This is a genomic window from Rubellimicrobium arenae (assembly GCF_017916275.1).
GTDB classification, from domain to species: Bacteria; Pseudomonadota; Alphaproteobacteria; order Rhodobacterales; family Rhodobacteraceae; genus Rubellimicrobium; species Rubellimicrobium arenae.
This window is the reverse complement of sequence record NZ_JAFMST010000003.1, coordinates 280,399-393,825: the sequence shown is the minus strand read 5'-3', so window position 1 is coordinate 393,825 and position 113,427 is coordinate 280,399. Positions and strand designations below refer to the sequence as shown.

General features: G+C 69.0%; 102 protein-coding genes and 1 tRNA gene (2 of these 103 cut by a window edge). 50 read left to right on the top strand and 53 right to left on the bottom strand.

Going from position 1 to position 113,427, the window contains the following annotated elements; translation table 11 throughout:
• From J3P31_RS06635 to J3P31_RS06620, 4 genes are all read right to left on the bottom strand, one after another.
• A protein-coding gene (locus J3P31_RS06635) for an ATP-binding cassette domain-containing protein (RefSeq protein WP_210527623.1) crosses the window boundary here: on the bottom strand, positions 1-663 show its 5' portion. Its footprint begins 129 nt before the window's first position; the window shows 663 of its 792 coding nt (coding positions 1-663); its start codon is at positions 661-663; its stop codon lies off the left edge, out of view.
• Positions 664-677: 14 nt separating this feature from the next.
• The gene (locus J3P31_RS06630; protein ID WP_210527622.1) at positions 678-1,736 is read right to left on the bottom strand and encodes an ABC transporter permease; all 1,059 of its coding nucleotides are present in this window, start codon (positions 1,734-1,736) and stop codon (positions 678-680) included.
• An 86-nt stretch (positions 1,737-1,822) separates the two neighbouring features.
• Complete coding sequence (locus tag J3P31_RS06625; protein WP_210527621.1) at positions 1,823-2,791, bottom strand: substrate-binding domain-containing protein; 969 nt, start codon at positions 2,789-2,791, stop codon at positions 1,823-1,825.
• 207 nt (positions 2,792-2,998) lie between these two features.
• The gene (locus tag J3P31_RS06620) at positions 2,999-3,871 is read right to left on the bottom strand and encodes a MurR/RpiR family transcriptional regulator (protein ID WP_210527620.1); all 873 of its coding nucleotides are present in this window, start codon (positions 3,869-3,871) and stop codon (positions 2,999-3,001) included.
• A 324-nt stretch (positions 3,872-4,195) separates the two neighbouring features.
• Here J3P31_RS06620 and J3P31_RS06615 point away from each other — a divergent pair, with 324 nt between their 5' ends.
• Positions 4,196-4,954: an SIR2 family NAD-dependent protein deacylase gene (locus tag J3P31_RS06615; RefSeq protein WP_210527619.1), complete on the top strand. Its 759-nt coding sequence runs from the start codon at positions 4,196-4,198 to the stop codon at positions 4,952-4,954.
• Positions 4,955-5,022: 68 nt separating this feature from the next.
• On the opposite strand, the gene J3P31_RS06610 is transcribed toward J3P31_RS06615, so the two are convergent.
• The 6 genes from J3P31_RS06610 to J3P31_RS06585 all read right to left on the bottom strand — a co-directional run bounded on the left by J3P31_RS06610 (position 5,023) and on the right by J3P31_RS06585 (position 10,973).
• Positions 5,023-5,562, bottom strand: coding sequence for a GNAT family N-acetyltransferase (locus tag J3P31_RS06610; protein WP_210527618.1), 540 nt, complete (start codon positions 5,560-5,562; stop codon positions 5,023-5,025).
• A gap of 161 nt (positions 5,563-5,723) precedes the next feature.
• Positions 5,724-6,800: a Gfo/Idh/MocA family protein gene (locus J3P31_RS06605; protein ID WP_210527617.1), complete on the bottom strand. Its 1,077-nt coding sequence runs from the start codon at positions 6,798-6,800 to the stop codon at positions 5,724-5,726.
• Between the two features lie 165 nt (positions 6,801-6,965).
• The gene (locus J3P31_RS06600; RefSeq protein ID WP_210527616.1) at positions 6,966-8,012 is read right to left on the bottom strand and encodes a Gfo/Idh/MocA family oxidoreductase; all 1,047 of its coding nucleotides are present in this window, start codon (positions 8,010-8,012) and stop codon (positions 6,966-6,968) included.
• 106 nt (positions 8,013-8,118) lie between these two features.
• Entirely contained in the window at positions 8,119-9,123 is a 1,005-nt protein-coding gene (locus tag J3P31_RS06595) for an ABC transporter permease (RefSeq protein ID WP_210527615.1), read from the bottom strand.
• Positions 9,120-9,929, bottom strand: a complete 810-nt coding sequence (locus J3P31_RS06590; protein ID WP_210527614.1) for an ATP-binding cassette domain-containing protein — start codon at positions 9,927-9,929, stop codon at positions 9,120-9,122. The genes J3P31_RS06595 and J3P31_RS06590 overlap by 4 nt, the downstream gene beginning before the upstream one ends.
• 69 nt (positions 9,930-9,998) lie before the next feature.
• Positions 9,999-10,973, bottom strand: a complete 975-nt coding sequence (locus J3P31_RS06585) for a sugar ABC transporter substrate-binding protein (RefSeq protein ID WP_210527613.1) — start codon at positions 10,971-10,973, stop codon at positions 9,999-10,001.
• Between the two features lie 261 nt (positions 10,974-11,234).
• On the opposite strand from J3P31_RS06585, the gene J3P31_RS06580 reads away from it, so the two are divergent.
• The 4 genes from J3P31_RS06580 (at position 11,235) to otsB (ending at position 16,618) form a co-directional block, all read left to right on the top strand.
• Positions 11,235-12,215 carry a LacI family DNA-binding transcriptional regulator gene (locus tag J3P31_RS06580; protein WP_210527612.1) on the top strand — a complete coding sequence of 327 codons (981 nt, stop codon included), beginning with the start codon at positions 11,235-11,237 and terminating at the stop codon, positions 12,213-12,215.
• A 246-nt stretch (positions 12,216-12,461) separates the two neighbouring features.
• Positions 12,462-14,339 carry a 4-alpha-glucanotransferase gene (gene malQ / locus J3P31_RS06575; RefSeq protein WP_210527611.1) on the top strand — a complete coding sequence of 626 codons (1,878 nt, stop codon included), beginning with the start codon at positions 12,462-12,464 and terminating at the stop codon, positions 14,337-14,339.
• 171 nt (positions 14,340-14,510) lie between these two features.
• Positions 14,511-15,890, top strand: coding sequence for an alpha,alpha-trehalose-phosphate synthase (UDP-forming) (locus J3P31_RS06570; protein WP_210527610.1), 1,380 nt, complete (start codon positions 14,511-14,513; stop codon positions 15,888-15,890).
• Positions 15,887-16,618 (top strand): trehalose-phosphatase, encoded by a 732-nt coding sequence (gene otsB / locus J3P31_RS06565; RefSeq protein WP_210527609.1) that lies wholly within the window; start codon positions 15,887-15,889, stop codon positions 16,616-16,618. Before J3P31_RS06570 ends, otsB begins: the two co-directional genes overlap by 4 nt.
• A gap of 29 nt (positions 16,619-16,647) precedes the next feature.
• Here the strand turns inward: otsB and J3P31_RS06560 are convergent, their stop codons facing one another.
• The gene (locus tag J3P31_RS06560; protein WP_210527608.1) at positions 16,648-17,232 is read right to left on the bottom strand and encodes an NADPH-dependent FMN reductase; all 585 of its coding nucleotides are present in this window, start codon (positions 17,230-17,232) and stop codon (positions 16,648-16,650) included.
• Between the two features lie 223 nt (positions 17,233-17,455).
• Positions 17,456-19,603, bottom strand: coding sequence for a right-handed parallel beta-helix repeat-containing protein (locus J3P31_RS06555; protein WP_210527607.1), 2,148 nt, complete (start codon positions 19,601-19,603; stop codon positions 17,456-17,458).
• Positions 19,604-20,339: 736 nt separating this feature from the next.
• Between J3P31_RS06555 and J3P31_RS06550 the strand changes: the two genes are divergently transcribed.
• Positions 20,340-20,918 carry a thermonuclease family protein gene (locus J3P31_RS06550; protein WP_210527606.1) on the top strand — a complete coding sequence of 193 codons (579 nt, stop codon included), beginning with the start codon at positions 20,340-20,342 and terminating at the stop codon, positions 20,916-20,918.
• Between the two features lie 77 nt (positions 20,919-20,995).
• On the opposite strand, the gene J3P31_RS06545 is transcribed toward J3P31_RS06550, so the two are convergent.
• From J3P31_RS06545 to J3P31_RS06530, 4 genes are read right to left on the bottom strand one after another with little or no spacing between them, the layout of a single operon-like run.
• Positions 20,996-21,832: an N-acyl homoserine lactonase family protein gene (locus tag J3P31_RS06545; RefSeq protein ID WP_210527605.1), complete on the bottom strand. Its 837-nt coding sequence runs from the start codon at positions 21,830-21,832 to the stop codon at positions 20,996-20,998.
• A gap of 25 nt (positions 21,833-21,857) precedes the next feature.
• Entirely contained in the window at positions 21,858-22,853 is a 996-nt protein-coding gene (locus tag J3P31_RS06540) for an ABC transporter permease (protein ID WP_210527604.1), read from the bottom strand.
• Positions 22,850-24,418, bottom strand: coding sequence for a sugar ABC transporter ATP-binding protein (locus tag J3P31_RS06535; protein ID WP_210527603.1), 1,569 nt, complete (start codon positions 24,416-24,418; stop codon positions 22,850-22,852). The genes J3P31_RS06540 and J3P31_RS06535 overlap by 4 nt, the downstream gene beginning before the upstream one ends.
• A gap of 19 nt (positions 24,419-24,437) precedes the next feature.
• On the bottom strand, positions 24,438-25,382 hold the full coding sequence (locus J3P31_RS06530; protein ID WP_210527602.1) for a sugar ABC transporter substrate-binding protein: 945 nt from the start codon (positions 25,380-25,382) through the stop codon (positions 24,438-24,440).
• Between the two features lie 160 nt (positions 25,383-25,542).
• Here J3P31_RS06530 and J3P31_RS06525 point away from each other — a divergent pair, with 160 nt between their 5' ends.
• A complete protein-coding gene (locus J3P31_RS06525; protein WP_210527601.1) occupies positions 25,543-26,553 on the top strand; it encodes a LacI family DNA-binding transcriptional regulator in 1,011 nt (336 codons plus the stop codon).
• Between the two features lie 828 nt (positions 26,554-27,381).
• On the opposite strand, the gene J3P31_RS06520 is transcribed toward J3P31_RS06525, so the two are convergent.
• The 8 genes from J3P31_RS06520 to J3P31_RS06485 all read right to left on the bottom strand — a co-directional run bounded on the left by J3P31_RS06520 (position 27,382) and on the right by J3P31_RS06485 (position 37,801).
• Complete coding sequence (locus J3P31_RS06520) at positions 27,382-29,778, bottom strand: DUF3772 domain-containing protein (RefSeq protein WP_210527600.1); 2,397 nt, start codon at positions 29,776-29,778, stop codon at positions 27,382-27,384.
• Positions 29,778-30,812: a cysteine synthase A gene (locus tag J3P31_RS06515; protein ID WP_210527599.1), complete on the bottom strand. Its 1,035-nt coding sequence runs from the start codon at positions 30,810-30,812 to the stop codon at positions 29,778-29,780. Before J3P31_RS06515 ends, J3P31_RS06520 begins: the two co-directional genes overlap by 1 nt.
• A gap of 105 nt (positions 30,813-30,917) precedes the next feature.
• A complete protein-coding gene (locus J3P31_RS06510; RefSeq protein WP_210527598.1) occupies positions 30,918-32,027 on the bottom strand; it encodes an NUDIX domain-containing protein in 1,110 nt (369 codons plus the stop codon).
• Between the two features lie 207 nt (positions 32,028-32,234).
• The gene (locus J3P31_RS06505; RefSeq protein ID WP_210527597.1) at positions 32,235-33,443 is read right to left on the bottom strand and encodes an SAM-dependent methyltransferase; all 1,209 of its coding nucleotides are present in this window, start codon (positions 33,441-33,443) and stop codon (positions 32,235-32,237) included.
• 57 nt (positions 33,444-33,500) lie between these two features.
• On the bottom strand, positions 33,501-34,952 hold the full coding sequence (locus J3P31_RS06500) for a cryptochrome/photolyase family protein (protein WP_210527596.1): 1,452 nt from the start codon (positions 34,950-34,952) through the stop codon (positions 33,501-33,503).
• 64 nt (positions 34,953-35,016) lie between these two features.
• Positions 35,017-36,249, bottom strand: coding sequence for an aminotransferase class V-fold PLP-dependent enzyme (locus J3P31_RS06495; RefSeq protein WP_210527595.1), 1,233 nt, complete (start codon positions 36,247-36,249; stop codon positions 35,017-35,019).
• 59 nt (positions 36,250-36,308) lie between these two features.
• A complete protein-coding gene (locus J3P31_RS06490; protein ID WP_438270290.1) occupies positions 36,309-37,289 on the bottom strand; it encodes an MDR family oxidoreductase in 981 nt (326 codons plus the stop codon).
• Complete coding sequence (locus tag J3P31_RS06485) at positions 37,286-37,801, bottom strand: DinB family protein (protein WP_210527593.1); 516 nt, start codon at positions 37,799-37,801, stop codon at positions 37,286-37,288. The genes J3P31_RS06490 and J3P31_RS06485 overlap by 4 nt, the downstream gene beginning before the upstream one ends.
• A 173-nt stretch (positions 37,802-37,974) precedes the next feature.
• Here J3P31_RS06485 and J3P31_RS06480 point away from each other — a divergent pair, with 173 nt between their 5' ends.
• Entirely contained in the window at positions 37,975-39,021 is a 1,047-nt protein-coding gene (locus tag J3P31_RS06480) for an extracellular solute-binding protein (RefSeq protein WP_210527592.1), read from the top strand.
• A gap of 123 nt (positions 39,022-39,144) precedes the next feature.
• Here J3P31_RS06480 and speB read toward each other — a convergent pair whose 3' ends face one another.
• Positions 39,145-40,107 carry an agmatinase gene (gene speB / locus J3P31_RS06475; protein WP_210527591.1) on the bottom strand — a complete coding sequence of 321 codons (963 nt, stop codon included), beginning with the start codon at positions 40,105-40,107 and terminating at the stop codon, positions 39,145-39,147.
• A gap of 3 nt (positions 40,108-40,110) precedes the next feature.
• A complete protein-coding gene (locus tag J3P31_RS06470; RefSeq protein ID WP_210527590.1) occupies positions 40,111-41,271 on the bottom strand; it encodes a M20 aminoacylase family protein in 1,161 nt (386 codons plus the stop codon).
• A gap of 70 nt (positions 41,272-41,341) precedes the next feature.
• Between J3P31_RS06470 and mazG the strand changes: the two genes are divergently transcribed.
• From mazG to J3P31_RS06455, 3 genes are all read left to right on the top strand, one after another.
• On the top strand, positions 41,342-42,139 hold the full coding sequence (gene mazG, locus J3P31_RS06465; RefSeq protein ID WP_210527589.1) for a nucleoside triphosphate pyrophosphohydrolase: 798 nt from the start codon (positions 41,342-41,344) through the stop codon (positions 42,137-42,139).
• Positions 42,140-42,219: 80 nt separating this feature from the next.
• Complete coding sequence (locus J3P31_RS06460) at positions 42,220-43,224, top strand: Fe(3+) ABC transporter substrate-binding protein (protein WP_210527588.1); 1,005 nt, start codon at positions 42,220-42,222, stop codon at positions 43,222-43,224.
• A gap of 327 nt (positions 43,225-43,551) precedes the next feature.
• Complete coding sequence (locus J3P31_RS06455; RefSeq protein WP_210527587.1) at positions 43,552-46,098, top strand: calcium-binding protein; 2,547 nt, start codon at positions 43,552-43,554, stop codon at positions 46,096-46,098.
• 3 nt (positions 46,099-46,101) lie between these two features.
• Here the strand turns inward: J3P31_RS06455 and J3P31_RS06450 are convergent, their stop codons facing one another.
• Together J3P31_RS06450 and J3P31_RS06445 are read right to left on the bottom strand one after the other, a co-directional pair.
• Positions 46,102-47,928: an ABC-F family ATP-binding cassette domain-containing protein gene (locus J3P31_RS06450; RefSeq protein ID WP_210527585.1), complete on the bottom strand. Its 1,827-nt coding sequence runs from the start codon at positions 47,926-47,928 to the stop codon at positions 46,102-46,104.
• A gap of 31 nt (positions 47,929-47,959) precedes the next feature.
• Positions 47,960-48,724, bottom strand: a complete 765-nt coding sequence (locus tag J3P31_RS06445) for a GNAT family N-acyltransferase (RefSeq protein ID WP_210527584.1) — start codon at positions 48,722-48,724, stop codon at positions 47,960-47,962.
• A gap of 87 nt (positions 48,725-48,811) precedes the next feature.
• On the opposite strand from J3P31_RS06445, the gene msrB reads away from it, so the two are divergent.
• Positions 48,812-49,207: a peptide-methionine (R)-S-oxide reductase MsrB gene (gene msrB, locus J3P31_RS06440; RefSeq protein ID WP_210527583.1), complete on the top strand. Its 396-nt coding sequence runs from the start codon at positions 48,812-48,814 to the stop codon at positions 49,205-49,207.
• Positions 49,208-49,340: 133 nt separating this feature from the next.
• On the opposite strand, the gene J3P31_RS06435 is transcribed toward msrB, so the two are convergent.
• Entirely contained in the window at positions 49,341-49,790 is a 450-nt protein-coding gene (locus tag J3P31_RS06435) for an outer membrane protein assembly factor BamE (RefSeq protein WP_210527582.1), read from the bottom strand.
• A gap of 82 nt (positions 49,791-49,872) precedes the next feature.
• Here J3P31_RS06435 and J3P31_RS06430 point away from each other — a divergent pair, with 82 nt between their 5' ends.
• The 8 genes from J3P31_RS06430 to J3P31_RS06395 all read left to right on the top strand — a co-directional run bounded on the left by J3P31_RS06430 (position 49,873) and on the right by J3P31_RS06395 (position 55,477).
• Positions 49,873-50,415, top strand: coding sequence for a YceD family protein (locus J3P31_RS06430; protein WP_368373028.1), 543 nt, complete (start codon positions 49,873-49,875; stop codon positions 50,413-50,415).
• 162 nt (positions 50,416-50,577) lie between these two features.
• The gene (gene rpmF, locus J3P31_RS06425; RefSeq protein ID WP_210527579.1) at positions 50,578-50,784 is read left to right on the top strand and encodes a 50S ribosomal protein L32; all 207 of its coding nucleotides are present in this window, start codon (positions 50,578-50,580) and stop codon (positions 50,782-50,784) included.
• A gap of 21 nt (positions 50,785-50,805) precedes the next feature.
• A complete protein-coding gene (plsX, locus tag J3P31_RS06420) occupies positions 50,806-51,936 on the top strand; it encodes a phosphate acyltransferase PlsX (protein WP_210527577.1) in 1,131 nt (376 codons plus the stop codon).
• Positions 51,937-51,941: 5 nt separating this feature from the next.
• Positions 51,942-52,913: a beta-ketoacyl-ACP synthase III gene (locus J3P31_RS06415; protein WP_210527576.1), complete on the top strand. Its 972-nt coding sequence runs from the start codon at positions 51,942-51,944 to the stop codon at positions 52,911-52,913.
• Positions 52,914-52,991: 78 nt separating this feature from the next.
• Complete coding sequence (gene ihfA, locus J3P31_RS06410; protein WP_210527575.1) at positions 52,992-53,294, top strand: integration host factor subunit alpha; 303 nt, start codon at positions 52,992-52,994, stop codon at positions 53,292-53,294.
• Positions 53,278-53,946, top strand: coding sequence for a MerR family transcriptional regulator (locus tag J3P31_RS06405; protein ID WP_210527574.1), 669 nt, complete (start codon positions 53,278-53,280; stop codon positions 53,944-53,946). The genes ihfA and J3P31_RS06405 overlap by 17 nt, the downstream gene beginning before the upstream one ends.
• 54 nt (positions 53,947-54,000) lie before the next feature.
• Positions 54,001-54,077: transfer RNA gene (locus J3P31_RS06400), tRNA-Pro, on the top strand.
• A gap of 332 nt (positions 54,078-54,409) precedes the next feature.
• Positions 54,410-55,477, top strand: coding sequence for a 2'-deoxycytidine 5'-triphosphate deaminase (locus tag J3P31_RS06395; protein ID WP_368373027.1), 1,068 nt, complete (start codon positions 54,410-54,412; stop codon positions 55,475-55,477).
• Positions 55,478-55,513: 36 nt separating this feature from the next.
• Here the strand turns inward: J3P31_RS06395 and scpB are convergent, their stop codons facing one another.
• The 6 genes from scpB to J3P31_RS06365 form a co-directional block, all read right to left on the bottom strand.
• Positions 55,514-56,089, bottom strand: a complete 576-nt coding sequence (scpB, locus tag J3P31_RS06390) for an SMC-Scp complex subunit ScpB (protein WP_210527573.1) — start codon at positions 56,087-56,089, stop codon at positions 55,514-55,516.
• Positions 56,086-56,847 carry a segregation and condensation protein A gene (locus J3P31_RS06385; RefSeq protein ID WP_210527572.1) on the bottom strand — a complete coding sequence of 254 codons (762 nt, stop codon included), beginning with the start codon at positions 56,845-56,847 and terminating at the stop codon, positions 56,086-56,088. Before J3P31_RS06385 ends, scpB begins: the two co-directional genes overlap by 4 nt.
• Positions 56,847-57,842: a glycoside hydrolase family 3 N-terminal domain-containing protein gene (locus J3P31_RS06380; RefSeq protein WP_210527571.1), complete on the bottom strand. Its 996-nt coding sequence runs from the start codon at positions 57,840-57,842 to the stop codon at positions 56,847-56,849. Before J3P31_RS06380 ends, J3P31_RS06385 begins: the two co-directional genes overlap by 1 nt.
• A complete protein-coding gene (locus tag J3P31_RS06375; RefSeq protein WP_210527570.1) occupies positions 57,842-59,068 on the bottom strand; it encodes an SPOR domain-containing protein in 1,227 nt (408 codons plus the stop codon). The genes J3P31_RS06380 and J3P31_RS06375 overlap by 1 nt, the downstream gene beginning before the upstream one ends.
• 77 nt (positions 59,069-59,145) lie before the next feature.
• Positions 59,146-60,888: an arginine--tRNA ligase gene (gene argS / locus J3P31_RS06370; protein ID WP_210527569.1), complete on the bottom strand. Its 1,743-nt coding sequence runs from the start codon at positions 60,886-60,888 to the stop codon at positions 59,146-59,148.
• Positions 60,889-61,029: 141 nt separating this feature from the next.
• Positions 61,030-62,205, bottom strand: coding sequence for a deoxyguanosinetriphosphate triphosphohydrolase (locus J3P31_RS06365; protein WP_210527568.1), 1,176 nt, complete (start codon positions 62,203-62,205; stop codon positions 61,030-61,032).
• A gap of 134 nt (positions 62,206-62,339) precedes the next feature.
• On the opposite strand from J3P31_RS06365, the gene J3P31_RS06360 reads away from it, so the two are divergent.
• The 4 genes from J3P31_RS06360 to J3P31_RS06345 all read left to right on the top strand — a co-directional run bounded on the left by J3P31_RS06360 (position 62,340) and on the right by J3P31_RS06345 (position 66,790).
• The gene (locus J3P31_RS06360) at positions 62,340-65,129 is read left to right on the top strand and encodes a PBP1A family penicillin-binding protein (RefSeq protein WP_210527566.1); all 2,790 of its coding nucleotides are present in this window, start codon (positions 62,340-62,342) and stop codon (positions 65,127-65,129) included.
• A gap of 65 nt (positions 65,130-65,194) precedes the next feature.
• The gene (locus J3P31_RS06355) at positions 65,195-65,521 is read left to right on the top strand and encodes a HesB/IscA family protein (protein ID WP_210527564.1); all 327 of its coding nucleotides are present in this window, start codon (positions 65,195-65,197) and stop codon (positions 65,519-65,521) included.
• Positions 65,522-65,545: 24 nt separating this feature from the next.
• Positions 65,546-66,328, top strand: a complete 783-nt coding sequence (gene xth / locus J3P31_RS06350) for an exodeoxyribonuclease III (RefSeq protein WP_210527563.1) — start codon at positions 65,546-65,548, stop codon at positions 66,326-66,328.
• 90 nt (positions 66,329-66,418) lie between these two features.
• Positions 66,419-66,790 (top strand): hypothetical protein, encoded by a 372-nt coding sequence (locus tag J3P31_RS06345; protein ID WP_210527562.1) that lies wholly within the window; start codon positions 66,419-66,421, stop codon positions 66,788-66,790.
• A 6-nt stretch (positions 66,791-66,796) separates the two neighbouring features.
• Here the strand turns inward: J3P31_RS06345 and J3P31_RS06340 are convergent, their stop codons facing one another.
• Both J3P31_RS06340 and dksA read right to left on the bottom strand, forming a co-directional pair.
• Positions 66,797-67,942, bottom strand: coding sequence for an FAD-dependent monooxygenase (locus J3P31_RS06340; protein WP_210527561.1), 1,146 nt, complete (start codon positions 67,940-67,942; stop codon positions 66,797-66,799).
• Positions 67,942-68,364: an RNA polymerase-binding protein DksA gene (dksA, locus tag J3P31_RS06335; protein ID WP_210527560.1), complete on the bottom strand. Its 423-nt coding sequence runs from the start codon at positions 68,362-68,364 to the stop codon at positions 67,942-67,944. The genes J3P31_RS06340 and dksA overlap by 1 nt, the downstream gene beginning before the upstream one ends.
• A 446-nt stretch (positions 68,365-68,810) precedes the next feature.
• Between dksA and J3P31_RS06330 the strand changes: the two genes are divergently transcribed.
• Together J3P31_RS06330 and J3P31_RS06325 are read left to right on the top strand one after the other, a co-directional pair.
• A complete protein-coding gene (locus J3P31_RS06330; protein WP_210527559.1) occupies positions 68,811-68,990 on the top strand; it encodes a hypothetical protein in 180 nt (59 codons plus the stop codon).
• Between the two features lie 42 nt (positions 68,991-69,032).
• Positions 69,033-69,737, top strand: a complete 705-nt coding sequence (locus tag J3P31_RS06325; protein ID WP_210527558.1) for a M48 family metallopeptidase — start codon at positions 69,033-69,035, stop codon at positions 69,735-69,737.
• Here J3P31_RS06325 and J3P31_RS06320 read toward each other — a convergent pair.
• Together J3P31_RS06320 and J3P31_RS06315 are read right to left on the bottom strand one after the other, a co-directional pair.
• Positions 69,709-70,173 carry a DNA polymerase III subunit chi gene (locus tag J3P31_RS06320; RefSeq protein ID WP_210527557.1) on the bottom strand — a complete coding sequence of 155 codons (465 nt, stop codon included), beginning with the start codon at positions 70,171-70,173 and terminating at the stop codon, positions 69,709-69,711. The genes J3P31_RS06325 and J3P31_RS06320 overlap by 29 nt on opposite strands.
• Before the next feature lie 11 nt (positions 70,174-70,184).
• Positions 70,185-71,654 (bottom strand): leucyl aminopeptidase, encoded by a 1,470-nt coding sequence (locus tag J3P31_RS06315; protein ID WP_210527556.1) that lies wholly within the window; start codon positions 71,652-71,654, stop codon positions 70,185-70,187.
• Between the two features lie 142 nt (positions 71,655-71,796).
• Between J3P31_RS06315 and lptF the strand changes: the two genes are divergently transcribed.
• The 6 genes from lptF to rsmA all read left to right on the top strand — a co-directional run bounded on the left by lptF (position 71,797) and on the right by rsmA (position 79,176).
• On the top strand, positions 71,797-72,894 hold the full coding sequence (lptF, locus tag J3P31_RS06310) for an LPS export ABC transporter permease LptF (protein ID WP_246849304.1): 1,098 nt from the start codon (positions 71,797-71,799) through the stop codon (positions 72,892-72,894).
• The gene (gene lptG / locus J3P31_RS06305; protein WP_210527553.1) at positions 72,891-73,982 is read left to right on the top strand and encodes an LPS export ABC transporter permease LptG; all 1,092 of its coding nucleotides are present in this window, start codon (positions 72,891-72,893) and stop codon (positions 73,980-73,982) included. Before lptF ends, lptG begins: the two co-directional genes overlap by 4 nt.
• Entirely contained in the window at positions 73,979-76,066 is a 2,088-nt protein-coding gene (locus J3P31_RS06300) for an LPS-assembly protein LptD (protein WP_210527552.1), read from the top strand. Before lptG ends, J3P31_RS06300 begins: the two co-directional genes overlap by 4 nt.
• Before the next feature lie 11 nt (positions 76,067-76,077).
• Positions 76,078-77,295 carry a peptidylprolyl isomerase gene (locus J3P31_RS06295; RefSeq protein WP_210527551.1) on the top strand — a complete coding sequence of 406 codons (1,218 nt, stop codon included), beginning with the start codon at positions 76,078-76,080 and terminating at the stop codon, positions 77,293-77,295.
• Positions 77,296-77,371: 76 nt separating this feature from the next.
• Positions 77,372-78,343 (top strand): 4-hydroxythreonine-4-phosphate dehydrogenase PdxA, encoded by a 972-nt coding sequence (pdxA, locus tag J3P31_RS06290; protein ID WP_210527550.1) that lies wholly within the window; start codon positions 77,372-77,374, stop codon positions 78,341-78,343.
• The gene (rsmA, locus tag J3P31_RS06285) at positions 78,331-79,176 is read left to right on the top strand and encodes a 16S rRNA (adenine(1518)-N(6)/adenine(1519)-N(6))-dimethyltransferase RsmA (protein ID WP_210527549.1); all 846 of its coding nucleotides are present in this window, start codon (positions 78,331-78,333) and stop codon (positions 79,174-79,176) included. Before pdxA ends, rsmA begins: the two co-directional genes overlap by 13 nt.
• A 52-nt stretch (positions 79,177-79,228) precedes the next feature.
• Here rsmA and J3P31_RS06280 read toward each other — a convergent pair whose 3' ends face one another.
• From J3P31_RS06280 to J3P31_RS06260, 5 genes are all read right to left on the bottom strand, one after another.
• On the bottom strand, positions 79,229-80,107 hold the full coding sequence (locus J3P31_RS06280) for a DUF4167 domain-containing protein (protein ID WP_210527548.1): 879 nt from the start codon (positions 80,105-80,107) through the stop codon (positions 79,229-79,231).
• Between the two features lie 235 nt (positions 80,108-80,342).
• Positions 80,343-81,173: a peptide chain release factor N(5)-glutamine methyltransferase gene (prmC, locus tag J3P31_RS06275; protein WP_210527547.1), complete on the bottom strand. Its 831-nt coding sequence runs from the start codon at positions 81,171-81,173 to the stop codon at positions 80,343-80,345.
• Between the two features lie 66 nt (positions 81,174-81,239).
• Entirely contained in the window at positions 81,240-82,295 is a 1,056-nt protein-coding gene (prfA, locus tag J3P31_RS06270) for a peptide chain release factor 1 (RefSeq protein WP_210527546.1), read from the bottom strand.
• 50 nt (positions 82,296-82,345) lie between these two features.
• Positions 82,346-82,609 (bottom strand): hypothetical protein, encoded by a 264-nt coding sequence (locus J3P31_RS06265; protein ID WP_210527545.1) that lies wholly within the window; start codon positions 82,607-82,609, stop codon positions 82,346-82,348.
• Position 82,610: 1 nt separating this feature from the next.
• Positions 82,611-85,391 carry a [protein-PII] uridylyltransferase family protein gene (locus J3P31_RS06260; RefSeq protein ID WP_438270288.1) on the bottom strand — a complete coding sequence of 927 codons (2,781 nt, stop codon included), beginning with the start codon at positions 85,389-85,391 and terminating at the stop codon, positions 82,611-82,613.
• A 207-nt stretch (positions 85,392-85,598) separates the two neighbouring features.
• On the opposite strand from J3P31_RS06260, the gene J3P31_RS06255 reads away from it, so the two are divergent.
• The 6 genes from J3P31_RS06255 (at position 85,599) to J3P31_RS06230 (ending at position 90,214) form a co-directional block, all read left to right on the top strand.
• On the top strand, positions 85,599-86,087 hold the full coding sequence (locus J3P31_RS06255; RefSeq protein ID WP_210527543.1) for a DUF2852 domain-containing protein: 489 nt from the start codon (positions 85,599-85,601) through the stop codon (positions 86,085-86,087).
• Positions 86,088-86,211: 124 nt separating this feature from the next.
• Positions 86,212-86,670 carry an RDD family protein gene (locus J3P31_RS06250; protein ID WP_210527542.1) on the top strand — a complete coding sequence of 153 codons (459 nt, stop codon included), beginning with the start codon at positions 86,212-86,214 and terminating at the stop codon, positions 86,668-86,670.
• 93 nt (positions 86,671-86,763) lie between these two features.
• Positions 86,764-87,582, top strand: a complete 819-nt coding sequence (locus J3P31_RS06245) for an arginyltransferase (protein WP_210527541.1) — start codon at positions 86,764-86,766, stop codon at positions 87,580-87,582.
• 1 nt (position 87,583) lies between these two features.
• Positions 87,584-87,964 (top strand): VOC family protein, encoded by a 381-nt coding sequence (locus J3P31_RS06240; RefSeq protein WP_210527540.1) that lies wholly within the window; start codon positions 87,584-87,586, stop codon positions 87,962-87,964.
• Between the two features lie 116 nt (positions 87,965-88,080).
• The gene (locus J3P31_RS06235) at positions 88,081-88,620 is read left to right on the top strand and encodes a TRAP transporter small permease subunit (RefSeq protein ID WP_210527539.1); all 540 of its coding nucleotides are present in this window, start codon (positions 88,081-88,083) and stop codon (positions 88,618-88,620) included.
• Positions 88,621-88,630: 10 nt separating this feature from the next.
• Positions 88,631-90,214 carry a TRAP transporter large permease gene (locus tag J3P31_RS06230; RefSeq protein ID WP_246849305.1) on the top strand — a complete coding sequence of 528 codons (1,584 nt, stop codon included), beginning with the start codon at positions 88,631-88,633 and terminating at the stop codon, positions 90,212-90,214.
• 70 nt (positions 90,215-90,284) lie between these two features.
• On the opposite strand, the gene J3P31_RS06225 is transcribed toward J3P31_RS06230, so the two are convergent.
• Entirely contained in the window at positions 90,285-91,382 is a 1,098-nt protein-coding gene (locus tag J3P31_RS06225) for a TRAP transporter substrate-binding protein (protein WP_210527538.1), read from the bottom strand.
• A 264-nt stretch (positions 91,383-91,646) separates the two neighbouring features.
• Between J3P31_RS06225 and J3P31_RS06220 the strand changes: the two genes are divergently transcribed.
• The 5 genes from J3P31_RS06220 to J3P31_RS06200 all read left to right on the top strand — a co-directional run bounded on the left by J3P31_RS06220 (position 91,647) and on the right by J3P31_RS06200 (position 97,733).
• Positions 91,647-92,585, top strand: coding sequence for a YihY/virulence factor BrkB family protein (locus J3P31_RS06220; RefSeq protein ID WP_210527537.1), 939 nt, complete (start codon positions 91,647-91,649; stop codon positions 92,583-92,585).
• Positions 92,586-92,904: 319 nt separating this feature from the next.
• Positions 92,905-94,656, top strand: coding sequence for an acetolactate synthase 3 large subunit (locus tag J3P31_RS06215; protein ID WP_210527684.1), 1,752 nt, complete (start codon positions 92,905-92,907; stop codon positions 94,654-94,656).
• 22 nt (positions 94,657-94,678) lie between these two features.
• Complete coding sequence (ilvN, locus tag J3P31_RS06210) at positions 94,679-95,245, top strand: acetolactate synthase small subunit (RefSeq protein WP_210527536.1); 567 nt, start codon at positions 94,679-94,681, stop codon at positions 95,243-95,245.
• 97 nt (positions 95,246-95,342) lie between these two features.
• Positions 95,343-96,278: a nucleoside hydrolase gene (locus J3P31_RS06205; RefSeq protein ID WP_210527535.1), complete on the top strand. Its 936-nt coding sequence runs from the start codon at positions 95,343-95,345 to the stop codon at positions 96,276-96,278.
• 42 nt (positions 96,279-96,320) lie between these two features.
• Positions 96,321-97,733, top strand: coding sequence for a protein adenylyltransferase SelO (locus tag J3P31_RS06200; RefSeq protein ID WP_210527534.1), 1,413 nt, complete (start codon positions 96,321-96,323; stop codon positions 97,731-97,733).
• A gap of 52 nt (positions 97,734-97,785) precedes the next feature.
• Here J3P31_RS06200 and J3P31_RS06195 read toward each other — a convergent pair whose 3' ends face one another.
• Both J3P31_RS06195 and J3P31_RS06190 read right to left on the bottom strand, forming a co-directional pair.
• The gene (locus J3P31_RS06195; RefSeq protein ID WP_210527533.1) at positions 97,786-98,331 is read right to left on the bottom strand and encodes a peptidylprolyl isomerase; all 546 of its coding nucleotides are present in this window, start codon (positions 98,329-98,331) and stop codon (positions 97,786-97,788) included.
• Positions 98,328-98,864, bottom strand: coding sequence for a peptidylprolyl isomerase (locus J3P31_RS06190; protein ID WP_210527532.1), 537 nt, complete (start codon positions 98,862-98,864; stop codon positions 98,328-98,330). The genes J3P31_RS06195 and J3P31_RS06190 overlap by 4 nt, the downstream gene beginning before the upstream one ends.
• Before the next feature lie 125 nt (positions 98,865-98,989).
• On the opposite strand from J3P31_RS06190, the gene J3P31_RS06185 reads away from it, so the two are divergent.
• The 7 genes from J3P31_RS06185 (at position 98,990) to J3P31_RS06155 (ending at position 106,308) form a co-directional block, all read left to right on the top strand.
• Entirely contained in the window at positions 98,990-100,177 is a 1,188-nt protein-coding gene (locus J3P31_RS06185; protein ID WP_210527531.1) for a phosphoglycerate kinase, read from the top strand.
• 123 nt (positions 100,178-100,300) lie between these two features.
• Positions 100,301-101,224, top strand: a complete 924-nt coding sequence (locus J3P31_RS06180; protein ID WP_210527530.1) for a class I fructose-bisphosphate aldolase — start codon at positions 100,301-100,303, stop codon at positions 101,222-101,224.
• A gap of 166 nt (positions 101,225-101,390) precedes the next feature.
• Complete coding sequence (locus J3P31_RS06175; protein ID WP_210527529.1) at positions 101,391-101,690, top strand: FtsB family cell division protein; 300 nt, start codon at positions 101,391-101,393, stop codon at positions 101,688-101,690.
• 123 nt (positions 101,691-101,813) lie between these two features.
• Positions 101,814-102,833: a pyruvate dehydrogenase (acetyl-transferring) E1 component subunit alpha gene (gene pdhA, locus J3P31_RS06170; protein WP_210527528.1), complete on the top strand. Its 1,020-nt coding sequence runs from the start codon at positions 101,814-101,816 to the stop codon at positions 102,831-102,833.
• A 21-nt stretch (positions 102,834-102,854) separates the two neighbouring features.
• Positions 102,855-104,330 carry a pyruvate dehydrogenase complex E1 component subunit beta gene (locus J3P31_RS06165; protein WP_210527527.1) on the top strand — a complete coding sequence of 492 codons (1,476 nt, stop codon included), beginning with the start codon at positions 102,855-102,857 and terminating at the stop codon, positions 104,328-104,330.
• Between the two features lie 10 nt (positions 104,331-104,340).
• Positions 104,341-105,777 (top strand): pyruvate dehydrogenase complex dihydrolipoamide acetyltransferase, encoded by a 1,437-nt coding sequence (locus tag J3P31_RS06160; RefSeq protein ID WP_210527526.1) that lies wholly within the window; start codon positions 104,341-104,343, stop codon positions 105,775-105,777.
• Positions 105,778-105,864: 87 nt separating this feature from the next.
• Positions 105,865-106,308, top strand: a complete 444-nt coding sequence (locus J3P31_RS06155; RefSeq protein WP_210527525.1) for an MliC family protein — start codon at positions 105,865-105,867, stop codon at positions 106,306-106,308.
• Positions 106,309-106,311: 3 nt separating this feature from the next.
• Here J3P31_RS06155 and cysE read toward each other — a convergent pair whose 3' ends face one another.
• The 6 genes from cysE to J3P31_RS06125 form a co-directional block, all read right to left on the bottom strand.
• Positions 106,312-107,118 carry a serine O-acetyltransferase gene (gene cysE / locus J3P31_RS06150; RefSeq protein WP_210527524.1) on the bottom strand — a complete coding sequence of 269 codons (807 nt, stop codon included), beginning with the start codon at positions 107,116-107,118 and terminating at the stop codon, positions 106,312-106,314.
• 114 nt (positions 107,119-107,232) lie between these two features.
• The gene (locus J3P31_RS06145) at positions 107,233-111,117 is read right to left on the bottom strand and encodes a baseplate multidomain protein megatron (RefSeq protein WP_210527523.1); all 3,885 of its coding nucleotides are present in this window, start codon (positions 111,115-111,117) and stop codon (positions 107,233-107,235) included.
• 1 nt (position 111,118) lies between these two features.
• Positions 111,119-111,541, bottom strand: coding sequence for an NlpC/P60 family protein (locus tag J3P31_RS06140; protein WP_210527522.1), 423 nt, complete (start codon positions 111,539-111,541; stop codon positions 111,119-111,121).
• The gene (locus tag J3P31_RS06135; RefSeq protein WP_210527521.1) at positions 111,538-112,407 is read right to left on the bottom strand and encodes a phage/gene transfer agent baseplate hub protein; all 870 of its coding nucleotides are present in this window, start codon (positions 112,405-112,407) and stop codon (positions 111,538-111,540) included. The genes J3P31_RS06140 and J3P31_RS06135 overlap by 4 nt, the downstream gene beginning before the upstream one ends.
• Positions 112,404-113,036 carry a DUF2460 domain-containing protein gene (locus J3P31_RS06130; protein ID WP_210527520.1) on the bottom strand — a complete coding sequence of 211 codons (633 nt, stop codon included), beginning with the start codon at positions 113,034-113,036 and terminating at the stop codon, positions 112,404-112,406. The genes J3P31_RS06135 and J3P31_RS06130 overlap by 4 nt, the downstream gene beginning before the upstream one ends.
• Before the next feature lie 9 nt (positions 113,037-113,045).
• Positions 113,046-113,427: the 3' portion of an RcGTA-type gene transfer agent tail tape measure protein gene (locus J3P31_RS06125; RefSeq protein ID WP_210527519.1), read on the bottom strand. Its footprint extends 269 nt past the window's final position; 382 of the gene's 651 nt are visible here — the last part of the coding sequence; its start codon lies beyond the right edge, outside the window; the stop codon is at positions 113,046-113,048.

Genomic DNA, 113,427 nt, shown 5'->3' with positions numbered 1-113,427 from the left:
GGTCACCAGCACCGACGACGTGCCCTGGGCCTTGAGGTCGCGCACATAGGCCAGCAGGTGTTCGGTCTCTCGGACCGAAAGCGCCGAGGTCGGCTCGTCGAGAAGAAGGATGTTGCGCTTGAAGTGGACGGCGCGGGCGATGGCCACGGCCTGCTTCTGCCCCCCGGACAGGAAACCCACCTCCTTGTTCGGATCGTCGATCCCCGAGATCTGCACGGCCGAGCCCAGGATCTCGATGGCCTTGGCCGTCATGGCGTCATGGTCCATGAAGCCCCAGGTGTTCGTCATCTCGCGCCCAAGGAAGATGTTGCGCGTGATGGACATGCTGTCGACCAGGGCGATGTCCTGGTAGATCGTCTCGATCCCGGCGGCCTCGCTGTCGGCGCGGCAGTTGAAGTGCACGGGCTTGCCGTTGGCGTAGATCTGGCCGCTCGTGGGCGGGTTGATCCCCGACATCATCTTCACGAGCGTGGACTTGCCCGCCCCGTTGTCGCCCAGCAGGCCTACGACCTCGTTCGGCCCGACAAAGAAGTTCATCTTGTTCAGGGCGACAAAGCCGCCATAGCGCTTGGTGACGTCCCGCATCTCAAGGAGGGGGAGCACGTCCGGCTGCAGGCCGGTGATCGGGCGTTCCAGGGGGGCGATCACTTCGAGAGTCGTCATGGTGCAGTCTCCCCTCAGCTCTTGCGGCGGATGGCCATGTTCATGATCACGGCGATGACGATCAGGCCGCCCACGAACATCTCGAAGTAGAAGCCCGGCGCGCGGACCAGCAGCAGCACGTCCTGGATGGTGAACATCAGCGCCGTCCCCAGAACGATCCCCAGGATCGAGCCGCGGCCCCCCATCAGGGCATGGCCGCCGATGACGCAGGCCGCGATGGCCACCAGTTCCAGCCCGGCCCCGCCACCCGGCTGGATGGAGGACACGCGCACGCCAGCGACGATCCCCGCAAGCGCGGCCATGCAGCCCGCGATGGCGAAGGCGATGATCTTGGTCCGGGCGGGGTTGATGCCAATGGCCACGGCGGCGTTGCGGTTGCCCCCCACCGCGTAGAAATGGTTCCCGATCTTGTGGTGATGCAGCAGGAAGTAGAACGCCACGGCCAGCAACAGGAACCAGATCATGGACGCATGCACCACGCCGACCGAGCCGCCGAAGACCGTGGCAAACGGCTCGGACGGCTTGTAGCGCAGCGAGTTCGCGCCGTGATAGAGCAGCGTGGCCCCCCGCCACATCAGCATGGCCCCTAGCGTGGTGATGAAGGACGGGATGTTGAAGCGGAGCGTGACGACGGCGTGAAGCGCGCCGGCAGCGGTGCCGATGGCCAATCCGACGATCATCGCCAGGAACGGGGCCACGGCGCTCGCGCCCTCGGCGTTCACGTCGCCACCCCATTGCGCGGTGAGCGTGGCGGTCACGATCGCGCAGAACGAATACAGGGAGCCCACCGACAGGTCGAACTCGCCGGCAATCATCAGGACGCCCACGCCCAGCGCCATGATGCCAAGCGGCGCGATCGCCTTCAGCGTCACCGCGATGTTTGCCTCGCTCAGGAAGCGGAAGCCCGGAAAGGCCAGCGCCGCGGCGATGACGCAGATCAGCACGGTCGCGAACAGGACCGTGATTCCGCCCTCGGGCTTGGTCCGGATCCAGTCGATCGCCTTGCTGCTCCGCGGGCGGCTGTTGCGCAGGTCGATGGCCTGCCGGATGTGGTCGGATTGAGCGGTTGCCATGTCGGAGAACCTCCCTGGTCTCGGGGATGCGGAAGCTCCGGGAGAGGCGTCACGCCACCCCTCCCGGCGAGGTCAGGTCTGGGGGCTCAGCGAACGGCCCCGGCCCACTCCACGGCTTTCTCGTAGTTGGTCGCATCCACGAGGCCGTCGCCGCCGGTGTCCATCTCGGACGGGTAGAGGCCGTACTTCACCGCAAGCGCCGCCTGGGTCACGGCGTAGTAGCCCTGGCTGTAGGGTTGCTGGTCGACGGCCGCGATCAGCTGGTTGTCGGCGATGTTCTGGAGGATGGACTGCGAGATGTCGAAGCCGCCCGCCTTGACCTCGAGCCCGGCGTCCGAGATCGCCTGCACCGCCTGGCTGGTCGGTGTCTGGCCAAGCCCGATCACCGCCTTCACGTCCGGATGGCCCAGGAGCCATTGCGTCATCAGGTTGAGGGCCTGACCGTGGTCGTTGCCGGTGCCCAGGATCTCGGAGGTCGCGCCGACCTCGTCCAGCGCCTTCTGAACACCCTCATGCCGCAGGACGGCGTAGGTGCCCTCGGGTGCCTCGACGGGCGTGAAGACCAGATCGCCCTCGCCGATCCCCGCCTCGTCGATCATCCTCTTGCCAAGGGCATAGCCGGAATCCACAAAGTTCTGGCCCATGAAGGCGAGCCGGCAGATGCCGTTCTTGCCCTGGCTGTCGTCGATGTTGAGCGTGACGATCACGATGCCTTCGTCCTGCGCGCGGCACAGGATCTCGTCGTAGGCATTGTCGTCCGCAATCGCGACGGCGATGGCCTCGACGCCGTTGGCAATGGCGGTTTCGAGGATGTTGGAGGTGGTGACGGGGTCCTCCTCGCCGAACTGGATGTCGATCGTGACGCCCTGATCCTCGGCGGCATCCATCGCGCCGCTGTTCACGGCCTCGAAGAAGGGGTTGGACGACTGGGACCAATGCAGAACCAAGATATCGATGTCGGACCAGTCATGGTCCGAATCCTTCGCGAATGCGCTGCCAGCCGTCACCAGTGCGCTGCACATCGCAAGCGCCGCACCGATCTTCGTCACTTTCATCGAGTTCCTCCTGTTGCAAGCCAAGACCTTCCACGCTCCGGAGAACGGGGGTTCTCCGGCGGATGAGCATGGGGCTGTTTGTTGGCGGTCTCCTCCCCGCACATCCCCAGGTGGCTAGAACGCTGGGGATGCCGAATCAGATTGCACTAAATTGTGCCACCGATCAACATCTAGCAACTGGAGTTGCAGAATCCGGCCTGCGGCAGGTCAGGCCGTTGTCACGATCGGGATCCGTGGATGGTCCGTGCCGTTCTGGAGCCGCGCGGCCAGAGCCACGGCCAGAGCCTGCGCCAGGCACATCGGGGCGGCCAGGGACCGGGAGAAGGTGTACTCGTGCTCGGGCACGGCGAAGAGAACCTGCGCGTTCTTGGCCAGCGGGGACAACGTGCTGTCGCTGATGGCCACGATCGGAACCGCGCGGGCGGCGCTTTCCTCGACGATGTTCACGACCTCGGTCGCATAAAAACGGAACGACACCGCGACCAGAAGGTCGTTGGGCCGCGCAGCGCGTGCCATATGGGTGGCAAGCCCCCCGCCAGGGTCGAGCAGCACCACCCGCTTGCCCAGCATCGTCAGGATGTAGCGCAGAAGCTCCACGACCGGGATCGAGCGCAGCTGGCCGATGAGGTAGATGACGTCGGCGGCTTCCATCAGCTTGGCCGCGGCGGAGATCTGCTCCGTCGTGGTGTCGGAGAGCAGGTCCTGGAGCGAGGCCATGTCGCGGACCACCAGATCGCGCAGGAAGCTCATCTCGCTCCGATCCTCCCGCCCGCCCAGCTCGGCCTCGAGGGCGCGGACACGGGCGTCGAAACCGGGGGCGGCGGTGGTCAGCCGGCGCTGGAAGACGGCCTGAAGATCCTTGAAGCCCCCGTATCCGATCGCCTGTGCGAACCGCACGAGGCTCGATGCGTGCACGCCGCAGGCATCGGCCAGGGCATTGACCGAGAGGACCGCCACGTCGTTGGGGTTCTGCGTCAGGTAGACGGCGATCTTCTGGTAGCTCCGGCTCATGTCTTCGTAGCGGTCGTGGATGACCCGGATCAGGTCCTCGTAGCTTTGGGGGGCCGGGTCGGTGGCCATCGGGGGTCGCTCCGTTCGACAGATCTTGGTTCCTCGATCCAAGCTGTTATCGTCCCCTGCCCTCTTTGTCCTGTGCTAATGCCGACCCGTCGAACGGGGTCGCCTGCCCCATGCCGCAACCAGGCATCCATCCTGCCAAGTTCCGCCAAAGTGGCGCGGGGTCGCAACGGGCGCGCGGACCTGGACAGCCCGCCTCGCCGGGCGGGCAGCACGCGTCCTTCACCTGAGTTCTTCTGCGGCGGCGCGGATCGGGTTATCTCACAAGCCCACGGCAGGAAGGCCGGGCCATGCTATGCCGTGACCCTCGGTCAGGAAGGATACCGAATGACTCACGAACGACATCTGGTCGTCTTTTCCGGGGCCGGGCTCTCGGCCGATAGCGGGATCGCGACGTTCCGGGGTGTCGATGGCCTTTGGGAGAACCACTCCATCGACGAGATCTGCAACTTCGAGACCTGGGAGCGCAACAGGGAGAGCGTGCATCGTTTCTACAACGCACGGCGCGTGGCTCTCGCGACCGTCGAGCCGAATCCGATGCACCGGCTCCTGGCGAATTGGCAGACGCGCTTCCGGACGACGCTGATCACCCAGAACATCGACGACCTGCTGGAGCGCGCGGGGGCGACGGATGTCCTGCATGTCCACGGGTTTCTGACCGAGATGCGTTGCCTAGCCTGCGGGTCGGTCTGGGATATCGGCACTTCCGCCTGGGACCCCTCGCGCGATTCCTGTCCCACCTGCGGATCCAGAAGCAAGGTCAAGCCGAACGTCGTGTTCTTCAACGAGCCTGCGCCAGCCTATCAGCCCATGTCGGAGGCGTTCGCCTCTCTCGGGCGGGATGACGTTCTGGTCGTGATCGGCACCGACGGGGCCGTCGTTCCGATCGGCAGCGTCGCCCAGCAGTTACGTTGCCACAAGGTGCTCAACAATCTCGAACCCGTGCCGCCCGAGGCTTTCGTGCCCGGCATGGTCAGCCCCCGCCAGTTCGACCGGGCTCTTTTCAAGCCCGCGGCAAAGGCCGTCAGCGAATTGGACGAGATCGTGACGGAATGGATGGCGGCATGGTCGGGCTCGGGCCTCTGACCCGGCCTCCGCGATAGATCCCCCTCGGGCAAGCCACGCCAAGGCCGCAACGGGCTCGACTCGCTCCGCTAGGCAGCCGAGGCGGTCGGAGCGGACTCGGGCTTGCGGATCTGGTCCAGCACGCGCCCAAGCTCGATCTCGACATGCACTTCGCCGTCGTCGATGCGCGTCTTGGCGCCCGCCCGGGCGACGAGCCGCAACAGCGCGGCGTTCTCGCGCAGGCAGAAGAGATCCGCCGTCCGGAACCCGCGCGCGGCCAGCACGTCCAGCCCTTCCTCGAAAAGCGCCCGTCCCAGCCCTTTGCCCTGGTACTTGTCCTCGACCGAGATGGCGACCTCCACATGGCCCGGGGAGGTCGCATAGGCCTCGAGCACGGCCCGGATGGAGCCATCCTCGACAAGCTCCAGGACCAGTTCGGGATCCGCCCGATCCGCAAGGCGGTCCAGGGCCTCGGTGGTGGGCTCGCCCATGAAGCGCAGACGGCGCGAGCGTGCGCCGAGGCTGCGGTAGTGCGACTTCAGATGAGCGCGCAGGAGCGACAGGTCCCCTGACTCCTCCAGAAGGAGCAGCGGGAAGGGGAGGCGGGTGTACAGCGAGACGCCAGGCATGGCCTGTTCCGGAACAAGTTGAGAACTCGGTTGTGTCCGGTAGATGTGGCCTGATTGCGGCGACTCCAGCCCTGTTTCTGCAATGCAGCGATGCCTTGCGGTGATGGCTGCGGGGCGGCCGCGATTCGACCGCCCCTGTCGCTCAGGGCGCCCGCTGGTCGCTACAGCACGAGCCTGCGTTCCGTGCGCGGGACCCGTCGCACCGTGTCGGGGCCCGGCCGCTGGACCCGCTCCGCCCCACCGATCTGGACCACCTGGCCTGTCTGCGCGGACTTCTCGATGGCGCGGAGCGCCCGGACATCCGCCAAGCCTTCGGCTCCATCGGGCTCGGGAGGCGTTCGGGACAGGATGCAGTCGGAGAAGTAGGCGGTCTGAGCCCCGAAGTGATCGACCGACTCGGGTTGCCACTCCTCGACCGAGCCTCCCTTGATGATCCGGACCTGTGGCACGGTCTCGAACCGGAAACCCCTCTCGACGTCGATGATCCCCTCGGTGCCCGTCACGCGGTAGCGGTCCTGTTCGGCCGCCCCGAAGCTGCAGGTGAAGCTGGCCAGTGCGCCATCCGGAAACCGCAGGAGGGCGGTCATGGCCTCGTGGACCTCCCGGAAACGGGCATCGCCGGCGCTTGCTCCTTCCATGGCCACGCACTCGATGGGCTCGGCCCCGAACACCTGACGCGCGGCGTTCAGGCAGTAGACCCCGATGTCCTGCAGCGGTCCGCCCCAATGCCTGGCCGACAGCCGGTGATTGTCCGGGCCGCTCTGGAAGCTGAAATCCGCATGGAAGAGCCGCGGGGTGCCGATCTCGCCCCGGCGGATGCGCTCCAGCACCTCGATCGTGCCGGGCTCGCTGTGCAGGCGATAGGCGGTCATGAGGTAAGCGCCTCCCTCCTCCGCCGCCGCGATCATGGCCTCGCATTCCTCGACCGTCAGGGCCAGAGGCTTCTCGACCAGGGCATGGACGCCGCGCCGGAGCGCCCGGATCGCATAATCGGCGTGCATCGAGTTCGGGAGCGCGACATAGACGGCGTCGACGGCCCCCGATCCGATCAGGTCATCGTAGCCGTCATAGCCGCAGATCCGGGGCACGCCGTGGAACTCGGCCAGCTGCTGGGCTGCGTCGCCGTTGCCGGTGACGATGGCCGCGATCTCGGAGTTTCCGGTCTGCCCCACGCCGGGCATGAACGCCTCCTGCGAGATCCAACCGGCGCCGACCACGGCGTATCTGACCTTCTGCATCTGTCCTCCCGTTTGTGTTCGACCCTCGCAGCCGTTGCGGGGCATCGTATCGCCTGTCCGGAACGCCAGGCAGGTCGCCTTATGACATGCAGGCTCTGCTGCCCGAGAAAAGCCCTTCGGTGGGAGATGCCATCGTGGGAGCCCAAGCCGTCCTTGCTCCGGCGGTCACGCCACCTCGCTCCGGCGCTGGCCCGCCTCGTCAGAGCGAGGCACGCCTTGCTCCGCCTGGGCCAGGCGGACCTCAACCCAGTCCTGGCTTTGCAAGGCCTGGACCGCGGCCTCGGCCACCTGAACCGCCACATAGCCGTCCCAGATCGTGGCCCCGGAGCCGGTCCCCTCCCCCCGGCGCAGGGCATCGACCCAGTCCTGCAACTGCAAGCGGTAGGCGTCGGCGAAACGGTGGGTGAAATCGCCATGGTGCGGAAAGGCCTCCCCGCCCGCGAGGCGCCGGACCGTGGTCGCCCGTCCCGCCATCTCGATCGCGCCATCCGGCCCAAGGATCTCGGTCCGAATGTCGTACCCATAGCGGGCATTCATGAACACCTCGATATCGACGAGTTGCCCCCCGTCCGTCTCAAGGGTAGCCAGCAGCGGATCGCCGGGGCCGGATCCATCCTGCACCGGTGGCGCGGACACCCTGACCCGGCGAAGCTCCGCTCCGGTGAGCCAGCGCACGACGTCGAATTCGTGCACCATGGCGTTGCTGATCGCCATGTCCCCCACGAAGAATCCCGGAGCCACGGCATTGCGATGGATGCAGCGGATGAGCCGCGCCGGTCCGACCGCCCCGCTGTCGTACACCGCCTTCAGGTCGACATAGGCCGGGTCGAAGCGTCGCATGAACCCGACCTGCGCCAGGCGTCGTCCGAGTTTCCGCTCCAGCGCCACCAGGTCCAGGCAGGCGGCGGCGGTCTCGGCCAGAGGCTTCTCGCAGAGGACCGGCTTTCCCATCCGCAGGCAGGCCGCCACATAGGCGGCGTGCGTGTGATCGGGCGAGGCGACCAGCACCGCATCGACCTCGTCGGAGGCGATCAGCCGCGCGGGGTCCAGGGCCACGACAGCGCCGTCAGCCCCGCGCGCGGCGTCCCGGGCGCGCGCTTCGTCCGGATCGCTGATCATCGCGACCCGCGCGCCCGTCACCCCCTGCTCGATGATCCTGGTATGGGCCCGGCCCATGACGCCGGCTCCGATGACCCCGATGGCAAGGCTCATGCACGGCTCCCCCAGGATGGTCGCGGAACCACGCGTCGTGACGGCGGGCCGCCCGCAGGCCGGTCGGGCGTGGTCAACGGGTCTTCGGTCGATCCATGCGCCATGGTCAGCTCCGCCGCCCGACCACGCGGCGCGACCTGATGGTGTCGAGCCACACGGCTGCGATCAGGATGACGCCCACGACGATCTGCTGGATGAACGGGGAGAGCCCCAGGACGTTGAGGGCGAAGCGGATCTCGGACATGATCAGGGCGCCGATGATTGCGCCGCCGACGGACCCCCGCCCGCCCATCAGGCTTCCCCCTCCGATCACGACCGCAGCGATGGCATCGAGTTCGTAGCCGAAGCCGATGCCCGGGTGCGCGGAATTGATCCGGGCGGCCAGGATGATCGCCGCCAGTCCCGCCGTCGCGCCGGACACCATGTAGATCGCCAGCTTGTAGCGGCGCACGTCCACGCCGGCGCGCCGCGTCGCCTCCTCGTTGCCGCCGATGGTGAAGGCGTAGCGACCAAGCTTGGTCTGGTGAAAGACGAACAGCATCAGCAGGGCGAAGCCGATCATGATCAGCACGGGCACCGGGACGCCCAGCAGCGTTCCGCCCCCGTAGACTTCGAAGCTTTCGGGAAAGCCGTAGAGAGAGCTGCCGTTGCTGACCGTCAGCGCCACCCCTTGGGCGATGCCCAGCATCCCGAGCGTCACGATGAAGGCCGGTAGGCCCGCATAGGCGATGAGCAGGCCGTTCAGCATCCCCACCAGCAGCCCCGTCGCGACCGACAGCGCAAAGCCCAGCCCCAGCGGCAGGCCGAGATCGATCACGCCCACGCCCATGACCACCATGGACAGCGACATCACCGTCCCAATGGAGATGTCGATGCCCCCGCTGATGATCACCAGCATCGCGCCCACGGCCAGGATGGCCCGGACGGCGGCTTGGAGAAAGATCAGGCTGATGTTGTCGAGCGTGAGGAACCCGCTCTGGAGGACCTCCATGCCCAGGAGAAGGGCGATGAAGACGAAGACCATCGACAGCTTCTCGATGTTCTTGCGCAGCGAGATCCTGGGGGCGGCTCCGGGCGCCCGGGCCGTCAGGTTCACCGACTTTTCCATCATTGCAGGACCTCGCGGCGCAGGGGGGGCTCCTCGACCCCGGAGACGATCATGCGGACGAGCTGCTGGCGGTCGACGTCGGAGACGGGGCGGTCCGTGACCAGCCGACCGGTCTTCAGGATCACGACCCGGTCGGCGACCCGCATCACGTCGTCCATGTTGTGGCTGATCAGCACGATGGCCTCGCCACGCGCGCGCAGGTTCTCGATGAGCGACAGCACCTGCTCCTGCTGGGCGACGCCCAGCGCGGCGGTGGGCTCGTCCATGATGATGAGGTTCGCGTCCGAATAGACGGCCTTCGCGATGGCGATGGTCTGGCGCTGCCCGCCCGAGAAGTCGCGCACCGGCGCATGGATGTCGGCGATGTTGATGCGAAGGTCGCCCAGCAGGCGCCGCGTTTCCTGGGCCATGCGGCGGCGGTCGAAGAGCCTCAGCACTCCGCCGAGCAAGGGCCGGCGCAGCTCGCGCCCGAGGAAGATGTTGGTCGGCACGTCCACGTTGTCGCAAAGGGCGAGGTCCTGGTAGACGGTCTCGATGCCCAGCGCCTTGGACTGCGCGGGCGACCCGATCTCGACCTCGCGGCCGTCGATGGCCACCGTGCCCTGGTCGGCGCGCACGGCTCCCGCCAGGATCTTGATCAGCGTGGACTTGCCGGCGCCATTGTCGCCCAGGAGCGCCACGACCTCGCCGCGGCCGACATGGAAGTCGACCTTGTCCAGCGCGGCGACGCCGCCGTAATGCTTGGAGATGCCGCGCATGGCGACGATGGGCGGGGCCGACCGAGCGCCGCCAGGGGTATGCAGGGCCATGAGCGCCTCATGGAAAAGGGACAGGAAGGGGGGCGGGCGGACCTGCCCCCCGACGGCGGGAGGGGGCCGTCAGTTGCCGTCCAGGCCGAGGATGTCGCGGCGGTAGGCGTCAACGTTCCAGGAGTGGAGGAGCTGCATCCCGCTATCCACGCTCTTGGGGAAGTCCGCGGCGGCCTTCTCGCCCCGGGCGACCTGCACGAGCGTCTCGACCGAGATCTCGGCCATGCCGCGCGCGCTCTGCGCCACGTCCCCGGCGGCGCGGAGCTCCTTGATGAGGTCGGTGCCCTCGGGGATGCCGTCGAAGCCGATCACGATCACATGGTTCATGTCGCGCCGGCGCAGCACCTCGGCCGCGCCGACCGCCATCAGGTCTGAGGATGCGAAGATCAGGTTGATGTCGGGATTGGCCGTGACGATGGCCTCGGTGGCCTCCACGGCGCCGGGCGTGGTCCAGTGCCCGGTGATCGACGAGACCAGCTCCAGCTCGGGGTACTTGGCGATGCCTTCGTGGAACCCCTGCTTGCGATGCGCGGCGGCTTCCGAGCCTGGCTCCCCCTCGAGCTGGGCGACCTTGCCCTTGTAGCTCAGCAGCGAGGCGGCATAGTCCGCCGCCAGCCCCGCCGCGCGGACGTTGTCCGTGCCCACATAGGACACGTAGTTGGCCGGGTCCGTCTCGACGCCGCTGTCGATCAGCATCACCGGAATGCCTGCCTCGGCGGCGCGCTTGACCACGGGCGCGAGGCCCTTGCTGTCGAGGGCCGCCAGCGCGATGCCGTTCACCTTGCGGGAGATCAGCGCCTCCATCGCCGAGACCTGCTCCTCGATCGCGCCGTGCCCGGACACGGAATGGATCTCGATGTCGACATCGAGCTCTGCGCCCTTGGCCTTCGCGAACTCGGCGATGTTGTTCATGAAGATGTCATTGATCACGGTCTTGGGCAGCACCCCGATCACCAGCCTGTCCTGGGCCAGAGCCGGCCGAGCTGCCACCGTCATGGCCATCGCCGCGACTCCGGTCAGGAGCGTTCGTCTGTCGACTTCCATCTCGTCCTCCCTGTGCGGCCCGTCTTGGGACGGCAGGGGCCTGACCGCACGGGGCCCTGCCGCGTGGATGGCTTCGGGGCCTCCTCCCCGCCGGATTGTTCTTGCTACCGGTAGCATCCTTGTGCAACCGGTAGCATAGGCTGTTTCGGCGCGTCAATCTGTGGTTTGCGGTCATGAGCCGCCAAGAAGCGCAAGGGCCGGAGATCGGCGCCATTGGTCGGGTCACGGACGGGGCGGCAGGGTTGGAGCGGGATGGCAGGCTTGACGAAAAAGGTGACCTCGGCGGACGTCGCCCGTGCGGCGGGCGTCTCGAAATGGACCGTGATCCGGGCCTTCGATCCTGCCGCACCCATCGCCGAGATGACGCGGACCAAGGTTCTCGCTGCAGCGGCGCAGCTCGACTACAGGCCCAACCTCCTGGCGCGCAGCCTCGCGACCCAGAGAACCCATCTGGTGGCCATCCTGGTCGACGACTTCGAGAACCCCTACAAGCTGCCCACCCTCGCCCACCTGACCGCCGCCCTGCAGCGCGAGGGGATGCTGGGCATCCTGATCAACATCAACGACAGCTTCGACCATTTCGCGGCGATCACCGATGCGCGGAGCCGTCAGGTCGATGCCATCGTCCTGTTCGGGACGGTATTCCGCCCCGAGATCGTGGCGCGCGCGGGATCGACGCCCTGTTTCGTCCTGGCCCGCGAGAGCACCATTCCGGGGGTGACCTCCGTCTACACGGACCCGGTTCCGGCCATGCGGGCGCTCGGGGAACATCTCCATGGGCGCGGCGTCCGCAGGCCGGCCTTCCTGCGCGGCCCGCGCACGCAGTCCACGGCCCTGGGCCGCTGCCGCGAGTTCGTGTCCTTCTGGGCCGAGCAAGGAGTTCAGGTTCCGGTGATCAACGCCGGAGTCTACGATCGGGAAAGCGCAGCCGAGGCCGTGCACCGGTGGCTCCCGACCGTCCCCGGGGTCCCCGGATGCGATGCGCTGGCCTGCGAAAATGACATCCTCGCCCTCGGGGCCCTGGACGCGCTGCGCTACCGGCTTGGGCTCCGGGTTCCGCAGGACATCGCCGTGGTGGGCTTCGACGACATCGATCTCGCTGCCGCGCCTTCGTTCGACCTCACGACATACCGACAGCCATTTCGGGACATGGTGGAGGCCTTGGTCCAGATGCTGACCGGCAAGCGCCCCGCCGAAACGCTGCGGCTGACCGGCGACCTCGTCCTGCGAGGATCGTCCTAGATCGGCATCCGGCCGTCTGGGCCGCCCCCACGGCCGGCGGCACCAAGTCCTGCGGCGCGAGCCTGGCCCCTCGTGCCGGGCGACGTAACGGCAATCCGAAACAATTCGCCCTCCGCGCGGTTCGGGGACCGTTCCGCGAGCCCCGCCGCTGGATCCGCGACCAACCGGCGGGATCAGGTCACGGGCAGGTCGAAGAAGAACAGGGTGACGATGTCCGATTCCCAGCTACATGGACCGCAATCCTCGATGCCGTCCGCTCCAAGCACGCTGCCTCATCTTTGCAGGCAGAACGGGATCACCACGGAGTACGAGGAGAGCGGGGCCGTCCGGCCCGTGCCGGAGGAGAGCCTGCGGACCCTTCTGCAAAGCCTCGGAGGGACTTCGGCCGCCCCTGTCGCGGCAACGGCACCCCAACCTGAAATGCCGCAGGTGCCGGCTGGCCTGTCCTGCTTCCAGCCCGCCTGGCTAGAGCGTAGCCCGGCCTGGGGGCTGACCTGCCAACTCTACGAACTGCGTTCGGCCCGCAACTGGGGCATCGGAGATTTCAGGGACCTGCGCGACCTTGCGGCTCTGGCCGGCGAGGTGGGTGCGGACTTTCTCGGCGTCAATCCTCTTCATGCCCTCTTTCTCGCAGATCCCCTGAGATGCAGTCCGTTCTCGCCCTCGAACCGGCGTTTCCTGAACCCCCTCTACATCGCCGTCGACGAGGTTCCGGGGGCTGACACACCATCGGAGACCATGCTGGCCGAACTTCGGGCCGGCGAGATGGTGGACTACCCGGCCGTGGCGGACCTGAAGCTCGGGGCCTTGCGATCCGCCTTCGACAGATGTCCCTTCGGGTCGGATCCCCAGGCAGAAGCGGCCCTTGGGGCGTTCCGCGAAGCCGGAGGCTCTTCGCTCTGGCGTCATGCGCTCTTCGAGGTCCTGTCGCGGGAGATGGTCGCGCGCGGCCATGGCGCCGGATGGACGGACTGGCCCGAGGCGATGCAGGACTGGCAGGGCGAGGCGGTCGCCCGCTTTGCCGCCGATCATGAGAGCGATGTCGCCTTCCAGATCTGGTTGCAGTGGATCGCCAGCCTGCAACTTTCGGCCGCGAAGGAGGCTACCCACGCCGCCGGGATGAGGATTGGCCTCTATCTCGACCTCGCAGTGGGCGAAGCCCCGGACGGCTCCGCCGCGTGGAGCCATCCCGAGCTTCTGCTGCCCGGCGTGGGACTGGGCGCCCCGCCCGACGTCTTCGCCACCGAGGGGCAGAGCTGGGGGCTTGCCGCCCCATCGCCGCGCGCCCTGATCGAGCGGGATTTCGCGCCCTACCGGAACATGATCGCCGCTCAGATGGGATACGCCGGGGCCTTGCGCATCGACCATGCCATGGCCCTCTGGCAGCTGTTCCTTGTCCCGGAGGGCCAGTCGGCCAGGGCGGGCGCCCATCTCCGCTATCCATTCGCCGAGATGCTCCGGGTTCTGGCAGAGCAGTCGGAAGAACACGGGACGACCGTGATCGGCGAGGATCTGGGATTCGTCCCCGCAGGTTTTCGCGAAGCGATGGCCGAAGCCGGCGTGCTGTCCTACCGTATCCTTTACTTCGAGAAGATGGACGGTGCCTTCCTGCCGCCCGAACGGTACCCCGCCCTGGCCCTGGCCTGCCTGTCCACGCACGACCTGCCAACCCTGGCCGCCTGGTGGAGAGCGGACGATGTCGTGCTTCGCCGCACGCATGGGCTGGTCGACGAGGCGTCTTCGGTCGAGCAGCTGGCGTTGCGGGCCCGCGAACGGACAGCCCTGACGCAGTCGCTCGTGGCCGCCGGGCTGCTCCGCTCGCCCCCGGCCGAAACCACTGAGCTGGCCGACGAGCTCCTTGAGGCCGCCCATCGGTTCATCGCCCGGACGCCCTGCCGCCTGACCGCCGTCAGGCTGGCCGACCTGATCGGCCCCATCGCCCCGACCAACCTGCCTGGCACGGTGAACGCCTATCCGAACTGGAGGCTGCGTTGCCCGGTGCCGCTGGAGCGACTTCCCGACGACGCCCGCTTCCTCCGCGTCACCGCGGCCATGTCAGCCGAGCGGCCACGTGGGACGCATGACGCGAGGCTGAGGCGCAGCACCCCTGTGGCCAGAGGATAACGGTTGCCGAAACCCGTGGCGGCCCCGGTTTCATGCCGGGGCGGACAGGGCGGCCTGCCCGCCCCATATGTGACGGCAACACCCCGGGTTCCGGGTCGGCACGGTGGCGCGGCCCAAGGCGCACCCGACGATCCCACCCGTCAACGACGTCCAGACCGAAGGAACACCGCCATGGGCCGCCTTGTCGTCGCCTCGAACAGGACCGCCGCTCCGGGCGAGGATCGCGCCGGAGGGCTCGCCGTAGCGCTCTGGGATGCGTTGACCGAGCGCGGCGGGCTCTGGTTCGGCTGGTCGGGCGAGATCGCCGAGCGGGAAACCCGTGGGGTGCGGCTGGTGGCCGAGGGCAACGTCGAGTTCGCCCTGGCGGACCTGACCGAGGCCGAACAGCAGGGCTACTACCTGGGCTACGCGAACCGGGCGCTCTGGCCGGTGTTCCATTACCGGATCGACCTTGCGCGCTTCGACGATTCCGACTGGGACTGCTACGCGGGGGTGAACAGACGGTTCGGCCGGCTCCTGCACCAGCTCCTGCGACGCGATGACATCGTCTGGGTGCATGACTACCACTTCCTGCTGCTGGGCCAGGAGCTGCGCAACAACGGCTGGCAAGAGCCCGTCGGCTTCTTCCTCCATATCCCCTTCCCGCCCTCGGAGATCTTTTCCGCGCTGCCGCAGCACCAGAGGATTGCCCGCGCCCTTGCCGAATTCGACCTCCTGGGCTTCCAGACCATGCGCGACGTGGGCAACTTCCGCCGCTACATGGCCGAACATCATGGCGCCGAAGAGTTGCCGGACGGCCGCCTGAAGGCCTTTGGCCGTACGATCCGGGTCGAGGCCTTCCCGATCGGCATCGATGCGGACGAATTCCGCCGCTTCGCGCAGGGGCAGGACGCCAGCGCGGCGGCAGAACGCGTGGGGCGCATCATCGGCGACCGGGCGCTCGTGATCGGGGCCGACCGCATGGACTATTCCAAGGGGTTGCCGCAGCGGCTCCGCGCCTTCGGGCGCCTCCTGGACGAGAACGAGGACCTGCGCGGCCGGGTCAACCTCATCCAGATCGCCCCTCCCTCGCGCGAGACGGTGGGCGCCTACCGCGACCTTCGCGAGGAGCTCGACCGCCTTGCCGGGCAGGTGAACGGAGACTACTCCGACCTCGACTGGACGCCGATCCGCTACCTCGCCCGCGGCTACCCGCGCGAGGTGCTGGCTGGGCTTTACCGGCTCGCGCGCGTGGGGCTGGTGACGCCATTGCACGACGGCATGAACCTCGTGGCCAAGGAGTTCGTCGCGGCCCAGCATCCCGACGATCCCGGGGTGCTGATCCTGTCCGAGTTCGCCGGCGCGGCGGAACGGATGGGGGCCGCCTTGCTCGTGAATCCGCACGACGTGGCCGGGGTCGCCGACGCGATCCGCCGGTCGCTTGAGATGTCCAGGGAGGAACGGATCGAGCGATGGCGGGCCCTGGACGAGGAGGTCGGCACGAACGACGTGGCCGCCTGGCGCAGGGCCTTCATCGCCGAGCTCGAGGCCATCGCCGGGGGCGGAGCATGACCCTTGGCGATCTGGAGACGCTCGGCCTCCGCCCCGGGGACGCGCTTTTCCTCGACTTCGACGGGACCCTGGCCGAGATCGGTCCCGATCCGGACGCCATCCGGCTTCCTCCCTCGACGCATGAGGACCTGGAGATCCTGGCCGGACACCTTGGCGGCGCGTTGGCCGTGATCTCGGGGCGCGACCTTCGGGACCTGGGCAGCCGCGTCCCCGCAGGGCTGTGGCGCCTGGGTGGGCATGGGATCGAGGTCCTGCCCCCGGGAGCCGCCCCTCCCCCTACGACGATGGAGCCGGCCGAGGGTCTCCTCGCGCCCCTGGTCGACGTCGCGAGCCGCCCGGGCGTGCGCCTGGAGATCAAGGGTCCGGTCGCGGCGATCCATTACCGGGCCGCGCCGGATCAGGAGGAGGCCTGCCTGGCCGCAGCCCAGGCGGCGGCGCGGATCGTGCCGGGCCATGTCGTTCAGGCGGGCAAGATGGTCGTCGAGGTCAAGCCCGCGGCGGCCCATAAGGGATCATCCCTGACCCGCCTCATGCAGGCGCCGCCGTTTCAGGGACGCCGCCCGATCATGCTGGGCGACGACACCACCGACGAGGACGCGATGGCCGTCGCCGCCGGGCTGGGCGGATTGGCCGTCAAGGTGGGTCCCGGTCCCAGCATCGCGACGCTCCGGGCGCCGGACCCGGGCGCGGTGCGCGCCTGGCTGGCCCGCGAGGGATCAGGCGGTTGAACAGCGGTCCAATCGGGCCGCGCGCCTGCTCAATCGGGCACCGCACGATCCCTGACCGGCCCATGGGCCTGGGCGAAGGCATCGAAGCCGAGCAGGAACCGGGTCAGACGTTCCCGGATCCTGGCATCGGTCAATGTTCCATCCTCGCCGAAGACGTCCGACGCCCGCGACACGAACAGGCGGTCCCCGCTCCAGAGCTGGGCGCCAAGGGTCTTGAACACGGGCAGCCAGGCGGTCTGGCTCAGCAGCGTGCCAAACGGTCCGGGCGAAGCGCCCATCAGGGCCACCGGCTTGCCGCCGAACACATGCGGAATGTCCGACGCCGGACGGGACAGCCAGTCGATGGCGTTCTTGAGGACACCCGGCACGGAGTTGTTGTACTCCGGCGTGGCGAGGATCAGCCCGTCCGCCTCGGCGATGGCTTCCTTGAGGTCCGCCACGGCTGCTGGAATGCCCTCGCGCTGCTCCACGTCCCCGTCATACAGCGGGATGCCAGAGATGGAGCAGATCCGAAGGCTCGATCCCTCCGGCATGAGATCGCGAGCCGCCCGGAGGAGGGCCGAGTTCATGGAGCCCTGGCGCAGGCTGCCGGAGATCCCGATCAGTTTGGTCATGTCCTAATCCTGTGCAGACCGATGCGGGGCCTGGACCCCGGGGTCCCGCATCATCGGCCAAGACCCGGCACCTGTCGACGGGTCCTGCTTCGTCGCGATCGCGCCTCGCGACGGCCGCCCTCTCCGTGCGCCCGACCTATGGAGCACCGGCAGTGGCACACGACCTGCCACCCTGGATGGGCCGCGGCAGGCCGAAGTCGCAGGCCACGACCCCCTAAGGGAATCAGATCATCCAGTGAAGGTCGGACAGCGCCGAGAGAAGCGAAAGGTTCTCGGCCCGGGCCGCGTCGGTGAAGACCAGAGTGTCCTCGGCCGCCAGAAGCGAGGTGGCCGGGGTGGCGCCGTATTCGCCCGCGCCGACGGTCAGGGCCACATCCGTGACGTCGCCGTTGAAGCTCGCCTGCCCCCAGGGATTGCCGAAGAACAGGTTGTGCGTGTCGTAGCCGCTATGGCCGCCGACCCCGCCCGCGAAGGCCATGTCACCCTTCTTGGCTCCGTCGATCCAGACCTGGAGGCGGCCGTCGTCGAGGTCGATCATCACCCGGTGATCCAGTTCGGCCACCGCGTTGAGCCTGGCGCCCGTGGTGGTCAGGGACCGGACGACGTTCGTCTGGTCCCAGATCTGCACCTGAAGCTCGCCCGCCGCCGTCACCTTGGTCACCAGGCAGCCCTGGAGACGGGACACCTCGCCCGAGGCTCCGACCCGGTCGGCGTCCAGCTTGAATTGGAATGTGAAGTCATCGGCATCGGCCAGATCGGCCACCTGGCTGCGCGCCACCTGCGCCGACGGCGTCGTGCCCCCCAGTTGCAGGCCGTCCGAGGTCCACTTCGCCTCGAGCCCGAGGTCGGCGGTCGAGGCCGGGTCGACGGCATAGAAGTGCCCGTTCGCAAGGCTCAGGACCTTGGAATGGTCGACGGCTTCCTGCACGGCCTCGGTCGCGGTCTGTCCATCGGGCAGCTTGACCGTGAGCTGAACCGTGTAGTCCCCGCCCCTGGTGTAGTTGTGGCTCACCTTGCAGCCGGTCGCCGTCGTGCCATCGCCGAAGGTCCAGCTGTAGGTCGTGCCCTTGGGAAGGTCGGCCCCGTTCAGGGTTGACAGGCTGGCGTCGTAGATGCGGGTCGCGCGGTCCTCGTGCTGCACATGGAAGAGCGGCTGGAGGCCCGCTCCGGCCGATTGGGTCAGGGCGGAGCCCGCGTTCAACTGGTCGATGATCCCCCCCTGGAGCGCGACCCAATGGTGGATGCCGTCCTCGAGCTTGAGCGAGGAGCCTGCGAAGAGGTTGCCGATGTAGCCGGGCGCCTGGGGATCGGTGACCTGGACCAGCACGTTGTCCGACACGATCCAGTCGGCGTGCCCGGCGGCCGAGGGCACGGCCGTGGTCACGTTCTTCTGGATCAGCACGGCAGTGGAGGCGCTGGCGAGATTGATGCGCGGGATCTCCACCTCCGGGTCGGCGCCGTCCCTGGCCGCGCCGTCATCATGAAGCAGCGTGTTGTTGCGGATGGTAACGCCGTTCGTCTCGCCGACGGTGATGCCGTTGAGATGGGCGTTGGTGATCGTGTTCCCTTCGATCACGACGTTCCGATAGAACATCTCGGCCCCGGCGGCGCGGGTGTCGACAAGTTCGTTCCGCATGAAGATCGACTGGGTGGCGGTCCCGTTTCCGATATCGAGCACGTTGTCCCGGATCACGACGTTCCGGGACGGCGCCGTCGTGGCCGTCGTCCAGAACTGGATCATGTCGCAATGGTCACCACTGGTCGGCGAGCCCTTGAAGTCGTGGATGTGGTTGCCCTCGATCGTGATGTCCTCGACCTGGGCAAAGCACGAGCCGTCCATCCGCATGTCATGGATGTCGTTGCCCTTGACCAGGACCCGCTGGCTCTCGGTCACGGACAGGCCCCGGTAGAACTTCGAAAGCTCGTTGCCCTCGATGACGGTGTCCGAGCAGCCCCGGACGACAAGACCCTGGGCAAAGCCGAAGCCGTTCGCCGCGGCGGACAGGTTCGACGCCACGTCGCCGTCCACCACGCAGTTGGTGATGGCGAGCTTGCTGCACCCCGAGAAGCTCGCCGCTTTGGTGGTCAGGGTATCGCCGGCCTTGTAGGTGTAGTCGAACTTGAGGCCATCGACGGCCAGGTTCGCGGCCCCGCGCACATCGACGCTGCTGAAGACGGCCTTGTGAAGCGGATCGGCGGATCTGAGCGTCACACGGTCGCTGAAGGTGATGTCGAAGCCGGACTGCGCGTTCAGCGACAGGCTGCCGTAGTTGCCCTCCCTGAGCAGGATCGTCCCGCCTCCGCCGTTGAGCTGCTTCAGGGCTGCGGTCAGTTCGGCCTGCGTGGAGACCGTGATGGTCGGATTGGTCACGGGGTGCGCCTCTGCGTCTGAATGGCTGACAGGCGACTGGGCCGTCGCCGCTCAGGCGGACTCCGCCGTTCCTTGAGGGCATGAGTTTGGCCGTCAGGGCACGTTGGCGCCCTCCTTGGGGCCAGCGCGCCACGGTTCGGACCGAATGGGCAGCTCCGCCCCGGCAAGTCCCCGTCCCGGTTCGGGAACTTTGTGACGGCAGTTTTCCGCCAAGGGATGGAGAACCTGCCGTTTTCGCCCGCGAAACGATCCCGAGGCGGGCTCAGCTCGGGCACCCGCGTCAGGTTCGGGGACGGCGGGCAGGCAGGCGGTCGAAAGGGCGGGGCCGTGACGGACCTGGTGACAGATCCTGACCTGATCACCGGCACGTGCCTTGGCCACCGAAACAGGCGCCGCTCAGCCAGGTCGCGCCGAGCCCCCTGCCCTGGCGCCAACCGATCCATCGGATGACTGGCCCAACAGCCGCGAGACGTCCAAGATGACCTCAGGACCGCAGCGCCTCTCCCAAAGGCGTTCGACTTGGCAAGGAGACGACCGGGGCGATGAGCGATACCGATCAGGACCACGTGGACCCTACCCCGTTCCAGCCATTCGGCCGCAGGGCAGCTTCTCTCGCTGGGCGCGTCCGGCGGCTCGGCTCCCGGCTTGGTCATCCCCTTGGCGAACCAGGAAGGACATGCGGTCGTCCAATCCGCCTTCGGCCGTCTGCCGCAACGCCATCCGGCGAGGTGCAGCCGTGACCCGGCGTCCAAGGGCCCGGACCCGGACGACGTCGCGGGGCCGCACGCCCAGTCGCCGCCCCAATCTGGCCAGCGTCCTCCTTCTTCTTTGCGCAGGCGGCCTCACCGCCTACAACCTGGGGGGCGGCTTCGACCGACTGGAAGGCTGGTGGCCCGCCGCCCTTTCGAGCCGTGCGGACCGTCCGGCAGTCGCCGACGACCCGGCTCCTGGCGCAGCGGCGCGGTCCCCGGCCGCGCCCGTCGCGCCTGCGCAGGCCCCCGACCGCCCGACTCCCCCGTCAGGCTCGGCGGGCTTCGATATCCAGGGCCGGGTGACCGATGTTCGTGACGGCGGCACCATCGAGGTGGCGGGCGTGCCGGTCCGGCTCGCGAACCTCGACTGCGACAAGATCGGCACCGACGAGGGCCGGAGCGCCGCGCTCTTCATGCGCGACCTCGTGCAGGGGCAGGCCGTCACCTGCACCCTCGATGGACGGCGGGGACAGGACTGGGAGCTTGGAACCTGCTCCCTCTCCGCCTCCGGGGAGAACGTGGGCGAGATCCTGATCGGCGAAGGGGTTTGCGGGCGCTGGTAAGCGCCGCCACGACCCCGCCCGGCGCTGGCCGCCGGCCCTGCGAGGCGCCGACCGCAGAGGTTGGGGGGACCGTCGCCTCAGGCGGCCCGGACGATCTTGAAGCCTTCGACCTCGGCCTGGACCGGCATGTCCTTCCAGCGCTCCACGTCGTGCAGGATGATGAGCCGGCCGAGGTCGCCCTGGATGGCGTCGTTGATCCGGTCCATCGTCCTGAGCTGGTCCCACACGCTGCCGATCGCGTTGTTGAGCGGGACGTAGACGCCGTCATGCGAATGACCGGTGAGGTTCCTGGCCCCATAGACGCAATCGCCCGACACGACGACGTTGCCCCGCGCGGTTTCCAGCACGACGAACTGCTGCCCGATGGTGTGCCCCGGACCGAACCGCGCGTGCAGGCCGGGGAGCAGGTTGTCCCGGTCCCCATCCAGCAGGGTCACCCGATGCTCGACCGAGGCGTCGAACATGGAACGGAGGTCGTCGGGGTTGATGATCGCGGTCAGGTAGCCGAACTGCCGGGGCAGAGCCATCGCCTCGTGCCACGAGAGCAGCTCGCTTTTCTGAATGTAGAGGCGGGCCCGGGGGAACTTGTGGATCGACCCCATGTGGTCGAAATGGGCATGGCTCAGGACGATGTCGGTCACGTCTTCGGGTGCGACGCCCAGCTCGGCCAGGAGGCGGAGGGGGCTGATCCACTCCGGCACGTTGAACCGCTCCGACATCTCGGCGCCGATGCCTTCGCGCATGAACCCGGTGTCCACCAGCACATTGCGCCCGCCTGACCGCGCGAACACGAAGGCAAACGGCGTGTCCATCAGGCCATCGTCGTGGGTGCCGTTGATCAGGCTGTCCACGGGCTGGTCTTTGGCCCTCGCGTATTCGAGGACGAACACCTCCCAGGTCGGCGCGGCGGTCATGTGCGGCTCCTTTCGACGAATCGTGTCAGCTTTCAGCGAGATGCCGTCCCAGGCTCGACAACCCGACGGCGATGATCAGGATCGAGCCCTGAAAGACGTACTGGGACCAGGTCGGCGCGCCGAAGATGTTGAGGCCATTGAAGCCGAAGGCGATGATCAACGCGCCGACCAGCGTGCCCAGGATGTGAAATTCGCCGTCGCGCAGGGTCGCCGATCCCAGGAAGACCGAGGCGAAGGCGGTCAGGAGATAGCTGTCGGCCGCGCTCGTCGTCCCGCTGCCCAGCCGCGAGGCGAGAAGGATGCCGACCAGCGCCGCGCAGACCCCGGAGATCACGAAGCCGATGATCTTGATGCGGTCGATGTCGATGCCGGCCAGGCGGGCGGCAGCAGGGTTGCCCCCGACCGCCTGGATCTCCTGACCGAGGGCGGTGCGCTCCACGAGCAGCCAAAGCCCCCCGAGCACGAGGACCATCAGCACGATGTTGTTGGGGATGCCGAACAGCCAGCGCCCGAGGGAGATCTGGAGAAAGGCCTCGGGCACCCCCGACACGATCGGCACCCCGGACGAGTAGGCAAAGCTGAGGCCGGTCAGCACCGTCCCGACGCCCAGCGTGGCGATGACCGAATTCACCTTCATCTTGGTGACGATCAGGCCGTTCACGAGGCCCACCAGCGCGCCCGCCGCCAGGATCAGGACCACCGCCAGCGGAATGGGCAGGCCGCTGGCCACGATCAGCCCCGTCACCAGCACGCCATGCAGGCTTGCCGCGAAGCCGATGGACAGGTCCAGCTCGCCCACCAGAACAGCCACGGTCAGCCCGCCCGCGATGATCATGGTGAGAGACGCCTGGTTCAGGACGTTGGTGAAGTTCAGCACCGTCGGAAAGGCCCGCGGAGACAGCCAGGCGAAGGCCAGGATCATCGCGGCGAGGCCGAGGATCGTGCCCCATCGCGCAAAGGTGCCCAGCCAGACCTTGGTCCTGGGGGACAGGAGGCGTGGACGGACGGTGGCGTCGGTCATGTCGGGTCTCCGTTGCGGGCTTCGGAATGGTCGGCCTGTCCGGCATAGCTCGCGGCGACGATGGCCTGCCGCGTGATCCCGGAGCCGGTGAGCTCGCGCACGACGCGCCCCTCGGCCATGACCAGCACCCGGTCGGCAAGGTCGGGCAGTTCGTCCGGCTCGGACGAGATCACGATGATGGCGGTCCCGCTGGCGGCCAGATCGCGGATCAAGCGATGGATCTCGGCGCGCGCCCCGATGTCCACGCCGCGCGTCGGCTCGTCCAGGATCAGCACCCCGGGCGCGCGCAGGAGCCAACGGCCGATGACCACCTTCTGCTGGTTGCCGCCGCTCAGCCGCTCGACCGGCGTGCCGGAGGTTGGGACTTTGACGGCCAGGTCGCGGATGATGCGAAGGGCCATCGCCTCGCGCCGGCGAGTGCTGACGAAGGGCAGCGCCCGGCCATGGACCACCTTGGCGAGATTGGCGATCTGCAGGTTGAAGGCCACGCTCTTGGGCAGGACCAGCGCCTCGGCGCGCCGCTCCTCCGGGACGAGCCCCACTCCGGCCTTGACCGCCGCCGCGGGCGAGCGTGGGGCATAAGAGGTCCCGTTGAGCCGCATCTCGCCCGCCAGAGCCATGTCGGCCCCGAAGATCAGCCGGGCCAGCTCGGTCCGCCCGGCGCCGACAAGGCCGCCGATGCCCAGCACCTCGCCCGCGCGGAGGTCGAAGCTGACCCCATGGACCCGCGGCGGGCGGGCCAGGTTGCGCACGGACAGCACCACCTGCGGTCGGGTGTGGTCCACCTTGGCCGCGGCTTCGGCGCGGCGCCCGCCGACGATCTGGTCGATGAGGTTGCGGCGCGTCAGCGTGGCACCGGACAGTTCGGCCACGCTCTGCCCGTCGCGAAACACCGTGACCCGAGCGCACAGGTCCAGGATCTCGTCCAGACGGTGCGAGACATAAAGAACCGCCACGCCCGCCGAGGACAGGTCGCGGATGGCCTGGAACAGGGCGCCCGCTTCCTTGGCGGACAGCGACGCCGTGGGCTCGTCCATGACGATCAGCCTGGCCCGCCTCATCTGGGCCCGGCAAATGTTGATGAGCCAGTTCTCGGCGATGGACAGGCCCTTCACGTTGGCGGACAGCGGCGCCGTGATCCCTGTCCGTGCCGCGACCGGGGCCACGTCGCGGGCGATCGCGGCCCAGTCCACCATGCCCCACCGCGTCTTCTTGGGCAGCCCCAGCATGATGTTCTGGAGAACGGTCATGCCGGGCACGAAGGCGAGCTCCTGATGGATGAAGCTCATCCCGAGGTCGCCCGCGGCCTGGGGGGTCAGCGGCCCGACCGGCTGGCCATCGATCTCGATGGTGCCGGAATCGGGCCGGGTCAGACCGGCCAGGCACTTGATGAAGGTGGACTTGCCCGCACCGTTCGCGCCGACGAGGCCATGCACTTCGCCGGGGCCAATCTCGAGGGATGCTCTGGAAAGCGCCCGCGCGCCGCCATAGGCCTTGGCGAGGCCGGACACCGCCAGCAGGGGCGGGACGGCCCGCCGCCCCTGCCCGACTTCCATGGCGCTCATCTGCACGGGACGCCGGTCCTCACTGGCCCAGCGCCTCGGGGTGCTCGGCAAGGAAGTCCTCGACGTTGCCGGCATTTACCAGCACGGCCGGCACCTCCTCGGCCCGCGGGGTCCAGTTATCCCCGGCCGCGACGATGTCCTCGAGCAGCTTCACCATGTTGTAGCCTTCGGAGTAGCTGTCCTGCCAGGCCGTCGCGTCCATGTGCCCGTTGCGGATGTTCTCCAGCGCCTGTGCGTTGCCGTTCACGCCATAGACCCGGACATCATCGCGTCCCTGCTGCCGCAGCGTGCCGATGGCGCCGATCGCCGGATCGTCCCAGCAACCCCAGATCGCCAGCGCGCCGTCCCCCGGAGGATGCGAGGCGAGCCAGGCATTGGCGTATTGGGCGCCATCCTCGAAGAAGCCGGGAATCCGGACCTCGTTCTTGGTGACCTCGATGTCGCTGCGCCCGCTCAGCATCTGGTCCAGCACCGCCTCGCGGTTCCGGCAGACTTCGCCGGTCCGGTAGGTCAGGGCAAGGACGCTGCCGCCGTCCGGCATGGCGTCCAGCATCTCCTGGATCACCGGCTCGGCCATCGGTCCGCCCGATCCGTTCGTGGCGGCGACCGTGCTGCCCAGTCCTCCGCCCCAGGTCACGACCGGGATGCCGGCCTGCGAGGCGGCGTCCAGCCCCGCCCCGATGGACGAGAACGGAAAGACCATGTCCACGATCGCGGTCGCGCCAAGCTGGGCGAAGTTCTGGATGGCCGAATTGGCCTGATCGGCGCTTCCTGCGGCGTCGATCACCGAGACCTGCCATCCGAGTTCCTCGGCCGCGGCTGTCGCGCCCTGGATGTAACGGACGTTGTTGGCCTCGGTCGCCGAGATCGAAACGATCCCCACGAGCGGCGCGTCCTGTGCGGCGGCGGCCTGGGCGGCGGCCATTCCGGTCACCACCGCAAGCGTCAGTCGAGTGCGCGTCATGTTCATCCTCCCCAGTGGCTCCGGTGCACCCCGCTCGATCCGGCGGGTTGGCTAACCGTTTCGCCAAGCTTCCGCATATCTAGCCGGCTTTCAAGCGCCGTTCTCATTGCAGCATGAGAAAATTCCGCATAGCTTCAGCGAAGCGTTTCGCTGAGGACCGATGACGACGATCAAGGACGTGGCAAAGGCGGCGCGGGTTTCGACGGCAACCGTCTCGGCCGTGCTGAATGGCACAGCCTATGTGAGCCCCACCCTCAAGGCCCGGGTCGAAGCTGCCATCGCGACGCTGGACTATGCGCCGTCCCAGGCCGCCCGCAGCCTCAAGCGCGGGGCAAGCGGCCTCGTCGCGCTGGTGGTGGCCGACCTGGCCAGTCCCTTCTACGCCCGGATCGTCTGCGCGGCCGAGGCTGCGGTCGGTGCGCGGGACCGATCGCTCGTCGTCTTCAACAGCGACGAAACGCCCGAGAACGAACGGCGCATCCTGGACCGGGTCGCGCGCCTTTCATGCGACGGCCTGATCTTTGTTCCCGCCGACGACCCGAAGCGCTATGCCCGTTCCGGCCTGGCCAAGGGCCGACCCGTGGTTCTGTTCGGTCGGTCCGTCGAAGGGCTGAGCCTCGACACGGTGACGCTCGACAACCGTCAGGCGGCGGCGGACGTCACCAACTACCTGGCCGACCTTGGGCATGTCCGGATCGGAGCAATCACCGGCCCCGATCACCTCTCGACCGGACGCGCGCGACGGACCGGCATGATGGAGGCCCTTGCCGCCCGGGGACTCAGCCTGCGGCCGGAGCATCTGCGCAGCGGCGAGTTCCGGGAAGAGGTCGCATACGCCCAGGCGCGCGACATGCTTGCGCGCGCGGACCGACCCACCGGGCTTTACGTGGCCAACGGGGTCATGGCCCTGGGCGTGCTGCGGGCCTTGGCAGATCTTGGCCTGCGCTGCCCGGCCGACGTCTCGATCGCCTCCACCGACACCATCCCGGGAAGCCGTGTGTTCCGCCCCCGCCTGACCCGCACCGAGCATCCCGCCACGGACATGGTCAACGAGGCCGTGCGGCTTCTGATCGACCGCATCCACCGGCGCACGAACGAGGAACCGCGGCATGTGGTGTTCCAGCCGACCCTGGTTCTGGGGGACAGCTGCGGACCTCCTCCGGGCCCGTAAGGCGGCCCCAAGGACAATAGACTGACCCGGGACCTGAATGGATCGGGGGCGGGCCGCATCTTGCGGTCAGGTCATGGCCGCCCCGCCGCCGCCGCAATGCCGGGGCTGGGACGGATTGGCCGGATCAGCCGGAAGGCGTAGTCTTGCTGCATAGGTAACGAGACTCAGCAGGGTCCATGCCTCACCAGCCTGGTTTCCTGCTAGGAAGCTGATCAAATGTGCAGGATGGATGAGGCGGGACGGACTGCCCCCGGTTCGCTCGCCCTCGGTAGGACGGAGCACGGTCGGAGCGACGCCGACCGACTGGGCCCAATCGCCACGGTGCTGCTGCTGGCTCTTTTGGCTGGTCCGGTTCAGGCAGGGGGAATCCCGACCGATCCGTGCGTTCATTTGGATGACCTCGCCGACCGGGCGATGCTGATCGATCCGCTGCTTTCGCCCGACTCGGCCGAGCAGATGGCCGGCCTCAACCGCGCCTGGTGCGACAGGCAGGCCTCGTTGGCCGACCGCCTTGGCCTAGTCGACTCCGAGCAGGCCCTCCCCTCGAGCGTGTCGCAGCTTGCCTTCAGCTCGCCCTCGGTCCCTCTGCCGTCCAATCCTGCTCCGGTCCCGCTTCCTGCAACGGCCTACACGGCTGCTGCGGGTCTCCTGGCCCTTGCGGCCGCTGCACGGCGAGCGGCCACGACTCGCCAGATCAGGTCGGCGTCGGACCTGTCCGGCCCCCTTGTCGCATGCATAGGGCCGAAAGAACTCGCTTAGGGAGTCCAGCCCCCGGCGCCCTGAAGGTCTGTCGCTGACGATGTTGGGGCGGCGCGGCCCGGTTCCGCCTCAGGCGATCGGCTTGGGCGGGGGTGGCGGCGGCGCTGGCGTGGCCGCCGTGTGGATGCCCTCCTCGAGAAAGCGCTTGGCAATCTCCTGATTGATCTCGCTCCGGGTCGTGGTGCCGAAGTTCACGTCGCGGATGATGGCCCGAATCTCGAAGTTCAGGATGTCGGCACCGAAGCCCGCCAGCACGACGGCCGGGGGCGGTGCCAGAAGCACCATCGGGTGCCCTTCGGCGATGCTGCGGAGGAGTTGAGTCACATGCTCGACGTCGTTGCCATAGGCCACGGACACCGGAAGGATCAGCCGCCCGACAAGGTTGCCCCGGGTCCAGTTCACCACTTGCCCCGACACAAGATCCGCGTTCGGGACGATCACGTCGGTCCGGTCGAAGGTTTCGATCCGCGTCGACCGAACCGAGATGTCGCGCACATAACCCATGCGCGGCCCGACCTCGATCCAGTCGCCTTCGCTGATCGGGCGCTCGATCAGGAGGATGATGCCAGACACGAAGTTCTGGACGATGTTCTGGAGACCGAAGCCGATCCCGACCGACAGGGCCCCGGCGACGATGGCCAGGTTCGATAGATCGAGCCCGGCGACCGTGACGGCGAGCAGCGCCGCCAGCGTGATACCCAGATAGCCCAGACCGGACACGACCGCCGTCTGCGCCCCCGCATCGAGACGCGTCTTGGGCAGAACCGTCGATCGCAGGGTGGCCTGAACCACCCGCGTCAGGAACCAGCCCGCCGTGAAGACCAGCCCGAAGGTGGCGAACTGTCCGGGCGACAGGCGCGTCTCGCCGACCGTGATGCCACCCAGGAACCGGGTCCAGGCCTCGACGAGATCTTCGGGACGGGCCCCCCAGATCAGGGCCAGCAGCGGAAGGGCCAGCAGGAAAAGCGCAAACCCCACGAGCACGGGCAGCAGCGCATCCCGGATCGTGTCGCGGCGCATCAGCAGGGCATACAGGTCCGCCGAGAACCACTGCAGGACGATCAGCAACCCGAACAGGCCCATCGTGATGACGCTGGGGAGAAGAAGCGCCCCGCCCACCCGGTGGAACCCGAGGATCGAGAGGATGGGAGCGATGATGGCGATCCCCAGGATGGCCCGTCCGAGCACCACGACGATGCGGCGGCGGAAGGCGATCCCTTCGTCCTCATCCTCTGGGGATCCCGCGGGCTGCCCGGCTTGGGCGAGGCAGCGGCCGAGCTGGAACACGACCAGGGCCAGCAGGATCTCGGTCGGCAGCAAGAGACCGGCCTTCACCTCGGGGGCGATGTCGCCGGTCGACAGGAAGGCCCGCATCAGGACGTCGGCGGCCAGGATCCAGCCCGCGCGCACCAGATGCGTGCCGCTGGCCTCCTTGATGGAAGGCAGAAAGTCGAAGGGCGGCGGATTGACCCGATCGGTCCCGAAGAATCGGCTCGAAAGCCAGGCGGTGGCGATGACGCAGACGCCCGCCAGCGGCACGGCGCGCACCAAGGCCAGGACCCGGGTTCCGAACAGTCCGGTTGCCTCGATGCCCGCCGCGAGGGCCAGGAGCCCCCCGAGGGGCACCAGGGCCCGACCGACAGACACAGCGAGGCGGACGACGTTCTCCGCGTGTTCGCCCCGGAACCGCCCGCGCGGCTTGCTTCCTGAAAAATGCGCCCCAAGGTTCGAGATCCACTGGCGGCCGCGCGCCAGCAGCACGACGCTGACGATCCCGAACATCGCCGCCAGCGGCCAGTTCGTGGCAAAGACGGCGCGACGCGCCTCGCTGCGCACCGAGGTCGTCAATTCCTTGGACAGCCCGATGACCCGCGTCACCACGGCATCGGCCATCTCCGGCCAGATCCGGGGATCGAGGGGGGGCGCGCTCCGGGCGAGAAGGGCCGCCGCCTGACGGCTCCGCGACAGCGCGTCGATCTCTCCAACTAGGCCGTCGGCGTGCACATACGCTTCCTGGGCCAGGAGCCCCGGGGCTCGCAGGCGGGCAAGATCGGCGGCAAGCGCGGCCCGCCGTTCGGCGACGCGGGGATCCTCGGCGGGCTCGCCCTCGGCGGGGGCCGCGCCCAGGGCCGCAATCTGAGCATCGACGGTGGCGATCCGCGCGGCATTGGCCGCCTGCGCTTCGGCAAAGACGTCTCGCCAGCCGACGATCTCCTCGCGCAGGCGGCTCAGGGCGAAGTTCGATCCGCGACCCGCCTCGGACAGGGCTTCGGCCCGCGATGCCGTCTCGGCCCAGGCGGCGTAATCGGGGCCGGGAAGCTCGGCCGAGGTTTCCGCCGCGACCTCGGTGGACGCTTCCTCGGCCACCTCCGCTTCGGGGGGCGGGCTGACCGCCTCGTCCTGGGCCGCGGCCGGGGATGCGAATCCCAGCAGAAGCGCGACCAGGACGGCCCTTGCGCCCCGCATCAGTCCTCGAAGACGCCCGGGATCGACGCCGGAGCCCGATCCAGCCAGCGCGGCACCGGCAGCCCCTTCTCCCGCAGGAACTCCGGGTTCCAGAGCTTGGACTGGTAGCGCGTGCCGTAGTCGCAGAGGATCGTCACGATGGTGTGGCCGGGGCCCATCTCGCGCGCCATGCGGATCGCCCCCGCGACGTTGACGCCCGACGAGCCGCCCAGGCACAGCCCTTCGTGCTCCAGGAGGTCGAACACGATCGGAAGAGCCTCGGAGTCCGGGATGCGCCAGGAGAAATCCGGCGTGATGCCATCCAGGTTGGCCGTGATCCGGCTCTGGCCGATGCCTTCGGTGATCGAGTTGCCCGGCATCTCGAAGGTGCCGTCGGTGTAGAAGCTGTGGAGGGCCGAGCCCTCGGGGTCCGCGAGCCCGACCTTCACGCCCCGCGGCTGCAGCGCCATGGCCAGCCCCGCGAGGGTGCCGCCGGTCCCCACCGCGCAGACGACTCCATCCACCTTGCCGCCGGTCTGCTCCCAGATCTCGGGGCCGGTGCCTTCGATATGCGCTTGGCGGTTGGCGAGGTTGTCGAACTGGTTCGCCCAGATCGCGCCTTCGGGCAGGCTGCGCGCCAGTTCCTCGGCCAGGCGGCCCGAATAGCGGACGTAGTTGTTCGGGTTCTTGTAAGGGGCCGCCGGAACCTGCACGAGGTCCGCCCCCGCCAGCCGCAGCATGTCCTTCTTTTCCTGGCTCTGCGTCTCGGGGATGACGATCACCGTCTTGAATCCCATGGACGCGCCCACCAGGGCGAGGCCGATGCCGGTGTTGCCGGCTGTGCCCTCCACGATGGTGCCGCCGGGGCGCAGCTCACCCCGTCGAACAGCCTCGTGGATGATGTAGAGGGCAGCCCGGTCCTTGACCGACTGGCCCGGATTCATGAACTCGGCCTTGCCCAGAATCTCGCACCCCGTCGCCTCGGAGGCATGGCGAAGCCGGATCAGGGGCGTGTTGCCCACGGTGGCGGCAAGGTCGGACTTGATGGGGGACATGGAAGCGGCCTCTGGTTGCGCCCCCTGTCTAGGGAGGGCTCCCGCGAAACTCAAGGCGAGCGGGCGGAGCCGAGTGGTTCTCCGCCCCCTGTCCCAGCGTGGCGGTCAGCGCCGCCCGGCGCGCCATCGGTCCAGCCACAGGAGCATGGAGATGAGCGGCACGGCGTTCGCCTCTCCGGAGTCCAGAAGCGCCATGGCCTGATCGAAGGAGAGAAGATGCAGCTTGAGGTCCTCCTGCTCCGATTCGAGGCCACCGGAGGTGGCGTGATCGTCGGGCAGGTCGCAGGGCGCGAGATAGGCGTAGAAATGATCCGTTGCGTTTCCGGGCGACGCATAGCCGGTGAACATCGGGATCAGGGTGTCGATCTCGAGACCGGCCTCCTCCTGCGCTTCGCGCCGTCCAGCCTCCTCGGGTGTCTCCCCCGCGTCGACGAGGCCGGCGACGGGCTCCAGGATCCAGGGCTGGGGGTCGCCGCGGCGCGCCGGGCCCGATCGGAACTGCTCCACGAGCAGCACACGGTCACGTCGTTCGTCATAGGGCAGCACCAGCGCCGCATCGGCGCCGACCATGACCTCCCGCGGCAGGCCAGCCGCCCGGCTTCCGTCGAACCGTCGGTGGTCCACCTCCAGGCCTTCGAAACGGAAGAAGCTTCCTGCCGGGGGACGGATGCGACGCAGCTCAAAGTCCTCGGGGGCGGCGCGGTGGCGCAGGGATGTCGGGGCCGCGCGGGCGCGCAGGGATGCCGCCGCGCGATGATCGATCATCGGCCCCTGCTGCTGGAGCGCCTGCCCCACGAGCGGCGGCTCATGCGCGGCGATCTCGGCCGCGCGGCGCATTGGCAGCGGAAGGGAGTGCCGCAGCCATCCCTCGAAGGACCAGTCCTCCTCGCCGACCTTCAGCGATTCAGGTGGGAAGTAGACTTCGGCCTGCGCCGGCTCCCCTTCGACCAGGATGGTGACAGTTCGCCGCGTGTAGCCGAAGGGCAGCTCGTAGGCGTCGAGCCGTTCCTGGGCATCGAGCGAGAGCGTCCATGACGTGCCGACCGCCTTCGCGGCCTGATCCTCGACAAGGATCGGCAGGTCACCCTCGACCGATCGGAGGACGCGGTAGCCGGGCAGTTCGGCGTTCCGGCACTCAGCCCCCCCCGTCCCGCCGGACAGAAGCTCGAGCATGGGCCGATAGCGAAGCGTGCCGTAGAAGAAGAATGTAGTCATGTGAGATCGCGCACCATCCATTCGGTCGCGAGCCCTGCCCCGGCTGCTCCGTGCCGGAGCGCCGATCCCGACACGGGCACCGCGATAGCAGGAACGTTCTCGACGAAAAGCCAGGGCGCGTCCAGCGGATCGGTCGGCCCCCTCGCGGGCCGGACCGCAGGAACCGTGGCTGCGACCCCCTTACGGAACGCCGCGGCCCTGCCCCCGTCAGGCCGGCTTGGCCATCGTGATCTGGGTGACATCGCAGCTTCCACCGTGGAACGCGCCCGCGCAGGAGGCGAGGTAGAAGTTCCACATCCGCCGGAAGCGTTCGTCGAAGCCGAGCCGGGCCACCTCGTCCCACCGGCCGTTGAAGGTCTCGTGCCACCGGCGAAGCGTCTGGCTGTAGCTTTCGCCGAACTCGATGGAGTTCAGCACTCGCAGTCCCGCCTTCTCGACTTCGGACCGCAGCACCTTGGGGCTGGGGAGCATCCCGCCTGGAAAGATGTACTTCTGGATGAAGTCGACGCCCGAGCGGTACAGATCCCAACGCTGGTCCGAGATCGTGATGATCTGCAAGGTCGCGCTGCGCCCCGGCTTGAGGCACCGCTTCAGGGTTTCGAAGTAGACGGGCCAGTATTTCTCGCCCACCGCCTCAAACATCTCGATGGACGCCACGCCGTCGTAGACGCCCTGTTCGTCCCGGTAGTCCTGCAGCTTGAGCGTGACCCGATCCTGAAGCCCGGCCCGGGCGATCCGGTCCTGCGCATAGGCGAGCTGCTCCTTGGAAATGGTGAGCCCCGTCACCCGCAGCCCCCGCTCCTTGGCCGCATACTCGGCAAAGCCTCCCCACCCGCAGCCGATCTCGAGGACGTGCTCGCCGGGCTTGGCGCCCATCTGATCCACCATGCTCTCGTACTTGCGGCGTTGCGCGGCCTCCAGGCTCTGCTGCCCCCGGTCGAAAAGGGCCGACGAATAGGTCATCGTCTCGTCCAGCCAAAGGCCGTAGAACTCGTTGCCCAGATCGTAATGGTAGCTGATGTTCTTGCGCGCCTGGCGCTTGGTGTTGCTTTGGAGCCAGAAGCGCAATCGCTCGTAGGCCCGGACGAAGAACGCGCCGGGGAAGCCGTCGTAGATATCGTCGGCCTCGTCGTTCATGAAGTCCATGAAGGCCATCAGGTCCGGCGTGGACCACCAGCCTTCCAGATAGGCGTCGCAGAAGCCCAGGTGGCCCTCCCGCACCGTTCGAGCGAATAGGTCGGCGTTGTGGACCACCACCTCGGCGACATACCCGGGCTCGCGCCCCTCGGCCCGAAAGCGCCGGCCATCCGGCAGCACGATGTCGAGCCTCCCTCGGGGCAGGCGCTCGGCGACCGCGAAGACCTGCGCGAAGTAACGCGGCAGGTTGTCCTGCCCCTCAGTGGAGGTGAGAATCATCGGCCGCTGCCCCTGTTTGTCATTCCCCGGGCAAAGTTAAGCCTCTGCGCCGATTTGTCACGCGTCACCTCCGACGGCCTCGACACGGCGCGACCGCGCGCGAAAGGCCTCCAGCGCCCTCTCCCGAGCCAGAGCTAGGTCCAGCACCGGCGCAGGATAGGGATCGCGGGACGACAGGCCCCAGGAGCGCGGGACCGCTTCGAAGAAGCTGAGGGCCGTCGCAGGCGCGTCCGACTGTCCCTCGGCAATCCAGCGCTGGGCGTAGCGGCCCTCGGCGTCATAGGTCTTGGCCTGCGCCACGGGGTTGAAGATGCGGAAGAACGGGGCCGCGTCCGGGCCCGATCCGGCGACCCACTGCCAGTTGACGGCATTGCTGGCTGGATCCCAGTCGGTCAGACACTCCTCGAACCAGGTCAGGCCCACGCGCCAATGGACCATCATGTGCTTGGTCAGGAACGATGCAACGATCATGCGCGCGCGGTTGTGCATCCGGCCGGTCACGTACATCTCGCGCATGGCGGCGTCGACCAGTCGGACGCCTGTCCGACCCTTCTTCCAAGCTTGAACCAGCGGGGCCTCGGCGTCGTCGGTCCAGGGAAAGGATCGCCATTCGGGCCGCCAAGGGTCCATGGCGAGCCCTGGGGCATGGAACAGGAGATGATGCGAGAACTCCCGCCAGGCGAGTTCTCGAAGGAACCGGTCCGCTCCGGCTTCCCCCCGTTCCAGAGCCGCAAGGCCGGCCCGCCAGCAGGTGCGGACGCTGATCTCGCCATAGGTCAGGTTCTCGGAAAGACCCGAGGTGCCGTCCAGCGACGGGTATTCGCGGGATTCGGGGTAGGAACCGATCTTCTCGGCCAGGAAACACTCGAGCCGTTCGTGGGCACGTCGCTCGCCTGGGCGCTGCCAGGCGGCCACGATCGGAGCCCCGCCCCGCAGGGCCGCAGACAGGCGCCAATCTTCGAGCCGGTCCGATCGAGGCCAGGACGCAGGGGCCATCAGCCGATCCGGAGCGGGCAGAGGCAGGCCGGGATCGCGGTTCACGATGGACTTGAAGAACGCGCCGTAAACCTTGAAGCTGCCACCTGTTCCGGTCGCGACCTTCTCGGGCTCGAAGAGCAGATGCCCGGGCCAGGCCCGCGTCTCGATTCCCGCCGCCCGGAGCCCGTGCGACACAGCCTCGTCGCGCCGCTGCGACATGGGATCGTGCAGACGGCTCCACCAGACTGTGCCGGCCTGGGTTTCGCTGACCAGAGCCGTCAGGCTTTGGAGCGCCGGTCCGCGCCGGAGGATGAGCCGGCTCCCCAAGGCTTCAAGAGCGCGGGCGAGTTCACCGACAGCGAAGCCGATCCGCAACCGCGCTGCCGCCCCCAGTGTCTCGATCCCCTCGTCATGAAGGAAGATGGGGATGACCGGCCGGCCCGTTGCGACGGCCGCGTTCAGGGCGGGATGATCGGACAGACGCAGATCTCGCCGGAACCATAGCAGGATCGGGGATGTGGATTCGGTCATGGGCGGTTCGCCAGAGTGGAGGATCAGTTCAGGTCGGATCGGACCAAGGCCGCTACCGTGCGTCTCAGCTAGCCCTGAGGCTGTTCAGGGCGTCGATCAGACGATCGATGTCCTGCTCGGACGTGTAATGCGTGAAGCTGAGCCGCAGGACCCCCTTGGCGGGGTCGATCCCCATCGCCCTGAGCGGACGGACGGCATAGAAGTCCCCACCCCCTGCCATGATGCCCCGGGCCGCCAGTCTCCGTGCCGCCTCTTCGCCCGGCCCCGGCAACTCCACTGCAACGGTCGGCGCCCGGTTCTCGGCTTTGGTCGGCCCCAGGAGCCGGAGATCGTTCCGTGAGGCAAGCGCATCCAGCAGCGGTTGCAGGAGGGTTACCTCCTGCGCTCTCATGAGGTCATGGGCCATCCGGGCCGCCGCGGCACCCGTCGAGGGGCCGCCATGGCGGGACGACAGCGCCTCGAAGTAGTCGGCCATGCCAGCGGAGGCCGCGATCTGGGCGTGGTCAGGCCCCGCCGGAGTGAACCTCTTGTAGAGGACGTCACCGTTGAAGAAGTGGCCCTGGTTCGGCAGCTCGCGTCCAAAGTCCTCTCGGATGACCATGATGCCCTGATGCGGCCCGAACACCTTGTAGGCGCTGAACAGGTACACGTCGCAGCCCAGAGCCCCCACGTCGGGCAGGCCATGCGGCGCATAGCTGACCCCATCGACGCAGGTGCGCGCGCCATGCGCCCGGCATAAAGCCGAAATTCCAGAAACATCATTGATTTCGGCGATGACATTCGAGCAATGCGTGAAACAGACCAGGCGCACCCTGCCGTCCGCTAACAGCTCCTCGAGCCGTTCGGGATCGAGGTGGCCGGTGGCTGGATCGAGGCGCCACTCCCGCACCTCGATGCCGTCGTCGGCCAGCCGGCGCCAAGGGCCGGAATTCGCCTCGTGGTCCTGATCGGTGACCACAATCGCCTCGCCCGGCCGAAGCCACCGGCGCACGGCCTGGGCCAGGACATAGGTGTTCGCGGTGGTGGACGGTCCAAAGGACAACTCCTCCGTCGCGACGCCGAGCATGGCCGCGAGGCGGGTCCGTGCTTCGTCCATTTCGGCGCCGGCGATCTGGGACGCGACATAGGGCGCGTAAGGCTGGACCTTCCGCTCCGTGTAGAAGCGCGTCAGCCGATGAACCACTTGGGCGCAGGGGTACGATCCTCCTGCATTCTCGAAGAACGCTTGCCCTTGGAGGGCCGGCACGGCGAAGGCGGGGAACTGGGCGCGAACCCAATCGATGTCCAGGGCTGTCATGGCGTGTGAAAGATCCGAAGCGAAGCGAAGCTGCAAGGGGCTGGGACCGGCGTCACGGATCAAAGGTCCACGACGACCCGGCCCCTCACCCGGCCGTCCAGGATCGCCCGCCCCAGGTCGGGCAAGTCCTCCAGCCGGGCGGGGGCGATCATGGGTTCCATCCTGTCCTTGGGCAGATCGCGCGCGATCCTGGCCCAAGCCGCCTCCCGTTCGGGCATCGGAGCCATGACCGAGTCGATGCCAAGGAGGTTCACGCCTCGCAGCAGGAAAGGAATGACCGTCGCCGGAAGCTGCGATCCTCCCGCAAGGCCGACCGCGGCGACCGACGCGCGGTATTTCATCTGTCCCAGCACCCTGGCCAGCATCGCCCCGCCGACGGCATCCACGCAGCCGGCCCAGGTCTCGGATTCAAGCGGCCGGGACGTGGTCTGGGCCAGGGCGTCGCGCGGCACGATCCGCTCTGCGCCAAGGCTGCGGAGGTAGTCCTCGTTCTCCGGGCGGCCGGTGACGGCAGCGACCCGGTAACCAGCCGCCGCCAGCAGCATCACCGCCACGCTGCCCACGCCGCCCGAGCCCCCCGTCACGAGCACCTCGCCATGGTCGGGCGCAAGGCCGTGGGCCTCGAGGGCCAGGATGGCGAGCATCGAGGTGAGCCCGGCCGTTCCGACCGCCATGGCCTGCCGCATCGAGAGCCCTTCGGGCACCCGGACCAGCCAATCGCCCTTGACGCGGGCGCGCTCGGCATAGCCGCCCCACCGCGTCTCCCCGACCCGCCAGCCTGTCAGGATCACGGGATCGCCGGGCTTCCAGCGCGGGTCGGACGACTCTTCCACGACACCGGAAAAGTCGATGCCCGGGACATGAGGATAGGTCCTGACGAGGCCCCCGCCCCCCGTGAGGCACAGGCCGTCCTTGTAGTTCAACGTGGAGTGCCGCACCGCCACGGTGACGTCGCCGTCCGGAAGGCGGTCGTCCGCGACGTCGGTCACGGCCGCGTCGAGACCTGCGTCGCGCTGTTGGACCAGGAGGGCTTTCATCAGATGGCTCCTTGGTGGGGCATGGCGATCAGGTCGGTCGGTGGCGGCCGGACGCCGGCTGCGGTCAGCATGGCGTGGACCTGACCCCGGTGGTGGGTCTGATGATTGAACATATGCGAGACCACGATCGCCAGCGGCTGCGTGCGCGGTGGCCCGCCGCTGGCCGGGACCCAGGTGAGTCCCTGGTCCAGAGCAGCGTCCGGCAGCTGGGCCGTCCAATGCAGGAGGTCGTCGTCCGTCTCGCGTCGAGCCTTGGCCCAGGCGGCCGCAGTGGGCGCCATGCGGACGCTTTCGGGAATGCCCCCGAGGCTTGGCGCGTCACCACGGATCCGGCCCATCCAGGTTCGGTCCGCCCACAGAAGATGGCTCAGGGTGGCCAGGATGGATCCGAACCAGGCCCCCCGATCCCGCAAGAGCTCGTCTTCGGGCAACGCGGCCACGATCTCAAACAAGCCACTGTTCTGCCATGCGTTGTAGCGCGCCATCATACGGCACCAATCGGCCGTCACGAGCATGAGGCTCTCCCTTCGTCACGGCGGCAGGGTGGCAGGGGCGCACGGGCCCCGCAAGCTCGCTCTTCGATGAGGAGCCTTGACCAGCGGCCCGGGACTCCGGCCCTTGAAGGAGCCGATCGGGCTCCATAACGTTTCTCCTGTACCGCCACGCTGTCCAACGGGAGACACGATCAATGAAATTCGCGACCCTTCTGGGCGCCGCGTCGCTCGCCGCCGTCGCCATGGGCCATGTCGCCCAGGCCCAGGACGCCGAGCTGACCGTGCTCGACTATCCCGGCTTCGAAACGCCCGAGTTCCACCAGCCTTACCTGGACAAGAACGGAGCGGATCCGACCTTTTCGTTCTTCGGAGATGAGGAGGAAGCCTTCCAGAAGGTGCGCTCGGGCTTCCAGGCAGACGTCGCCCATATCTGCTCGGGCTCGGTCATCAAATGGCAGGAATCCGGCCTCATCGAGCCGTGGGACACGTCCAAGATCACCGACTACGCCAACCTGGACGCCAACCTGACGGGAACGCAGATCGGTGGTCAGGGGGACGTGTACTTCATCCCGACCGACTGGGGCACCACGGCGATCGCCTACAACCCCGACGAGGTGCCGGCCGAGGACGTGGCGAGCCTGGAGGTGTTCAAGAACCCCAAATACGCCGGGCGCATCGCCCTGCCCGACAACGTGGACGACGCCTGGGCGCTGGCCTACCTCGCCACCGGCGTGACCGACTGGACCAACGTCACCGACGCGCAGTTCGAGGCCGCCGCCCAGTGGCTCCGCGAGGTGCACCCCAACCTGCGCACCTACTGGACCGACCCCGCCGAGCTGGCGCAACTGATGAGCACGGGCGAGGTGCTCGTGGCCTGGGCCTGGAACGAGACCTTCCCCACCATGAAGGAGGAAGGCCGCCCCATCGGCTTCCAGCGCGAGCCCCAGGAGGGCTCCTCCATCTGGCTTTGCGGCCTCGTCAACATGGTCAACGGCCCCGGCTCCGAGGACAAGGTCTACGATTACGCCAATGCCTTCCTGTCGACCGAGACGGCGCCGGCCCTCGTTTCGGCCGGGTGGGGCAGCGCCAATACGCTGGGCATGCAGAACATCACTCAGGAGGACCTGACCGCGTCGGGCCTGGGCCAGATCAGCGCCCCGATCTTTGCCCAGCTGCCGATCTCCATCGAGTCGCGCGAACGCCACGCCCAGACCTTCGAGGAGATCAAGGCCGGGTTCTGAGCCCCGCCGATCCATGGGCCGGGGCGCATCGCTCCGGCCCGTCCTGGTCCGCTTCGATCCGGGCTGGCGCCTCGGCCCGGCCGCTTTCCGACTGGACCCTGTGACGCAAGGACCGTGGGCGGACTACTTGCCCAGCCTATGCCAGCCGTAAAGGCACATGATCTCGGTCGCCACGTGCGCTCCGGCGATCGCCGTCGCTCCGGTGTTGTCGTAAGGCGGAGAGACCTCCACCACGTCGCCCCCGACGACCCGCAGCCCGGCCAAGCCCCGCAGGATCGCCGCCGCCTGCCAGCTTTGCAGCCCCCCCCAGACCGGAGTCCCGGTGCCGGGCGCGAAGGCAGGATCGAGAGCGTCGATGTCGAAGGTGACGTAGGTCGGCGCATCCCCGACGATGCGGCGGACCTGTTCGGCCACGGCGTCGGGCCCTTCCTCATGGACGGCGCGGGCGTCGATCATGGGCACGCCAAGCCGGTCCTCGGTCACGGTCCGGATCCCGATCTGCACCGAACGGTCGGGGTCGATGAGCCCAAGCTTCACGGCCTTGTAGAGGAACGTGCCATGGTCGATCCGGTCCATGTCATCGTCGGCCCACAGGTCGGAATGGGCGTCGAACTGCACCACGGCTAGGGGACCGAACCGTTCCGCATAGGCCCGCAGGATCGGCAACGTGATGAAGTGGTCCCCCCCGAGGGTGACGGTCCCCGCCCCCTGGGCCAGGATCTCGCGGACCCGAGCCGTCAAGGTGCCGGGAAACTCCGAAGTCTTAGCGTAGTCGAAGGCGAGGTCGCCGCTGTCCACCACCGTCATCTCGGACAGCGGGTCGAAGGGCCAGCCATAGGGCGGGTCATAGGGCTGCAGCGTGGACGCCTCGCGGATGGCCCGCGGCCCGAACCGGGACCCCGGACGATGCGTCACGGCCTGGTCGAAGGGCACGCCCAGGATGGCCAGATCGGCCCCGGCCACGTCCTTGGAATAGCGCCGCCGCAGGAACGACGTCGCGCCGCCGAACGCATTCTCGAAGGCCAGTCCCCTGCCCTCGCCGGTGAACGCCCGGTCCACCTGCGTCTTGGCATCCTCAAGTCCCATCAGTCACTCCGTCAGTGGAAGGGCCCGCTCGACCAGGCGGGCAAAGTAGCTGGCGCCCACCGGCGCGGCGCGATCGTCGAAATCGAAGGCGGGGTGGTGGCACATCGGCGTGCCGCCGTTGCCAAGCATCAGGAAGGCTCCGGGCCGGGCCTCGAGCATGTAGGAGAAGTCTTCCGCCCCCATCTCGGGCACCATGCGCTCATCCACCCGCACCGCGACCTCCCGCGCCACCTCGGCGGCGAAGGCGGTCCTGTCCTCGTCGTTGATGGTGGCGGGATAGCCGGGGAGGATGGTGATCTCGGCGTTCAGCCCGAAGGCCGCCGCATGGCCTTGGACGATCTCGTCCAGCCGCCGATGCGCGAGGGCATGGACCGACTTGTCATAGCTTCGGATCGTGCCGGTGATCACGGCCTCTTCGGGAATGACGTTGAAGGCGCTGCCGGCGTGGATCTGCGTGACCGAGACCACGACCTGCTTCATCGGGTCGACGTTGCGGCTCGCGATGGTCTGGAGCGCCTGCACCAGCGCACCGGCCGCGGGGATCGGGTCGAGCGCGTCATGCGGATACGCGGCATGACCGCCCTTCCCGCGAAGGGTGATCGAAAAGTCATCCACCGCCGCCATGATCGGCCCGGGGGTGGTCGCGAACTCGCCCAACGGGACGCCCGGAGCGATGTGCATGGCAAAGACCTGCTCCACGCCAAAGCGGTCCAGCACCCCCGCGCGGACCATCTCCGCCCCGCCGCCGCCCAACTCCTCGGCCGGCTGGAAGAGGAGCACGGCCGTCCCGGCGAAGTTGCGCGTCTCGGCCAGGTAGCGGGCCGCCCCCAGCAGCATGGCCGTGTGGCCGTCGTGGCCGCAGGCGTGCATCCGCCCCGGGACCTCCGACGCGTAGGGCGCGCCCGTGATCTCGTCCATCGGCAGCGCGTCCATGTCGGCCCGCAGGCCGATGGCACCGCCGGGCGCGCGGCCCCGGATCAGCGCGACCACGCCCGAGGTGGCGATGCCCTCGTGGATCTCGTCCACGCCGAACTCCCTCAGGCGCGCGACGACGAAGGCCGCCGTCTCGTGGCAATCGAAGCCCAGTTCCGGACGGCGATGGATGGCATGGCGCCACGCGGCCATGTCCTCCGCAAAGGCGGCGATGCGGTTCACGACAGGCATGGGTGGACTCCGTGGCTCGAGCCGTGTGATGGCGTCGGAGATTGCTAGCCTTGCCTTGGGGTCCTCCGCAATGCCCACGCCAGACGCCGAAGTCACCCGCCTCCTTGCCATCATGGCCCGCCTCCGCGACCCGCAGACCGGCTGCGCCTGGGACGTGGAGCAGACCTTCGCGACGATCGCGCCCTACACGATCGAGGAAGCCTACGAAGTCGCGGATGCCATCCAGAAGGAGGACTGGCCAGGCCTCAAGGGTGAGCTGGGAGACCTGCTTCTCCAGGCCGTCTTCCACGCCCGCATCGCCGAGGAGGCAGGCCTGTTCGACTTCGCGGACGTGGCGCAGGCGATTTCGGACAAGATGGTCAAGCGCCATCCCCACGTCTTCGGCGACGCCGGAACCCGCACCTCCGACGAGCAGACCGTCGCCTGGGAAGCCCAGAAGGCGCGCGAACGCGGCGGGCGGACCCTGGACGGCGTCGCCCTGGCGCTTCCCGCGCTGAAGCGGGCCGAGAAGCTGCAGAACCGGGCGGCGCGCGTGGGCTTCGACTGGCCCGACATCGCTCCGGTGCTCGACAAGGTGGCGGAGGAGGCCCGGGAAGTCGCCGACGCGGCGACCCCCGACGCCCGGGAGGAAGAGGTGGGGGACCTCCTGTTCGTCTGCGCCAACCTCGCACGGCACCTTGGCGTGGATCCGGAGGCCGCCTTGCGGCGCGCCAACGCAAAGTTCGAGCGACGGTTCGCCGCGATCGAGGACCGCCTCTCGGCCTTGGGAAAAACCCCGTCCGACAGCACGCTGGAGGAGATGGATGCGATCTGGGACGAAGTCCGGGCGGCGGACAAACGGCGCCCGTCCGGAGCCGATAAAGCCTGAGTGAATTCGTCGGAAAGCCTTGACCGGACTGGTGGGGTCCGGTTTAAGCCGCTGACGACGACCAGACCGATGGAGCCATGATGACCCTCCGCACCCTCCTTCTCGCCACCGTGGCGAGCGGCGCCGCTGTCCCGGCCCTCGCGGATGTGAACGTCTACACGACCCGGCAGCCCGAGCTGATCCAACCCGTGGTGGACGCGTTCACGGAAAAGACCGGCATCCTGGTCAACCTGGCCTTCGTCGAGGAGGGCCTCGTGGAACGGCTGGTGGCCGAGGGCGCGCGCTCGCCCGCCGACCTCGTGATGACCGTGGACATCGGCAACCTCGAGCAGATCGTGGACGCCGGCGTGACCCAGCCGGTCCAGAGCGAGGCGCTGGAACAGGCCATTCCGGCGGGCTTCCGCAGCCCCGAGGGGCTCTGGTTCGCCCTGACCGAACGCGCGCGGATCGTCTACGCCGCCAAGGACCGCGTCGCCCCGGGCGAGGTGACGACCTACGAAGACCTCGCCGATCCCAAGTGGAAGGGCCGCATCTGCACGCGTTCGGGCGTCCACAACTACAATCTCGCTCTGCTGTCCGCGATCATCGCCCATCACGGTGAGGACTACGCCAAGCAATGGGCGCAGGGGCTCAAGGACAATCTGGCCCGCAAGCCGCAGGGCAACGACACGGCCCAGGTTCGCGCGATCTGGGCTGGCGAATGCGACATCTCGCTCGGGAACACCTACTACATGGGGCAGATGCTCGAGGATCCCGAGCAGGCGGAATGGGCCAACTCGGTCCGGCTCGACTTCCCGCGCTTCGAGGACGGCGGCACGCATATCAACGTGTCCGGCATCGCCATGACCAAGGCCGCGCCGGACAAGGACGAAGCCCTGCAGTTCATGGAGTTCCTGGTCTCGCCCGAGGCGCAAACGATCTACGCCGAGGAGAACCACGAATACCCGGTCCTGCCCGGCGCGGAACTGCCGGACCTCGTGGCATCCTGGGGCGCGTTGAACCCGGACACGATCGACCTGAACGAGGTTGCGGGCCACCGCGCGGCGGCGCTCCGGATCATGGAAGAAGTCGATTTCGACGGCTGAGAGCGACAGCCCCTGAACGGATGGAGGGCCTCGGAACGGATGTTCCGGGGCCTTCTGCTTTTTGCGAAGTCATGCCCGGGAGCATGCCCCTTTGGTCATCCGCAAGCGGCCCAGGGGAAACGGCCAGGACTGCGGGTCGCCTCGGGCCGGACCACCGGCGCAAGGGTCCGCGAGACAGGCGACAGAACCCTCAGGAATAGCCTTCACGGAAAAGCACTGTCGCGCGGCTGACATCTTGAGCATGACCCAGCCGACTGTCACGACATCGTGAGCGGATGCGCAACCCCGAACCGGGCTGGCGGATCGATCCTGGATAGAGAGGCTGCGATGGAGTTTGTTCTTGGCACGGACCAGGCCGACGTGCTGGTGGGCATCGACAGTTCCCAGATCAATGGCATTGGCGGCGACGACTCGATCCTGGGCGGAGTAGGGCGCAGTTACCTGTTTGGGGGCGATGGAAACGACCGGATCAAAGGCGGCGGCGGTTCGGGCTATATGGAGGGTGGCGCCGGGGACGATTGGATCTTTGCCGACAACAGAGACGGGCAGCGGGCTACGCTATTCGGCGACACAGGCAACGACACGCTGATCGGAGGGTTTGGGAACACCTCTCTCTATGGGGGCGACGGCAATGACACTCTGCACGGCTCGACCTGGCCCAATATCCTGGACGCTGGAACAGGGTCGGACACCGTGGTCGGCGGCAACTGGACCGATCAGATCGTCCTCGGAGATATGGATGCCACAGACAGCATCGACGGCCGGGCCGGCAAGGACTTCCTGACTGTCGTCAAAGTCATCAAGACCCCGACGAACCTGGAGTTCCGGGAAGGCAATCTCAGCTGGAACGGTCACACCATTGCCTGGAACATCGAGGGCCTCACCTTGGCGACGGGGTCCGGGAACGACGTGCTAATCCTGGAATGGGGATCCCGTAGCGAATGGGGGCACGCCAACGCGGTTCACACCGGAGCCGGAAATGACCGGATCGAGGGCAACGCCAGCGCCGTGCTCTATGCCGTGGGCGAGGCGGGCGACGACATCCTCAGCGGGGCCGGCACCCTGATCGGAGCGGTGGGACATGACACGCTGACGCTCCTGGCCGGCGGCGGAACAGCCAGCGGCAACACGGGGCGTGATACGCTGATCGGCTCCAACGGACGTGACGTCCTGAACGGTGGGTCAGGGGACGACAGCCTGTCGGGCCAGGGTGGGGCGGACAGGATCGACGCCGGCTCCGGGCATGACACCGTCGCAGCGGGCGACGGCAACGATACCGTGCAGTTCGATGACTGGAGCCCGGAGGACAGGGCCGACGGCGGCGCGGGCAGCGATACGCTTTGGCTGTCCGGGTCCGACGCGAACGATGTGGTCGACCTGCGGCCCGTCGCGGGCGTCGTGACCGGCTTCGAACAGATCCTCTTCAACGCCGGAAAGGGGGACGACATCCTCTTGGGCGGCGAGATGTCGAACCTCGGGGGCGGTGACGGCAACGATACCATCACCCTGGGCGACAACGGCGGCACGGCCCGGGGCGACTCGGGCCGCGACACACTGTTCGGTGGCTCGGGGCACGACAGCCTTGAGGGCGGATGGGGGGCCGACACGCTCGACGGCGGGGCGGGGGCGGACAGCCTGAACGGGGGGCCCGGGTCGGACCTGTATATCGTCGACCAGGCCGGCGACGTGGTCTGGGATAATGGTTCCGGAGATCGGGACGTGGTCCTGTCACCGCTCGACTGGACACTGAGCGACTACATCGAGGAGCTTCGGCTCGTGGGCGCGGCCGTCCAAGGAACCGGCAACCGGGAGGATAACTGGATCCTCGGGACGGATTTCGCCAACACCCTCGTCGGACGTGGCGGAATCGATCACCTGATCGGGATGGGCGGCAACGATCACCTGACCGGGGAGGACATTGGCGACCGGCTTGAAGGTGGAACGGGCGACGACCAGTATGCCGTGACCTCCTACGGAGTGGATATCATCGAGGCCGCCGGCGCCGGCATCGACAATGTCGTCGCCACCGTCGGCGTCATTCTGGATCCCAACCTTGAAAACCTCGTCCTGACGACGGGCAGCCGCGCCGTCTCGGGCAGGGGCAACGACTCGGACAACCGCATCACCGGGAACGAGCGCCGGAATTATCTCTCCGGCGAGGCGGGCAACGACCACCTGAGCGGCATGGACGGCAACGACGTCCTGGACGGCGGCCTTGGGGCGGACAGGATGGTCGGGGGAACCGGGAACGACAAGTATGTCGTCGACAGTGCAAAGGACATCATCTCCGAAGCCCCGGATGATGGCATCGACACGGTCCTGAGCTACGTCGACTTCAGTCTGAACGACCGTCTCGAGCGCCTGACTCTCGTCGGGACCGCGGACATCGCAGGCAACGGCAATGGTCAGGCCAACACCCTCCTGGGCAACAAGGGCGCGAACACGCTCCGGGGTCTTGGGGGGAACGACCGCATCGGGGCCGGACGCGGCGCCGACACCCTATGGGGCGGCGACGGCAACGACCGCCTCATGGGCGAATGGGGCAACGACACCATCTGGGGCGGCAGCGGCAACGACCGGATCTTCGGCGGCTCGGGACGTGACCTGCTCTACGGCGGCAGCGGCGCCGACCGGTTTCTCCTCCAGGGTGGCCACGCCATCGTGGCGGACTTCGAAAAGGGCATCGACCGGATCGTCCTCAGCGCGGAGCTTTGGCCCACGACCGAGGCCCCGTCCATCACCAGCCTGATGAGCCACGGTCGCATCGTCGGCGGAAACGCCGTGTTCGAGTTGGATGAAAGCCGCGTGCTGACCGTGCTCGGCGTGACCGATCTGGACGACCTGCGGGGCGATCTCGACTGGAACTGGTTCTAGGGGTCAGCCTTCGGCCTTCTCGGCCAGCAGGAGCCATTCCTCCTCGGCGGCGTCGAGCGCCGCCTGCCGGTCGGTCATCATCTCGGTCGCCTTCCGGAACTTCACTGGCTCGCGGACGAACAGGTCGGGATCGGCCAGAAGCGTCGACAGCTTCGCGATCTCGGCCGCGAGGCGGTCGATCTCGGCCGGGAGCATGTCGAGCCGATGCTTCTCCGTGAAGCTGAGGCCGGACTTGCGGGGCGCAGCCGCCGGCACGGCACGCTCGGCCGGACGGGAGACCGGGGGCGAAGGCTCGACCGCGGTCGTCCGGAGGCCCAGGGGCTCACCGCCGCGCTGGGCCATCATGTCCGTCCATCCGCCCGCATAAGGAGTGACGCGTCCGTCGCCTTCCATGGCGATCGTCAGGGTCGCCACGCGGTCGAGGAAGTCGCGGTCATGGCTGACGAGGAGCACGGTGCCATCATAGTCGCCTAGCACCTCCTGCAGGAGGTCGAGCGTCTCGATGTCGAGGTCGTTCGTCGGCTCGTCGAGCACCAGCAGGTTCGAGGGCTTGGCCATGATCCGGGCCAGCAGCAGGCGGGCCTTCTCGCCGCCGGACAGGGACTTGATGGGGGCACGGGCCTGGGCCTCCTGGAACAGGAAGTCCTTGAGGTAGGCCACGACGTGCTTGGGCGCGCCGCGCACCATCACCTGATCCGACCGCCCCGCCTTGAGGTCCGGATCGGAGGCCAGCGCGTCCCAGAGCGTCATCTCCGGGTCGAGGGTCGAGCGGGTCTGGTCCAGTACCGCGACCTCCAGGTTCGTCCCAAGGGTCACGCTGCCCTGGTCGGGATCGAGCTGCCCCAGGAGGAGCTTCACCAGCGTGGTCTTGCCTGCGCCGTTCGGTCCCACGATGGCCAGCCGGTCGCCGCGCTGGACCGTCAGATCGAGGTTCCTGACGATCGCGCGGTCGCCGAATCCCTTGGTGAGGCCCTTGGCCAGTATGACCCGCTTGCCGCTGACCGGACCCGACTCCATGGCAAAGGCGGCCGTTCCCTGCCGGCGGATCTGGTTGCGCCGCTCGTCACGCATGGTCTCGAGAGCACGCACCCGGCCCATGTTGCGCTTGCGCCGGGCCGAGATCCCCTCGACCGCCCATTTGGCCTCGACCTTGATCTTCTGGTCGAGCTTGTGCCGGGCGAGGTCCTCGTCCTCCCAGACCTTGTCCCGCCAGGATTCGAAGTCCTGGAACCCACGGTCCTGCCGCCGCACCTCCCCCCGGTCGATCCAGAGCGTGCCCCGGGTCAGGTTCCGCAGGACGGCCCGGTCGTGCGAGATGAGGACATAGGCCGACCGCGTCTCGGCGAGCTGGCGCTCCAGCCACTCGATGGCCGCGATATCGAGGTGGTTCGTGGGCTCGTCCAGGAGCATGAGTTCGGGCGCCTCGGCCATCAACCGCGCGAGGGCGGCGCGGCGGCGCTCCCCCCCCGAGGCCTTGGCGGTGTCGCGCGCGGGGTCGAAGCCCAGCCCCTCGGCCGCCATCGCGACCCGATACTCCTCTCCGGGGGCCAGCCCGGCACTGGCGTAGTCGCCCAGCGTGGCAAAGCCCGACAGGTCCGGATCCTGCTCCATGTAGCCGACGCGGGTGCCCGGGGCGGTGGCGCGGAGCCCGCGATCCGCCTCGACGATGCCGGCCATCACCTTCATGAGGGTCGACTTGCCCGAGCCGTTTCGGCCCACGAGGGCGATGCGATCCCCCTCCTGCACGGCCAGGGAAAGGCCGTCGAAGACAGGGTCTCCGCCGAAGGTGAGGGAAATGTCGGAAAGCTGGAGAAGAGGTGCGCGCGCCATGGCCGCGACCTATGGGGCGCAGGCCACCGCGTCAACCAAGGTGCGGCGCCCTGGCGCGGAGCGCGTGCCGACGAGGCGGCGGTATCCGCGCCGGATCCAGCATCGCCAGCAGATCGAGCGTGCCCGCAGCCCGGTTCACGACCGCACGGTCCGCCACGCAACCGCCATGGCCGAGCAAGCCTCGCAGGACCGGGGGCAGCCCCCTGAGCCCCGCGACCCGGTCCGGGCGGCCCTCCAGCGCCTCGAGGCGAATAGATTCGGCTGCGAGAGGCGGAGGGCACTGGCCCTCGGGAGCCACGTGCGACGCCCGCAGCAGGGCAAAGGGATGGCGATGCGGCTGGGGGTCCGTCCCTTCGAACGAACACAGGCCGACCAAGAGCCTCGCCTCCATGCGGTCGAGCAGTGCCATCAGGGCGGCCCAGGCCACGCCCAGCACGTCGGATTCGGCCGCGTCGGGATGGACACAGAAGCCGGCCATCTCGGCAACCGGGCCGTCGCTCGACAGGAACTGGCCGAGATCGTACGACAACGTGGCGCGGGACCGGGCCGGATCGGGGCCGATCTGCCGGAGACGGAAGCATCCGGCCAGCGCCTCGTCGGCATCTTCGATGAGAACATGCGTCCAGTCCGGGTCCCGGCTGTCCTCCGGGGTGGCCTGACGCGCGAACCGGCCCCGCATGGCGACCCGGCACAGATGGTGCAAGGCCTCGGCCAGCATGATCTGCTGCGGCAGGGACGCCAGCTTGGCTCGGTAGCGCGCCGGCGTCGCCGGTCCGGGGCGCAGCGGGGTCGTCATCGCCGTTCATTCCAGATTCGCCGGGCTTGGCCCGCCCTCGCCCAGTTCCTACATCGGTACCGAGTTGCGAAAGGACCGAGAACCCCGATGGACAAAATCACGAAGACTGATGCCGAATGGCGCGAGGAGCTCTCGCCCGAGGCCTACCGCATCATGCGGCAGCACGGGACCGAGCGGCCCTTCAGCCATGACAGCTTCCCGAAAGCGTCCGGCATCTTCCACTGCGCCGCCTGTGGCCAGCCGCTGTTCGATTCGGACACCAAGTTCGAGAGCGGCTCGGGGTGGCCGTCCTTCTACGAGCCCGCGACCGAGGAGGCCGTCGGGGAAACCGTGGACCGTTCGCACGGGATGGTACGGACGGAGGTGCACTGCAACCGTTGCGCGTCCCACCTCGGGCATGTCTTCCCGGACGGGCCGAATCCCACCGGACTGCGCTACTGCATCAATGGAGCGGCATTGACCTTCGAACCCGACCAGGGCTGACCGACCATTCCGGTCCGCCCCACCCGGTTTCGCGCGGCACAGAGGCTTGGTCCGGCGGCGGATTGGGGACAGGACGGGCGGGCCAGGAAGGTCCGCCCTCCTTGGGTCCAGGGGCCGCGGCCAGGCGGTCCTGCTACTCGTCCCCGCCGAGCAGCGTTCCCGAATCGAAGCGGCCCAGGTTTCCAAGGATCTGGTTGATGAAGGTGCGGTCGGCGAAGATCCCGGACGTGACGCGACGCGACAGCGGCACGACCCGCCCCTGCTCCAACCCGAACCGCTCGATGTTGCCGAGCGTCCCGTTCGGCGCAAAGGAGATGGCAAGGACCTGCCGGTCCACCTCCTGCGGGGCCCGCGCCCCGAACTGCTCGAACCGGCTTTGGACGTAGTAGAGCGTATCGTCCCCCACGAGACCTGTCGTGGTGGGCCGCCCAACCGCCGCGATGACGCTGTCCCTGGTGTCGACCCCCACCGTCAAAGCCGACAGGGTCGTCTCGGTCGGCACATACCCATGATACCGGATCAGGGGCGAGCAGGCCTGCAGCAGGAGCGCCACCATCACGGCGCCGGCCAAACTCCTCCGCATCGATGCCCCCTTGCCTTGCCTTTAGACGCCTCATATCGCGGCTTAGGGCATGGTGCGAGCCCCTTCAAGAAAGGATGCGCCCGTGAGCGACCCCACTCCCCTTCCCCGCCACATCATCCGCCTGGCCGAATCCGGCCATCGCCAGTCGATTCGGTTCACCCTGAGCCCCGAAGCCGAGGAGCGGGCCCGGATCGCCCGACACCTCGACATCCTTGGGGTGAAGAAGCTGCGGTTCGAAGGGCAGCTCGTCCCGCAGGGCCGGCAGGACTGGCAACTGGAGGGTCAGCTCGGTGCGACCGTCGTCCAGGAATGCGTGGTGACGCTCGAGCCGGTTTCGAGCCGCATCGACGAGCCTGTCCAGCGCCGTTACCTGGCAAACATGGACGAGCCGGACATGGGCGAATCCGAGATGCCCGAGGATGACACCGCCGAGCCGCTGCCGCAGGCTCTCGACCTCGTGGAGGTCATGGTGGAGGCCTTGGCGCTGGCGCTGCCCCCCTATCCACGGGCCTCAGGCGTCGAGTTGGGCGAGGTCGTCGTGACCGAGCCGGACGCGCAGCCCCTGACCGAGGAACGGGCCAAGCCGTTCTCGGGCCTCAGGGACGTGCTGAAACCCAAGGAATAGCGCCGAAAGGGTTGCGGACCGTGCGGAATCCGCTATGTTCGCGGCCTTCCGCCGAGGCTCGACATTCCGGCGGGGAGGCATTATTGCCGCCCCCGGAAACGCGAGCTTTCGCTCAACGATCACCTTGGGCCATGTGCCCTGCCAGAACGCCGAGGTTGTGACATGGCCGTCCCGCAGAACAAAGTCTCCAAGTCCCGCCGCAACATGCGCCGCGCGCATGATTTCGTGGTCGCCGCGAACCCCAACGAATGCTCGAACTGCGGCGAGCTGAAGCGCCCGCACCATGTCTGCCCGTCCTGCGGCCACTACGACTCGCGCGAGGTCGTCGCCCTGGCGAACACGGTCGACCTCGACGAGGACGCGGCCTAAGCGCCCGCTTCCTGACCCGCGATGACCGACCTTCGTCCGTCCAGCGGGACCGAACCGCCGCGCGCCGGCGGTTCGGTCATTTCGTTGGACGCGATGGGCGGGGACAAGGGACCCGAGGTCGTGGTCGCTGGGTTGTCGCGGTTCTTGGACAGGCAGCCGGACGCCCGGGTTCTGCTCCATGGACCCGAAGGGATTCTGAATCCCCTGGTCAGGGACCTTGGCTCTCGCGTGGAGGTCGTGCACGCCCCCGAGGCAGTCGCCATGACCGATAAGCCGTCGCAGGTCATGCGCAACGGCAAGGACACGTCCATGTGGTCCGCCGTCGAGGCGGTCCGGGATGGTGCCGCCCAGGCGATCGTGTCCTGCGGCAACACCGGGGCGCTGATGGCAGTGTCCATGTTGCGCCTTCGCAAGTTGCCGGGGGTGAACCGTCCTGCCATCGCATGCCTTTGGCCCTCGCGGAGCCCGGCCGGGTTCAACGTCATGCTCGACGTGGGGGCGGATATCCGCGCCGACGCCGAGGACCTGCTGCTCTATGCCTTGATGGGGACCTCCTACGCGCGTCAAGGCCTTGGCATTCGGCGGCCGAGGGTGGGGCTCCTGAATGTCGGGACCGAGGAGCACAAGGGCCGGCAGGAACTCAAGGACGCGCAGGAGCTGATCGCCGGCGCGACCGAGCGGGGCGAGTTCGACTTCGTGGGCTTCGTCGAAGGCGGGGACATTCCCTCCGACCGGGTCGACGTGATCGTGACGGACGGCTTTACGGGAAACGTCGCCCTCAAGACCGGCGAGGGGACGGCCACGCTGATCTCGGGGCTGCTTCGCGAAGCTTTCGGCCGGACGCTCGTGAGCAAGATCGGGGGCCTCCTGTCCAAGTCCTCGCTCGAGGATTTCCGGCGCCGGATCGATCCGCGGCGCGTGAACGGGGGCGTGTTCCTGGGCCTGAACGGAACGGTGATCAAGAGCCATGGCTCCGCCGACGCGACCGGCGTGGCGGCGGCCCTGGGATTGGCGCACAAACTGGGCACGGCTGGATTCGCGGGGCGGCTCGCGGCGCGGGTTGCGTCGGCGGTCGCGCTCGCTCAGGATGGGGCCTCGGAGGACGGGGGATCAACTCCCGCCCGCGGCGCCGAGGCGCCGGAGGAGCGGTAGCATAGATGACGATCAGGGCGACCGTGACGGGTGTCGGGCACTATCTGCCCGACCGGCTGGTGCCGAATTCCGAGTTCGAGGCCACCCTCGACACCACGGATGAATGGATCCGCGAGCGGACCGGCATAGAACGGCGGCATTTCGCCGCCCCGGGGCAGACCACCTCGGACATGGGTGCACGCGCCGCGCTTGCGGCCCTGGCCATGGCCGGGCGCGAACCCGGCGACGTGGATGCCATCATCGTTGCCACCTCCACGCCTGACCTGACCTTTCCTTCGGCCGCCACCATGGTCCAGAAGGCCATTGGAATGACCGGCGGCTTTGCCTTCGATGTGCAGGCCGTGTGCGCGGGCTTCGTGTACGCGCTCACCACCGCCAACGCGCTGATGCTGGCCGGACAAGCCAAACGCGTGCTCGTCATCGGGGCCGAGACCTTCTCGAAGATCCTGGACTGGACCGACCGGACGACCTGCGTGCTCTTCGGGGATGGCGCTGGCGCCATGCTCCTAGAGATCGAGGAGGGGGATGGGTCCGCCCGCGACCGGGGCATCCTGGCCACCGACCTGCACTCGGACGGAAGCTTCAAGGATCTGCTTTACGTCGATGGCGGCATCTCGACGGGCGCGCCGGGCGTGCTGAAGATGGAAGGGCGCGAGGTTTTCCGCCACGCTGTGGCGAAGCTGGCCCAGACGGCCGAGGCCGCGCTCGAACAGGCGGGGCTGAGCGGCGCGGACGTGGACTGGATCGTGCCGCACCAAGCCAATCTTCGCATCATCAAGGCGACCGCCCAGAAGATGGGCGTCCCGATGGAGCGGGTCGTGGTGACCGTGCAGGACCATGGCAACACCTCCGCCGCCTCGATCCCGCTCGCCCTTTCGGTCGGCGTGGGGCGGGGCCAGATCAAACGGGGCGACCTCCTGGTCATGGAGGCGATCGGCGGCGGGCTCGCCTGGGGCTCCGTTGTCCTTAGATGGTGAACTTGACCTCACGGACGCGCGATTGACCCCGGGAGTCCCCTAGCCTAATCTGGGCGACACATTGGGCGGGGGCAAGAAATGTCGGATAAGACCTTGACGCGTATGGACTTGGCCGATGCGGTCCATCAGGAGGTGGGTCTGTCGCGCAACGACAGCGCCGCCCTGGTCGAGGCAGTCCTGACCCATATTTCCGATGCGCTGGTGCGGGGGGAGACGGTCAAGATCTCGTCCTTCGGGACCTTTTCGGTGCGGGAGAAGGCTGCCCGCGTCGGCCGCAATCCCAAGACCGGCGAAGAGGTTCCGATCCACCCCCGCCGCGTGCTGAGCTTCCGTTCCTCCCATCTCATGAAGGACCGCATCGCCCATGGCAACCGGAGCTAAGCCGGTGGTGAAATCCCCGGACGCCTTTCGCACGATCAGCGAGGTTGCGGCCTTCCTCGAAACTCCGGCGCATGTGCTTCGGTTCTGGGAATCCAAGTTCCCGCAGATCAAGCCCGTCAAGCGGGCGGGCGGGCGGCGCTACTACCGTCCGGATGACATCGCGCTGCTGGGCGGCATCAAGGTTCTTCTCCACGAACAGGGGATGACCATCCGCGGCGTGCAGAAGCTTCTGCGCGAGCGGGGGCCCCGCTATGTGGCCGGCTTGTCCGCCCTCCCCTGGGAAGGAGAGATGGCCGAGGACCTGCCGGACGACAATCCTGATGCCGTGATCGTGGGGCCCTGGCGGAACGCCGGATCCGACGCCGCCGACATGGACGAGGCGCCGCAACTGGCGGTGCTCTCGGACGAGCCGGAGGATGACGACATCGCGGATGACGCCCCGGCTCCGCAAACCGGGATGCTTCCTGGGGCGGCTCTGGCAGCAACCCCGGCACCGGCCCCCGGCGAGGTTACCGAGGACTGCGTCAGCCGTCTGCGGGCCGCACTCTCCCGGGCGGACCTGGACCGGCTGCGGGATCGCGCCGCCCGCCTGGCACCCTTGGTGGCCCGCCTGCGGGACCTGCGCCAGGGCACCCTGGGTCAAGTGGAATAAGATAGCCGAACCCTCTTGCCCCCGCTGCGTGAATCGGTCAGAAGGCCCCCATGTCGGGCTATAGCGCAGTCTGGTAGCGCGTCCGTCTGGGGGGCGGGAGGTCGCAGGTTCAAGTCCTGCTAGCCCGACCATAAACCTCCTCCCAGAGATAGGTCTGAAAAGCCGAGTCATCCAGGTCGGCATCCATGGGATGCCCGAGACGCCAGGGTATTGGATCGACCTAGTCAGTCCTTCTGTTTTCGCGAACGAAGCGCGCAGTCGACGTTGCACATCCGGGTCGATCGCGACAGTTGCCGCCTCTCGACGCGTCCCTCGTTAGACGCCGGTTCATCTTTTATGCACGGGGCTGCAATGCGACCAGCCCCGCTTCGAAGGCAACACCCGGCGCTGTCCTGTGGCACGGTCCCTTGACTTGCGGGTCGCGGACCAGTGTCCTCCCGATCGCCATGAGGGAGGGGATTGCGTGGGAGTCCTGCCGAGCCAGAGGCTTCGGGCATTGATGGCCCAGGGCGTCATCTCCGCCGATCTTGAGATCGGACCCGGGCAGGTGCAGCCGGCATCGCTCGATTTGCGGTTGGGCCAGTTCGCCGTGCGGGTGCGGGCCTCCTTTCTTGCCGGGCATGGTCGCACGATCGCGGACAGGCTCGCCACATTCGAGATGCACCGATTCGATCTGTCGGGTGGCGCGGTGCTGGAGAAGGGCTGCGTTTACCTCGTGCCCCTGATGGAACGGTTGAGCCTTCCTTCCGGCATCGAGGCCGTGGCGAACGCCAAGTCGTCGACAGGGCGTCTCGACCTCCTCACCCGTACGATCTGCGACGGCGGGGTCGAGTTCGATCACATCCCGGCCGGCTACCACGGCCCCCTCTGGGCCGAGATCTGTCCGCGATCCTTTTCCGTCCTGGTGCGGCCCGGCATGCGACTGAATCAGTTGCGGCTGAGGCAGGGCGCTGCCGTCCTGTCGGACGAAGACCTGCGGGCACTCCATGATCAGGTGCCGCTCGTTCAGGACGCCGCCGGAGTGATCGACGAAGGTCTGGCCTTTTCGGTGGACCTTTCGGGGGCCTCCCGCGTGGGCTGGCGCGCCAAGCCGCACACCGGCGTCATCGACCTCGATCGCATCGGCCACTACGCGCCCCACGAGTTCTGGGAGGAGATCCGGGGCGAGAACGGGCGCATCATTCTCGACCCCGGCGCCTTCTACATCCTCATGAGCCGGGAGGCGGTGACGATTCCCCCTGACCACGCGGCCGAGATGGCGCCCTACCTTGCAATGGTGGGGGAGTTCCGCGTCCATTACGCGGGCTTCTTCGACCCGGGCTTCGGCTATGGACCGGCAGGAACCGGGTCGCGCGGGGTCCTGGAGGTCCGCTGCCACGAGGCCCCCTTTGCGCTGGAACATGGACAGGTCGTCGGACGCCTCATCTATGAGCGGATGGCCGAGGTTCCCGACCAACTCTACGGCCGGGGCATCGCCTCGAACTACCAGGGCCAGGGGCTGAAGCTGTCCAAGCACTTTGCCGAGGCCTAGGGTCGAAGGTCTCCCCCCGCAGCCGCCTGCTCGGCGTCAGGGCTCCTCGGGCTCGGGCAAGGGCAGGTCGTCCTGGACCATGGGATCGCCCAGGAACCCCGCCGCCCGGAGATCGGCCAGACCCGGAAGATCGGCGGCGCTTTCCAGGCCGAAGTGGTCCAGGAACGCGTCCGTCGTCACGTAGGTGGCCGGCCGTCCCGGCGTCGGCCGCCGCCGCCCGAGCTTGACCCACCCCATCTCGACCAGCTGGTCCAGGGTCCCCTTGCTTACGGAAACGCCGCGGATCTCCTCGATCTCCGTCCGGGTGACAGGGCCGTGGTAGGCCACGACGGCCAAGGTCTCGATCCCCGCGCGGGACAGCTTGCGGCGCTCGACAACGTCCCTCGACATCAGGAAGCCCAGATCCGGCGCCGTCCGGAACGCCCAAAGGCCGCCCGCCCGGACCAGTTGGACTCCCCTGCCCTCGTACAGCCGGCGAAGCCGGTCCAGGGCCGCACGGGGATCGCTGCCAGAGGGCAGACGCTCGGCGATCTGTGAGACGCTCAGGGGCTCGGGGGCGGCAAAAAGAATCGCCTCGACCATGCGGTCCTGCTGATCGGGGCTGGGCATCATGTTGGGGACCGGGCGCGCAGATGGATGGGGGCAAAGGCCTCCTTCTGCCGTATATCGGCCAGCCCCTCGCGAACGAGTTCAAGGGCAGCCGCAAAGGTCGCCGCGGTCGCCGCGCGACGACGGCGACCGTCCTCGCTCCAGCCCGGGGGCAGCCAGTCGCGAAGATCGCTCCAGTCGGCAAAGTCGCCGATCAGCGGCCGCAGGCGCTCCAGCGCCTCTTCCATCGTGTAGACCCCGACACGGTCCATCGCGAAAGGACGGAAGTCGTCCCGCGTCCGAAGGCGGGCGTAGGCGGACAGGAGGTCGTGGAGCCCTGCGGTGAAGCGAAGGGTCCGGGTTTCCTGCGTGGTTTCCACATACCCCTTGGGAAACATGTCGCGCCCCAACTGGGGCCGCTCCATGAGCCGGGTTGCCGCCGACCGGAACGCCTCGAGCCGGGCGAGGCGGAAGGCCAGCTCTCGCGCCAGATCCTCAGCGGGTTCATCGTCCTCGGGATCATCGGGGAGGAGAAGGCGCGACTTCAGGTAGGCGAGCCAGGCGGCCATCACGAGGTAGTCGGCCGCAAGCTCGATCCGCTGGCGGGCCGCCCGTTCCATGAAGGCGAGGTACTGCTGCGCCAGGGCGAGGATGCTGATCTCGCGCAGGTCCACCTTCTGCTGGCGGGCCAAAGTCAGGAGGAGGTCCAGCGGCCCCTCGAAGCCTCCAACATCTACGACGAGCGCGGAGGGGACTGCCTCGGGCAGTGTGGCGCCGTCCATCAGACGCCCTCGGGCACGAGGTCGGCCAACTCCTCGATCAGCGCGGGAAGATCCACAGGCTCAGGAGGTCGCCGAAGCGCCAGGGCGCGTCCCGCCCGGATGCGCGCAGCCTCGCTCAGGGCGGGAGTGGCGCTGGCGACCTGCTCCATCCCCGGGCGGTCGCCCTTGCAATGGAGCACCAGATCGACCCCGGCCGCGAGCGAGGCCCTCGCACGCTCGGCCATCGTTCCGGAGAGCGCTTCCATCCCGATGTCATCGGTCATCAGGAGGCCGTCGAAGCCGATATCTTTGCGGATGACCTGCATGGCCCGGGCCGAGGTCGTGCAGGGCCGGTCCGGATCGACGGACTCGAAGACGATGTGGGCGGTCATGCCGATGGGCAGGTCGCGAAGTTCCCGGAACGGCGCGAAGTCGCGGGCGTCAAGTTCATCGCGCGGCACGTCGACCCGGGGCAACGCCTTGTGGCTGTCCACGACCGCACGCCCATAGCCTGGAACGTGCTTGAGCACCGGCAGCACGCCCCCGGCAAGGAACGCCTCGGCACAGGTCCGCGCGGCAGCCACCACGGTCGGGATGTCCGACCCGTAGAGCCGATTGAGGAGAACCGGATGGGTCTCAGGTTCCACCAGATCCGCCAGAGGGGCGCAGTTCACGTCGATCCCGACGTCGTTGAGTTCGGCCGCGATCAACCGGTTCCGCACCCACTGGGCCCGCAACGGATCGGTCGCCAGCCGCATCTGGTCCAGCGCGGGCAGGTACTCGCGCCAGTGCGGCGCCCGCATCCGCTGCACGCGCCCGCCCTCCTGATCGACCAGCACCGGCGCGTCGCGACCGACGGAATGCCGAAGCTCCGCCGTCAGACGGCGGAGCTGGTCAGGCGTTTCGATGTTGCGCGCGAACAGGATAAATCCCCACGGGTCCGATTCGCGCAGGAAGCCACGCTCCCAGTCCGTGAGGGCTGGTCCCTCGACGCCCAGGATCGCGGCCATCGTCATCAGTCGGCCACCACCGGGATGCAGTCCGCGTCCTCGGCCGTCAGGGCGGCACAAAGCCGGCGGGCGTCGGCGTGGTCGGCGAACCCGGTCGCCCGAAGGCGGAAGAACGTGCGCCCGCCGCTCTGGGCTTCCTGGATGACGCGCTCCTTGGAGCCCAGGAACTCACCGAACCGGCCCTGGAGCCGCTCCCACTCGGACGCCGCGATCTCGGCCGAATCGTAGGCGCCGAGCTGGATCATGTTGGTGCCCGCGGCCACCGCGTCGGACACGGCAGGCGCTGCGGCTTCGGTTGCAGGCGCTGCGGCCGGAACCTCCGCCTTGGCCGTTTCCACGACGGCGCGCGCCGGACGGACCGGCGGCAGGACCGCCGAGGCAACGCCGGGAACCGTGGCCGGGATGACCGTGATGGCGGCCGACGCGACCTCGACCGGCGCATCGGCCGCCGGAGCCTTGGCGGCCTCGACAGCGGGGGCGACGGCCGCGGTGGGGGCGGCTTCAGGCGGCGGGGCCATGACGGTCACCTGGGGAGCCGCCGCATCCGCCGGGGCGGCTGGCTCGACCGGGGTTGCGGCCGACGCGGCCGAGATCTGGTCGGCGAAGGCCTGAACCTCGTCAGAGGTCATGGGCCGCTCGCTGGGCGTGATCGTGGTCACGGGGGCCAGTTCCGCCGACGCGGCTCCGGCGGTCACCGGCGCATCCGTCGCGACGACCTCGCCCGCTTCGGCGGTGGTCTGGACGACCTCGAGATCCTCGGCGGCGAGGCCGGGGGTCGGCGGCGCCAGCATCAGCACATCGGACGGCGGCGCCGCGGTTCCGGCCGCGGGAATCGCGTTCACTGCCAGACCCTGGGAGGGCATCACTTCGCCGCCCGGATCGGCGGGAACGACGCGCATCGGGCCTTCCTCGGCAGCGACGACGGGCAGGCCCAGTACTTCGCGGAGCACGAGCTTGTAGCCCCAGACGCCGATCCCGGCGACCAGAGCGAGCGACAGGATGCCGCCCCCGGCCCAGACTGCGAGCCGCGCCTTGGCCAAGGGACCACCGGCGCCGGCGTTGTATTCCGCCAAGGCCGCATGGGCCGAAGCACGGGGCTCCTCACCGGGACGGTGGGGACCGAATCGCTCGCCGCGCGGCCCGGTGGCGCGGGCGGCGCTCTCCCTGGACATGCGGGGTTCGCGTGTGGCGCTAAGTGCGCCGAAACTGGAGTTGGCGGTCCAATCAGCCATGCCGTGCCTCATGCTCTGTCGCGCGTCCCTGGCGTGACCGGGTGCGCCGCTGCCTCAACGACCCGGCACGGCGCGCTTCAGCGCATCTCGTTGACCGGGGTCACGCCAAGGATACCGAGGCCCGAGGCGATGACAACGGCAACCGCCCGCACGAGAGCGATCTTGGCCCGCGATGTGTCCAGATCGCCCTCCTGCAGGAATCGGAGATTCGGATCGTCGTTCCCGCGGTTCCAGAGCGAGTGAAAGTCGGAGGCCAAGTCATAGAGATAAAAGGCGATCCGGTGCGGCTCCATGCCCTTCGCGGCGATCTCCACGAGGCGCGGCCACTCGCCCAGGGTGTGGGCGACCTTGAGCTCGGCGTCGTGGCCCAGACGCGACAGGTCGCCAGCGGAAAGTGCCTCGGGCGAGACGTCGAGGCCGGCTTCGGCGGCTTTCCGCAGGACCGACTGGGCTCGGGCATGGGCGTACTGCACGTAGAAGACTGGGTTGTCCTTCGACTGCTCGAGCACCTTGTCGAAGTCGAAGTCGAGCGGCGCATCGTTCTTGCGGGTGAGCATCGCAAAGCGCGTGACGTCCGGCCCCACCTGCTCCACCACGTCCCGCAGGGTGACGAAGGTGCCGGCGCGCTTGGACATCTTGAAGGGCTCCCCGTTCTTGAGGAGCTTCACGAGCTGCATGAGCCGGAACTCAATCGGCACCTGCCCGTTGGTGAGCGCCGAGACCGCGGCCTTCATCCGCTTGACGTAGCCGCCGTGGTCGGCCCCGAACACGTCGATCAGGAGATCGAAGCCGCGCTGCGTCTTGTCGTAATGGTAGGCGATGTCGGGCGCGAAATAGGTCCATGAACCGTCGGACTTCTTGACGGGGCGGTCGACGTCGTCGCCATGGGCGGTCGACCGGAAGAGCGTCTGCTCGCGAGGCTCCCAATCCTCGGGGAGCTTGCCCTTGGGCGGCTCGAGCACGCCTTCGTAGATCAGCCCCTGCGAGCGCAGCCGCTCGATGGCTTCCTCGATCTTGCCGGTGCCGTAGAGGGCCTTCTCGCTCGAGTAGACGTCCATCTGGACGCCCAGCAGCGCCAGATCCGCCCGGATCATGGCCATCATGGCCTCGGTCGCGAAATCCCGCACCGGGATCAGCCATTCGGATTCGGGCTGGTTGAGGAGCGTGTCACCGTATTTAGTCTTGAGAGCCTCGCCCACGGGGACGAGGTAGTCGCCGGGGTAGAGGCCCTCGGCGATCTCGGGCGACAGGCCGTTGGCCTCGCGGTAGCGTTCGAATGCGGAGCGGGCGAGCACGTCCACCTGCGCACCGCCGTCATTGATGTAGTATTCGCGCGTGACGTCCCAGCCCGCGAAGTCCAGGAGCCGGGCCAGCGCGTCGCCGAAGACCGCCCCGCGGGTGTGGCCCACATGCATGGGGCCGGTCGGGTTGGCGGACACGAACTCGACGTTGACGCGCTTGCCCCCGCCCATCGCGGAGCGGCCATAGGCCGGGTCCGTCAGCACGGCGCGGACGACGTCCTGCCAGACCTGGGGCGCGAGGCGCAGATTGAGGAAGCCGGGGCCCGCGGCCTCGGCCGAGGCGACGCGGGGATCCTCGCGCAGCTTCTCGGCGAGGGCGTCCGCGATGGAGCGGGGGTTCTGCCCCGCAGGCTTGGCAAGGACCATGGCGGCGTTGGTGGCCATGTCGCCATGGCCCGGGTCGCGCGGCGGCTCGACTGCCACCGCGTCCGTCGAGAGACCCTCCGGCAGCCGCCCTTCGCGAGCGAGCCGCTCCACGGCCTCCAGGACAAGGGAGCGGATGTCGGTGAAGAGGTTCATGGTCGGAGTCCCCGGGGTTGTTCAGCCGAAGGCCCTATCATGCCGGGGGTCGGTTAAGGAAGGGCTGGGGCACCGGGCGGTCGGCCCGCCCGATGCGCAACGGCCGGCGGGGCGCCCTGCACCAGAGCGCCGCCCCGAGCGTCATCCCCCCCGCAGCGCCCGCGTCCGGTCCACCATGTCGCTGCCCAGCAGGCGCGCATGGGTCTCGATGGCAAAGCGGTCTGTCATCCCCGCAATGTAGTCGGCCACGATGCGGGCCAGCTCCGTCTCCGAGGCGACCTCGGCCACGTCCTTGCGCCACTGCTTGGGCAGTTCCTGCGGATTCGCCATGAAGAGCGGGAAAAGGTCGTGGACGACGCCGGTCACGGCGCGGCGCATCTCCACGACCTTGGGGGCGCGGTACATCCGATGGAACAGGAAGGTCCGGATCACTTTCAGGTCCTCCCAGAGCCCGGGGGAGAAGCGGATCATCATGCGGCCCGCATGCCGGATGTCGTCCACGGTCCGCGGCTCGGCCTCGGCCAGCGTCCTGCGGGCGAGCGTGATGACATCCTCGACCAGCACGCCGAAAAAGCGGCGGAGCGCCTCGTGGCGGCGGCGATAATAGTTGAGGCCGGGATATTTGCGGTCCACCTCGGCGAAGTTGTCGTGGAGGACGGGCAGCTCCGACAGCTCGTCGGTGCTGAACAGCTCGGCCCGCAGGCCATCGTGAAGGTCGTGGTGGGAATAGGCGATGTCGTCGGACAGGGCCGCGACCTGAGCCTCGGCGCTGGCGTGGGTGCCGAGTTCCAGGTCCTGGATGCGGTTGTACTCCTCGAGCGCGTAGGGCGCCGGACGTGGGACCGGGCCGTTGTGCTTGGCGATGCCTTCCAGCGTCTCCCAGGTCAGGTTGAGACCGTCCCATTCGGCGTAATGCCGCTCCAGCTTGGTTACGATGCGGATGGCCTGGGCGTTGTGGTCGAACCCGCCGTAGGGGGCCATCAGCTCGTTGAGCGCGTCCTCGCCGGTATGACCGAAGGGCGGGTGGCCGAGGTCATGGGCCAGGGCCACGGCCTCGGTCAGCTCGGTGTTGAGGTTGAGCGCGGCGGACACCGTTCGGGCGACCTGCGCCACCTCGATCGAATGGGTGAGGCGCGTGCGGAAGTAGTCGCCCTCGTGCTCGATGAAGACCTGGGTCTTGTGCTTGAGGCGGCGGAAGGCCGAGGCGTGGATGATGCGGTCGCGGTCCCGTTGGAACGGGGTGCGGAAGTGGCTTTCCTCCTCGGGGTGGAGCCGGCCGCGGCTATGGGCGGGGAGGCAGGCGAAAGGGGCGTGCATCTACAGGATTCCTAGGGACTTCCATTTCGATCTTAAGGCGAGCGGAGGGAAAGGATAGGCCGAAACGGCGATCCAGGGCCGGTTGACGGCCCGAGGCCGGGTCCTATCTGTCCGGCCCCAATTCTTGAGCCCGAATGGCCTCCGACGACCCAAAGCCCGGCCAGGTGGATTTCTCGATCCTCCAAGCGGCCATCGCACGCGCCCTCGCCAAGGAGCGGGAGTCGAAGGCTGCGACGGGCGAGCCTGCACCGGACGCGGACCTGTCCTCCATGCGGCAGGCGGTCGATCGGGTCCTGGGCAGCCCTGTCCCCCAGGCTGCGCCCCCGCCGACGGCTCCGTCGGCCGCCGCGGCGCGTCCACCCGAGCCGGTCCGTCCCGCCGAGACGCCGCGCCCCGTCGATCCGGTGTCCCCGCCCCGGGTTCCCCCTGCGGAGCCCCCTCAGTCCGCATCGCAGGGACCGACCATCGCCAGCCGTGACTTCATCCAGCGGCTGCGGGAGGAGGAGCGACGGCGGCGGGCGATGTCCGCCAACGGGCCGGGCGAGGTCGTGGATCTTCGCGGGGTTCGGCCCGTCGAGGGCAAGCCGGCCGACCCCGGCCCTGTCCAGCCTCAGCCCCGGATTCAACCGGCGGTGCCGGAGCCCGGACCGGCCGACCGGCCCGAGCCGGTTCCGCAGCCTGCCGAGCCGGAGGCGGCCGTCCCCGAGGCGGCGGGGCCCTCGCCCGTGCCACCGGATCCCGTCGCGGCAATGGGGCCGTCCCTGGCCGCCCCAGAGCCGTCGCTGGGCGAGGCCCTGCGCACCGTGTCGTCGGCCCTCCGGCGGGAAACGGCGGCCAAGGTGCGGGCCGTCGGAACCAGGGTGGCCGGCGGAGCCTCCAGCCTCCGATCGGGCCTGACCGGCCGGGCGCGTCCGGCGGCCCGGCCCGAGCCGCGCGTCGAGGTCGCCCGGCCGACGCCCACGCCCGTCGTTCGGCCGCGCCGGTCGCAGGCGCCGGGAACCTTGGTTATCCGGCGGGGGTGGCGGCTCTTCATCATCGCCCTCCTGTTCCTTGGCGTGGGGGCCGGCAGTTCGCTCGTGGCGGTCTGGCTCGCCATGCGCGACCTGCCGCTCGCCGACATCCTGCCCCAGGTCGAGGCGCCCAGCCTTCTGGTCCGCACGGTGGATGGCCAGATCCTGACGACGCAAGGGGCCTACCGCGCCCCCTATGTCACGCTGGACCGGATGCCGCCCGCGCTGATCGATGCCGTCGTCAGCATCGAGGACCGGCGCTTCCGGGAGCACGGGGGCGTGGACTGGCGGGGCGTCGGACGCGCGCTGTTCCGCAACGTCACGGCCGGAGGCGTGGTCGAAGGCGGCAGTACGATCACGCAGCAGCTGGTCAAGATCCTCTACCTGGAGCCGGAGCGCACCCTGGGGCGCAAGCTGCAGGAGGCCGTCCTGGCCACCACGCTCGAACGGCAGCTTGGCAAGGACCGCATCCTCGAGCTGTACCTGAACTCGGTCTACCTGGGATCCGGAGCCTACGGGATGCCGGCGGCGGCCCAGACCTACTTCGACAAGACCGTGAGCGACCTCACGCTGCCCGAAGCCGCCACTCTGGCCGCCTCCATCCAGCTTCCATCCCAGATCAATCCGGTCGCGGACCTCGGGGCCGTGCAGAATCGCGCCGCGCTGGTGCTCACGCTCATGGAGCAGCAGGGGCGGATCGACACGGAAACGCGGGACCGGGCGCTGATCGACCTTGCCGCCCTGTCGCCGGATCCGCCTTCGACCCGGGCGGGCAGCTACTTCGCCGATTGGGTGCTGAAGCAGCTGGAGGCCCTGCAAGGGGCCCGATCCCAGGAGCTGGCGGCCACGGCGACGCTGGACCCCGAGCTTCAGGCCCAGGCGGAAGCGATCGTCCGGGACGTGATCACCCGGGAGGGCGCGGCGGCCGGAGCCTCGCAGGCTGCCCTTGTCGCGATGACGCCCAACGGCCGGGTGCGCGCCATGGTGGGCGGGATCGACTACCGCCAGAGCCAGTTCAACCGTGCGGCGGACGCGCGCCGGCAGCCCGGCTCGACCTTCAAGCTGTTCGTCTACATGGCGGCGCTCATCAAGGGCGAGACGCCCGACAGCCCGATCTCGGACGAGCCTCTCGAGATCGACGGCTGGGCGCCCGAGAACTTCGACGAGAGGAGCCATGGCACCGTCACCCTGCGGGAAGCCTTCGTGCAGTCCTACAACCTCGCGGCGGTCCGGCTGGCGCAGCAGCTGGGCCTGCCCGACGTGGTGGAGGTGGCGCGCCGTTTCGGCATCGAGGGCCGGCTGGCCGAGCGGCCCTCGCTCGCGCTCGGCACCTCGGAGACGACGCTTCTCGACATGACGGAGGCCTATGCCGCCGTCGCGCTGGGCCGGGCGCCGGTGCGCGCCACGGGCATCGAATCGCTGAGCTTCGGCGGGGAACGCAGCGCCCTGGGCGTGACCGGCACCAACGACCGCGAGCAGACCCGGCTGACGCGCACGCGGAACCCGATACTGTCCATGCTGCGGGACGTGGTGGCGAACGGGACCGGACGCGCCGCGGCGGTTCCGGGGCTTCGCGTGGCCGGCAAGACCGGAACCAGCCAGGACAACCGGGACGCCTGGTTCATCGGCTTTGCGGACGGCCTCGTGATCGGGGTCTGGGTGGGCAACGACGACAACTCGCCCATGGACCGCGTGACCGGAGGCGGCCTTCCGGCCGAGATCTTCCGCCGCACCATGATCGCCGCCAAGGGCGAGCAGGCCGCGGCCGACGCGCCCGCCCCCGAGCCGGCCGCGGCACCGGCCCGGGCCCCGCAATGCGACATCCGGGCGTGCTCGGCCGCCTATCAGTCGTTCCGGGCCGAGGACTGCACTTATCAGCCCCTTGAAGGGCCGCGCCAGATCTGCACCCGTTGAGGGCGGTCGCAGGGCTGACTATATCCGTTCCGACAGGCCCCGGAGGTCCCCAGATGTCGTTCCAGATGCCCATTCTTCCCCCCACCGTCACCCCGCGCGCCTTTGCGCGGCTCCAGGAGATCCGCGCCGCCGAGCAGGGCAAGGCCCTGCGCGTGGCCGTCGCGGGCGGCGGCTGCTCGGGCTTCCAGTACGAAATCCAGCTCGACGATCCCAAGGCGGACGACCTCGTGCTGACCGGCGAGGGCGAGACGGTCGTCGTCGACCCGGTGTCCCTGCCCTTTCTCGCCTCCGCCAAGATCGATTTCTCGGAGGAACTGATCGGGGCCCGGTTCGTCATCGACAACCCGAACGCGACGGCCTCCTGCGGGTGCGGGACCTCCTTCTCCATCTGATCGCGGTCGGCTAGGGTCGCGGCCATGAAGATTGCGACCTACAACATCAACGGAATCCGCGCGCGGCTCGAGACCGTGACCTCCTGGCTGTCGGAGCAGGCGCCCGACGTGGCGCTCCTCCAGGAGATCAAGATCGTGGACGAGGCCTTCCCGCGCGAGGAGATCGAGCGGCTGGGCTACCGCATCGCCACCCACGGGCAGAAAAGCTTCAACGGCGTCGCCATCCTGTCGAAGCTGCCCCTCGAGGATGTGACCCGCGGCCTGCCGGGCGACGATTCCGACGATCACGCCCGCTGGATCGAGGGCACGGTGATCGGCGGGCAGCGCGCCGTCCGGGTCTGCTGCCTCTACCTGCCCAACGGCAATCCGACGCCGGGGCCCAAGTACGACTACAAGCTTCGCTGGATGGAACGGATGCACGCCCGGGTGCGGGAGTTTCTCCCGCTCGAGGAGCCGATCGTGTTCGCGGGCGACTACAACGTGATCCCCGAGGCCCGCGACGTCCGCCAGCCCGACAACTGGCGCGAGGATGCGCTGTTCCTGCCCGAATCGCGCGCGGCGTTCCGGCGGCTCGAGTCGCTCGGCCTGTATGATGCGATCCGGCTGAGGTCGCAGGCGGCCGGCCTGTATTCCTTCTGGGACTTCCAGCGCGGCTCCTGGGAGCGGGACAACGGCATCCGCATCGACCACCATCTGCTGACGCCCCAGGCCGCCGATCTGCTGGTGGACGCCTGGATCGAGCGGGAGGCCCGCGGCGGGGCCAAGCCGTCGGACCACGTGCCGGTCTGGATCGACCTCGACGCCTGATGGCGGGTCGATCAGGGTTGTGCTGACCTGGGGGAACCTTGAGCGGACTTTTGCCGTTGCATCGGCACATCACGTTCAGGAGTCGCTTCGATGCCCCCCCGTTCCCCGGCGCTTGCGTTGGCGGCGGCCGTCTTGCTGTGCCCGAGCGCCGTTCTGTCGGCCTGCAGCACCGAAGCCACGGGCGCAGGTTGCGTCCGCGTGCTCGAGACGCCGTTGAACCGCGCCCCCCTCCTCGAAGCGTCCACGCGCAGCAGCGGGTCCGCGGCGGGCCCCTCCGTGGCCGTGGGCGAGGTTCTTCCCCGGGGACGCTACTCCATCATCCTGAATGCGGATTATTACGGGCTTCCACCGGTTTCGGACGGATGGGTCTACATGCGGGTCGGGCATGACGCCTACCGCGTGGACTGGCGGAGCCATCAGGTGCTCGAACGCGTGACCGAGCGGGCTGCGGCGAACTTCTAGGCCATCTCAGGCGGGCTTCGTCGCGTCGAAGCGGTAGAGCCAGTCGAAGCGCCGAAGGAAGGTCTCCGGGCTGACCGCGCCGATGAGACGGAGCCCCCAAAGCGCGGCCTGTCGCGCCGGGCCGCTCAGGTGATAGTTGCGGGCGTTGGCATTGGCCGCCGCCAGGGCGCGCCGGACCCGGTCCCGTCGCTGCGCCTGATAGGAGGCGAGATCCCCCTTCACAGCCTCGCGGGCCAGAATCCAGGCATCCTCGAGCGCGAGGTTCGCGCCCTGGGCGAGAAACGGCAGGGTCGGATGGGCGGCGTCGCCCAGCACCACGGCGCGGCCGTCCTGCCACCGCTCCGGAACGGGGTGGCGGAACAGGCCCCAGCGCCCCACCTCCTGCACCTTGGCCAGGATCCCCGCCAGATCGGGGCAGACGTCCGAAAAGGCGCGGCGCAGGTTGTCGGGGCTGTCCCGATGAGCCCACCCCTCCTCGGTCCAGGCGGCCTCGGCCCGCACGGCTACCACATTCAGCCGACCGTCCCGCAGAGGATAGGTGACGACGTGCCGGCCAGGCGCCATCCAGATGCGGGCGACGGGCTCCTGACGGGCGGTCACCAGGGCGCGCCAGGCCACCTGCCCGGTGAAGAAGGGCGCGTCCCCGCCGGCCAGATGCCTGCGGACAACCGAATGCAGGCCGTCGGCCCCGACCACCAGACCCGCCCGAAGCTCGGCGCCATCGTCCAGCCGCACCCCTTGCGAGGTCACGGCTTCGACCCGCGCTCCGGTGCGGATCGGGATGCCGGCGGCCAGAACGGCCTCGTGCAGGAGGCCGATCAGTTCCGCCCTGTGAAAGAAGTAGTAGTCGTCCCCCGCGCGCCCAAGATCGAAGCGGGCGACCCTGCGTCCCGACAGCGCGTCGAAGGGCTCGATGGCCCGGGCCCGAAGCCCGGTCGCCTCCATGGCGGCCCCGAGCCCGAGACCGCGCAGCACGGCGGCGCCATTCGGCGTGATCTGGAGGCCGGAGCCGATCTCGGCAATCGCTCGGGCCTGTTCGAGCACCTCGACCCGCGCACCGCGCCGGGCCAAGGCCAGGGCCAGGGCCACGGCGAGCCCGGCGATTCCCCCACCGGCGACAAGGATGTCGGCCGGGGCCTTGGTCGTGGCCATCAGTCGTCCCGGTGCACCTTCTCGCGACGCTCGTGGCGCTCCTGCGCTTCCAGGGTCATGGTCGCGATGGGCCGGGCGTCCAGCCGCTTGAGCGAGATGGGCTCGCCCGTGATTTCGCAGTAGCCGTATTCCCCATCCTCGATGCGGCGGAGCGCCGCGTCGATCTTGGACACCAGCTTGCGCTGGCGGTCCCGGGTCCGAAGCTCGAGCGCGCGATCGGTTTCCTCCGACGCGCGGTCCGCGATGTCGGGGATGTTGCGGGTCGAATCCTTCATGCCCTCGATCGTGTCGCGGGATTCATTCAGAAGTTCATTCTTCCAGGCGATCAGCTTGCGGCGGAAATATTCCAGCTGGCGATCGTTCATGAAGGGTTCGTCCTCGGCGGGACGGTAATCCTCCGGAAGGAATATTTCGGCTTTCATGGCTGCTCCCCTGTCCGGCCGAAAACTGGCACGTGAAGGTCACCAGTCGTCCGGCTTTCCCTGCTGTCCTGATCGGGCTCCTACACGTCCCGCCCGTCGCTGTCACGCCCCGTTTTCGTGAGTTGCGACCGAGACTTGGCAAGGGATGCTGGACCGCCTGCCCACGTTCCCCCGCAAGAGCAACGGTTCCCGCAACTTGCGCGCGAATTGTCCGCCTGGGGCTCCTGGGGATGTGATGGGAACGCAACTGTGGCCGTGACGTGAAATGAACTGACATTTCTTTGCCATGTTCGGGACTGCCGTGCCGCAACTTAGGTTTACGATTCCTGTACACCTGGATTCGGCGCCGAACATGGGCTGGACGGCTTGCAACCGGCAGGTTAGGCCCACGGCCGCGGATGGCCGGACCGGCCTCCGGGGTCCCACCACCGTAAGGGAGCACGGGCATGATCTATCCTTTGGGGGGCCTTCTGCTCGGGGCGATTCTGGGCGGGCTGAACGCGCGGCGGCGCGGCGGCCGGCGGCTCGACCTGCTGCAATGGACCGCGGTCGGCGCCATCGTCGGCGCCATCGTCGGGGTGTTCCTTCTGGTCATCCTCGAGCGGAATGGAGTCGCCGCCGGGTGACCGCTGCTTGAGAGGCGGGGCGCGCGATCCCATATCGGGATCATGCTCAGGTTCCTGCCGATCGTCCTCCTTGTCGTGGCCGCCGTCGTCTACGCCCATCTCATGGCGCGGCGCACCGCGCTGGAGCTCGACCGGCGGTCGGCCGAGCTGATCGATCCGGACCTGCGGCGGGTCTTCGGACGGCTGGCCGAGGCGCTCGATCTGCCCCGGATCCGGGTGCATCTTTACGACGTGCCGATGATCAACGGCCTGGCCAGCCCGGATGGCCGCGTCTTCATCACCCGGGGCTTCTATGACCGCTTCCGCGCAGGTCAGGTCACGGGCGAGGAACTGGCCAGCGTCGTCGCCCACGAACTGGGCCACGTCGCCCTCGGTCACGCGCGGCGGCGGATGATCGACTTCAGCGGGCAGAACGCGGTGAGGATGGGGCTGGCCATGGTGCTGGGGCGGGTCCTGCCCGGCCTGGGCGTCTGGCTCGCGCAGGCGATCATGCACCTCGTCGCCGCTGGCCTGTCCCGCCGGGACGAATACGAGGCCGATGCCTATGCGACGGCCCTGCTGATGAAGGCCGGGATCGGGACAGGCCCGCAGAAGTCGCTGTTCCGGAAGCTCGGGCTCATGGCTGGGCGGGGCGCCGCCCAGGCGCCGGCCTGGCTCCTGACCCACCCCCGGACCGAGGAGCGCATCGCCGCCATCGAGGCCAACGAACGGCGCTGGCTCAAGGGGCGGCCGGACGCTCCTGCCTGAGGCTCCAGCTTCCGTCCTCGCGCACGTAGAACCGGGCGGCAAGACCCGCGCCCGTCAGGCTGCGCCATTGGCTGCGGGCCGTCGTGAGCGCCTCGGGGTCGGCCCCGTCGAAGATGATGCAAACCCGCTGGGCGGAGCGGGCCTCGGATTCGCTGACCGGGGCGCCGTCGAGGGTCATGAGGCACTCGCGCCTGCCATCCCCCGTCCCGACGGTGAGGAGGATCGGCTGGTCGGCGTCATGATCCCCGCCGGCCATGCCATGGGGGCGGAATTCGTCCCCCGGTCCCCAGAGCGCGACGTCGAGCCGCTCCATGCGCGGGCGGTCGGGACCGCGCACCTCGATTCGCCAACCTTTCTGCAGCGCCATGTCGAGCATCCGCGGCAGCACGGCATCCGGCGCATCGCCGTTGAGCTGGTAGAAGTAGGCTTCGGGCATCCGGCCGCGCCTCACTTGCCCTCGTAGCGGTCCGCGATCAGCCGGTTCAGCGCCATCACGCCCCAGCCGGTCGCCCCCTTGGGCGCGAGGGTCGTATCGGACTTGACCGAGGCGACGCCCGCGATGTCGATGTGGCACCAGGGCGTGCCGTCCTTGATGAAGCGCCTGAGGAACTGCGCCGCCGTGATCGAGCCGCCGTCGCGCCCGCCCACGTTCATCATGTCGGCCACGCGGCTTTTCAGCTTGGCGTCGTAGGCCTCGCCCATCGGCATCCGCCAGGCCCCCTCGCCCTCGGCGCGGGCGGCGGCGGCCAGCGCCTCGGCCAAGGCGTCGTCGTTCGAGAAGACGCCCGCAATCTCGTGGCCCAGCGCCACGATGATCGCTCCGGTGAGGGTGGCGAGGTTGATGATCCCGGTGGGCTGGAACCGCTCCTGCGCGTACCAGAGCACGTCGGCCAGGACGAGGCGGCCCTCGGCGTCGGTGTTGATGATCTCGACCGTGTCGCCCTTCATGGACCGGACCACGTCGCCCGGCCGCGTGGCGTTGCCCGACGGCATGTTCTCCACGAGCCCCACGAGCCCCACGACGTTGGCGCGGGCCTTGCGCAGGGCGAGCGTCCGCATGACCCCGGCGACGACCCCCGCGCCGCCCATGTCCATGGTCATGTCCTCCATGCCCGCCGCCGGCTTCATGGAGATCCCGCCGGTGTCGAACACGACGCCCTTGCCCACGAGCGCGAAGGGATTCTCCTCGCCGCCGCCGTTCCACCGCATGACGACCACCTTGGACGGGCTGTCGGACCCCTGCCCCACGGCCAGGAGCAGCCGCATCCCGAGCCGTTCCAGCTCGTCCTCCTCCAGCACCTCGACCTCGACGCCGAGGTCCCGCAGGCCCTCCAGACGGCGGGCGAACTCGGTGGTCGTCAGGACGTTCGCCGGCTCGTTGACGAGGTCCCGGGTGAAGAACACCCCCGAGGCGACGGCGTCGAAGGGCTGCAGGCGCTGCCGCACGGCGTCCGGATCGTCCACCATCAGCGACAGGGGACCGCGGGGTTCGCGGGGGGCGGTCTTGTGGTCGGTGAATTCATAGGCGCGGAGCGTGAGCGCCATGACGAGCTCCTCGGCCAGGGGGAAGCCGGGCGCGGCCACGGTCAGCGGGCCGGTTCCGCCGGCCTTGGCGATGGCGGCGCCGATCTCCCGCGCTTCGGCGACCGAGGGCTTGCGGGGCACCTTGACCACGCCCACGGCCTCGCAGGCCAGACCGGCCGGAAACCCGATCCAGGCAACCTCGCCGACCTTGGCCTTTTCCCAGCCCTTGGTCGCCATGAGGCGGGTCACGCCCTTCCGCGTGAGCTGGTCCACCTTGCGCGCGGCCGCGTTCAGGCGGCCCTCGGCCTCGACGGGAACGACCAGCCGGCCCTCCACGCCAGCCAGAATCGCGGCGTCGAACGGGGCGTAGGTGATGGCGACGGGGTCGGTCATGGCGTCTTCTCCGGGTCGTGTCCGCGCGTTGGTATCCCGTGCCCCGGAGGGAGGCCAGAAGAAGGTTCAATCCCGCCCCGATCCGGGCTAGTCCTTGGCCCGAGGCGGAACGGGGCGGCGGTTGGGGCGCATCGACAGATACTTGCTGTCGCAGCTGATGGCGGTCTTCGGACTGGCCTCGCTGGTGCTCGTCATGGTGTACTGGATCAACCGGGCCGTGGTCCTGTTCGACCAGCTCATCGCGGACGGCCAGTCGGCGTGGGTGTTCCTGGAACTGACCGCGCTCGCCCTGCCGTCGATCGTCAAGCTCGTGCTGCCGCTCGCGGCCTTCGCGGCCACGCTCTATGCCCTGGCCCGGCTGGCGGGCGAATCGGAGCTGACCGTGATGCAGGCGACAGGGGCGTCGCCGTGGCAACTGGCCCGGCCGGTCCTCGTCTTCGGGCTGATCGTGGCGGCGCTGGTCTCCATCCTCACGCATGTCCTCGCGCCGGCGGCGCTGGGCCGGCTCGACGACCGGCAGGACGAGATCGCCGAGACGGCCACCGCCCGCCTGCTGCGCGAGGGGGCGTTCATCTCGCCCAACAGCGGCCTCACGCTCTACATCCGCGAGATCACCCCCGAAGGCGAGCTGAGGGGCCTGCTCCTGTCCGACAGCCGCGACCCATCGGTCAGCGTGACCTATACCGCGTCCTCGGCCTATCTGGTGCGCGGGGACGACGGCCCGCAGCTCGTCATGGTGGACGGGATGATCCAGCGTCTGTTCCGGGATGGGACGCGGCTGCTGACGACCACCTTCTCGGACCTGGCCTACGACCTCGGCCCCTTCATGCCCGAAGCCTCGCGCGGGACCCGCAGCTCGCGCGAGAGGTCCACGCTGGAGCTCCTCCGCGACGGTCCCCGGGTGGCGCGCGAGACCGGGAAGAGCGAGGCGCAGATCTTCGCCGAAGCCCATGACCGCTTTGCCGAGACGCTGCTCGCCCCCGCGGCGACGCTGATGGGGCTGGGCTGCCTGCTTCTGGGCCAGTTCAGCCGGTTCGGAGTCTGGCGACAGGTGATCCTGGCCATCCTGCTCGTGATCGGGGTGAACGGCATCCAGTCGGCCTCGGTCCAGGCGGTCCGCCGCGACCCCACGCTCTGGCCGGTCAGCTACCTGCCCGCCCTGACCGGCTTTGCCCTGGCGGCCCTGCTTCTCGCGCTGTCGGCCCGGCCACGGCGCATCGGGCGGGAGGCGTCGGCGTGATCCTCGACCGATACCTGGCCCGACGCTTCCTGCGGACGTTCCTCGCCACCCTTGCGATCTTCTTCGGCATCCTCGCGCTGATCGACCTCGTGGAGCAGGTCCGCCAGCACTCCGACGATGCGGGCGGCATGGGCGGCGTGCTGGCCCTCACCCTTCTCAACGTGCCCTCCGGCCTTTACGAGATCCTGCCGCTGGTCACGATCATCGCAGCCATCGCGCTGTTCCTGGGCCTAGCGCGGTCCTCCGAACTGGTGGTCACGCGCGGCTCGGGACGGTCGGCGCTGCGGGCCCTGCTGGGCCCATCGGTGGTCGCGCTGCTGCTGGGGGCGGTCGCGGTCGCCGCGTTCAACCCCATCGTGGCCGCCACTTCGCGCGAATACGAATCGCGGCTGGACCGCCTGACGGGTGAGGAATCGGCTCTCGCCCTGTCCGAGGATGGCCTCTGGCTCCGGCAGGGGGGCGCCGCCGGGCCGACGGTGATCCGGGCGCAGCGGTCGAACCTGGACGGCACATCGCTGACCGGGGTCACCTTCCTGGCCTACGATCGGGACGGACATCCGAGGGAACGGGTCGAGGCACGCTCGGCAAGGCTCGCCGACGGCGAATGGCTCCTGGCGGACGCGAAGGTCTGGCCCCTGGCCGGGACGAACCCCGAAGCCGAGGCCGAGCGTCACGAGACCTGGAGCCTGGCCTCGCCGCTCACCGCGAACCAGATCCGCGACAGCTTCGGCACGCCGTCCTCGATCCCGATCTGGGAGCTGCCCCGCTTCATCCGCCGGCTTGAGGACGCCGGGTTCACCGCGCAGCGCCACCGCGTGTTCCTGCAGACCGAGCTGGCCCAGCCCGCCTTCCTCCTGGCGATGGTGCTGGCCGCCGCGGGGTTCACGATGCACCACCAGCGGGGGCGCCGCACGGGGCTCATGGTGATGGGCGCGGTCCTGACGGGATTCGCGATCTACTTCCTGCGCAGCCTGTCGCAGACGCTGGGGGAGGCCGGGCAGATCCCCCCGGCCTTTGCCGGCTGGGCGCCGCCCCTGATCGCCATCGGGCTCGCCCTGGGGCTCCTTCTGCACGTGGAGGAAGGATGAAGCGCCTTCTCGTCCTGATCGCCCTCCTGCTTCCCGTCGCGGCGCGCGCACAGGACAGCGCCGTGCTGGTCGCGGACGAGCTGTTCGTGACCGCCGACGAGGATCTCGTGGCGACGGGCAACGTGCAGGCCTTCTATCAGGGAACCGTGCTGTCCGCGGCGCAGGTGACCTATGACCGCGAAAGCGATCGGCTGAGCATCCTGGGGCCGATCCTGATCCGGGACGCCCGCGGCAACATCCTGACCGCCGACCGGGCCGACCTCGATCCGCGGCTGGAGGACGGTCTCCTGCGCGGGGCGCGGATCGTGCTCGACCAGCAGCTCCAGCTCGCCGCGAACCGGGTGGACCGCCTGGGCGATGTGTCGGCCCTGACGGCCACCGCCGTGACCTCGTGCCAGGTCTGCCCCGGCCGCACCCCGCTCTGGGAGATCCGCGCGGGCCGGGTCATCCATGACGAGGCCGCCGAGCAGCTTTACTTCGAGAACGCCCGCTTCCTCGTCAGGGGGGTCCCGATCTTCTGGGTGCCCCGGATGCGGCTCCCGGACCCGGGCAACGAACGCGCGACAGGTCTCCTCATCCCGCAGGTGCGGACCTCGGACCGGCTCGGCTTCGGGGCGAAGCTTCCCTACTTCGTGGAGCTGGGACCGAGCCGGGACGTCACGCTGACCCCCTACCTGTCCAGCCGGACGCTGACGCTCGAGACCCGCTACCGGCAGGCCTTCCTGGCGGGCGACATCGAGATCACGGGCGCGGTCAGCCGGGACGACATCCTGCCCGACGATCTCCGGGGCACCATCGCCGCCGAGGGTGAGTTCGACCTTGGCCGCGGCCTGCGGCTGGAGTTCTCGGGAACCGCGGTCAGCGACGAAGGCTACCTGCTCGACTACGGCTATTCCGACGCCGACCGGCTCGAATCCGTCGTGGAGGTCAACCGGGTGGACCCGTCCTCGCTGTTCGTGGCCGACCTGACCCACATCCGCTCGCTTCGGGACGACGAGGACGAGGCCACCCTGCCGCCCCTGCTGGGCTCCCTTGGTTGGGAGCGACGGCTTGAGGCCGCGGGTGGCACGCTCGGCTTCGGCGCGGATGCCGACGGGTTCCTGCGGACCGAGCGGGCCGACGGAGCCGAGGGTCGGGACATGATGCGGGCCGGCGCCTTCGCCGAATGGCGGGGCGACCGTGTGCTCCGCTTTGGCCTCCTGGCCGAGGGGCAGGTGCGCGGCGACCTGGACACCTACAGGATCGTCGACGACCCGGACCATCCGGCCCCGTTCTACCGGATCGCGCCCGCAGCCGCCGTGACCCTTCGCTGGCCCCTGGTGCGGCGCGGCGCCTCCGCCGACCTGATCGAGCCCGTCGCCTCGCTGGGCTGGTCGGGAGCCCGAGGCGAGGAGCCGCCAGACGAGGACAGCCGCCTCGTGGAGTTCGACGAGGCCAACCTGTTCGCCCTGACCCGCTTTCCGGGGGAGGACGACGTCGAGGAAGGCGGCCGCCTGTCGCTCGGGCTGGCCTGGACGCGCCAGGGCCCGGGCTTCACCTCGGCCGTGGCGCTGGGGCGGGTGCTCCGGACCGAGGCGCAGGACAGCTCGGGCGCGTCCGGGCTTTCTGGGACGGTCTCGGACTGGCTGCTCAGCGGGCAGGTGGACCTCGACGGCGGGTTCGCGCTGGACGCGCGGACGCTCCTGGCCGACGAGATGGACGCCATCGGCAAGTCCGAGGCGCGGGTGGACTGGTCCAACGATCTGGTGACGCTGTCGGCCGCCTACCTCTTCCTTCCCGCCGACGACGCGGAGGAACGGCCGGACGTGGCGGCGGAATGGACCATCGACGCCGAATGGCGTCCCTCGGACCGGTGGACGCTGCGCGCCGGCACCCGTTACGACGTCGCCAACGACCGGCCCGCCCGCGCGGGGGTCGGGTTCGGCTGGCGCAACGAATGCGTGGATGTGGACGTCTCGGCCGCGCGCCGCTACACCTCCTCGGACGATAGCGGGCCCTCCACCGACTTCGGGCTCTCGGTCAATCTCAACGGCTTCTCGGCCGGTCGGCAGGCCCGGGTCACACCCGGCCAGTGTCGCGGCTGAGGGAGGGGCGAATGAAGGGTTCCGGTTCTTTCCTGCAGGCGCTTTGCATCGCGCTGGCCCTGGCGGGCCCTGTCGCGGCGCAGGAGAACCTGTTTTCTCCGGTGATCGTGGTCAACGACCGCGCCGTCACCGGCTACGAGCTGGACCAGCGCATCAAGCTGCTCCAGGCCTTCCGGACCTCCGGCGACCTGAACGAGGTCGCGCGGACGCAGCTCGTGGAGGAACGGCTCAAGGCCCAGGAGCTGGAGCGCGTCGGCTTCAACCTCAACGACGAGGGGCTTCAGCGGGCGCTGACCGACTTCGCCTCGCGCGCCAACCTGTCCCTCGAGGAGTTCGTCGCGCAGCTCGGCTCCCAGGGCATCGCCTACGAGTCGCTCCGCGACTATGTCGCGACCAACGTGACCTGGCGCGACTATGTCCGGGCCCGCTTCCTCAGCGACATCGAGATCACGGATGCCGAGGTGGACCAGGCGCTGGCCCAGCAGGCCACCCAGGACCAGGGCATCGAGGTCCTGCTGTCCGAGATCGTGATTCCCGCGCCGCGCGGCCGCGAGGCGGAAGCCCAGTCCGTCGCGCGCCAGATCTCGCAGGTCCGCTCGACCGCCGAATTCGAAGCCGCCGCCCGGCAGGTGTCGGCGGTGCCCTCGGCGGAACAGGGCGGCCGGCTCGACTGGACGCCGCTGTCCAACTATCCGCCGGCGCTGCAACAGGTCCTCCTGGATCTTGCCCCCGGCGGGGTGACCTCGCCCCTTCCCGTCACCGGAGCCGTGGCGCTGCTGCAACTGCGGGACATCCGTGAGGCCCAGGTGCCCGCGGCGTCGCCCGAGGCGATCGACTACGCCGAGGTTCGGATCCCGGGCGGGCTGTCGCAGGACGCCATCGCGCAGGCGTCGCGGATCGCGGCCTCGGTGGACGACTGCGTCGACCTGTTCGGCCTGGGCCTGCCCGACCAGAACATCCAGCGCCAGACCCTCGCCCCCGAGGCGATCCCCGCCGATGTGGCGCTCGACCTCGCCAAGCTCGACTCGGGCGAGGTGACGTGGGGCCGCACCACCGACGGTGGCCAGACGCTTGTGCTCACCATGCTTTGCGGGCGGACGTACGCCCTGCCCGAAGGCGCATCGGACCGGGAGGCGGTGGCGAACTCCCTGCGGAGCCAGCGCCTCGCCGCCTATGCCGATGCCATCGTCGCTGACCTGCGGGCCAGCGCCACGATCGTCGGCGAATGAGGGGGACAGGCCGCCGGGACCGGGCGCAGCGGAGCAAACGCGCCGGCGATGCCCCCGCCTCTGGCGCGTCGAACCGATGACGGTCATCGTCTCCTGTGGGGAACCGGCCGGCATCGGCCCGGAGGTCGCGGCCAAGGCCTGGGATCTCCTGCGCCGCCCGATGCTCTGGATCGGTGACCCGCGGCACCTGCCCCCTGGCACGCCAGTGGCCGAAGTGTCCGGCCCCGAGGAGGCCGCCGAGGTCGCCCGGAGGGCGCTGCCTGTCCTGGCCCGTGACTTCGGCCCGCCCGTCAGCCCGGGCCGGCCGAACCCGGCCCATGCCCAAGGGGTGATCGACGCGATCTCGGAAGGCGTGGACCTCGTCCGCGCGGGCCGGGCGAGCGCCCTCTGCACCGCTCCCATCTCCAAGGCCGCGCTGGTCTCGGGCGCAGGCTTCGGCTACCCGGGCCATACCGAGTTCCTGGCCCATCTCGGCGGTGACGTGGACGTCGTCATGATGCTGGCCTGCGAAGGGCTGCGGGTCGTTCCGGCCACCATCCATGTCGCGCTGGCCGACGTTCCGCGCCTGCTTACGGCGGATCGGCTCGAACGGGTGCTGCGGATCACCTGGGACTCGCTCCGCCACGATTGGGGCCTGCCCGAGCCCCGGATCGCCGTGGCGGGCCTCAACCCCCATGCCGGGGAAGACGGCCTGATGGGAACCGAGGAAGCCACCCTGATCGGCCCCGTGCTCGACCGCCTTCGGGCGGAGGGGATGACCCTCGCGGGGCCGCTGCCCGCGGACACGATGTTCCACGAGGAGGCGCGCGCGGGCTATGACGCCGCCGTCTGCATGTACCACGACCAGGCGCTGATCCCGATCAAGACGCTGGACTTCGCCCGCGGAGTGAACGTGACGGCGGGCCTGCCGTTCGTGCGCACGTCGCCGGATCACGGCACGGCCTTCGGAATCGCAGGCCAAGGCCGCGCCGATCCCCGGTCCATGATCGCCGCGCTGGACCTGGCCGACCGCCTCGCAGGGCAAAGGGGAACACCGTGGCGGCAATAGATGGCCTGCCTCCCCTGCGCGAGGTGATTGCGACACATGGCCTGTCCGCCCGCAAGGCGCTGGGGCAGAACTTCATCCTCGACCTGAACCTGACGGCCCGGATCGCGCGCGCCGCAGGCGATCTGGCCGCGGCGGATGTGATCGAGGTCGGACCGGGTCCGGGGGGATTGACCCGCGGCCTGCTGGCCGAGGGCGCGCGCAAGGTCGTCGCCATCGAGAAGGACAGCCGCTGCCTGCCCGCGCTGGCCGAGATCGCGGCCGCCTATCCCGGGCGGCTCGAGGTCATCGAGGGCGATGCCCTGCAGGTGGACCTGTCCGGGCGGCTGACCCCGCCCGTCAAGGTGGTGGCCAACCTGCCCTACAACGTCGGGACGGAGCTCCTGGTCCGTTGGCTCACTCCGCCGGACTGGCCGCCCTTCTGGACATCGCTCACGTTGATGTTCCAGAAGGAAGTGGCGCAGCGGATCGTCGCCAGGGCCGGGGACGACGCCTACGGGAGGCTGGCGATCCTTGCCCAGTGGCGGGCCGAGCCGCGCATCGTCCTCGACCTGCCGCCCCAGGCCTTCGTTCCGCCCCCCAAGGTGTCCTCGGCGGTGGTGCACCTCGAGGCTTTGCCCGCCCCGCGCTTCCCGGCCAACGCCCGGGTGCTTTCGACGCTGACGGCAGCCGCCTTCGGACAAAGGCGCAAGATGCTGCGCTCCTCCCTCAAGGGCCTGAGCCCCGACATCGAGGCTCACCTCAATGCCGTGGGGATCCCTCCGACCGAGCGGGCCGAGCAGGTTCCGCTCGAAGCCTTCTGCGCGCTGGCGCGCAGCCTCGACGGAAACAGTTAGGGCGGGGAACTATCCCCGCCCTTTTCATCCGATCAGATCGGCCCGAAGGCCTTTACTCGGCCGCGTCGGGCGTCGTTGTCTCGGCCGCCGTGGCACGAGGAGCGCGCGGCTTGCGCGGACGACGGGGACGTTCCGCAGCGGCCGGAGCCTCCTGGGCAGGAGCTTCCACCACCGGCTCGGCGACATTGGCGTTGACCGGCTCGGCCGCGATCGCCGGTTCCGGGGCGGCAACGGCCTCGGCAGTCTCGGGAACGGGCTGCGACGCTTCGCGACGGGGACGGCGCTCACCATCCCGCGGCTCCCGCCGGGTGCGCTCCCGCCGGGGCGCCCGCTCTTCGGGCGTTTCCACGAGCCCGGCATCCGGCGCGGCATCGTCCTGGGCCTCGGCCACGAGAACGGGGAACAGCGGCTGCGTCAGGAAGCTCGGCTCCATATCCACGGGAGCAGCTACCGGGGCAGCGGGCTGACCTTCGTCGGCCGTCCGGAAACGGGGAGCGCGGTCACGATCACGGTCCCGGAACTGCTCCCGTTCGCGCGGCTGGTCCCGGTCCCGCGGCTGTTCGCGCTCCCGCTGCTGGTCACGCTCGCGTTGCTGCTCGCGCTGCACTTCCATCTGGCGGTCGCGTTCCTGCTGGCGGTCGCGCTGGAACTGCTCCTGCTCTTCGCGCGCGCGTTCGATGTCCCGCATCGCCTCGGCGAGCATGCGGGTGTAATGCTCGGCGTGCTGGGCAAAGTTCTCGGCGTTCACGCGGTCGCCAGCCAGTTGGGCATCGCGGTGGAGCTGAAGGTACTTCTCGATGATTTGCTGGGGCGTGCCACGCACTTTCCCCTCGGGGCCCGAACTGTCGAACACGCGATTGATGATGTTGCCGCCGGACGGACGGTTGTTGCGGTTCTGCTTGTTACGCTGCCGCTGCTTGGAGGATCTCATGGGGCCTGCTGTTCCAGGGTAAGTGCTTGACGCTCTGGGCCTGATCCCGCGCCATAGGCGCCGCTGGGAGAGGATCGGCCTGAAGAAATGAAGGCGACGCTCCGGTCAGGGGAACGAGGCGACGCCCAATCGCCCGACCTCCACGGCCCGTCCGCTGCGCGCCACTAAGCACGCGTTTGGCGTTGGGGCAAGGGCGAATCCGATTGGAAACATATGGTGCGCGACCTTGCGACGTTCAAGGCACGCGGAACAGGCAAACCCTCGCCCGTCCATCCAGGTCGCGCCGAACCTCCGGTGCGGCCATGCCGTGCGCCTTCCCAATGGCTGTGACGGCCTCGGCCTGCGTAGGCCCGATCTCGACGATCAGGCGCCCGCCCGGCGCCAGCCTTGGAGCGGCGCCTGCCAGAATCGCCCGATAGGCGCCAAGCCCGTCCCCTTCGTCCGTGAGAGCGAGGCGGGGTTCCCAATCCCTCACTTCGGGCTCCAGGCCCGGCATTTCGGAGAGCGCGATGTAGGGTGGGTTCGAAACGATCAGATCGACGCGTTCGCCCAGCGCCGAGAACCAGTCGGAGGACCGGAACTCCGCCCGATCCGCCACGCCATGCGCCTCGGCGTTCTGCCGGGCGATGGTCAGGGCCTCCGGCGAAAGGTCCAGGCCCAGCCCCCGCGTGCCGCCCCGCTCGGCCAGGAGCGTCACGAGGATGCAACCCGAGCCGGTCCCGAGGTCCGCCAGCGTCTGAAACGGCTCCTCCAGAGCGGCAGCGATCAGGATCTCGGTTTCGGGCCTGGGGTCGAGCACATGAGGCGTCACGAGGAACTCGCGCCCCCAGAAGTTCCGCGAGCCGACGATCTGGGAGACCGGCTGCCGCTTCACGCGCTGCGCGAGGAGTCCTCTATAAGTATCTTCTGCGCCTTCTGAAATCGGATCAGGCAGCACGAGGGTCAACCGTCCCGGCGCAACGCCCAACGCATGGGCGAGAAGACGTCGCGCGTCGCCGGCCGGCTCGGACAGACCGGCCTCGCGCAAGCGGCGAACCCCGGCGACAAGAGCTTCGGCCGCTGTCACCGGGGATGGTCCGTCGCCGGGGCGGAATCGATCAACGCGGCTTCCATGATCCGCCCGCTCATCCGCTCAGTCCCCCATCTGAGCCAGAGCCTCGGCCTGCGCATGCGTGGTCAGGGCGTCGATGACCTCGCCCAGATCGCCGTCGAGGATCTGGTCGAGACGGTAGAGCGTGAGGCCGATGCGGTGGTCGGTGAGCCGCCCTTGCGGCACGTTGTAGGTCCGTATGCGCTCGCTCCGGTCGCCGGAGCCGACCTGCGATCGGCGGTCGGCGGCCCGGGCGCCTTCGGTCCTCGACCGTTCCAGCTCGTAGAGGCGGGCCCGAAGCACCTGCATGGCGAGGTCGCGGTTGCGATGCTGGGACTTCTGCGACGATGTGACCACGATGCCGGTCGGAAGGTGGGTGATGCGCACAGCCGAGTCGGTGGTGTTGACGTGCTGCCCGCCTGCGCCCGACGATCTCATCGTGTCGATCCGCAGGTCGCCGGGATTGATCTGGATGTCGACCTCCTCCGCCTCCGGCAGGACGGCCACCGTCGCGGCCGAGGTATGGATCCGGCCCGACGCTTCGGTGGCGGGAACGCGCTGAATCCGGTGCACCCCGCTTTCATACTTGAGCCGGGCAAAGACACCCTCGCCCTCGATCCGGGCGACGAGCTCCTTGAGGCCGCCGAGATCGGTGGCCTGCTCCTCGACTACGTCGAAGCGCCAGCCCTGCGCTTCGGCATAGCGCTGGTACATGCGCGCGAGATCGCCGGCGAACAGCGCGGCTTCGTCCCCCCCGGTGCCGGGCCGGATCTCGAGCATGGCCGGCCGGGCGTCGGCGGCATCCTTGGGCAGGAGCGCGAGCTGCAGGTCCCGCTCCCCCTGGGCCAGCCGGTCCCGGAGCACAGGAAGCTCCTCCTCGGCCAGGGGACGCAGGTCGGGATCGGCCAGCATCGCCTCGGTCTCGGCAACGCTGCGGGACAGCGCGCGCCAGGCCTCGGCGGCCTCGACGACCGGCCGGAGCTGCGACCACTCGCGCGAGACTTGGGCGATCTCGGCGGGCGGTAGGGCGTCCTGCATCTTCGCCTCGAGGAAGGCGTAGCGCTGGGCGATGTCGTGAAGGCGGTCCTCGGGGATCATGCGGGGGCTTTCGCCTCTTGCGACCGTCCGGTCAAGGGCGCCCGGCGGCCTTAACGGGTCAGGCGACCGGCACGCCCGCCCCGACGCCGCGGACCGCCCGGCGGATGCAGGGCCGCCCGGAGCACCTCCGTCATCGGATGCTCGGCGCCATACCGGTCGATAAGCGCCTGGACCGACGGGATCGGATCGGCCCCGTCCGGAAGCGACAGCGCCCAGTCCAGAAAGATCGACCGGCACTCCGACGGGGTGATGCCGGGAATCGCGTAGGCTTCCCGCACCAGGCCCTTCGGATCATGGGGATCCCTGTCGGTCATGTCATCCTTCCAAAGCCCTGCCGATCACGGTCGCCGCCCTTGCCGCCTCGGCGGACAAGCGGTCGTCCAGCGTCGGGATGCTGCCCTCGCCCGTTTCCCGCAAGAGGAAACGGCGTCCGCCCTCGCCCACCCGCTCGGGATCGAGAGCGCCTTCGGTCAGGAGCCGCGCCGCCGCCTGCACGCGCCAGAGCAGGTCCGCGGCGCGCGCCAGGGTGGCCGCGTCCTCTGCAGACACAAGACCCCCGGTCGCGCCGGCCTCCAGCTGGTCGGCGGTGCCGCGCGCCGGCGATCCGGCCCGGAGCGCGAGCCCTTGGGCGAACAGTTCGATGTCCCGAAGCCGCCCCGGGCCGGATTTGGGATCCCAGGCGCCATCGCCCGCCTTGGCGGCCGCGAGCCGGGCCCGCATCTCCGCCACGTCGGGGAGGATGCGCGCGTCGCCCCTGCGGCCCGCGATCAGGGTCTCGCGGAAGGCCTCCACCCCTTGGGCCAGGGCCGCCGCGCCATCCCCCGCCCCGGCCACCACCCGGGCGCGGGTCAGGGCCAGATGCTCCCAGGTCCAGGCCTCGTCGCGCTGATAGCTCTGGAACGAAGCCCAGGAGGTCGCCACCGGCCCCTGCCGTCCGGAGGGGCGCAGCCGCATGTCCACCTCGTAAAGGCGCCCCTCCGCCATGGGGGCCGAGAGCGCCGTCACGAGCGCCTGGGTGAGCCGGGCAAAGTAGGTCCGTGGCGCGAGGGCGCGCGCGCCGTCCGACGCCTCGGCCCCGCCCGCGTCGTAGATGACGATGAGGTCCAGGTCCGAGGAGGCCGAGAGCCGCCCGACCCCGAGCGATCCCATCCCGAGCACGACCGCCCCCCAGCCGGGTCCGGTGCCATGCCTGCGGGCGAACTCCTCCTGCACCCTGGGGAACATGCGCCGCAGCACGGCGTCGGCGAGGTCGGCGTACTGCGCTCCGGCCTCATCCGCGCCGATGACGCCCTGCAGGTGGTGGACGCCGATGCGGAACCACCAGTCCTTCATCCAGCGCCGCGCCGCGTTCAGCTGCGCTTCGTAGTCCCGCGCCTCGGCCATGGCCCGCTCCAGCGTGGCCTCCAGGCCGTCCCGTCCCGGCCAAGGCGCGAAGAAGCGGCCGGCGATCACGGCATCCAGGACGCCCGCGTTGCGCCCGAGGTAGCGCGCCAGGGCCGGGGAGGTCGCCGCGATCTCGGCGAGCAGGCGGAGCAGGTCGGGATTCGCCTCGAAGAGCGAGAAGAGCTGGACGCCGGCCGGCAGCCCCGCAAGGAAGTGATCGAAGCTCGACAACGCCTCGTCGGGCCGCGCCGCCTCGCGCAGGCGGCGCAGGATCTCGGGACGGAGGCGGTTGAAGATCTCGACGGCGCGCTGGGACCGGAGCGCCGGGTAGGTCGGCCAGCGCGCCGTGACGTCGGCCCCGAATCCGTCGTTGGCCACGCGCGGCGCCGGTCCGGGGGCGAAGAAATCCTCGGTGAGTTCGTGGACCTCTTCCATCCGGAGGGTCAGGTCGCGCTGAAGCGCGTCCAGGTCCTCGCCCATCAGCGCCGCAAGCCGCGCCCACCCTTCCGCGCCCGACGGAAGGGCATGCGTCTGCTGGTCGGCGATCATCTGGACGCGATGCTCCACCTCCCGAAGGCGGCGGTAATGGGCTGTCAGGGTCGCCGTCACCTCGGTTGGAACCCAGCCCGCCTGCGCCAGGCGGCCCAGACCCTCGACGGTGCCACGGACCCGCAAGGAGGGATCGCGCCCCCCGGCGATCAGCTGTCGCGTCTGGGTGAAGAACTCGATCTCGCGGATGCCGCCCCGCCCGAGCTTGAGGTTGTGCCCGTCCATCTGGAGAGGCCCGCCCAGCCCCTTGTGGTCGCGGATCCTGAGCCGCATGTCGTGGGCGTCCTGGATCGCCGCGAAGTCCAGGTGCTTGCGCCAGACAAAGGGCCGGAGCGTGTCGAGGAACCGCGCGCCGGCCTCGAGGTCGCCCCCGCAGGGCCGCGCCTTGATGTAGGCGGCCCGCTCCCAGGTGCGGCCCAGGCTCTCGTAGTAGGCCTCGGCCCCGGCCATCGACATGCAGACGGGCGTGACCGCCGCGTCCGGCCGAAGCCGCAGGTCCACGCGGAACACGTAGCCGTCGGTGCGGTCCTGCAAGAGGGCGGTCATCGCACGCGTGACCTTGACCAGCCCCGAACGGAGCGCCGGGTAATCCTCGCGCGAGACGCGGGTTTCGTCGAACAGGCAGACCAGGTCGATGTCGCTCGAATAGTTGAGCTCGAAGGCGCCCATCTTGCCCATGGCGAGCGCGACCATGCCCCCCGCGCTTCCCGCATCCGAGGGACCCAGCCCGGCGAGCCGCCCCCTTGCGATTCCCTCGGCCACCAGCGCGCGGATCGACCGGTCCACGGCCATGTCGGCCAGCCGGGTCAGCGCACCGGTCACTGCCTCCAAGGGCCAAGCCCCGCCCAGGTCCATCACCCCGGCCAGCAGCGCCACCCGCCGCTTGGCCTGCCGCAGCGCCGGGCCGAGACGCTCCGCCGGGCCGTCCGGCACGGCCCGCAGCACATCCTCGAGCGCCGCCTCCGGGTCGTCCAGCGCGGGCCCGATCCAGTCGGCCTCGCGCAGCAGGAGCTCGGCCAGGAACGGGCTCGATCCGGCGATGCCCCGGATCAGGCCGCCCAGGTCGCGATCGAGAGCGGCGTGCCGCGCGGCCACCTCGTCCCCCCGCGCCACGTCGAAGGGCTGGGGCAGCTTGGTCAGTCGGGCGCGGAGCGGGTCGGGCATGTCCGCCACCATGGGCAGTGCACCGGTCAGGGTCAACGCCGCCCGATGATCGGCCCCCTAGCGCCTGAGACCCCAGCATCAGCGACTTCTCGCTCACGGCGGCGAGATGTGAAAATCCTTCACATCGAGGCTTGATGCGCCGCCGCCGACGCCCCATCTTGCCGCATGTGAATGATGTTCACATGAACCCTCCAAGGAGGCCCACCGATGAGCTCGCCTGACCTGTCCTACCCGTCCCCTACCCGGGGGCCCTCTGCCCGCAGCTGGCTCGGCAAGGCCGAGGATTGGCTGGACGATCGTGGCAAGGGCGCCTGGATCGCCGCGATGATCGTCGGCTTCGTCCTGTTCTGGCCCGTGGGCCTCGCCATCCTCGCCTACATGATCTGGAGCAAGCGCATGTTTTCCAAGCACCGCCACGATGGCTTCGGCCGGTCCATGATGTGCGGCTCCCGCCGCGAGAAGATGGACCAATGGCGCAACGCCCGCACGGCCATGCGGCCCTCGGGCAACGCCGCCTTCGACGCCTACAAGGCCGAGACGCTCCGCCGTCTCGAGGACGAGCAGCGGGCCTTCGAGGAGTTCCTCGCCCGTCTCCGCGAAGCCCGCGACAAGGCCGAGTTCGACCAGTTCATGGAAGACCGCGCGCGCCGCGCCCGGAATGGCAACGGCGACGACCAGGGACAGGACGCGGCCTGATCCGGTCCGAACGGCGGCCCCCCGGGGCCGCCCTCCGCTTGCGCCAACGGCGGGCGGTTCCCACATCACCCCGGCGGCACCGCCCTTTCCAGGCGCCGCGCCCCCAGTTCCGACAGGATCAACCATGTTCGCCACCGCTTCGCCCGCCACGCTCCACGGCCTTCCCGACCCCGCGCGCGAGCCCGAGTTCTACGCGGGCGTGACGACCAAGCGCGGGCTGGCCTGGATCGTCGACGCGGCCGTCACCTTCTTCTTCTGCCTCCTGGCCCTGCCCTTCACCGCCTTCACGGCGCTGTTCTGGTGGCCGGTGCTCTGGCTCATCGTCGGATTCCTCTACCGCTGGGCCACGCTGGCGGGCGGCTCGGGGACCTGGGGGATGCGCCTCATGGCGATCACCCTGCGCGACCGGAACGGCCAGCGGCTCGACCCGTTCACGGCCTTCCTGCACGTGCTGGGCTACTCGGTTTCGGTCGCCGCCTTCCCGCTGCAGCTCATCTCGATCGCGCTGATGATCGGGCTGGGGCGCGGACAGGGACTCACGGACCTCCTGCTCGGGACGGCGGCGATCAACCGCCCCGCCTGAGACAGAGAGAAAAGGCTGCCTCTCACCCTTGGCGACCCCCGGGGCTCACGCTAACCTCAGTCGGGCACCCGCCCAGTTTCCATCGCCGGACCGATGCGCCACACGCTTCCCCTTGCGCCGCAGTTCTATGTGACGGCCCCCCAGCCGTGCCCCTATCTGCCCGGGCGGATGGAGCGGAAGCTCTTTACCGCCCTTCAGGGCGACCAGGCCGAGAAGCTGAACGACGCGCTGTCGCGCCAGGGCTTCCGCCGCAGCCAGAACGTGCTGTACCGGCCGTCCTGCGCCGATTGCCAGGCCTGCTATTCGGCTCGCATCCGCGTCGCCGACTTCGAGCCGTCGCGCAGCCAGGCGCGGGTCATGAAGCGCAACGCCGCCCTGCGCCGCCGCGCCTCCTCGCCCTGGGCGACCGAGGAACAATTCGCGCTGTTCCGCCGCTACCTCGACGGCCGCCACGCCGAAGGCGGCATGGCCGACATGGATATCTTCGAGTTCGCGGCCATGGTCGAGGAAACGCCCGTCCGCTCGCGGCTCATCGAATACACGGCGCCGGACGGCGACCTCCGGGGCGTCTGCCTGACGGACCTGCTCGATGACGGGCTCAGCATGGTCTACTCGTTCTTCGACCCGGAGCGCGAGAAGGACTCGCTCGGCACCTATGTGATCCTCGACCATGTCCGGATCGCGCGGGAGCTGTCGCTCCCTTATGTGTATCTGGGCTACTGGGTCCCGGGCAGCGACAAGATGGGCTACAAGTCCCGCTTCGGCGCCCTCGAGGTCTACAAGCGCGGGCAGTGGCAGCCGATCGGCGACCCGTCGAGCTATTCCGTGGAAACCCATCCCCTGTCGGTCGACCCGATCGCCGAACAGGTGGCACGGATCCATCTGCCCGACGCCCGGCCGACCAAAGGCTGACGTGAAGCTCAGCGCCGTCACCTTCCTGGTTCCCGACTACGACCAGGCCACCGCCTTCTTCGTGCAGGGGCTGGGATGGCGGCTGGTGTCCGACCAGGACCACGGCAGCGGCAAGCGGTGGATCCTTGTGGAACCTCCCGCCGGGGGCAGCCCGCTCCTGCTCGCCCGGGCGACCGAGGCGGAGCAGATCGCCGCGCTGGGGCATCAGGCCGGGGGCCGGGTCGGCTTCTTCCTGTCCACCGACGACTTCGAAGGCACCCATGCCCTGCTGGAACGGGCCGGGGCGGTCTTCGAGGAGCCGCCACGCCGCGAATCCTATGGCGTTGTCGCGGTCTGGCGTGATCCCTGGGGCAACCGTTGGGACCTCCTGGGCCCGCCGTGATCCTCCCGCCGTGACCCTACGGCACAAACCGCTGAATCGGTTGACGGACCCCTCCCGTTTGTAAGACTCCGGGAACCAAGCGGGCCGGAAAGGCCGCGCCCCACGGGGAGGGGTCGATGGAGTGGTTGCTGGGCTTGTCGCGCGGGATCGACAGGCTGAACATCTTTCTGGGCCGGCTGTCGGCGTTTCTTGTCCTGGCCGCGGCGCTGATCAGCGCCGGGAACGCCACCGTGCGCTACCTGCTCAGCATCAGTTCCAACGCCTGGCTCGAGATCCAGTCCTACCTGTTCGCCGGGCTCGTGCTCCTCGGAGCCTCCGAGACGCTGCGCCGCAACGAGCATGTCCGGGTGGACCTCATCTACTCGAACCTTTCGGCACGCCGCAGGCTTTGGGTCGACATCGTGGGGATCCTGCTGTTCCTGCTGCCCTTCATGCTCGTCATGGCCTGGCTCAGCTGGCCCATCGCATGGCGCTCGGTCGTCACCCGCGAAGGTTCGGCCAGCGCCGGGGGTCTTCCGCTCTGGCCGCTGCGGATGCTGCTGCCCCTGGGCTTCGGACTCCTCGCGCTCCAGGGCCTGTCCGAGCTCATCAAGCGGATCGCGGCGCTTCGCGGCGCCATCGCCATCGACACCTCCTACCACAAGCCAGACCAGTAAGGGCGCAGCGATGTTCGAATACGGCCCCCTGCCGCCCCTGATGTTCGCGAGCATGGTCGTGTTCATGCTCTACGGCTTTCCCGTGGCCTTCTCGCTGGGTGCCGTCGGCCTTTTCTTCGGGGCGATCGGGATCGCGACGGATCACTTCGACTGGGCGTTCCTCCAGGCGATGCCGCACCGGATCGCCGGAACCAACATCCTGTCGAACCCGCTTCTGCTGGCGATCCCGTTCTTCACCTTCATGGGCGCGATCCTGGAGCGCTGCGGCCTGGCCGAGGACATGCTGGAAGGCATGGGCAAGCTGTTCGGGCGCGTGCCCGGGGGCCTCGCCTATTCCGTGATCGTCGTGGGGGCCATCCTGGGCGCCGTCACCGGGACGGTGGCCGCTTCGGTCATCACCATGGGCGTGATCGCGCTGCCCATCATGCTGCGCTACGGCTACAGCGAACGGCTGGCCACCGGCGTGATCGCGGCGTCGGGCACCATCACGCAGGTGATCCCGCCCTCCCTCGTCCTTGTCGTGCTGGCGGACCAGCTCGGCCGCCCCGTGGGCGACATGTACCTCGGCGCGTTCGGACCGTCGATCGCGCAGGTCCTGATCTTCATGGCGTTCATCCTCGTCATGTCGATCCTGCGCCCCGCCTCCATGCCGCCCCTCCCGCCCGAGGTCCGGGGCGAGGCCAGCCTGGCCCTCATCCTGCGGGTGATCTGGGGCATCGTGCCGTCGCTGGTGCTCATCTTCCTGGTGCTGGGCACCATCTTCCTGGGCCTCGCCACCCCGACCGAAGCCGGGGCCCTGGGCGTCGTCGGCGCGATGGTCCTCGCGGCCATGAACCGGCGGCTCAGCTGGCCCCTGGTCAGCGAGGCGATGACAACCACGGCCACGCTGACCGCGATGGTGGTCTTCATCCTGATCGGGTCCTCGATCTTCACGCTCGTCTTCCAGGGCATGGATGGGGGCGAGTGGATCAAGTACCTGCTGTCGCACCTGCCCGGCGGTCAGGTCGGCTTCCTGATCTTCGTCAACATCTTCATCTTCTTCCTGGCGTTCTTCCTCGACTTCTTCGAGATCGCGTTCATCGTCATCCCCCTCCTCGCCCCCGCGGCCGAGGCGCTGGGGATCGACCTGATCTGGTTCGGGGTGCTCATCTGCATCAACCTGCAGACCAGCTTCATGCACCCGCCTTTCGGCTTCGCGCTGTTCTACCTGCGCTCCATCGCGCCCAAGTCGTTGCCGACCAAGCAGATCTACCTCGGCGCGATCCCGTGGCTCGGACTCCAGCTCCTGCTGGTGGCGATCGTGATCTTCTGGCCGGGGCTGGTGACGGGGATGCTCGACCGCGGACCGAAGGTGGACCCGAACTCGGTCCAGATCATCGCCCCGAGCCTCGGCGGCGGCCTGGGCCAACCAGGAGGGCTCGGCCAACCGGGCGGACTCGGCCAACCGGGCGGGCTCGGCCAGCCGGGCGGGTTGGGCCAGCCGGGCGGCTTGGGCCAGCCGGGCGGCCTGGGCCAGCCCGCCGGGGACATCTCGCCCCCCGCCCCGCAGCCGGGCGCTCCCGCGGGGCTCCAAGCCCCGGCCACCGCTCCGTGACACCCGAACCGCCGAAACGAAAACCCCCGGGCCGCATCGCGCCCGGGGGTTCGCCGTTCGGACGTCCAGCTCAGAGCTGGCCGGCGTTCACCTTCTGCATCATGAAGGTGTCATAGTTGTATTCGGCCACCTGCGACCAGGTGAACCAGTCCTTCCGGAACGCCTTGATCGAATCCCACAGCGTCTTGAACTCGGGGTTCGAGGTGTCGAGCTCGGCATAGACCTCGTTCGAGGCGTTGAAGAGGGCTTCCATGATCTCGGGCGAGAAGGGCCGAAGCTGCGCGCCCGCCGCCACGAGGTTGCGGATCGAGGTCGGGTTCAGGAAGTCGTACTTCTGGAGCATGTCGGCATCGGCCGCCTGGCTCGCCGTCCGCAGCAGCGACTTGTAGTTGGCCGGGAGCGCCTCGTACTGCTCGAGGTTGAACATGAAGTGGACGGTCGGGCCCCCTTCGTGCCAGCCCGGATAGTAGTAGTAGGGCGCGACCTGCACGAAGCCGAGCTTCTCGTCGTCATAAGGGCCGACCCATTCGGCGGCGTCGATCGTTCCCGTTTCCAGCGCCGAATAGATCTCGCCCCCGGCGATCTGCTGGGGCACGACGCCCAGCCGCTCCATGATGGACCCGGCAAAGCCGCCGACCCGCATCTTGAGCCCCTGGAGATCGGCCGCCGTGGTGATCTCGTTGCGGAACCAGCCCGCCATCTGGACGCCGGTGTTCCCGCCCGGAAGGGCGAACAGCCCCTGCTTGGCCATGAACTGGTTGAACAGGTCGATGCCGCCGCCGTGATAGTGCCAGGCGTTCATCCCCCGCGCGTTCAGGGCGAACGGGATCGCCGCACCGACGGCCCAGGACGGGTCCTTGCCCCAGTAGTAGTAGGCCACGGTGTGGCAGGCCTCGACGGTGCCCTCCATCACGGCGTCGGCCGCCTGCAGGCCGGGGACCAGCTCGCCCGCCGCGAAGACCTGGATCTCGAAGTTGCCGTCGGTGGCTTCGCTCAGGTACTTCGCCAGGGTCGTCGCCCCGCCATAGATCGTGTCGAGCGAGTTGGGAAAGGACGAGGTCAGCCGCCAGCGCACCTGGGGCGTGCTTTGCGCGATGGCGGGCGCCGCAAGCCCGGCGGCTGCGGCCGCGCCCACGCCGGCCTTGGTCAAGAACGATCGACGATCCAAGAAAGATCCTCCCTGTTGGCCCGCTTGGTCGCGGGTATCCTGTTGTGCAGCCGAAGCTTAACGGCACCGTCCCATGCGGCAAGCAGGAGCTTCGGTTGATGCCGCAGCGTCACGGAACCGGGGTCCGACCGCCCGGTGGCCCAGCGCACCGAACCATGCGGGTGCCCCTTCGTGCCCCCGTTCGCACCCTCCGGTCGGCGGAACGGCGGAACAGTAGCCCCCCGTCGTCGTTGGAGAAACGCCAGACGACCACGGAGCCCTCCCATGACCGACGCCCCCGCCGCCTCATCTGCCCCGAAATCCGGATCGGGCGCCAAGCGAGGGCGGGGATGGTGGCGCCTCCTGGTCAACCTTTACAAGGAGATGACCGAGGACCATGTGGGGCTGATCTCGGCCGGGGTGGCCTTCTACGGTCTCCTCGCCATCTTTCCGGGGATCGTCGCGGGCATGGCCATCGCCGGTCTCGTGATGGACCCCAACACGGTGGTGAGCCAACTCCAGGGCCTGTCACGGTTCCTCCCGCAGGAGGCGGCCCAGATCGTGATCGATCAGGCCGTCGCGGTGGCGGGGTCCGAATCCGGGGGCCTCGGCCTCGCCGCGCTCTTCGGGATCCTCGTGGCGCTCTACTCCGCCTCCAAGGGGGTGACCTCGCTGATGGAGGGCCTGAACGTCGCCTTCGAGGTCGAGGAGAAGCGCGGCCTCGTCCGATACTACCTGACCGCCCTGGCGCTGACGGTCGGGCTCATCATCGGCTTCCTGCTGATCATCGCCATCCTGGCGCTCCTGCCGGTCGTGCTGGCCTTCCTCCAGTTCGGCGACATGACGCAGACGGTGGTGTCGCTGCTGCGCTGGCCGCTCGTGCTCGTGGTCCTCGCGCTCGGGCTCGCCGTTCTCTACCGGTATGCGCCCGACCGCGGCCCGGTGCCGTGGCACTGGATCACGCCCGGCGCGGGCGTCGCCTGCGCGCTCTGGCTGGTCGGCAGCATCATCTTCGCCATCTACGTCCAGAACTTCGGCGCCTACAACGAAACCTTCGGCGCCCTGGGCGGCGTGATCGTCCTGCTGACCTGGCTCTGGCTGTCGGCCTATATCGTGCTCATGGGGGCCGAGATGGACGACGAGATCGCGCGCCAGGACAAGGAGGCCGGCGACTCCGCCGAGCCGGTCCGCGCCGCCAAGGCCGTGACGCCCGGGAACCAGTGACTGGGCGGCGCCCCTGAGGGTCTACCGCCGACGCCGCGTGCCGACCGGGGATGCCGGCCGGCTGGAGCAACAATATTACCGTGATCTGGATGCCTGCGACATTTTCTCATCCGAATACGGTTGACCCAGGGGCGTTGCGCGGGCATAAGGCCCACCGAACGTTGGAGGAACGACCCGTGAAGGTTCTTCTTGTAATCGTAGGGATCAGGCGCATGGGCCGGTAACGGCAGACCCATCCGGTCCCCATGCGCCCCCGAGGAACCTTCCCGGGGGCTTTTTCATGCCCAAAGGAGTTATCGAAATGGACGGAGCGACCCAGATGACCCGCGAGATGACCGGCGCCCGCATGGTGGTCCAGGCCCTCAAGGACCAGGGCGTGGACACCGTGTTCGGCTATCCGGGCGGCGCCGTCCTTCCTATCTATGACGAGCTGTTCCAGCAGAACGACATCCGCCACATCCTCGTCCGGCACGAGCAGGGGGCGGTCCACGCCGCCGAGGGCTATGCCCGCTCGACCGGCAGGGTCGGCGTCGCGCTCGTCACCTCCGGGCCGGGCGCGACCAATGCGGTCACCGGCCTGACCGACGCGCTCCTCGACTCGATCCCGATCGTCGTCCTGACGGGTCAGGTCCCGACCTTCATGATCGGCTCGGACGCCTTCCAGGAGGCGGACACCATCGGCATCACCCGCCCCTGCACCAAGGCCAATTGGCTGGTGAAGGAAACGGACAAGCTCGCGCAGACGCTGCACGAGGCGTTCCACGTCGCCCGCTCGGGCCGCCCCGGGCCGGTCCTCATCGACATCCCCAAGGACGTCCAGTTCGCCACGGGCCTCTACACGCAGCGGGCGGATCACGTCTCACGCTACCAGCCCAAGCGCCAGCCCGATCCCGCGATGATCGAGGCCATCGTGGACGCCATGGAAACCTCGGCGCGTCCGGTCTTCTACACCGGCGGCGGCGTCATCAACTCGGGCCCCGAGGCGACGCGCCTCCTGCGCGAGCTGGTCGCGGCGACCGGCTTCCCGATCACCTCGACGCTGATGGGCCTGGGCGCCTACCCAGCCTCCGGGCCGCAATGGCTCGGGATGCTCGGCATGCACGGCCTCTACGAGGCCAACATGGCGATGCACGGCTGCGACCTGATGCTGAACATCGGGGCGCGCTTCGACGACCGGATCACCGGGCGGCTCGACGCCTTCTCGCCGGGATCGCGCAAGGCGCACATCGACATCGACCCGTCCTCGATCAACAAGGTCGTCCGTGTCGATTTCCCGGTGGTCGCGGACGTGGCCGACGCCCTGCGGGCCATCCTGGACCTCTGGACCGCCCGTGGCCGCAGGCTCAACGCGAGCGGCCTCGCCGCCTGGCAGCAGCAGGTTGCCCAATGGCGCGCGCGCAAGTGCCTGACCTACACGCCGTCCCAGACCACCATCAAGCCGCAGTATGCGCTGGAGCGCCTCGAGGCGCTGACCAGGGGCATGGACCGCTACATCTGCACCGAAGTCGGCCAGCACCAGATGTGGGCCGCGCAGTTCCTGGGCTTCGAGGACCCGAACCGCTGGATGACCTCCGGGGGCCTCGGCACCATGGGCTACGGCTTCCCGGCGTCCATCGGCGTGCAGCTCGCTCATCCCGACTCCCTCGTCATCAACGTCGCGGGCGAGGCGTCGTGGCTCATGAACATGCAGGAGATGGGAACGGCCGTTCAGTACCGCCTGCCCGTCAAGCAGTTCATCCTGAACAACGAACGGCTGGGCATGGTGCGCCAGTGGCAGCAGCTCCTTCACGGTGAGCGGTACTCGCAATCCTGGTCCGAAGCCCTGCCCGACTTCGTCAAGCTCGCCGAGGCGTTCGGGGCCAAGGGCATCCTGTGCAAGGACCCCAAGGACCTCGACGACGCGATCATGGAGATGCTGGCCTACGACGGCCCGGTCATCTTCGACTGCCTGGTCGAGAAGCACGAGAACTGCTTCCCGATGATCCCGAGCGGAAAGCCCCACAACGAGATGCTGCTCGGCGAGGCGTCCACCGAGGGCGCGATCCAGGCCGGCGGCGCGGTGCTCGTCTGAGCGCCGGAAAGGACACAGGGACATGGCACTGAACATCGCATCGGGCTCCACGAGCCACTCGGCCTACAACCTCCGCTCCACCTACTCGGAGGTGGTGGAGCGGCACACGCTGGCCATCATCGTGGACAACGAGCCCGGGGTGCTGGCCCGGGTGATCGGGCTCTTCTCGGGGCGCGGCTACAACATCGAATCGCTGACCGTCGCCGAGACCGACCATGCCGGCCACCTGTCGCGCATCACCATCGTGACCGCCGGAACGCCCCAGATCATCGACCAGATCGAGGCGCAGCTGGGCCGCATCGTGCAGGTCCGCGAAGTGCATGACCTGTCCGCCGAAGGCCCGGCCGTGGAGCGCGAGCTGGCCCTTCTCAAGGTCGCCGGCACCGGGGATCATCGGGTGGAGGCGCTGCGGCTTGCCGACGTCTTCCGGGCCCGGGTGGTCGATTCGACGCTGTCCAGCTTCGTCTTCGAGATCACCGGCACGCCCGAGAAGGTGGACGCCTTTGCCGACCTGATGCGGCCGCTCGGGCTGCAGGAGATCGCGCGCACGGGCGTCGCGGCCCTGTCGCGGGGCGCCAGGACCGCCTAGCCCCTTCCCCGTCGCGATTGTCGGCGCAACGTCGCGGCGGGTCTTCCCTCTTCCGGGGGTTCTTGGTCAAACGACCGGGACTTTGAAAGGAACGGGCATGGCACCGCGCAAGATCATCATCGACACCGACCCTGGCCAGGACGATGCCGTGGCCATCCTCCTGGCGCTCGCCTCGCCCGAGCTTCAGGTCCTGAGCGTCACGGCCGTGGCCGGCAACGTCCCGCTCGCCCGGACGGAACGGAACGCCCGCGTGGCCGTCGAACTGTCGGGGCGTCCGGTTCCGGTGATGGCGGGCTGCGACCGGCCGCTTCGGCGTCCGCTCGAGACCGCCGAGCATGTGCATGGCAAGACCGGCCTCGATGGGGCCGACCTGCCCGAGCCGACCCTGCCACTCGACCCGCGGCACGCTGTGGATTTCATCATCGACACGCTGCATGAGGAGCCGGCCGGGACGGTGACGCTGTGCGTGCTGGGGCCGCTCACGAACGTCGCCACGGCCTTCCTGCGCGCCCCCGAGGTGGTGGACCGCGTGCAGGAGATCGTCCTGATGGGCGGCGGCTTCTTCGAAGGGGGCAACATCACCCCCGCCGCCGAGTTCAACATCTACGTCGACCCGGAGGCGGCGGACATCGTGTTCCGCTGCGGCCGTCCGCTGACCATCGTCCCGCTCGATTGCACCCACAAGGCTCTCACCACCCGCGCGCGGGTCGAACGCTTCCGCGCCATGGGCACCCGGGTGGGCGAAGCCGTCGCGGGCTGGCTCGACTTCTTCGAGCGCTTCGACGTCCAGAAGTACGGGTCCGACGGCGGCCCGCTCCACGATCCCTGCGTCATCGCCTACCTGCTCCGGCCCGAGCTGTTCGGCGGACGGCTCATCAACGTCGAGGTGGAGACCACCTCCGAACTCACACGCGGCATGACGGTGGCCGACTGGTGGCGGGTGACCAAGCGCGCGCCCAATGCGACGTTCCTGCGGGACGTGAACGCCGAAGGGTATTTCGCCCTCCTGGCCGAGCGGATCGGGACGCTCTAGCGCTCGCTTGGTCCCTGGCAGATCTGCGCCTACATCCAGCGCATGACCCTGCACATCGCCTTCGACAACAGCTACGCGCGCCTGCCGGACCGGTTCTACGTCCGACAGGCGCCGGTTCCCGTGGCCGAGCCCCGGCTCCTGGCCCTCAATGAACCTCTGGCCCGGGACCTGGGCCTCGACCCTGCGGCCCTTGGTTCGCCGGAGGGGATCGCCATGCTGGCCGGGAACGCCGTGCCCGAGGGCGCGGAGCCCCTGGCGCAGGCCTACGCCGGGCACCAGTTCGGCGGCTGGAACCCCCAACTGGGCGACGGCCGTGCGATCCTTCTCGGCGAGGTCGTGGACCAGAGCGGCCAGCGCCGCGACATCCAACTCAAGGGCGCGGGCCGGACGCCGTTCTCCCGCATGGGCGATGGCCGGGCCTGGGTCGGCCCCGTCCTGCGCGAGTTCGTCGTGTCCGAGGCCATGCACGCCATGGGCGTCCCGACCACGCGCGCCCTGTCCGCCGTCGCCACGGGCGAGACGATCCGGCGGGAACGCGCCTACCCCGGCGCCGTGCTCGCCCGCGTGGCGTCGAGTCACATCCGCGTCGGCACATTCCAGTACTTTTATGCGCGCAACGACATGGAGGCGCTGGTCGCCCTGACCGAGCATGTGCTCCAGCGCCATTACCCCGGCGTCGAAGGGGCCATGGGACTGCTTCGCGCCGTCGTGGACCGGCAGGCCCGGCTCGTGGCGCAATGGATGTCGCTGGGCTTCATTCACGGCGTGATGAACACCGACAACATGGCGGTCTCGGGCGAGACGATCGACTACGGCCCCTGCGCCTTCATGGACGCCTACCATCCCGATACGGTGTTCTCGTCCATCGACGCCTACGGGCGGTACGCCTATCGCCAGCAGCCGCAGGTCGCCGCCTGGAACCTCGCGCAGCTTGCCACGGCGCTTCTGCCGCTCATGGGCAACGAAGCCGCGATCCCCGAGGCGACCGAGGTCGTGCAGGGCCTGGCCGGCATCTATGCGGAGGAATGGACCCGCCGTTTCGCCGCCAAGCTCGGGCTCGATCCGGCCGACCCGGATGTGCAACCGCTCGCGACACGGCTCCTCGACCAGATGGCGGCCACCTGGGCCGACTTCACCCTCACCTTCCGGGCTCTGGCCGAAGACGGCGAGGTGCCTGCGGACCTGGCGGCGCAGCCCGCCTTCCAGGACTGGCGTCGGGACTGGGAGGCCAAGTCCCCGGACCGCGATGCGATGCGCGCCGCGAACCCGGCGATCATTCCCCGAAACCACAGGGTCGAGGCGATGATCCAGGCGGCGGTCGCGGGCGACCTCGCCCCGCTCGATGAGCTTCGCGAAGCCCTGGCGCGTCCCTTCGACTCCGATTCCCGCTTCGACCATCTGCGCGTGCCCCCGCAGGAGGAGGAGCGCGTGGTCCAGACCTTCTGCGGGACGTGAGACGGGCGGGACCCTGGCCCCGCCCGTCAGGTCGCGCGTGCTGCGCTGCCCGTTACTCGATCACCCGGACATCGGCGATGTGATCGGGCTCGCCCTCGACTTCGCCGTTGGGCCCGGTGCCCTTCTTGATCGCGTCGAGGATGTCGAGCCCCTCGGTCACTTCGCCCACGACGGTGTACTGGCCGTTGAGGTGCGGCGCGTCGGCGAACATGATGAAGAACTGCGAGTTGGCGCTGTTCGGGTCCGAGCTGCGGGCCATGCCGACCACGCCGCGCGTGAAGGGCCGGTCCGAGAACTCGGCCGGGAGGTCGGGGAGGTCCGAGCCGCCCATGCCCGCCATGGACAGGTCGCTGCCCATCTTGCCGTACTGCACGTCGCCGGTCTGGGCCATGAAGCCCTCGATGACGCGGTGGAAGACCACGTTGTCGTAGGCGTCCGACTTCGCCAGCTCCACGATCCGGGCGACGTGCTGCGGGGCGACGTCGTCCAGGAGATGGATCCGGATCGTCCCGTTCGCCTCGCCCGCCACGTCGAGCTCCAGGTCCGTGGCCAGGGCGGGGGTGCCCGCCAGCGCGAGGATGAGGGCCAGTCGCTTCATTCGCTTGCTCCGCTCTGCTGGTCGTCGGCGGCGTCCGCCGCCACCCGCACGCGGATCATGCGGTCGGGGCTTGCCGGCGGCTCGCCGCGGGTGATCTTGTCCACGTGCTCCATGCCCGAGATCACGCGGCCGTAGACCGTGTACTGCCGGTTCAGGAAGTGGTTGTCCTTGAAGTTGATGAAGAACTGCGAGTTCGCGCTGTTCGGGTTCGAAGAGCGCGCCGCCCCCAGGGTGCCCCGGTCGTGCGGGACGCCGGAGAACTCGGCCGGGAGGTCCGGCAGGTCCGAGCCGCCCGTTCCGGCGCGCCGGATGTTGAAGCTCTTCTCCATGTTGCCGTTCTCGACGTCGCCGGTCTGGGCCATGAAACCCTCGATGACGCGGTGGAACGCCACGTTGTCGTAGGCGCCGCTGCGGGCCAGTTCCTTCATGCGCGCGCTGTGCTTGGGCGCCACGTCGGGCAGGAGCTCGATCACCACGGGACCATCCTTGAGGTCGATGATGATGGTGTTTTCCGGGTCCTTGATGTCGGCCATCGGGCCCTCCCTTTGTCTTGGACTGGCGCGTGATCTAGAGGGGCCCCGGGGCAAAGCCAATCCCGCCGTTGACCTCACGCCTGCGAGAGGCCACCTGTAGCCCAGCCAACAAGAGGGAGGCGCGCATGGCCTGGAGATCGCTGAACGAGATGGACCTGCGCGGCAAGCGCGTGCTGACCCGCGTCGATCTCAACGTCCCCGTCGAGAATGGCCGCGTCACCGACACCACCCGAATCGACCGCATCGTCCCGACCGTGCAGGCCATCTTGGCCCAGGGCGGCAAGCCGATCCTCCTGGCCCATTTCGGCCGGCCCAAGGGCCGTCCCGAGCCCACCATGTCGCTTCGGCAGGTCGTGCCCGCGCTGGAGCAGGCGCTGGGACAGCCCGTGGCCTTCGCCGACGACTGCGTGGGCCCGCGGGCAGAGGCCGCCGTCGCCGCCCTGCCCCAGGGCGGCGTCCTCCTGCTCGAGAACACGCGGTTCCACGCTGAGGAGGAAAAGAACGACCCCGGCTTTTCCGCCGCGATGGCGCGGCTCGGCGACGTGTACTGCAACGACGCCTTCAGCGCGGCTCACCGGGCGCATGCCTCGACCGAGGGGATCGCGCGGCTCCTGCCCTCCTGCGCCGGCCTGCTCATGGCCGAGGAGCTGTCCGCGCTGGAAAAGGCGCTCGGCAGCCCGCAGCGCCCGGTCGTGGCGATCGTGGGGGGCTCCAAGGTCTCGACCAAGCTCGACCTGCTCGGCAATCTGGTGGGCAAGGTGAATCACCTCGTGATCGGAGGGGGCATGGCCAACACCTTCCTTCATGCCCAGGGCTATCCGGTCGGCCTGTCCCTGCACGAGCCCGACCTGGCCGAGACCGCCCTCACGATCCTGGCCAGGGCCGACGAGGCTGGGTGCGAGATCATCCTGCCCCGCGACATCATCGTGGCTAAGGAACTCAAGGCCGGCGCGACGGAAACGGTCATGGGACCCCATGATTGCCCGCCGGACCAGATGATCCTGGACATCGGCCCGGCCTCGGTCAGCTACATCGACACCGTGATGGGCCACGCCCGGACCCTGATCTGGAACGGCCCGGTCGGTGCCTTCGAGACCAAGCCCTTCGACGCCGGAACCCATGCCGTCGCCCGCAAGGCGGCCGAGCTGACGCAGGCCGGCAACCTCGTCTCGGTAGCGGGTGGCGGGGATACGGTCGCCGCGCTGAACGACACCGGCGTGACCGACCAGTTCTCCTATGTGTCCACGGCCGGTGGCGCGTTCCTCGAATGGATGGAAGGCAAGGAGCTGCCCGGCGTGGCCGCCCTGGGCTGATCCGGACGGCCGGGCCGGATCGGCGAGGTCCGGCCCTCGGTTGCCCTGTTAGCGCTGCCGGACCATTGCCCCCCTCGCTCCCGCAGCATAACCCTTCCGTGACCCATCAACGACGAGGCTGCCATGACCATCACACCCATCGTCCAGTCGATCCTGAAGAACTACGAGGGCGAGAACCCCGGCGTGAAGGCCAACCTGGCCCGGATGCTGATGCAGGGCCGGCTGGCGGGCACGGGACGGATGGTCATCCTTCCCGTGGACCAGGGCTTTGAGCATGGGCCGGCGCGCAGCTTCGCCATCAACCCGGACGCCTACGACCCCCACTACCATTACCAGCTCGCCCTCGATGCGGGGCTGAGCGCCTATGCCGCCCCGCTCGGGCCGCTGGAGGCCGGGGCCGACACCTTCGCCGGGCAGCTCCCGCTCATCCTCAAGGTGAACTCCTCGAACTCCCTGCTGCCGGCCGCCTCGCCCAAGACGCAGGCGATCACGGCGACCGTCGACGACGCGCTCCGGCTCGGCTGCTCGGCCATCGGCTTCACCATCTACCCGGGCAGCAGCCTGTCGCTCGAGATGTTCGAGGACATCGCCGAGATGCGCCGCGAAGCCGCCTCCAAGGGGGTCGCCACGGTGATCTGGTCCTATCCGCGGGGCGAGGATCTCGACAAGAACGGCGAAACGGCCGTGGATGTGACCGCCTACGCCGCCCATATCGCGGCGCTGCTCGGCGCCCACATCATCAAGGTCAAGCTGCCCACCGACCACGTGAGCCAGCCCGAGGCGAAGAAGGTCTACGAGTCCGAGAAGATCGACGTGTCCACCCAGGCCGCGCGCGTCCGTCACGTCGTGCAGGCCTGCCTGGGCGGGCGGCGGATCGTCGTGTTCTCGGGCGGTGCCGCCAAGGGCGAGGACTCGGTGATTCAGGACGCCCGCAACATCCAGGCGGGCGGCGGCAACGGCTCGATCATCGGCCGGAACGTGTTCCAGCGCCCACGCAGCGAGGCCATCGCCCTGCTGGATCAGCTGGTCGGCATCTACACGGCCTGACGGCCACCCCGCCCGTCATGGGCGGGGTCGCACGGCCGCCATTCGTGGCAGTTTTGCGCCAGTTCCCGCATAGCCTCGGGCCGGCTCTCGCCAAGAGGGCCGGCCTTGTGCCATCGTGGGGCCATGCGCCCGCCAGAGGCGCCCAGGGCAGTGGAAACCATCCGCCATGATCCGGAGCACGCGCGCGCCGCTCGGCTATCTGTCGTACATCGGCGGGATGAGCGCCCTTGCGCTCTACTTCGTCTTCGCAGCCGTTCAGGGGGACTACGGCGTCTTCCGACGGGCCGAGGTGGACGCCCAGGCCCTTCAGCTCAAGGTTCAGCTCGCCTCCATGTCGGCCGACGTGGACCGGATGGAGAATCTGACGCGGCGCCTTTCGGACGATTACCTCGACCTCGACCTGCTCGACCAGCAGGTGCGCGACGTGCTGGGGATGGTCCGGCCGGACGAGATCGTCATTCGCTGAGGTCACAGGCGCCGTTAGCGCTAACGTCGCTGCACTGCGGCGGATGTCATCCCTCGCCAAGGCCCCTGGGGTCCGCTAAGTCGTCTTCTGACATTCGACAAAGGTCGAGGTAGGAGACACCATATGGCCACCGCGACAGCTGCGCAGACCGCCGAGCCCGGCCCCGAGTCCGGCGCGCTTCCCAACGTCTCACGGGACGAGCTTCTCAAGTTCTACCGGGAGATGCTTCTGATCCGCCGCTTCGAGGAGAAGGCGGGCCAGCTTTACGGGATGGGGCTGATCGGGGGTTTCTGCCACCTCTACATCGGCCAGGAGGCGGTCGTGGTCGGCCTGGAGGCCGCCGCCGAGGAAGGCGACAAGCGCGTCACCTCCTACCGCGACCATGGCCACATGCTGGCCTGCGGGATGGACGCCAAGGGCGTGATGGCCGAGCTCACGGGCCGCGAAGGGGGCTACTCGAAGGGCAAGGGCGGCTCCATGCACATGTTCAGCAAGGAGCGGCACTTCTACGGCGGCCACGGGATCGTCGCGGCGCAGGTTCCGATCGGCGCGGGCCTTGCTTTCGCGGACAAGTACCAGGGCAACGGCCGCGTGACCTTCACCTACTTCGGCGACGGCGCCGCCAACCAGGGCCAGGTCTACGAGACCTACAACATGGCCCAGCTCTGGCAGCTCCCGGTCGTCTTCGTCATCGAGAACAACCAGTACGCCATGGGCACCTCCGTCAAGCGGAGCACCATGTCCCGCACCTACTGGGAACGCGGCGCCGCCTACGGCATCGCGGGCGAGGAGGTGGACGGCATGGACGTCCTTGCCGTCAAGGCCGCCGGGGAACGCGCGGTCGAACACTGCCGCTCGGGCCAGGGTCCCTACATCCTCGAGGTCAAGACCTATCGATATCGCGGCCACTCCATGTCGGACCCGGCCAAGTACCGGACCCGCGAGGAGGTGCAGAAGATGAAGGACGAGCGCGACCCGATCGAGCATGTCCGTTCCATCCTTCTCACCGGCAACCACGCCAGCGAGGACGACCTCAAGGCCATCGACCGCGAGATCAAGGAGATCGTGAACGAAGCCGCCGAGTTCTCCAAGGAAAGCCCCGAGCCGGACGTGAGCGAGCTCTGGACCGACATCGTCGCCTGAACGATCAGCCAAGGTACAAGTATGGCCACCAATATCCTGATGCCCGCCCTCTCTCCGACCATGGAAGAGGGTACGCTTGCCCGCTGGCTCAAGAAGGAGGGTGACACGGTCAAGTCCGGCGACATCCTCGCCGAAATCGAGACCGATAAGGCCACCATGGAATTCGAGGCGGTGGACGAGGGCACCCTCGGCAAGATCCTCGTGCCCGAGGGGACCGAGGGCGTGAAGGTGAACGCCCCCATCGCCGTGCTTCTGGCCGAGGGCGAGGACGCCTCCGCCACCGTGGCGCCGACGGCCGGCCCGGGCTCGGCGGACCCCGAGGAGCGCGCCAACCTGGCGCAGGCTCCGGTCGGGGATGTCCCAGGCACCGGCGACTCGCCCACCACGGTCGAGAAGAAGATGCCCGACCCGCAGGCCGAGGCGCCCGTCCCGGCCACCCCGGCCTCGCCCGTGACCCCCGGCGGCAATGGAGCCTGGCCGGCCGACAGGCTCGGCGATGTTCCCGAAGGCACGCCGACCAAGACCATGACGGTGCGCGAGGCTCTCCGCGAGGCCATGTCCGAGGAGATGCGCCGCGACGAGAGCGTCTTCCTCATGGGCGAGGAGGTGGGCGAATATCAGGGCGCCTACAAGATCTCGCAGGGGATGCTGGACGAGTTCGGGGCCAAGCGCGTCATCGACACGCCCATCACCGAGCATGGCTTTGCCGGCCTCGCCGTCGGCGCCGCCTTTGGCGGGCTCCGGCCCATCGTCGAGTTCATGACCTTCAACTTCGCCATGCAGGCCATGGACCACCTCATCAACTCGGCGGCCAAGACGCTGTACATGTCCGGCGGCCAGATGGGATGCCCCATCGTCTTCCGCGGTCCGAACGGCGCGGCAGCCCGCGTCGCGGCCCAGCACAGCCAGGACTTTGCAGCCTGGTACATGCAGGTGCCCGGCCTCAAGGTCGTGATGCCCTACTCCGCCTCGGACGCGAAGGGGCTGATGAAGACGGCGATCCGCGACCCGAACCCCGTCATCTTCCTCGAGAACGAGATCCTTTACGGCCGCTCCTTCGAGGTGCCGCAGACGGATGACTTCACCATCCCCTTTGGCAAGGCCAAGGTCGAACGGGTCGGCACCGACGTCACCATTGTGAGCTTCGGGATCGGCATGACCTATGCGCTCCAGGCCGCCGAGGAACTGGCCAGTGAGGGGATCGAGGCCGAGGTCATCAACCTTCGCTCGCTCCGCCCGATGGACCTTCCCACCGTCATCGAGTCGGTTCGCAAGACCAACCGCTGCGTGACGATCGAGGAAGGCTGGCCCCAGGGCTCGGTGGGCTCCTACATCGGCTCGCAGATCATGCAGCAGGCGTTCGACCATCTCGACGCCCCGGTGATCTCGCTCAGCGGCAAGGACGTGCCCATGCCCTATGCGGCCAATCTCGAGAAACTCGCGCTCGTCACCGTGCCCGAGGTGATCGAGGCCGTGAAACAAGTCACCTATCGCTGAGGGACGCGACATGCCCACGCAGATCCTGATGCCCGCCCTGTCCCCGACCATGGAAGAGGGCACCCTCGCGAAGTGGCTCGTGAAGGAGGGCGACACCGTCAAGTCCGGCGACGTCATGGCCGAGATCGAGACGGACAAGGCCACCATGGAGTTCGAAGCCGTCGATGAAGGCGTGATCGGCAAGATCCTCGTCCCCGAAGGGACCGAGGGCGTGAAGGTCAACGAACCGATCGCCGTGCTGCTGGGCGAAGGCGAGGACGCCTCCGCCGCGCAGGATGGCGGCTCGTCCGGGTCCAAGGCGTCGGCGGACGCGGGCGCGAACCCGCCGGGCGACGCCCCTGCTCCCTCTGGCGCGATCTCCGACTACTCCCTGGGTCCGGTGCCGGAGAGGACCGGCAGCGCGCCCGCGGGCGTGCTCGATGCCGCCGCAGCCAAGGCCGAACGTCCCGGCGGCGCCTCGCAGGCCCCGGCCACGGGCGGACCTGCCTCGTCCGGGGGCCGGGTCTTCGCCTCCCCGCTGGCGCGCCGCATCGCGCAGGACAAGGGGCTTGACCTGTCGCAGGTCCAGGGCAGCGGTCCGAACGGCCGCATCGTCAAGGCCGACGTGGAAAACGCTCGCCCGGCCCCGGCGGCTCCGGCCCCGCAGGCCGCGCCAAGCCCCGCTCCGGCCGCAGCGCCCGCAAAGCCCGCTCCGGTCGCCGCCGCGGCCCCCGTCGGCCCGACCGCCGATGCGATCCTGCGCATGTACGAGGGACGTCCCTACGAGGAGGTCAAGCTCGACGGGATGCGCAAGGTGATCGCGGCCCGCCTGACGGAAGCCAAGCAGACGATCCCGCACTTCTACCTGCGCCGCGACATCCGGCTCGATGCGCTGCTCGCGTTCCGGTCGCAACTCAACGCCGCTCTCGAAGGCCGCAAGGTCAAGCTGTCGGTGAACGACTTCGTCATCAAGGCCTGCGCCCTGGCGCTCCAGCAGGTGCCGAACGCCAACGCCATCTGGGCGGGCGACCGGATCATCAAGCTGAAGCCCTCCGACGTGGCCGTGGCCGTGGCGGTCGAAGGCGGGCTGTTCACGCCGGTGCTCAGGGACTCGCATCTCAAGTCGCTTTCTGCCCTGTCGGCCGAGATGAAGGACCTCGCGGCGCGGGCCCGTGACCGCAAGCTCGCGCCTCAGGAGTATCAGGGCGGCAGCTTCGCGATCTCGAACCTCGGCATGTTCGGCGTCGACAACTTCGACGCGGTGATCAACCCGCCGCATGGCGCGATCCTGGCCGTGGGCGCGGGCGTGAAGAAACCCGTCGTGGGCGCGAACGACCAGATCGAGGTGGCCACCGTCATGTCCGTGACGCTGTCCGTGGACCATCGCGTCATCGACGGGGCGCTCGGGGCGGAACTGCTCCAGGCGATCAAGGACAACCTCGAGAATCCGGTCGGCATGCTGGCCTGACGCGGCCAGCCGATCGCATGACTTGAGCACGGCGGGCGCTAGCTTCCCCGGGGGACGCTGGCGCCCAAATCATGAGTAGGACATCCGATGCGCAGGCTCATCATTTCCCTGGCCGCTCTTGGCGCCCTGGCGGCGTGCGCGGACCTGCAAGTCGGATCGTTCCCGGCGCCCCCCGACGGCTCGGGCGCGCCCACGCCCAGCGAAGTCGCAGGAGCGGCGATTCCACCGCGCGGGGACACCATCAACTATCTTTGCGCGAACGGTCAGGTGGTCCAGGCAGCCTATCCGGGCCGGAGTGACGACGACGACGTGTTCAGCATCGGCCGGCCCCTGAGCGACCGGTCGGCCCGCATCTACATCGACGGGCGAAGCTACCGCATGGTGCAGGCTTCGTCGGCCAACGGCGTCCGCTACATCGGCGGAGGCTACCAGTGGTGGAGATGGGGCCTCGACACCGCTTCGCTCGCGCCGCTCGCGCCCGGTGAAAGCCTGGCCTCCGCTGCCGGGACAGAGTGCCGGTCCGGGGGCTGAGGCTCACTCGCCCGGGACGCGGTGATCCATGTTGATGGCCGGCTGCGCGCAGCCGGCCTCGCCGACGATGCGGGCGGGCACCCCGGCGACGGTCTTGCACGGCGGAACGTCATGAAGGACGACGCTGCCCGCCGCGATGCGCGAGCAGTGTCCGATCGTGATGTTCCCCAGGACGTGGGCCCCCGCCCCGATCAGGACGCCGTCGCCGATCTTGGGATGCCGGTCGCCGTCGGTCTTGCCGGTGCCGCCCAGCGTCACCGAGTGCAGCATCGAGACGTTGTCGCCGACCACAGCGGTCTCGCCGATGACGATGGAATGGGCGTGGTCGATCATGACGCCCTTGCCGATCCGTGCGGCGGGATGGATGTCCACGCCGAACACCTCGGAGACCCGCATCTGGAAGAAGTAGGCCATGTCCCTGCGCCCGGTGGTCCAGAGATGGTGCGCCACGCGGTAGGCTTGCACGGCCTGGAAGCCCTTGAAGTAGAGCATGGGCTGAAGGAACGTGTGGCAGGCCGGGTCGCGGTCGCAGATGGCGACGATGTCGGCCCGCGCGGCCTGCGCGATCTCGGGTTCGTCGGCCAGGGCCGCGTCCACGATCTCGCGCAGGATCTGGCCCGACATCTCGGGCGAGGTCAGCTTCATCGAGATCCGGTAGGCCAGGGCCCGTTCGAAGCTGGCATGGTGGAGGACGCTGGAATGGACGAGGCCGCCCAGCAGCGGCTCGCCCGAGATGGCGGCCTCCGCCTCGAGACGGATGCGCGACCAGACGGGGTCGAGTTCGGCCAGTTGAATCCTGGGTGTCGCCATCGCGTGCCCTCCATCGCTCCGCTCTGTCCCTAGCGCAGATAGGCTGTCGGAGCCACCGTGAAAGAGCCGTTCTCTTTCCGGTGGCTCCGACGAATGGATCATGCCGCCCCGCCCTCAGACCGCCGCCGCAAGGCCGCGGAACGGACCCGCGCCAAAGCGATCCGAGAGTTGCGCGACCTCGATCGTGACGGCGCCGGGACCGTCGGCCGCCTGCTCGGCCGGGGTGTAGGTCCAGGCGGGCGAACCGACCTCAACCTCCCGGAGCACCGCGCCGCCGCGCCGGACCCGTAGGAGGTAGGCCTCGCGGTCCTCGCCCAGGGGAACCTCGCTCCCTGTCCAGGAATCGCCGTCGATCCGGGTCCGGCGGGTCCAGCCGACCCGAAGCCCGTCCGGGTCCCGCCAAACCCGCAGGTGGCATATGGCGTAGGGGCGCAGGCCCACCCCGCTGAACGCCACCTCGCGATGGCTCCAGCAAGCCTCGGCGGAGGACCGGCCCGAGGGTCCCCAGCGGTAGTGCATAGACTGCTCCCGCCGGGAGACCGGCACCTCCCATTGCGATGGCGTTCCGTCGAGAAGCACGAACAGCGATCCCGGCGGCCAAGTGGCCGGCATGGTGCCGTCCGTACCCGCCTGGCCGCGCAGCCGCAGCCGGAGGTCCCAGGTCATGGGCGCGACCAGATGGGCTTCGGCGAACTGGAAGACCTCCCAGTTGGCCGTCGAGCCGTCTCCGATGGCGGCGGCCCCGGCCCCACCCAGGACCCGCTCCGGCCCGACGGAGGCCAGCGTCCCCCCGGCCAGGCGGACCCGCAGCGCCGGCCCCCGGTCCCAGATCCCGGCTTCGGCGGCCATGAGGGGCGTCAGGGTCGTGCCCACCGTCGCGGCCCCCCGCTGCACGAGCAAGGTCCGGTAATCCGCGTCCACCTGGCTCGCCTTCAGCGTCACCGAGCCCGGCCAGGGCGTCGCGGCGAAGGCGACATGCGGGGCATGGGGGGTCTCGGTCCCGGTCAGGATCGGAAGATCGAGGAACACCGCCTCGACCGGGCTGGGTGCCACGAAGGGCCGCGGGACGGGCGGTTCGATGGCGGCCTCGGTGGCGTGCCAAAGGCCCGACTCGATGCGCGTGGCATCGATCGTGCGAAGTCCTGCATCCTCCACCCGGTCGATACGCCAGGACGCGCCATCCAGCGCCACGACGTCGCCGGGGCCGAGATGGGCCAGGGAGGGCGGCAGCGCGACGCGGAGGCTGTCGCGGGCGGCGCGGGATTCGTGCAGCCAGCGTTCGGCGATGGCCTTGCCCTCCTCGCGCAGGAGCACGAGCGGCAACGCATTGCGCGACAGCAGTGGCACGCTCTCGTCCGGGCGCAGCGCATCCGCCGAGACGACGGCGTAGTCGCCCCCATGTTCAAGGAAGCTCGCCTGAACCCGTCCGGCAAGCTCGGCCTCCGGGGCGCGGGTCCGCAGGGATGTGGCCTCCGCGCCCGGATCGAATGCCAGGTCATCCCGGCCCAGAACGGCGCTGACCGATCCGCTCCGGCTTCGGAAGACAAGCCGCCCCTCCCGCTCGGCCGCGTCGAAGCCGCAGGCCAGCATGAGGGGTTGCAGCGCCTCGCGCCCGGTGCCGACCTCCTCGATGACCATGCCCCGGACCAGGCCGTGGAGCCGTGTCGTGTCGGGGCGAACGGCTCCGCTGTCGCGGCAGATCTCCTCGACCACCGATGCCAGGCTGCGGGCCGAGGCCCGTCCGTTCAGCCAGTGGCCGCGATCGTAGTTCCGCCCGTCGCCCCAAAGGTCGCCCCGCGCCGGGAAGGCCGGAAACGGCCGCGCGTCCCAGGCCCAGGCATGGGCGTGGTCCATGTCCACCATGGGCCCGCCATAGACCGGCGAGACCGGGTTGTTCGCCGGGTCCGCCCAGTGGCGGAACATCGCGCGGTAATAGCTCTGCTGCAGCAGGTCGTCGCGCTGGCCGGTCGAGAAATGGGGCAGGCTCGATTCGGAGGACTTGGGGTCGAGGAACTTGTTGGGTTCGTTGGTGCCCTTGTCGATGGCGGCGCAGCCGATCTCGGTGAACCAGACCGGCTTGGACCGGGGCTCCCAGGGGGTGGGGGTCACGCTGCGACGGCCGCCGATCCTGTCATGGTGCGGGTTGGACCACCAGGATCGGATGTCCTTGGGACGCCAGATCCAGGGCTCGCCCTGAGGATCGGCGATGGGAGTCCGGACCTGCGCCGCGCGGTCGGTCTCGGAGGCGTAGTACCAGTCGTGCAGCTCGCCTCCGGCGACGTTGCTGGCCAAGTAATCGACGTCGTGGATGTCCCCCCAGGAGGCATCGAGATGTCCCTCCCCGTCCCGCCAGTCCGACAGCGGCATGTAGTTGTCGATCCCGATGGCATCGATGGCGGGATCGGCCCAGAGCGGGTCGAGGTGGAAGATGCGGTCGGACGTGCCCGGCGGCTGATACCCCGAATACTCGGACCAGTCGGCGGCGTAGGTGATCCTGGCCCCCGGCAGGATGGCCTTCACCTCGGCCGCGAGCTGCCGGAGCGCCTGCACCGCCGGAAAGCCCGAGGCGCCCCGGATGGTGGTCAGCCCCCGCATCTCGGTCCCCACGCAGAAGGCGTCGACGCCCCCGGCCTCGGCGCACAGATGCGCGTAATGCAGGATCATGCGCCGGAACGACCATTCGGCCGGGCCATGGTAGGCCACGCCCGTCGGCTGCCGCGTGAAGTCTGAGGGCCGGGCCTGGCCGAAGAAGGCCGCCACCTCGGCCTCGGCGGCGGCCGTGCCGTCGGGCGACCCCGTCAGGCCCGGAGCCACGGAAAGGCTGATCCGGCCCCGCCAGGGGAGCGCGGGCTGCTCGGCCTGGCCGTAGGGATCGGGAAGGCCGTTGCCAGGAAGCTGGTCCATGAGGAGGAAGGGATAGAACATCACCTGCCGGCCCCGGGACCGGATCTCGCGGATGGCCTGGAGCACCGAGGCGTCGGCAGGGCTTCCGCCATAGACGGGGCGGCCGTCGGTCCTTGGGACCAGGGCCGCCTCTGCCCGGGACAGGCCCGAGACGCTCCAGGGCATTCCCTCCCCGTCGGAATCGGCCTGTTCGACCTTGGGACGCAGCTGGCAGTGCCCGGCGCGCAGGTCGCCCCCGAACCAGCAGGCCACGAGGCTGACCGACCGGAGGCGGGGCAGCTCGGTCGTCAGCGAATCGAGCGACACGAGAAGGTCGGCCTTGCCCTGGGGCGTGCTGACATTGGCCGGCACGCGCTCCGCGAAGCCGCGCGACAGGTAGACCGGCGTGGTCGCCAGCGCATATTCGCCCGTGCCGGGAATCAGCGCCACGCCCCGCAGGAGACGGGCGACATCCTCGGCCTTGTCGTCGGACCGCTGGGCCGCCGGGCGGAACACCTCGAAGGAGAACTGGGGCACGCGGTTGCCGAAGCGGCCGAGGTCCAGGTCCTCGATCACGACATAGGCGATGCCGCGGTAGGCGGGGACCCGGCCCGCGCCCTCGACGGCCTCCATGCGGGGATCGGGAAGCTGGTCCTCGGATCCGGGATAGACCGAAAGCTGGAGATCGCCCGTCGGGATCTCCACCCCGTCCGCCCAGATGCGCCCGAGGCCGGTGATCACGCCCTCGCAGAGCGCGACGGCCAGCGAGACGCTGTAGCTGTACTGGGTGACCTCGGGCCGGGGCGCGCCCTTGCCGCCCCCCGAGGTGGTCGCCGTTTCCTGGAACCGGGTGGCCCAGATGACCTGCCCGGCGACGCGCACCGCCCCATAGACGCGCGGCACCGCGGCCCCCTCGGAGGCCCCGGTCAGGCGGAAGCGGTCGACGCGCCCGGTCTCGACGGGGGCGCTGCCCGGCCCGAGCAGCCGCTCGTCGATCGCGCGGCCAAGCATCGCGCCCGCCGCGCGGCCGATCACGGCCGAGGAGAGCCCCAGGACGGAGCCTCCGATGGAACCGCCCAGCGCCATGCCGGCGGCGGAAAGGACGAGGGTGGCCATGTCAGGCGGCTCCTTCAAGGTCGAAGCGGGCCACGACCCGCGCCGCCCAGGGTTCGGAGAGCGGGCTTTCGATGACGCCGTGGCCGCTCATGGAATGGATGAAGGCGGGCTGGTCGCCCGTCGCGGAAAGGATGCCCAGATGCTTGGCCACCGCGCCGGGGCGCATCCGGAAGAGCAGCAGGTCGCCCGCACGCCCCTGCCCCGGCCCAAGGAGCCGTCGCGCGGCCTCCCAGAGGCGCTCCTCCCCCTGCGGCTCGGACCAGTCGGGGGTATAGGGCGGAACGACGGCGGGCTCCTGGCCATGGACCTCGCGCCAGACGCCGCGGATCAGGCCCAGGCAGTCGCAGCCCGCGCCCCTCCGGCTTGCCTGGTGGAGGTAGGGCGTGCCGATCCAGGCACGGGCGGCTTGGACGATGCGGCTCATCGCAAGGACCCGCCGTCGTTGGCCCCGGACCGGGAGGGCACGCTCATCAGCCAGTCCTCGCCCGGGATGAAGGGAAAGCCGCGGAAGTTCGCGATGTTGTCGAACCGCGTCCGGCAGGTGATCGCCCGGCGGTCGCAGCCGGCCTCCAGACGGATCCGGTCCGTCGGGGCGAGCGGCGCGCGCAGGGGGGACCAGAGCTCGAGGACGCGCATCCCGCCCTCGATCCGGTCGTGCTTGACGACGCCGCGAAGGTCGCGCGCCGCTCCGGTCAGCACGGTGAGGCGGCCCCTCTCGAACCAACGGGGCGCAAAGGCGTCCAGCCCCGGAAGGCGAAAGACCGATCCGTCCGTGATCCCGCAGGCCAGCTCGGCCGAAAAGCCGGGCCGGGCCGTGTCGAAGCCGCAGGCCCGGTCGCCCAGGACCGCGCCGCAGGTGGTCTGGAACAGGCGGCCCACCGGGCGGTTCAGGGCTTCGGTCAGGCCCCGGAGTTCGGCGTGGAACGCGCCGTCGCCGCGCCGGATCTCGCCCAGGGTTCCGCGGAACCGCAGCTCGCGTTGCGTCGGATCGGCCCAGTTGACCGCCCAAAGGCGCAGCTCGGCCTCGTCGTAGCGCCCGGCCTCGATGTCGGCGTCGGTGATGGCGTCCGAGGACAGCAGCCCCAGGGCCTCGGTGTTGTCGACGGCAAGGCCCGTCCCCTGCACGACCGCCCTGGCCGAAAGGCCGGTTTCCGGGCGGAAGTCGATCCCGTCGAAGGTCAGCGGCCGGTCATGGTCGGTGAAGCCCAGCGTGAGGCCGTCCCGCCGCGTGACGGCCCAGCAGCGCGCGACGGTGGTGGCGCCGGTGGCAAGGTGGTCGCGGAGGCTCATGCGCGCACCTCGATCACCGGCACGGACGGAACCTCGCCCGCCTGGAAGGTCGAGACCTGGACGCGGATCGCGTCGGTGTCGAAGCGCACCGGGACGTCGAACTCGAACCCGGCGGTGACCGGAGCGCCCGTGGCGGGGGCATGGGCGAAGGTGACCCGGCCCGTGCCGGGGTCCAGCGTCCAGTCCGCGCCCTCGCTTTGGGTCGCGCCGCCGACCGCCACGGCGACCGTTCCCGCGACCGGCTTGGCGATGGGACGCCAGGCCGTCACCCCGCCCGAGCCATAGCCTTTGCGGAGCTGGAACACGCGCGTGACGCCGTCGCCCAGGCCCAGCGGCTGGTCCAGCGCGCTGGGGAGAGCCGACGGATTGCAGGACTTGTGGTCGGCCCAGTCCTTCCAGCGGAAGGCGTGGAGCTGTCCGGCCCGCGCCTCGAAGAAGGCCACGAGCTCGTGCAGATCATCGAGCGAGCGCAGGCCCAGGCCCGCGTCGTAGCGGCGGCGGCTCTGCGCCCAGGGGGAATTGCGCTCCTCCCAGCCGTTGGCGAGGGGAACGATCTCGGTCCGCCGCTCGGGGCCGCCCTGGGCGCCGAAGCTGAGGGCCGCGGGGAAGCGGATGTCGTGGAAGGCCATGGGATGTCCTCAGCGGTTGCGGGCCCCGCGCCCGAGCAGCCGGGCCATCTCGGCCGCGATCTGACCCTGGGAGCGGCGGAAGCCCGCGACATCGGGGGTGGAGATGTTGATGGTGACCTGCGGCCCGCGCGAGCCGCCCTCGGCCCGGACGCCCAGGCGCCCGTCCGCCCCCCGGGTGAGGGGCATGATCGCCTCGGGCCCGGCTTCGCCCATCAGGCCGGTCGCCCCCCGCATCGGGAAGGGCGTCGCCTGCGAGATGACGCCGCCCCGGGCGAAGGGCATCACGCGGCCCTGGCTGAAGGGCGCGCCGCTGGCGAAGGGCATGAGGTTCGACACGACGCCGTTGAGCCCCTGGGCGAGCATCCCGCCCAGCCGGTCGGACACGGGCTTC

Bases quoted from the DNA above. Each gene is read 5' to 3' on its own strand.
- J3P31_RS06630 (WP_210527622.1), bottom strand. From the start codon at position 1,736: ATGGCAACCGCTCAATCCGACCACATCCGGCAGGCCATCGACCTGCGC.
- J3P31_RS06625 (WP_210527621.1), bottom strand. From the start codon at position 2,791: ATGAAAGTGACGAAGATCGGTGCGGCGCTTGCGATGTGCAGCGCACTG.
- J3P31_RS06620 (WP_210527620.1), bottom strand. From the start codon at position 3,871: ATGGCCACCGACCCGGCCCCCCAAAGCTACGAGGACCTGATCCGGGTC.
- J3P31_RS06615 (WP_210527619.1), top strand. From the start codon at position 4,196: ATGACTCACGAACGACATCTGGTCGTCTTTTCCGGGGCCGGGCTCTCG.
- J3P31_RS06610 (WP_210527618.1), bottom strand. From the start codon at position 5,562: ATGCCTGGCGTCTCGCTGTACACCCGCCTCCCCTTCCCGCTGCTCCTT.
- J3P31_RS06605 (WP_210527617.1), bottom strand. From the start codon at position 6,800: ATGCAGAAGGTCAGATACGCCGTGGTCGGCGCCGGTTGGATCTCGCAG.
- J3P31_RS06600 (WP_210527616.1), bottom strand. From the start codon at position 8,012: ATGAGCCTTGCCATCGGGGTCATCGGAGCCGGCGTCATGGGCCGGGCC.
- J3P31_RS06595 (WP_210527615.1), bottom strand. From the start codon at position 9,123: ATGATGGAAAAGTCGGTGAACCTGACGGCCCGGGCGCCCGGAGCCGCC.
- J3P31_RS06590 (WP_210527614.1), bottom strand. From the start codon at position 9,929: ATGGCCCTGCATACCCCTGGCGGCGCTCGGTCGGCCCCGCCCATCGTC.
- J3P31_RS06585 (WP_210527613.1), bottom strand. From the start codon at position 10,973: ATGGAAGTCGACAGACGAACGCTCCTGACCGGAGTCGCGGCGATGGCC.
- malQ (WP_210527611.1), top strand. From the start codon at position 12,462: ATGCCGTCCGCTCCAAGCACGCTGCCTCATCTTTGCAGGCAGAACGGG.
- J3P31_RS06570 (WP_210527610.1), top strand. From the start codon at position 14,511: ATGGGCCGCCTTGTCGTCGCCTCGAACAGGACCGCCGCTCCGGGCGAG.
- otsB (WP_210527609.1), top strand. From the start codon at position 15,887: ATGACCCTTGGCGATCTGGAGACGCTCGGCCTCCGCCCCGGGGACGCG.
- J3P31_RS06560 (WP_210527608.1), bottom strand. From the start codon at position 17,232: ATGACCAAACTGATCGGGATCTCCGGCAGCCTGCGCCAGGGCTCCATG.
- J3P31_RS06545 (WP_210527605.1), bottom strand. From the start codon at position 21,832: ATGACCGCCGCGCCGACCTGGGAGGTGTTCGTCCTCGAATACGCGAGG.
- J3P31_RS06540 (WP_210527604.1), bottom strand. From the start codon at position 22,853: ATGACCGACGCCACCGTCCGTCCACGCCTCCTGTCCCCCAGGACCAAG.
- J3P31_RS06535 (WP_210527603.1), bottom strand. From the start codon at position 24,418: ATGAGCGCCATGGAAGTCGGGCAGGGGCGGCGGGCCGTCCCGCCCCTG.
- J3P31_RS06530 (WP_210527602.1), bottom strand. From the start codon at position 25,382: ATGACGCGCACTCGACTGACGCTTGCGGTGGTGACCGGAATGGCCGCC.
- J3P31_RS06525 (WP_210527601.1), top strand. From the start codon at position 25,543: ATGACGACGATCAAGGACGTGGCAAAGGCGGCGCGGGTTTCGACGGCA.
- J3P31_RS06520 (WP_210527600.1), bottom strand. From the start codon at position 29,778: ATGCGGGGCGCAAGGGCCGTCCTGGTCGCGCTTCTGCTGGGATTCGCA.
- J3P31_RS06515 (WP_210527599.1), bottom strand. From the start codon at position 30,812: ATGTCCCCCATCAAGTCCGACCTTGCCGCCACCGTGGGCAACACGCCC.
- J3P31_RS06510 (WP_210527598.1), bottom strand. From the start codon at position 32,027: ATGACTACATTCTTCTTCTACGGCACGCTTCGCTATCGGCCCATGCTC.
- J3P31_RS06505 (WP_210527597.1), bottom strand. From the start codon at position 33,443: ATGATTCTCACCTCCACTGAGGGGCAGGACAACCTGCCGCGTTACTTC.
- J3P31_RS06500 (WP_210527596.1), bottom strand. From the start codon at position 34,952: ATGACCGAATCCACATCCCCGATCCTGCTATGGTTCCGGCGAGATCTG.
- J3P31_RS06495 (WP_210527595.1), bottom strand. From the start codon at position 36,249: ATGACAGCCCTGGACATCGATTGGGTTCGCGCCCAGTTCCCCGCCTTC.
- J3P31_RS06485 (WP_210527593.1), bottom strand. From the start codon at position 37,801: ATGCTCGTGACGGCCGATTGGTGCCGTATGATGGCGCGCTACAACGCA.
- J3P31_RS06480 (WP_210527592.1), top strand. From the start codon at position 37,975: ATGAAATTCGCGACCCTTCTGGGCGCCGCGTCGCTCGCCGCCGTCGCC.
- speB (WP_210527591.1), bottom strand. From the start codon at position 40,107: ATGGGACTTGAGGATGCCAAGACGCAGGTGGACCGGGCGTTCACCGGC.
- J3P31_RS06470 (WP_210527590.1), bottom strand. From the start codon at position 41,271: ATGCCTGTCGTGAACCGCATCGCCGCCTTTGCGGAGGACATGGCCGCG.
- mazG (WP_210527589.1), top strand. From the start codon at position 41,342: ATGCCCACGCCAGACGCCGAAGTCACCCGCCTCCTTGCCATCATGGCC.
- J3P31_RS06460 (WP_210527588.1), top strand. From the start codon at position 42,220: ATGACCCTCCGCACCCTCCTTCTCGCCACCGTGGCGAGCGGCGCCGCT.
- J3P31_RS06455 (WP_210527587.1), top strand. From the start codon at position 43,552: ATGGAGTTTGTTCTTGGCACGGACCAGGCCGACGTGCTGGTGGGCATC.
- J3P31_RS06450 (WP_210527585.1), bottom strand. From the start codon at position 47,928: ATGGCGCGCGCACCTCTTCTCCAGCTTTCCGACATTTCCCTCACCTTC.
- J3P31_RS06445 (WP_210527584.1), bottom strand. From the start codon at position 48,724: ATGACGACCCCGCTGCGCCCCGGACCGGCGACGCCGGCGCGCTACCGA.
- msrB (WP_210527583.1), top strand. From the start codon at position 48,812: ATGGACAAAATCACGAAGACTGATGCCGAATGGCGCGAGGAGCTCTCG.
- J3P31_RS06435 (WP_210527582.1), bottom strand. From the start codon at position 49,790: ATGCGGAGGAGTTTGGCCGGCGCCGTGATGGTGGCGCTCCTGCTGCAG.
- rpmF (WP_210527579.1), top strand. From the start codon at position 50,578: ATGGCCGTCCCGCAGAACAAAGTCTCCAAGTCCCGCCGCAACATGCGC.
- plsX (WP_210527577.1), top strand. From the start codon at position 50,806: ATGACCGACCTTCGTCCGTCCAGCGGGACCGAACCGCCGCGCGCCGGC.
- J3P31_RS06415 (WP_210527576.1), top strand. From the start codon at position 51,942: ATGACGATCAGGGCGACCGTGACGGGTGTCGGGCACTATCTGCCCGAC.
- ihfA (WP_210527575.1), top strand. From the start codon at position 52,992: ATGTCGGATAAGACCTTGACGCGTATGGACTTGGCCGATGCGGTCCAT.
- J3P31_RS06405 (WP_210527574.1), top strand. From the start codon at position 53,278: ATGGCAACCGGAGCTAAGCCGGTGGTGAAATCCCCGGACGCCTTTCGC.
- scpB (WP_210527573.1), bottom strand. From the start codon at position 56,089: ATGATGCCCAGCCCCGATCAGCAGGACCGCATGGTCGAGGCGATTCTT.
- J3P31_RS06385 (WP_210527572.1), bottom strand. From the start codon at position 56,847: ATGGACGGCGCCACACTGCCCGAGGCAGTCCCCTCCGCGCTCGTCGTA.
- J3P31_RS06380 (WP_210527571.1), bottom strand. From the start codon at position 57,842: ATGACGATGGCCGCGATCCTGGGCGTCGAGGGACCAGCCCTCACGGAC.
- J3P31_RS06375 (WP_210527570.1), bottom strand. From the start codon at position 59,068: ATGGCTGATTGGACCGCCAACTCCAGTTTCGGCGCACTTAGCGCCACA.
- argS (WP_210527569.1), bottom strand. From the start codon at position 60,888: ATGAACCTCTTCACCGACATCCGCTCCCTTGTCCTGGAGGCCGTGGAG.
- J3P31_RS06365 (WP_210527568.1), bottom strand. From the start codon at position 62,205: ATGCACGCCCCTTTCGCCTGCCTCCCCGCCCATAGCCGCGGCCGGCTC.
- J3P31_RS06360 (WP_210527566.1), top strand. From the start codon at position 62,340: ATGGCCTCCGACGACCCAAAGCCCGGCCAGGTGGATTTCTCGATCCTC.
- J3P31_RS06355 (WP_210527564.1), top strand. From the start codon at position 65,195: ATGCCCATTCTTCCCCCCACCGTCACCCCGCGCGCCTTTGCGCGGCTC.
- xth (WP_210527563.1), top strand. From the start codon at position 65,546: ATGAAGATTGCGACCTACAACATCAACGGAATCCGCGCGCGGCTCGAG.
- J3P31_RS06345 (WP_210527562.1), top strand. From the start codon at position 66,419: ATGCCCCCCCGTTCCCCGGCGCTTGCGTTGGCGGCGGCCGTCTTGCTG.
- J3P31_RS06340 (WP_210527561.1), bottom strand. From the start codon at position 67,942: ATGGCCACGACCAAGGCCCCGGCCGACATCCTTGTCGCCGGTGGGGGA.
- dksA (WP_210527560.1), bottom strand. From the start codon at position 68,364: ATGAAAGCCGAAATATTCCTTCCGGAGGATTACCGTCCCGCCGAGGAC.
- J3P31_RS06330 (WP_210527559.1), top strand. From the start codon at position 68,811: ATGATCTATCCTTTGGGGGGCCTTCTGCTCGGGGCGATTCTGGGCGGG.
- J3P31_RS06325 (WP_210527558.1), top strand. From the start codon at position 69,033: ATGCTCAGGTTCCTGCCGATCGTCCTCCTTGTCGTGGCCGCCGTCGTC.
- J3P31_RS06320 (WP_210527557.1), bottom strand. From the start codon at position 70,173: ATGCCCGAAGCCTACTTCTACCAGCTCAACGGCGATGCGCCGGATGCC.
- J3P31_RS06315 (WP_210527556.1), bottom strand. From the start codon at position 71,654: ATGACCGACCCCGTCGCCATCACCTACGCCCCGTTCGACGCCGCGATT.
- J3P31_RS06300 (WP_210527552.1), top strand. From the start codon at position 73,979: ATGAAGCGCCTTCTCGTCCTGATCGCCCTCCTGCTTCCCGTCGCGGCG.
- J3P31_RS06295 (WP_210527551.1), top strand. From the start codon at position 76,078: ATGAAGGGTTCCGGTTCTTTCCTGCAGGCGCTTTGCATCGCGCTGGCC.
- pdxA (WP_210527550.1), top strand. From the start codon at position 77,372: ATGACGGTCATCGTCTCCTGTGGGGAACCGGCCGGCATCGGCCCGGAG.
- J3P31_RS06280 (WP_210527548.1), bottom strand. From the start codon at position 80,107: ATGAGATCCTCCAAGCAGCGGCAGCGTAACAAGCAGAACCGCAACAAC.
- prfA (WP_210527546.1), bottom strand. From the start codon at position 82,295: ATGATCCCCGAGGACCGCCTTCACGACATCGCCCAGCGCTACGCCTTC.
- J3P31_RS06265 (WP_210527545.1), bottom strand. From the start codon at position 82,609: ATGACCGACAGGGATCCCCATGATCCGAAGGGCCTGGTGCGGGAAGCC.
- J3P31_RS06260 (WP_438270288.1), bottom strand. From the start codon at position 85,391: ATGCCCGACCCGCTCCGCGCCCGACTGACCAAGCTGCCCCAGCCCTTC.
- J3P31_RS06255 (WP_210527543.1), top strand. From the start codon at position 85,599: ATGAGCTCGCCTGACCTGTCCTACCCGTCCCCTACCCGGGGGCCCTCT.
- J3P31_RS06250 (WP_210527542.1), top strand. From the start codon at position 86,212: ATGTTCGCCACCGCTTCGCCCGCCACGCTCCACGGCCTTCCCGACCCC.
- J3P31_RS06245 (WP_210527541.1), top strand. From the start codon at position 86,764: ATGCGCCACACGCTTCCCCTTGCGCCGCAGTTCTATGTGACGGCCCCC.
- J3P31_RS06235 (WP_210527539.1), top strand. From the start codon at position 88,081: ATGGAGTGGTTGCTGGGCTTGTCGCGCGGGATCGACAGGCTGAACATC.
- J3P31_RS06230 (WP_246849305.1), top strand. From the start codon at position 88,631: ATGTTCGAATACGGCCCCCTGCCGCCCCTGATGTTCGCGAGCATGGTC.
- J3P31_RS06220 (WP_210527537.1), top strand. From the start codon at position 91,647: ATGACCGACGCCCCCGCCGCCTCATCTGCCCCGAAATCCGGATCGGGC.
- J3P31_RS06215 (WP_210527684.1), top strand. From the start codon at position 92,905: ATGACCCGCGAGATGACCGGCGCCCGCATGGTGGTCCAGGCCCTCAAG.
- ilvN (WP_210527536.1), top strand. From the start codon at position 94,679: ATGGCACTGAACATCGCATCGGGCTCCACGAGCCACTCGGCCTACAAC.
- J3P31_RS06205 (WP_210527535.1), top strand. From the start codon at position 95,343: ATGGCACCGCGCAAGATCATCATCGACACCGACCCTGGCCAGGACGAT.
- J3P31_RS06200 (WP_210527534.1), top strand. From the start codon at position 96,321: ATGACCCTGCACATCGCCTTCGACAACAGCTACGCGCGCCTGCCGGAC.
- J3P31_RS06195 (WP_210527533.1), bottom strand. From the start codon at position 98,331: ATGAAGCGACTGGCCCTCATCCTCGCGCTGGCGGGCACCCCCGCCCTG.
- J3P31_RS06190 (WP_210527532.1), bottom strand. From the start codon at position 98,864: ATGGCCGACATCAAGGACCCGGAAAACACCATCATCATCGACCTCAAG.
- J3P31_RS06185 (WP_210527531.1), top strand. From the start codon at position 98,990: ATGGCCTGGAGATCGCTGAACGAGATGGACCTGCGCGGCAAGCGCGTG.
- J3P31_RS06180 (WP_210527530.1), top strand. From the start codon at position 100,301: ATGACCATCACACCCATCGTCCAGTCGATCCTGAAGAACTACGAGGGC.
- J3P31_RS06175 (WP_210527529.1), top strand. From the start codon at position 101,391: ATGATCCGGAGCACGCGCGCGCCGCTCGGCTATCTGTCGTACATCGGC.
- pdhA (WP_210527528.1), top strand. From the start codon at position 101,814: ATGGCCACCGCGACAGCTGCGCAGACCGCCGAGCCCGGCCCCGAGTCC.
- J3P31_RS06165 (WP_210527527.1), top strand. From the start codon at position 102,855: ATGGCCACCAATATCCTGATGCCCGCCCTCTCTCCGACCATGGAAGAG.
- J3P31_RS06160 (WP_210527526.1), top strand. From the start codon at position 104,341: ATGCCCACGCAGATCCTGATGCCCGCCCTGTCCCCGACCATGGAAGAG.
- J3P31_RS06155 (WP_210527525.1), top strand. From the start codon at position 105,865: ATGCGCAGGCTCATCATTTCCCTGGCCGCTCTTGGCGCCCTGGCGGCG.
- cysE (WP_210527524.1), bottom strand. From the start codon at position 107,118: ATGGCGACACCCAGGATTCAACTGGCCGAACTCGACCCCGTCTGGTCG.
- J3P31_RS06145 (WP_210527523.1), bottom strand. From the start codon at position 111,117: ATGGCCACCCTCGTCCTTTCCGCCGCCGGCATGGCGCTGGGCGGTTCC.
- J3P31_RS06140 (WP_210527522.1), bottom strand. From the start codon at position 111,541: ATGAGCCGCATCGTCCAAGCCGCCCGTGCCTGGATCGGCACGCCCTAC.
- J3P31_RS06135 (WP_210527521.1), bottom strand. From the start codon at position 112,407: ATGAGCCTCCGCGACCACCTTGCCACCGGCGCCACCACCGTCGCGCGC.
- J3P31_RS06130 (WP_210527520.1), bottom strand. From the start codon at position 113,036: ATGGCCTTCCACGACATCCGCTTCCCCGCGGCCCTCAGCTTCGGCGCC.